The sequence below is a fragment of the Camelimonas sp. FR25 genome (genome assembly GCF_059740505.1).
In genome coordinates this window covers 1-115,343 of record NZ_JCAWFG010000076.1, presented here as the reverse complement: position 1 = coordinate 115,343, position 115,343 = coordinate 1, and the positions used below count along the sequence as shown (strand labels likewise).

At 65.8% G+C, this 115,343-nt stretch carries 86 protein-coding genes and 2 pseudogenes (1 of these 88 running past the window's edge); 49 read left to right on the top strand and 39 right to left on the bottom strand.

Going from position 1 to position 115,343, the window contains the following annotated elements; translation table 11 throughout:
* Positions 1-779: the 5' portion of a glycosyltransferase gene (locus AC6A67_RS09290; protein ID WP_498036271.1), read on the bottom strand. It extends 496 nt beyond the left edge of the window; the window shows 779 of its 1,275 coding nt (coding positions 1-779); the start codon lies at positions 777-779; its stop codon lies off the left edge, out of view.
* Positions 780-1,113: 334 nt separating this feature from the next.
* Here AC6A67_RS09290 and AC6A67_RS09285 point away from each other — a divergent pair, with 334 nt between their 5' ends.
* Positions 1,114-2,013, top strand: coding sequence for a glycosyltransferase family 2 protein (locus AC6A67_RS09285; RefSeq protein WP_498036270.1), 900 nt, complete (start codon positions 1,114-1,116; stop codon positions 2,011-2,013).
* Positions 2,010-3,383 (top strand): polysaccharide biosynthesis/export family protein, encoded by a 1,374-nt coding sequence (locus AC6A67_RS09280; protein WP_498036269.1) that lies wholly within the window; start codon positions 2,010-2,012, stop codon positions 3,381-3,383. Before AC6A67_RS09285 ends, AC6A67_RS09280 begins: the two co-directional genes overlap by 4 nt.
* A 170-nt stretch (positions 3,384-3,553) precedes the next feature.
* Here AC6A67_RS09280 and AC6A67_RS09275 read toward each other — a convergent pair whose 3' ends face one another.
* Complete coding sequence (locus tag AC6A67_RS09275) at positions 3,554-4,789, bottom strand: ABC transporter substrate-binding protein (RefSeq protein ID WP_498036268.1); 1,236 nt, start codon at positions 4,787-4,789, stop codon at positions 3,554-3,556.
* Positions 4,790-5,069: 280 nt separating this feature from the next.
* The gene (locus AC6A67_RS09270) at positions 5,070-6,299 is read right to left on the bottom strand and encodes an ABC transporter substrate-binding protein (RefSeq protein WP_498036267.1); all 1,230 of its coding nucleotides are present in this window, start codon (positions 6,297-6,299) and stop codon (positions 5,070-5,072) included.
* Positions 6,300-6,645: 346 nt separating this feature from the next.
* On the opposite strand from AC6A67_RS09270, the gene ilvA reads away from it, so the two are divergent.
* Positions 6,646-7,908 carry a threonine ammonia-lyase IlvA gene (gene ilvA / locus AC6A67_RS09265; RefSeq protein WP_498036266.1) on the top strand — a complete coding sequence of 421 codons (1,263 nt, stop codon included), beginning with the start codon at positions 6,646-6,648 and terminating at the stop codon, positions 7,906-7,908.
* An 82-nt stretch (positions 7,909-7,990) separates the two neighbouring features.
* Here the strand turns inward: ilvA and AC6A67_RS09260 are convergent, their stop codons facing one another.
* Positions 7,991-8,767 (bottom strand): enoyl-CoA hydratase, encoded by a 777-nt coding sequence (locus tag AC6A67_RS09260; RefSeq protein WP_498036265.1) that lies wholly within the window; start codon positions 8,765-8,767, stop codon positions 7,991-7,993.
* A gap of 151 nt (positions 8,768-8,918) precedes the next feature.
* On the opposite strand from AC6A67_RS09260, the gene AC6A67_RS09255 reads away from it, so the two are divergent.
* The 5 genes from AC6A67_RS09255 to AC6A67_RS09235 all read left to right on the top strand — a co-directional run bounded on the left by AC6A67_RS09255 (position 8,919) and on the right by AC6A67_RS09235 (position 15,042).
* Positions 8,919-10,010, top strand: a complete 1,092-nt coding sequence (locus tag AC6A67_RS09255; protein WP_498036264.1) for a hypothetical protein — start codon at positions 8,919-8,921, stop codon at positions 10,008-10,010.
* 86 nt (positions 10,011-10,096) lie between these two features.
* A complete protein-coding gene (gene repA, locus AC6A67_RS09250; RefSeq protein ID WP_498036263.1) occupies positions 10,097-11,311 on the top strand; it encodes a plasmid partitioning protein RepA in 1,215 nt (404 codons plus the stop codon).
* Complete coding sequence (repB, locus tag AC6A67_RS09245) at positions 11,312-12,394, top strand: plasmid partitioning protein RepB (RefSeq protein ID WP_498036262.1); 1,083 nt, start codon at positions 11,312-11,314, stop codon at positions 12,392-12,394.
* A 691-nt stretch (positions 12,395-13,085) separates the two neighbouring features.
* On the top strand, positions 13,086-14,327 hold the full coding sequence (gene repC / locus AC6A67_RS09240) for a plasmid replication protein RepC (protein WP_498036261.1): 1,242 nt from the start codon (positions 13,086-13,088) through the stop codon (positions 14,325-14,327).
* Between the two features lie 100 nt (positions 14,328-14,427).
* The gene (locus AC6A67_RS09235; RefSeq protein ID WP_498036260.1) at positions 14,428-15,042 is read left to right on the top strand and encodes a hypothetical protein; all 615 of its coding nucleotides are present in this window, start codon (positions 14,428-14,430) and stop codon (positions 15,040-15,042) included.
* A gap of 272 nt (positions 15,043-15,314) precedes the next feature.
* On the opposite strand, the gene AC6A67_RS09230 is transcribed toward AC6A67_RS09235, so the two are convergent.
* From AC6A67_RS09230 to AC6A67_RS09215, 4 genes are all read right to left on the bottom strand, one after another.
* Positions 15,315-16,103 carry an SDR family NAD(P)-dependent oxidoreductase gene (locus AC6A67_RS09230; protein WP_498036259.1) on the bottom strand — a complete coding sequence of 263 codons (789 nt, stop codon included), beginning with the start codon at positions 16,101-16,103 and terminating at the stop codon, positions 15,315-15,317.
* A 305-nt stretch (positions 16,104-16,408) separates the two neighbouring features.
* Entirely contained in the window at positions 16,409-17,203 is a 795-nt protein-coding gene (locus tag AC6A67_RS09225) for an enoyl-CoA hydratase/isomerase family protein (protein ID WP_498036258.1), read from the bottom strand.
* A gap of 11 nt (positions 17,204-17,214) precedes the next feature.
* Entirely contained in the window at positions 17,215-18,639 is a 1,425-nt protein-coding gene (locus tag AC6A67_RS09220) for a carotenoid oxygenase family protein (protein WP_498036257.1), read from the bottom strand.
* Positions 18,640-18,788: 149 nt separating this feature from the next.
* Positions 18,789-19,940 (bottom strand): acyl-CoA dehydrogenase family protein, encoded by a 1,152-nt coding sequence (locus AC6A67_RS09215; protein ID WP_498036256.1) that lies wholly within the window; start codon positions 19,938-19,940, stop codon positions 18,789-18,791.
* A gap of 128 nt (positions 19,941-20,068) precedes the next feature.
* Here AC6A67_RS09215 and AC6A67_RS09210 point away from each other — a divergent pair, with 128 nt between their 5' ends.
* Positions 20,069-22,537: a LuxR C-terminal-related transcriptional regulator gene (locus AC6A67_RS09210; protein ID WP_498036255.1), complete on the top strand. Its 2,469-nt coding sequence runs from the start codon at positions 20,069-20,071 to the stop codon at positions 22,535-22,537.
* A 324-nt stretch (positions 22,538-22,861) separates the two neighbouring features.
* Positions 22,862-24,466, top strand: coding sequence for a class I adenylate-forming enzyme family protein (locus AC6A67_RS09205; RefSeq protein WP_498036254.1), 1,605 nt, complete (start codon positions 22,862-22,864; stop codon positions 24,464-24,466).
* Between the two features lie 112 nt (positions 24,467-24,578).
* Here AC6A67_RS09205 and galE read toward each other — a convergent pair whose 3' ends face one another.
* Both galE and AC6A67_RS09195 read right to left on the bottom strand, forming a co-directional pair.
* On the bottom strand, positions 24,579-25,616 hold the full coding sequence (galE, locus tag AC6A67_RS09200; protein ID WP_498036253.1) for a UDP-glucose 4-epimerase GalE: 1,038 nt from the start codon (positions 25,614-25,616) through the stop codon (positions 24,579-24,581).
* 269 nt (positions 25,617-25,885) lie between these two features.
* Entirely contained in the window at positions 25,886-26,830 is a 945-nt protein-coding gene (locus tag AC6A67_RS09195; protein ID WP_498036252.1) for a hypothetical protein, read from the bottom strand.
* A 655-nt stretch (positions 26,831-27,485) separates the two neighbouring features.
* Here AC6A67_RS09195 and AC6A67_RS09190 point away from each other — a divergent pair.
* The 7 genes from AC6A67_RS09190 (at position 27,486) to glpK (ending at position 35,645) form a co-directional block, all read left to right on the top strand.
* Complete coding sequence (locus AC6A67_RS09190; RefSeq protein ID WP_498036251.1) at positions 27,486-28,706, top strand: acyl-CoA dehydrogenase family protein; 1,221 nt, start codon at positions 27,486-27,488, stop codon at positions 28,704-28,706.
* Between the two features lie 146 nt (positions 28,707-28,852).
* Entirely contained in the window at positions 28,853-29,074 is a 222-nt protein-coding gene (locus AC6A67_RS09185) for an acyl-CoA carboxylase biotin carboxyl carrier protein subunit (RefSeq protein ID WP_498036250.1), read from the top strand.
* A gap of 73 nt (positions 29,075-29,147) precedes the next feature.
* Complete coding sequence (locus AC6A67_RS09180) at positions 29,148-30,122, top strand: NAD(P)-dependent oxidoreductase (RefSeq protein ID WP_498036249.1); 975 nt, start codon at positions 29,148-29,150, stop codon at positions 30,120-30,122.
* 93 nt (positions 30,123-30,215) lie between these two features.
* Entirely contained in the window at positions 30,216-31,199 is a 984-nt protein-coding gene (locus AC6A67_RS09175; protein WP_498036248.1) for a glutathione S-transferase family protein, read from the top strand.
* A 206-nt stretch (positions 31,200-31,405) separates the two neighbouring features.
* The gene (locus AC6A67_RS09170; RefSeq protein ID WP_498036247.1) at positions 31,406-32,239 is read left to right on the top strand and encodes a metallophosphoesterase family protein; all 834 of its coding nucleotides are present in this window, start codon (positions 31,406-31,408) and stop codon (positions 32,237-32,239) included.
* A 323-nt stretch (positions 32,240-32,562) separates the two neighbouring features.
* Positions 32,563-34,107, top strand: a complete 1,545-nt coding sequence (glpD, locus tag AC6A67_RS09165) for a glycerol-3-phosphate dehydrogenase (RefSeq protein WP_498036280.1) — start codon at positions 32,563-32,565, stop codon at positions 34,105-34,107.
* Positions 34,107-35,645 (top strand): glycerol kinase GlpK, encoded by a 1,539-nt coding sequence (gene glpK / locus AC6A67_RS09160; protein ID WP_498036246.1) that lies wholly within the window; start codon positions 34,107-34,109, stop codon positions 35,643-35,645. The genes glpD and glpK overlap by 1 nt, the downstream gene beginning before the upstream one ends.
* Before the next feature lie 49 nt (positions 35,646-35,694).
* On the opposite strand, the gene AC6A67_RS09155 is transcribed toward glpK, so the two are convergent.
* Both AC6A67_RS09155 and AC6A67_RS09150 read right to left on the bottom strand, forming a co-directional pair.
* Positions 35,695-36,987 (bottom strand): NAD(P)/FAD-dependent oxidoreductase, encoded by a 1,293-nt coding sequence (locus AC6A67_RS09155; RefSeq protein WP_498036245.1) that lies wholly within the window; start codon positions 36,985-36,987, stop codon positions 35,695-35,697.
* A gap of 153 nt (positions 36,988-37,140) precedes the next feature.
* The gene (locus AC6A67_RS09150) at positions 37,141-38,457 is read right to left on the bottom strand and encodes a glycerate kinase type-2 family protein (protein WP_498036244.1); all 1,317 of its coding nucleotides are present in this window, start codon (positions 38,455-38,457) and stop codon (positions 37,141-37,143) included.
* 159 nt (positions 38,458-38,616) lie between these two features.
* Between AC6A67_RS09150 and AC6A67_RS09145 the strand changes: the two genes are divergently transcribed.
* Both AC6A67_RS09145 and AC6A67_RS09140 read left to right on the top strand, forming a co-directional pair.
* Entirely contained in the window at positions 38,617-39,792 is a 1,176-nt protein-coding gene (locus AC6A67_RS09145) for an ABC transporter substrate-binding protein (RefSeq protein ID WP_498036279.1), read from the top strand.
* Positions 39,793-39,980: 188 nt separating this feature from the next.
* A complete protein-coding gene (locus AC6A67_RS09140; RefSeq protein WP_498036243.1) occupies positions 39,981-41,192 on the top strand; it encodes an ABC transporter substrate-binding protein in 1,212 nt (403 codons plus the stop codon).
* A gap of 454 nt (positions 41,193-41,646) precedes the next feature.
* Here the strand turns inward: AC6A67_RS09140 and purU are convergent, their stop codons facing one another.
* Positions 41,647-42,513 (bottom strand): formyltetrahydrofolate deformylase, encoded by an 867-nt coding sequence (gene purU / locus AC6A67_RS09135; protein ID WP_498036242.1) that lies wholly within the window; start codon positions 42,511-42,513, stop codon positions 41,647-41,649.
* Between the two features lie 577 nt (positions 42,514-43,090).
* On the opposite strand from purU, the gene AC6A67_RS09130 reads away from it, so the two are divergent.
* A complete protein-coding gene (locus tag AC6A67_RS09130; RefSeq protein WP_498036241.1) occupies positions 43,091-43,372 on the top strand; it encodes a hypothetical protein in 282 nt (93 codons plus the stop codon).
* Between the two features lie 263 nt (positions 43,373-43,635).
* Positions 43,636-43,815 (top strand): annotated as a pseudogene (locus AC6A67_RS09125) (transposase); the annotation flags it as partial.
* 299 nt (positions 43,816-44,114) lie between these two features.
* Here the strand turns inward: AC6A67_RS09125 and AC6A67_RS09120 are convergent.
* From AC6A67_RS09120 to AC6A67_RS09110, 3 genes are all read right to left on the bottom strand, one after another.
* Positions 44,115-45,044 carry an NAD(P)-dependent oxidoreductase gene (locus AC6A67_RS09120; RefSeq protein WP_498036240.1) on the bottom strand — a complete coding sequence of 310 codons (930 nt, stop codon included), beginning with the start codon at positions 45,042-45,044 and terminating at the stop codon, positions 44,115-44,117.
* A gap of 24 nt (positions 45,045-45,068) precedes the next feature.
* Positions 45,069-45,761 (bottom strand): acylneuraminate cytidylyltransferase family protein, encoded by a 693-nt coding sequence (locus AC6A67_RS09115; protein ID WP_498036239.1) that lies wholly within the window; start codon positions 45,759-45,761, stop codon positions 45,069-45,071.
* A gap of 680 nt (positions 45,762-46,441) precedes the next feature.
* Positions 46,442-47,227, bottom strand: coding sequence for an SDR family NAD(P)-dependent oxidoreductase (locus AC6A67_RS09110; protein WP_498036238.1), 786 nt, complete (start codon positions 47,225-47,227; stop codon positions 46,442-46,444).
* Between the two features lie 426 nt (positions 47,228-47,653).
* Here AC6A67_RS09110 and AC6A67_RS09105 point away from each other — a divergent pair, with 426 nt between their 5' ends.
* Entirely contained in the window at positions 47,654-49,264 is a 1,611-nt protein-coding gene (locus tag AC6A67_RS09105) for a long-chain fatty acid--CoA ligase (protein ID WP_498036237.1), read from the top strand.
* Between the two features lie 216 nt (positions 49,265-49,480).
* Here AC6A67_RS09105 and AC6A67_RS09100 read toward each other — a convergent pair whose 3' ends face one another.
* Positions 49,481-50,290 carry a 2-keto-4-pentenoate hydratase gene (locus AC6A67_RS09100; RefSeq protein WP_498036236.1) on the bottom strand — a complete coding sequence of 270 codons (810 nt, stop codon included), beginning with the start codon at positions 50,288-50,290 and terminating at the stop codon, positions 49,481-49,483.
* A gap of 335 nt (positions 50,291-50,625) precedes the next feature.
* Here AC6A67_RS09100 and AC6A67_RS09095 point away from each other — a divergent pair, with 335 nt between their 5' ends.
* A complete protein-coding gene (locus AC6A67_RS09095) occupies positions 50,626-54,108 on the top strand; it encodes an indolepyruvate ferredoxin oxidoreductase family protein (RefSeq protein ID WP_498036235.1) in 3,483 nt (1,160 codons plus the stop codon).
* 241 nt (positions 54,109-54,349) lie between these two features.
* A complete protein-coding gene (locus AC6A67_RS09090; RefSeq protein WP_498036234.1) occupies positions 54,350-55,099 on the top strand; it encodes an SDR family oxidoreductase in 750 nt (249 codons plus the stop codon).
* Positions 55,100-55,235: 136 nt separating this feature from the next.
* On the opposite strand, the gene AC6A67_RS09085 is transcribed toward AC6A67_RS09090, so the two are convergent.
* Entirely contained in the window at positions 55,236-56,318 is a 1,083-nt protein-coding gene (locus AC6A67_RS09085; RefSeq protein WP_498036233.1) for an AraC family transcriptional regulator, read from the bottom strand.
* Between the two features lie 55 nt (positions 56,319-56,373).
* Positions 56,374-56,583, bottom strand: a complete 210-nt coding sequence (locus tag AC6A67_RS09080) for a pentapeptide repeat-containing protein (RefSeq protein ID WP_498036232.1) — start codon at positions 56,581-56,583, stop codon at positions 56,374-56,376.
* A gap of 109 nt (positions 56,584-56,692) precedes the next feature.
* On the opposite strand from AC6A67_RS09080, the gene AC6A67_RS09075 reads away from it, so the two are divergent.
* The 12 genes from AC6A67_RS09075 (at position 56,693) to AC6A67_RS09020 (ending at position 71,047) form a co-directional block, all read left to right on the top strand.
* Entirely contained in the window at positions 56,693-57,805 is a 1,113-nt protein-coding gene (locus AC6A67_RS09075; RefSeq protein WP_498036231.1) for a TRAP transporter substrate-binding protein, read from the top strand.
* Positions 57,806-58,119: 314 nt separating this feature from the next.
* Entirely contained in the window at positions 58,120-58,704 is a 585-nt protein-coding gene (locus AC6A67_RS09070; RefSeq protein WP_498036230.1) for a TRAP transporter small permease subunit, read from the top strand.
* On the top strand, positions 58,701-60,416 hold the full coding sequence (locus AC6A67_RS09065) for a TRAP transporter large permease (RefSeq protein WP_498036229.1): 1,716 nt from the start codon (positions 58,701-58,703) through the stop codon (positions 60,414-60,416). The genes AC6A67_RS09070 and AC6A67_RS09065 overlap by 4 nt, the downstream gene beginning before the upstream one ends.
* 157 nt (positions 60,417-60,573) lie before the next feature.
* The gene (locus AC6A67_RS09060; protein ID WP_498036228.1) at positions 60,574-61,542 is read left to right on the top strand and encodes a ketopantoate reductase family protein; all 969 of its coding nucleotides are present in this window, start codon (positions 60,574-60,576) and stop codon (positions 61,540-61,542) included.
* Positions 61,543-61,653: 111 nt separating this feature from the next.
* The gene (locus AC6A67_RS09055; RefSeq protein WP_498036227.1) at positions 61,654-62,700 is read left to right on the top strand and encodes a malate/lactate/ureidoglycolate dehydrogenase; all 1,047 of its coding nucleotides are present in this window, start codon (positions 61,654-61,656) and stop codon (positions 62,698-62,700) included.
* 74 nt (positions 62,701-62,774) lie between these two features.
* Positions 62,775-64,469 (top strand): dihydroxy-acid dehydratase, encoded by a 1,695-nt coding sequence (ilvD, locus tag AC6A67_RS09050; protein ID WP_498036226.1) that lies wholly within the window; start codon positions 62,775-62,777, stop codon positions 64,467-64,469.
* Between the two features lie 61 nt (positions 64,470-64,530).
* Positions 64,531-65,250, top strand: a complete 720-nt coding sequence (locus tag AC6A67_RS09045) for a Crp/Fnr family transcriptional regulator (protein ID WP_498036225.1) — start codon at positions 64,531-64,533, stop codon at positions 65,248-65,250.
* Positions 65,251-65,764: 514 nt separating this feature from the next.
* Positions 65,765-66,649 (top strand): ATP-binding cassette domain-containing protein, encoded by an 885-nt coding sequence (locus AC6A67_RS09040; protein ID WP_498036224.1) that lies wholly within the window; start codon positions 65,765-65,767, stop codon positions 66,647-66,649.
* Positions 66,646-67,527, top strand: coding sequence for a metal ABC transporter permease (locus tag AC6A67_RS09035; protein ID WP_498036223.1), 882 nt, complete (start codon positions 66,646-66,648; stop codon positions 67,525-67,527). The genes AC6A67_RS09040 and AC6A67_RS09035 overlap by 4 nt, the downstream gene beginning before the upstream one ends.
* On the top strand, positions 67,524-68,402 hold the full coding sequence (locus AC6A67_RS09030; RefSeq protein ID WP_498036222.1) for a metal ABC transporter permease: 879 nt from the start codon (positions 67,524-67,526) through the stop codon (positions 68,400-68,402). The genes AC6A67_RS09035 and AC6A67_RS09030 overlap by 4 nt, the downstream gene beginning before the upstream one ends.
* A gap of 301 nt (positions 68,403-68,703) precedes the next feature.
* The gene (locus tag AC6A67_RS09025; protein ID WP_498036221.1) at positions 68,704-69,939 is read left to right on the top strand and encodes a multidrug effflux MFS transporter; all 1,236 of its coding nucleotides are present in this window, start codon (positions 68,704-68,706) and stop codon (positions 69,937-69,939) included.
* Positions 69,940-70,264: 325 nt separating this feature from the next.
* Positions 70,265-71,047 carry a hypothetical protein gene (locus AC6A67_RS09020; RefSeq protein ID WP_498036220.1) on the top strand — a complete coding sequence of 261 codons (783 nt, stop codon included), beginning with the start codon at positions 70,265-70,267 and terminating at the stop codon, positions 71,045-71,047.
* Here the strand turns inward: AC6A67_RS09020 and AC6A67_RS09015 are convergent.
* Complete coding sequence (locus tag AC6A67_RS09015) at positions 71,032-72,498, bottom strand: hypothetical protein (protein WP_498036219.1); 1,467 nt, start codon at positions 72,496-72,498, stop codon at positions 71,032-71,034. The two genes, AC6A67_RS09020 and AC6A67_RS09015, sit on opposite strands and share 16 nt — an antisense overlap.
* Positions 72,499-72,550: 52 nt before the next feature.
* Between AC6A67_RS09015 and AC6A67_RS09010 the strand changes: the two genes are divergently transcribed.
* Positions 72,551-72,790, top strand: coding sequence for a hypothetical protein (locus AC6A67_RS09010; RefSeq protein ID WP_498036218.1), 240 nt, complete (start codon positions 72,551-72,553; stop codon positions 72,788-72,790).
* A gap of 81 nt (positions 72,791-72,871) precedes the next feature.
* Here the strand turns inward: AC6A67_RS09010 and AC6A67_RS09005 are convergent, their stop codons facing one another.
* The 4 genes from AC6A67_RS09005 to AC6A67_RS08990 all read right to left on the bottom strand — a co-directional run bounded on the left by AC6A67_RS09005 (position 72,872) and on the right by AC6A67_RS08990 (position 77,575).
* Positions 72,872-73,564, bottom strand: a complete 693-nt coding sequence (locus AC6A67_RS09005; RefSeq protein ID WP_498036217.1) for a sugar transferase — start codon at positions 73,562-73,564, stop codon at positions 72,872-72,874.
* A gap of 312 nt (positions 73,565-73,876) precedes the next feature.
* A complete protein-coding gene (locus tag AC6A67_RS09000) occupies positions 73,877-75,151 on the bottom strand; it encodes a hypothetical protein (protein ID WP_498036216.1) in 1,275 nt (424 codons plus the stop codon).
* 119 nt (positions 75,152-75,270) lie between these two features.
* Positions 75,271-76,005 carry a 4'-phosphopantetheinyl transferase family protein gene (locus AC6A67_RS08995; RefSeq protein ID WP_498036215.1) on the bottom strand — a complete coding sequence of 245 codons (735 nt, stop codon included), beginning with the start codon at positions 76,003-76,005 and terminating at the stop codon, positions 75,271-75,273.
* A gap of 106 nt (positions 76,006-76,111) precedes the next feature.
* Positions 76,112-77,575, bottom strand: coding sequence for an oligosaccharide flippase family protein (locus AC6A67_RS08990; protein WP_498036214.1), 1,464 nt, complete (start codon positions 77,573-77,575; stop codon positions 76,112-76,114).
* 1,028 nt (positions 77,576-78,603) lie between these two features.
* Between AC6A67_RS08990 and AC6A67_RS08985 the strand changes: the two genes are divergently transcribed.
* Entirely contained in the window at positions 78,604-79,413 is an 810-nt protein-coding gene (locus AC6A67_RS08985) for a helix-turn-helix transcriptional regulator (protein WP_498036278.1), read from the top strand.
* Between the two features lie 361 nt (positions 79,414-79,774).
* Here AC6A67_RS08985 and AC6A67_RS08980 read toward each other — a convergent pair whose 3' ends face one another.
* The gene (locus AC6A67_RS08980) at positions 79,775-80,224 is read right to left on the bottom strand and encodes a VanZ family protein (RefSeq protein WP_498036213.1); all 450 of its coding nucleotides are present in this window, start codon (positions 80,222-80,224) and stop codon (positions 79,775-79,777) included.
* Positions 80,225-80,585: 361 nt separating this feature from the next.
* A complete protein-coding gene (locus AC6A67_RS08975; RefSeq protein ID WP_498036212.1) occupies positions 80,586-81,302 on the bottom strand; it encodes a LuxR C-terminal-related transcriptional regulator in 717 nt (238 codons plus the stop codon).
* Positions 81,303-81,987: 685 nt separating this feature from the next.
* On the opposite strand from AC6A67_RS08975, the gene AC6A67_RS08970 reads away from it, so the two are divergent.
* Together AC6A67_RS08970 and AC6A67_RS08965 are read left to right on the top strand one after the other, a co-directional pair.
* Positions 81,988-83,823: a polysaccharide biosynthesis tyrosine autokinase gene (locus AC6A67_RS08970; protein WP_498036211.1), complete on the top strand. Its 1,836-nt coding sequence runs from the start codon at positions 81,988-81,990 to the stop codon at positions 83,821-83,823.
* 401 nt (positions 83,824-84,224) lie between these two features.
* The gene (locus AC6A67_RS08965; protein ID WP_498036210.1) at positions 84,225-85,193 is read left to right on the top strand and encodes an OmpA family protein; all 969 of its coding nucleotides are present in this window, start codon (positions 84,225-84,227) and stop codon (positions 85,191-85,193) included.
* Between the two features lie 173 nt (positions 85,194-85,366).
* Here AC6A67_RS08965 and AC6A67_RS08960 read toward each other — a convergent pair whose 3' ends face one another.
* On the bottom strand, positions 85,367-85,981 hold the full coding sequence (locus AC6A67_RS08960; RefSeq protein ID WP_498036209.1) for a TetR/AcrR family transcriptional regulator: 615 nt from the start codon (positions 85,979-85,981) through the stop codon (positions 85,367-85,369).
* Between the two features lie 103 nt (positions 85,982-86,084).
* On the bottom strand, positions 86,085-86,234 hold the full coding sequence (locus tag AC6A67_RS08955; RefSeq protein ID WP_498036208.1) for a hypothetical protein: 150 nt from the start codon (positions 86,232-86,234) through the stop codon (positions 86,085-86,087).
* Positions 86,235-86,381: 147 nt separating this feature from the next.
* On the opposite strand from AC6A67_RS08955, the gene AC6A67_RS08950 reads away from it, so the two are divergent.
* The 4 genes from AC6A67_RS08950 (at position 86,382) to AC6A67_RS08935 (ending at position 93,048) form a co-directional block, all read left to right on the top strand.
* The gene (locus AC6A67_RS08950; protein WP_498036207.1) at positions 86,382-87,005 is read left to right on the top strand and encodes an NADPH-dependent FMN reductase; all 624 of its coding nucleotides are present in this window, start codon (positions 86,382-86,384) and stop codon (positions 87,003-87,005) included.
* Positions 87,006-87,201: 196 nt separating this feature from the next.
* Positions 87,202-88,872: an acyl-CoA synthetase gene (locus tag AC6A67_RS08945; protein ID WP_498036206.1), complete on the top strand. Its 1,671-nt coding sequence runs from the start codon at positions 87,202-87,204 to the stop codon at positions 88,870-88,872.
* Positions 88,873-88,947: 75 nt separating this feature from the next.
* The gene (locus AC6A67_RS08940; protein WP_498036205.1) at positions 88,948-90,387 is read left to right on the top strand and encodes a 4-hydroxyphenylacetate 3-hydroxylase N-terminal domain-containing protein; all 1,440 of its coding nucleotides are present in this window, start codon (positions 88,948-88,950) and stop codon (positions 90,385-90,387) included.
* A 327-nt stretch (positions 90,388-90,714) separates the two neighbouring features.
* The gene (locus tag AC6A67_RS08935) at positions 90,715-93,048 is read left to right on the top strand and encodes an acyl-CoA dehydrogenase family protein (protein ID WP_498036204.1); all 2,334 of its coding nucleotides are present in this window, start codon (positions 90,715-90,717) and stop codon (positions 93,046-93,048) included.
* A gap of 52 nt (positions 93,049-93,100) precedes the next feature.
* Here AC6A67_RS08935 and AC6A67_RS08930 read toward each other — a convergent pair whose 3' ends face one another.
* Positions 93,101-94,120 carry an LLM class flavin-dependent oxidoreductase gene (locus AC6A67_RS08930; protein ID WP_498036203.1) on the bottom strand — a complete coding sequence of 340 codons (1,020 nt, stop codon included), beginning with the start codon at positions 94,118-94,120 and terminating at the stop codon, positions 93,101-93,103.
* 371 nt (positions 94,121-94,491) lie between these two features.
* On the opposite strand from AC6A67_RS08930, the gene AC6A67_RS08925 reads away from it, so the two are divergent.
* Positions 94,492-94,815 carry a YnfA family protein gene (locus tag AC6A67_RS08925; protein WP_498036202.1) on the top strand — a complete coding sequence of 108 codons (324 nt, stop codon included), beginning with the start codon at positions 94,492-94,494 and terminating at the stop codon, positions 94,813-94,815.
* 155 nt (positions 94,816-94,970) lie between these two features.
* Here AC6A67_RS08925 and AC6A67_RS08920 read toward each other — a convergent pair whose 3' ends face one another.
* The 7 genes and pseudogenes from AC6A67_RS08920 to AC6A67_RS08890 all read right to left on the bottom strand — a co-directional run bounded on the left by AC6A67_RS08920 (position 94,971) and on the right by AC6A67_RS08890 (position 104,183).
* A complete protein-coding gene (locus tag AC6A67_RS08920) occupies positions 94,971-95,429 on the bottom strand; it encodes a very short patch repair endonuclease (protein WP_498036201.1) in 459 nt (152 codons plus the stop codon).
* Positions 95,410-96,249 (bottom strand): GIY-YIG nuclease family protein, encoded by an 840-nt coding sequence (locus AC6A67_RS08915; protein ID WP_498036200.1) that lies wholly within the window; start codon positions 96,247-96,249, stop codon positions 95,410-95,412. The genes AC6A67_RS08920 and AC6A67_RS08915 overlap by 20 nt, the downstream gene beginning before the upstream one ends.
* Complete coding sequence (locus AC6A67_RS08910) at positions 96,246-97,445, bottom strand: DNA cytosine methyltransferase (RefSeq protein ID WP_498036199.1); 1,200 nt, start codon at positions 97,443-97,445, stop codon at positions 96,246-96,248. The genes AC6A67_RS08915 and AC6A67_RS08910 overlap by 4 nt, the downstream gene beginning before the upstream one ends.
* 427 nt (positions 97,446-97,872) lie before the next feature.
* Positions 97,873-98,694 (bottom strand): oxidoreductase, encoded by an 822-nt coding sequence (locus tag AC6A67_RS08905; RefSeq protein ID WP_498036198.1) that lies wholly within the window; start codon positions 98,692-98,694, stop codon positions 97,873-97,875.
* 926 nt (positions 98,695-99,620) lie between these two features.
* Positions 99,621-101,050, bottom strand: a pseudogene (locus AC6A67_RS08900) (GntP family permease).
* 106 nt (positions 101,051-101,156) lie between these two features.
* The gene (locus AC6A67_RS08895; RefSeq protein WP_498036197.1) at positions 101,157-102,707 is read right to left on the bottom strand and encodes an AbgT family transporter; all 1,551 of its coding nucleotides are present in this window, start codon (positions 102,705-102,707) and stop codon (positions 101,157-101,159) included.
* A 234-nt stretch (positions 102,708-102,941) separates the two neighbouring features.
* Complete coding sequence (locus AC6A67_RS08890) at positions 102,942-104,183, bottom strand: Zn-dependent hydrolase (protein ID WP_498036196.1); 1,242 nt, start codon at positions 104,181-104,183, stop codon at positions 102,942-102,944.
* Positions 104,184-105,279: 1,096 nt separating this feature from the next.
* On the opposite strand from AC6A67_RS08890, the gene AC6A67_RS08885 reads away from it, so the two are divergent.
* Positions 105,280-106,506 carry an alpha/beta hydrolase gene (locus AC6A67_RS08885; protein WP_498036195.1) on the top strand — a complete coding sequence of 409 codons (1,227 nt, stop codon included), beginning with the start codon at positions 105,280-105,282 and terminating at the stop codon, positions 106,504-106,506.
* A gap of 100 nt (positions 106,507-106,606) precedes the next feature.
* On the opposite strand, the gene bioA is transcribed toward AC6A67_RS08885, so the two are convergent.
* The 3 genes from bioA to AC6A67_RS08870 are packed head-to-tail and all read right to left on the bottom strand — an operon-like array spanning position 106,607 to position 109,703.
* Complete coding sequence (gene bioA / locus AC6A67_RS08880; RefSeq protein WP_498036194.1) at positions 106,607-107,923, bottom strand: adenosylmethionine--8-amino-7-oxononanoate transaminase; 1,317 nt, start codon at positions 107,921-107,923, stop codon at positions 106,607-106,609.
* A complete protein-coding gene (gene bioD / locus AC6A67_RS08875) occupies positions 107,917-108,558 on the bottom strand; it encodes a dethiobiotin synthase (RefSeq protein ID WP_498036193.1) in 642 nt (213 codons plus the stop codon). The genes bioA and bioD overlap by 7 nt, the downstream gene beginning before the upstream one ends.
* A complete protein-coding gene (locus tag AC6A67_RS08870) occupies positions 108,555-109,703 on the bottom strand; it encodes an 8-amino-7-oxononanoate synthase (protein WP_498036277.1) in 1,149 nt (382 codons plus the stop codon). The genes bioD and AC6A67_RS08870 overlap by 4 nt, the downstream gene beginning before the upstream one ends.
* A 2,773-nt stretch (positions 109,704-112,476) precedes the next feature.
* Between AC6A67_RS08870 and AC6A67_RS08865 the strand changes: the two genes are divergently transcribed.
* The 3 genes from AC6A67_RS08865 to AC6A67_RS08855 are packed head-to-tail and all read left to right on the top strand — an operon-like array spanning position 112,477 to position 115,213.
* Entirely contained in the window at positions 112,477-113,490 is a 1,014-nt protein-coding gene (locus AC6A67_RS08865; RefSeq protein WP_498036192.1) for an NAD-dependent epimerase/dehydratase family protein, read from the top strand.
* A 14-nt stretch (positions 113,491-113,504) separates the two neighbouring features.
* Positions 113,505-114,782, top strand: a complete 1,278-nt coding sequence (gene tviB / locus AC6A67_RS08860; protein ID WP_498036191.1) for a Vi polysaccharide biosynthesis UDP-N-acetylglucosamine C-6 dehydrogenase TviB — start codon at positions 113,505-113,507, stop codon at positions 114,780-114,782.
* A gap of 2 nt (positions 114,783-114,784) precedes the next feature.
* On the top strand, positions 114,785-115,213 hold the full coding sequence (locus AC6A67_RS08855; protein ID WP_498036190.1) for a GNAT family N-acetyltransferase: 429 nt from the start codon (positions 114,785-114,787) through the stop codon (positions 115,211-115,213).
* Positions 115,214-115,343 lie beyond the last annotated feature (130 nt).

Here is a 115,343-nt window from a genome sequence, read left to right as displayed (position 1 = left end):
ATCACCAGGTCGGTGCGCTTGTAGGGCGCGAGAAACGAGGCGGTGACGTAATAATCATCCTTGTCGGCGCTGAAGGCGTCGGCGGGCGCGCTGACCGGCGGAAACACCACCTCGGCGTCGCGGCCATAGATGCGCCGGATACGGGCGCGGACATAGCTGGAATTGGCGGCCATCACATCCGGGCCATGGGCGGTGCGGGCGTCCCAATTGCGCAGCCGGTGCATATAGTGCCGGTACAGCAGGCTGAGCGGTCCGCGGCGCAGGCCCAATTGCTCGAGATAAGAGAACTGCTCATCCCAGGCGTAGCGCACTGGACTGTGGACGTAGCAGATGTGCGGCTGGTCGGGGCGGGTGATGACGCCGCGCGCAAAGGCGGCGGAGGACGAGATCACCACGTCATGGCCGGTGACGTCGAACTGCTCCATCATCAGCGGACACAGCGGAAACAGGTGCCGGTAATAGCGCCGCACGCCAGGCAGGCGATTGGCGACCGAGGTGTGAAAGCGCGCCTCGCCAAAGTGCTTGCGCCGGATGTCGTCGTCGAGAAAATCAAACAGCGTATAGACGTCACGGGCGCCGAAGGTGCGCCCCAGTTCGGCCAGAACCCGCTCGCCGCCCCGGAACGACGGGCACCAGTCATGCACCAGCGCCACCGACAGGCCGGCGGTGCGATTGCGTCGCACATCCTGGCGGCGGCTGGCGGCGAGCTCCAGCACGCCCCGGTTGTCATTGCCAGGCTCGGTCACCGCAAGCGGCGCAGGCTGGGGCAGTGTGGTCATGGCGTTTCTCCGCGGCGCCGACGGCGCGTCGCCCGCCACCCGAATATCGCGAAGGCGTGAAGCCGCCCAAACTCCGCCAAAAGGCCATACGGGCCTCCTGCCTTACGTCTTTTGCGTGCTGGCGCCGTCGCACTGAGGCGTCACCGGCCCTATTTCGGTACTGGCTGCACGGCGCAATCCTGCGCAACCTGGGCGGGCCCACATTGCGCCGCCTGGCTGGAGCGCTGGCGTAGCTGCGCGCGCGGCGTCAACGTCTGCCTGCCCCGGCGACACTTCCGGCCATTCGCCATGCCGGGGCCATGGCCAGACTTTTCATCAAGATCAGGTCCTGCGCATGCGTATCACGGTCATCATCCCCACCATTCACCGACCAGAACTGGTGGCGAAAACGCTGCGTCATTTGCATCACCAGCAACGTCTGCCCGACGCCATCGTGCTCGCCGCCCCGGACGCCAGCCATGTGGGCCCGGCGCCTGAGCGCCATGCGCCCCCCGGCGTTGCGTTGCAGGTGGCGCTCGGCGCGCGCGGTCTGTGCGCCCAGCGCAATGCGGCGCTCGACGCCGTGCAGCAGCACACCGACATCATTGTTTTCTTCGACGACGATTTCCTGCCCTCGCCTGATTATCTGGCTGAGCTCGAGCGGGGTTTCCGCGACAATCCCGACTATGCGGTGGTGATGGGCGCCGCCATCGCCGACGGCGCCCATGGCGCGGGCATCGATTTCGATGATGGCGTCGCCATGCTGGCGCAGGCAAAGCGTATCAGCGCCAACTGGCCGGACGTGGCCGATCATCCCGGCGCCTATGGCTGCAACATGGCCATGCGCGCCGCCGCCATCGGCGCCGAGCGCTTTGACGAGCGGCTGCCGCTGTATGGCTGGCAGGAGGACATCGATTTCACCAGCCGCCTGCGCGGCGCCGGTCGCATCGTGGCGCTGAAAACCCTGACCGGCGTGCATCTGGGGGTAAAGGGCGGACGGGTCAGCGGCCTCCGCCTTGGCTATTCCCAGGTGATCAATCCCATCTATCTGATGCGCAAGGGCACCATGAGCCCAGGCTTCGGGCTGCGCCTGATCGCCCGCAACCTTGCCGCCAATCTGGCGCGCAGCCTGAAGCCCGAACCGTGGGTCGACCGCCGCGGCCGGCTGCGCGGCAATATGATCGCGGCGGCCCATCTGCTTTCCGGACGCATCGAGCCGGAATACATCCTCCAGCTTCAGGACAAACGACCATGATCCGCCGTTCCGGCCGCCTGTCAGCCGCAGCGCTCAGCCTGCTGCTGGCTCCAGCTCTCAGCGCCAGCCCGGGCCTCGCCGCCGACTATCTTCTGGGCCCGCAGGACAAGCTGCGGGTCAAGGTCTATGAGTGGCGTCCGGCCCAGGACAAGATCGTCGAATGGGAGGGCCTGAACGACGAATTCACCGTTGGCGCCAATGGCAAGGTGTCGCTGCCGCTGGTCGGCGAAATCACCGCTGGCGGTCTGTCGCCGTCCGCCGTCGCCAGCGCCGTGGGCGAAGCGCTGCGCACCCGCATGCAATTGGTGCAGAAGCCGGATACGACCGTCGAAGTGGTGCAGTATCGCCCTTTCTACATCACCGGCGACGTGATGAAGCCTGGTGATTTCCCGTTTCGCCCTGGGCTGACGGTGCTGCAGGCCGTGGCCCTGGCTGGCGGCGAGCTGCGCTCGACCGATTTCAGCACCCGCCAGCGCGAAGCCATCGCGGCGCGCGGCGAGCTGGAGGCGGTGGCCATCGCCCGCACCGCGCTGCTGATGCGCCAGGCCCGTCTCAACGCCGAAGCCGCCAACGCTGAAAGCTTCCCGATGCCGGCGGGCTTCGCCAATGGCGGCCAGCGCGCCCAAGATGCTTATGAGCAGGAGACGCGCATCTTCAACACCCGCCGCGACGCCTTCCGCACCCAGACCAACGCCATCAGCACACTGAAAGCGTTTCTGGAGCGGGAGGGCCAATCACTGAGCGGCCAGCTGGAGACCGAGGCAAAACAGGCGGCGCTGGTGCAGAAAGAACTCGATGGCGTCACCACGCTGGTTGGCAAGGGCCTGGCTGTGGCGCCGCGCCAGTTCGCGCTGGAGCGCACCATGGCGCAGATCCAGGGCGACCGGTTGCGGCTGGAGACCAGCATCCTGCGCGCCCGCCAGGAGGCCTCGCGCGCCGAAATCAGCCTGCTGGAGCTGCAGAGCAAGCGCGAAGGCGAGATCGCGCTGGAATTGCGCGAGACGGACCAGCGCCTCAAAGAGCTGGCGACCCGCCGGGCCATCAATGAGGATCTGCTACAGGAATCGACGTCAGCTGGGGCTACCGGTAGCCGCCGGGCCGCCATGCGCCAGGCCATCAGCTATACGGTGGTGCGCGCCGCCAACCCCGGCGAGCCCATCGCGGCGCTGGAGACGACGCCTGTGGGCCCAGGCGATATGGTCAAGGTGACCCTGCCTGAGACGCTGGGCCGCGATCAGGTCGGCGCCGCCTTCCAGGGCTCGCCGCTCGCAAACACCGCCGCACGGCCCGCCGCCCCCAACCCGCCTGGGCGCCAGCCAGCTGGCCAGGCCGCTGGCGGCGCCAGCCCTGGCGGCGTGGCGCTGAACTGATGCTGCAGCGCATCTGGCGCAGGTGTAGATCAGCCTGGCCGGGCTCTGGCCTGGCGCGCCCTGCCCTCACCGCGCACAGATAGCGCCTGAAACGCCGCCGGCACGACGCGACACTGAGGTCGCGCCGCGCCGGCACAAACGTGTCTGGCCGAGGAACACCAGGTCGTGGATCAGTCCACCGGGTCCCAGCTGGCGCCGTTGAAGCGCTGCAAACGCATGTGTGACACCACGGTGTAGTCGTCTGGCGTGGTGTTGATCAGGCTGCCTGGCAACAGCACGGGAATGCGGACGTTCTTCATGTTCGCCGCCTGCTTGAGGATGTTTTCCCGGCTGAGATCATCGCCTGCCTGGCGCAACACCTGCTCCATGGTCTGGGCGTAGGCATAGCCAACGATGTTCAGCGTATCCGTCTGATCAGCGCCCGGCAGATACTTGTCGAACCAGGCCTTCCATTCCTTGACCGCAGCGTCATCCTTCCAGGCAGGATCGGTCGATTCCTTGATGAAGCCGGCGGTGATCACGCCTGTGGACGCCTCAATACCTGCAGGACGGAAAGTGGAGCCAATATAGGCCGAGCCAAGCGTCAGATAGATCTGTGGTTTCCAGCCCATTTCGTGGATCTTGCGGATCGCCTGGGCGGCCTGGCGCGAATAGGCGAACAGGAAAACGGCGTTGGCTCCGGCCTCGCGCATGTTGAGAATCTGTGAGTCGATGGTCGGATCCGTGGCCTGGAAGCTCTGGGCGCTGACGATAGCGCCCTTGTCGCCCCCTGCCCGCTCGTCTAGGCCCTTGCGCAGCCCGGCCAGCAGCTCCTTGCCGAAGTCGTCGTTCTGGTACAGCACGCCAATGCGCGCGTCTGGCGTGCGCCGGGCGAGCTGCTCGCCGAAGAACACGCCCTCCTTGAACAACGCCGGCTGCCACGCCATGGTCCACGGGAAGTGTTTCGGATCATTGAAAGATTGCGAGCCGCCCGCCACGAACAGTTGCGGCACTTTCTTGCCGTTCAGATAGGCCCGCACCGCCAGATTGTTGGCAGTTCCCAACGAGCCGAAGATCGCCGCGACATCATCGCCCTCAACCAGCTTGCGCACGCCCTCCAACGCCTTGGGGGCGCTATAGCCGTCGTCCAGCGAGATAAAGCGGATCTTGCGACCGTTAATGCCGCCGCGATCATTCACTGACTGGAAATAGGCGGCCTGGGCCTTGCCGAGCTGGCCATAAGCCGATGCCGGGCCGCTATAGGCCATGGTCTGGCCAATGCGGATCTCCTCAGCGGTGACGCCAGGGGTCGCAGCTTTCTGGGCGAAGGCCGGGCCAGCCGTGAAGCCGGCGGCCAACAGCGCGGCCAATGCGAGACGCGACCGGCCGAAGCGACGCGCCAGATGAGACAGAGATGATGACGCCATGGTGTCCTCGAACGGAAGAGGCGGCAGCCGACGCCAGAACTGCGAATGCGACCTGGCGCGGACTGGCGATTGTCAGGAAAATCGTGCGCCAGCGCATCGCGCTGAGCGAAAATATGAGGCGCGTAACGCCACGCCAATTGCCGGGAGGCGCCAGCGCCTTGCCCTATGCTGTCTTGAGGACGCGACGGCGCGGCGCTGGCCGCGGCCGACGCCGCAGTAAGATGCATGGGGCTGAAAGGCAGCGCGCCGCCTTTGCCATCGGCATTGCAACGCGGGTGCGTTAACCGGCCAGCTTGCAGGCGCCCTCCGAGATGGGCCGGAACGCATTCTCCGGCGCCACGACAGAGGCGATGGTGACGTAGTCCCACGGGTAGCGGGACTCTTCAGGTTTGCGCACGTGGCACAGATACATCCGGTTCATCAGCCGGCCATTGGCGGCGATCTTGCACGGGCCGAACAGCGGATCCGTGACCTCGGTCGCCTTCATCCGGGCGACCACCGCCCTGCCGTCATTGCGCGCGACCTCTGGCCCGACCGCCGCCGCCGCCCGCAGATAGTGCAATGCCGCCGAATAGGCGCCCGCAATATTGTGCGACGGATACAGCCCTTTGGTTGCCGGCAAAAGACGTTTGGTGAAGGCGCGGGTTCCCTCGTCACGATCCCAGTAGAAGGCGTTGGAATAATAGATGCCCTGCGCGTCCTTGAGCCCCATGGAGTGCACCTGCGGCACGTCCATCAGCATCGACGTCAGCACCGCGCCTTTGCCGGCAATGCCAAATTCATTGGCCTGCTTGATGCAGTTGACGAGGTCGTCGCCGGCATTGGCGAAGCAGATCACCTTGGCGCCGCTTTGCTGGGCCTGGAGCAGATAGCTGGAGAAATCTCCTGGGCCCGGGAACGGGTGGCGCACCACGCCGAGCACCTTGCCGCCACGGCGCCCGATGATCTGGTTGGCGTCGCGCACGACGGAGGCGCCCATGGCATAGTCGGCGGCGATAAAGAACCAGGTGTCCAGCCCCTTGTCCATCAACGCATTGGCGACGGTGGCGGCCATGCCGTGGCTGTCATAGGTCCAGTGGACGTGGTTTGGACCACAGAACTTGCCGGTCAGATCCTCGGTCGCGGTGCCGCTGAACAGCCCGACCCGGTTCTTGTCCTTGGCAAGTTCGGTGATGCCCAGCGCCAGCGCCGACATCGGGATGTCCGCGATGGCATGAACGTCGCCATTGTCGAACCAGTTGCGCGCAACTGACAGGCCGATGTCAGGCTTGAGCTGGAAATCGCCATAGACCACGTCCACCGGCACATCTGGCCGTTCCTTTGCGAAATCTTCGGCGGCAAGACGCACGGCCGTCACCGCACTGATGCCGGAGAGATTGGAGTATGGACCATTCATATCGGCGAGGACGCCGATACGGATGGGCTTTGCGCCCTGGGCGCGCACGATGGCCGGTGCAGCCAGGCTGGCGGCAGCGGCGGCGACAAAGGTACGACGGGACAACATGGACATGAGCCCTCCCCCTGATGAATGTGGCGTTTCCCCACCCCGCCTTGCTTTGCGGGCGAAGTAACATAACTTATCTTATGCCCGATGATTACACGGTTGCCCCCTGTCCGCAAGCGATCAGGGGCGCTGGCGCTCATGGCGCGCGCTTGCACGCCGGCGTCGGGCGCAGTCCGCACCACGCGCCGCCGAAGATGCCGTAGCATTGCTACGGCGCGCAGGCCCCCGCCTGCCGCATCGTAAACCGCGCGTAAGCGCGCACGCCCCAAAGTGAGGTGCCGAAGCGGCGCCTGTTGACGCGCGGGCCCCACGCCCTATGTCAGGTGACCTTCCTCTCAGGCGGAGCCGCACGATGAATGTCCTCCCAGATCAGTTCCGCGCACAGGTCGCCGACGCGGGCGAGGCGCTCCGGACGCTGTTTCCCCCAACGCCTCTGCAACACAACGCTCATCTTTCACGCCGCTATGGCGCCAATATCTGGCTGAAGCGGGAGGACCTCAGCCCGGTGCGGTCCTACAAGATCCGGGGCGCGTTTAACTTCATGCGCAAGCGCCTCGCAGGCGAGGCGGCGGCGCCATTGTTCTGCGCCGCCTCGGCTGGAAATCACGCTCAGGGCTTCGCCTTTGCCTGCCGCCACTTTGGCGTGCGGGGGCGAATTTTCATGCCTGTGACGACGCCGCAGCAGAAGATCGGCAAAACCCGGATCTTTGGTGGCGATGCCATCGACATCGAACTGGTCGGCGACTTTTTTGACGATTGCTACCAGGCGGCCCAGATGTTCTCCGCGCGGACCGGGGCGATCATGGCGCCGCCGTTTGACGACCCGGACATCATTGAGGGCCAGGCGACCATAGCGCTTGAAGTCGAACAACAGATGGGCGCAACGCCGGTCGATATGGTGCTGGCGCCCGTTGGCGGCGCCGGCCTCGCGGCGGGGCTGGCGACCTATTGGCGCCAGCAGGCGCAGGCCCCGGCCCTCCGTTTTGCCGAACCGGCCGGGGCAGCCAGCCTGAAGGCCAGCCTGCTGCACGGCGAGCGGGTGCGCCTTCCCCAGATCGATGGCTTCGTCGACGGCGCCGCAGTGGCGGAGATTGGCGCCTTGCCCTTCGCCCTGCTGCGGGATCAGCCAGCAGAATCGGTCACGACGCCGGATGAGGGCCGCATCTGCGCCACCATGCTGGACATGCTCAATATTGAGGGCGTCGTACTTGAGCCGGCGGGAGCGCTGTCCATCGCGGCGCTACATGACATGGCCGATGAGATCTATGGCAAGACGGTCGTGCTGGTCGTCTCGGGCGGCAACTTCGATTTCGAGAGACTGCCGGATGTGAAGGAGAGGGCGCTGAGGTTCGAGGGGCGCAAGAAATACTTTATCCTGCGCCTGCCGCAACGCCCTGGGGCGCTGAAGGACTTCCTCGGCCTGCTGGGGCCTGAGGACGACATCACCCGGTTCGAATATCTGAAGAAGTCAGCCCGTGAATTCGGCTCGATCCTGCTCGGCATTGAAACCGGGCACGCCGGCAATTTCGAGGGGCTCTTCCGGCGGTTTGAGCTCGGCGGCATCAATTACCAGGACATCACCGACGACCGCATCATCGCCGACCTGCTCATCTGAGCAGCTGTTGGGAGTTCCCAACGCCAATAAAAAAGGGGCGGCCCGCCGGCCGCCCCTCAATCGCATTTCACCCAGTCAATGTTTACTGGGTGCGCCCACGCGCCAGCACGGCGCCGCGACGGTTCTCGACGTCTTCCGGCTTAACCTGGGTGTTGTGGCCAGTCGACACTTTGGCTTCCAGCGCCATGGCTTCGCCGAAGGGCAGATCGAACCCATCGTCAATCAGCTTCTTCAGCGTAGCCATCATCCCTGGCTCGATCTGCGCCATGTCGCTCGCCAGCTTGCGCGCCGTTGGCAGCAACTCGGCCGCAGAAACCACCCGATTGACCAGGCCCCAGCGTTCGGCCGTCTGGGCGTCGAGGAAATTGCCCGACAACGACAGCTCCTTGGCCCGATACAACCCAATAACCCGTGACAGCTTCTGCGACAGACCCCAGCCTGGCATGATGCCGACGCGACCATGCGTATCGGCGAAGCGGGCGTTCTCGGAGGCGATCAGCACGTCGCAGGCCAGGGCCAGCTCGAAGCCACCGGTGATGGCGACGCCATTGATCGCGCCAATCACCGGCTTGGTGCAGCTCTCGATCGCCTTGACCGGGTTGAGGTCAGTGGTGGTGGCGTTGGCAGCTCCCAACGCCGAGGCGTCGCTGCCCAGTTCCTTAAGGTCGAGCCCTGCCGTAAAGGCCTTCTCGCCAGCGCCGGTCAGAATCACCACGCGCACATCCGGATCAGCATTGATCTGCTTCACTGCTTCCGCCAACTCGGCCCGAAGCGCATTGGACAGCGCATTCATGGCATTGGGGCGGTTGAGGGTGATGGTGGCGACGCCTTCCGACTTCTCGACAAGCAGATTGGACATTTCAGCTCCCGTAGCGATGATTCTCAATGCTTGCCATCGACATAGATCAGATGACGATGAAAGAATATAGTTGATCGAGGCCAAAAACCCGGTTGTGTATAGGGTAGACGTCAACCAGGGTAGCCCGGCGCGCACCGGAGGAAAGACCGGCATGGACATTGCTGCGCTGTTCGCTGCCCTTGCGCTCTGCGCCCTGATCCAGGGCGCAATGTTGCTGCTGCGCTGGCAGAGGATGGACCAGACACCGGAGCTCGGCTACGCCGCTCTCGCCAATCTGCTGATCGGCGTGGGCGCAGCCCTGTTTGGCTCACGCTATTACGGCGGGCCCTACATCACCACAATTGGCCTGTCGAATGCGCTCCTGCTGAGCGGCCTGAGCCTGCACCTGCAGTCCATCCGGGCAAGTGATGGCCTTAAGCCGCTGTACTGGCAAGTGTTTTCCCCTGGCGCGCTGTGGCTCGCGGCGGCCTGCACACCGATCTTCGCCACCACCCCGGTCCTGCGGGTAGGGCTGTACGTTCTGCTGTCGACAGCCATCGCAGCCACCGCGGCCATCCACCTGGCGCGCAATGGCCTGCGCCTGCGGTCGCGCCAGCTCTGGTTCGGCTTCTGGGCGATCGCCGCCATTTGCATGGCTTCGCGCCTGTTCGACATACACGCCGTGATCCACGGTGTCTCATCCGGCCTGTTCGTCTCCGCCACCTATGCCGTCCATCTGATGCTGGCCTGCGCCGCCACCATGGGGCTTGGCTATATCCACCTCGCCCTGTCCGACGGATTGCCGCGCATCGACCGCTTTATGCACTTGCTGCAGCGCGGCCTCTCGCCGCTGAGACCAGCTCCCCATCGCCATAACGCTACGACAGACGGATCGCGTCTGTGGTCGCTCCGGATAGACCGCCTGAGCGCCGCGCGGCGCATGCACGCCGATATCGGCGGCGACGATGTCGCGCGCATCGTCGCCGCCATCGCCACGGTCAGTCCGGAGCGCCTGCGCGTCTGGCGCGCAGGGGTGGACCGACTGGTCTGGGTGGAGGAGAGCAGCGGCGACGCTGAAGCGAACGCAGCGGCGACAACCCGGCTGGCGGAGACGCTCGGCGCCATCGCCGCAACCAGCCCAACCTTCCCGAAAATCGCCATGAGCTGCGGCGCCTATAGCGGGCGCGCAACAGATGTGCGCGCCGCCATCGCTGCAGCCGACCGTAACGCCGTGCTGATAGCCCCAAAGCCAGACGCCGTTTAAGGTTTCGTTAACCCATTCCTCGTTGACGCATTCTCCGAATCCACGCACCCTACGCGAAATCCCTCCGTCTCGGTATTTTGGCGTAGATGAGCAACGTAACGGAAAACTTCGCGCATTCACGAAACGACAGCCGTTCGATCGACGTGCTGATCGATGAGCACGCGCGCGCGCTCTCCGAACAGCTGCAGACCCTGCGCTCGCGTCTGTTCTCACCGCAATCAGAAAAACAGCTGCGCCTGTTCTCCTCGCCGGAGGCGGCGCGGCTTATCGGGGTGACCGACGCCTATCTGCGCCAGCTGGCGCGGGCAGGGGAGGGGCCGGAGGCCGAGCGGGGCCCCGGAGGGCGGCGCCTTTATAGCCTAGCGCAAATCAATCAGATTCGCCGGCTACTCTCCCAACATAAGCCGGCTTACCTTCCTGGCCGCACTGGCGATGAGCATTTGCAGGTCATCGCCGTGACCAATTTCAAGGGCGGCTCAGGCAAGACCACGGCCAGCGCGCACCTTGCGCAATATCTGGCGATGCGTGGCTATCGGGTGCTCGCCGTTGATCTGGATCCGCAGGCGAGCCTCTCGGCCCTGTTTGGCTATCAGCCGGAATTCGACATCAAGCCGAATGAGACGCTGTACGGCGCCATCCGCTACGACGACCAGCGCCGGCCGCTGCGTGAGATTATCCGCACCACCTATTTCGACGGTCTTGACCTCGTGCCGGCCAATCTCGAGCTGCACGAATATGAGCATGAAACGCCGCTGATGCTGACCTCGGGCGAGCGCAGCGACGGCCTGTTCTTCGCCCGCGTCGCCCAGGCGCTTGGCACGGTGGAGAAGGACTATGACGTCGTCGTCATCGACTGCCCGCCGCAGCTCGGCTTTCTGACCCTCGGCGCCCTGTGCGCCGCCACCGGCGTGTTGATCACCGTGCATCCGCAGATGCTCGATGTCGCGTCCATGTCGCAGTTCCTGCAGATGACCGCAGGTCTGCTGGGCGTGGTGCGCCGCGCCGGCGGCAATCTTGATTATGACTTCCTGCGCTATTGCGTCACCCGCTTCGAGCCCAATGACGGCCCTCAGGCCCAGGTTGTCGGCTTCCTGCGCAATCTGTTCGGCGACAAGGTGCTGACCCAGACGGCGCTCAAGACCACTGCGGTGACGGAGGCGGGCCTGCGCAAGCAGACCATCTATGAGATCAGCCGCGATCAGGTGAACCGGCAGACCTATGAACGGGCGCTGGAATCGTTCGATCTCGTCAATGGCGAGGTCGAGGCCCTGATCCGCGCCAGCTGGGGGAGGGCAGGGTAAATGGCCCGCAAGAGCACCCTTGCAGATCTGATGAAAGCGGCGCCTGACCCGGTGCGACCACCGGTTCCCGCCGCCGTCAAGCCTGGCGACGCGCCACGTGTTGACGCCACAAAGACTGACAGCGCCGCGCCGGCGGCTGCCGCCGGATCGCTCGGCTCCCCGGTCGCCTCCGGCGCCCTGCGGGCCATGGGCCTGTCGCTGGAACGTCTCTCGGCCGACGCAGAGAAGGCGCGCAACCTTGAGGCGATGATCTCGGCTGGCGACCGGGTGCTGGAGCTTGATCCGGCGCAGATCGACGGCTCCTTCGTCCGCGACCGCCTTTCCGGCGCAGACAGCGCGGCGCAGGATGCCAGCCTTGACGGCTTGACGCGCAGCATCGCCGAGCAGGGCCAGCAGGTGCCGATCCTGGTGCGCCCGTTGGGCGACACCGGACGCTATCAGGTCGCCTACGGCCACCGTCGCCTCCTCGCCGTCAGCCGGCTGGGCCGCAAGGTGCGCGCCATCGTGCGCCAGCTCAGCGACGCCGAACTGGTGATCGCCCAGGCGCGCGAAAACCTCGAACGCCGCGACCTCAGCTATATCGAGAAGGCGATGTTCGCACGGAGGCTCGAAGAGCAGTTTGACCGCGCCACCATCATGGCCGCGCTCGGCGTTGACAAGGCTGATCTGTCGCGCCTGCTCAGCCTTGCCCATGCCTTGCCGGAAGCCGTCGTGCAGGCGATTGGAGCCGCCCCCCGCGCCGGCCGGCCACGCTGGTCACGGCTGGCGACCGCGCTGGAGCATCGCGATGCGGTGAACCGCTTCAACGCCCTGGCGCGCGAGCCGGCTTTTGTCGCCGCCCCGTCTGACCGGCGGTTCACGCTGGCGCTGGAGCGCCTGAGCCAGCCGCAGCCCGCGGCTGAAACGGCGACGCAGGACATCAGGTCTCCGCGCGACGGCGCCGTGCTTGCCCGACATGAAGCAGGTCGCCGCGGCGGCAGGCTGGTGTTCGCCAACAAGGCGTTCAGCGCCTTCGTGCGTGAACAATTGCCGGAGTTGGCGCGAGCCTTCGCCGCCCATCAGTCGGCAGAAGACGGGAGTTAGAAAAGTCTGGTCATCAAATCATGCCTCATGATGACCAACGGCTAAAAGGACGGCGTGGGGCAAGCGTTTTCGCCGCGCGGGCGGCGCATGCTCCGGCGCATTTGATGCGATCGGTCTTCGCCGCAAATGCGAAAGATCTGGGACGGTTCATTTACGCTGCGAGCGGTGGGATCCACCCTTGTAGGGAATGGTCGAGGGGGTTGCGCCAATAGCAGTCCCTGGGCCGTTCAGGCGTCGTGACCCGTCACAGTGGATCGGCCTGTTGGCTCTGTCGCAGGTTTCGGACATTGCGGCCAAGGCAATGTCCGGTAACGGCAGCCACTGGCCAGGTCAGGCAAGGCCAGGAAAAGGAACGGAAGGGCGTCCCAGGACGCCGCAGGCACGAGGCCGGTCAGCGGAACGCCCCTGGCGCGCTGACGACAGACGTTTTGGCGGCGCCCAACCGGCGCCCGCCAAGCCACCCCGGATCGCTGCCCAAGGCGCGAACCGGGCCAACCATCTGATCTGCAATGGCGTCAGAGACGCCCTTACAGGAGTAACGCGGCAAAAGAAAAAGGCCCCCGAAACGACGTTCCGGAAGCCCTTCTCATTGGTCTGGTAAACCTGAGAATCGCACTTCCGAAAATTGCAGTCAAGTGCATGACGTCATTTTGGCGGTCGATTTCCCATGCCCGAAAGGCGGGGATCGAAGATGCAGCCCTTATTGACGACGCCCTTTGGGCGGCGAACGATGTCGCTTGCCATGGCGGCGCGCCAGATCGCCACGCAACAGGCCCAGCCTGAGGCGAGTGTTCACAAATGGCGGCTGTTCCGCGCGATATGTGAAGCGCGCGAACTGCTTGGCCCTTCAGACCGCGCCCTTGTGGTGCTCAACGCCTTGCTGACCTTTCTGCCCGAAACCGAAATGTCAGTGACACAACAGCTGGTAGTGTTCCCCTCCAACGCCATGCTGGCGGCGCGCGCCCATGGCATGGCGCCAGCGACGTTGCGTCGTCACCTTGCGTCACTGGTGGCCCTTGGCCTGATTATCCGCCGCGACAGTCCCAACGGCAAACGCTACGCCCGCAAGAGCCGGTCCGGCGACATCGAAACCGCTTATGGCTTTGATCTTGCACCGCTGGTGGCGCGGGCTGAAGAAATCACCGCGCTTGCCAACGAGGTCGCCGACGCCCGGCGCCAGCGGCAGACGCTGCGTGAACGGGTGACGCTGGCCCGCCGCCATTGCGCCAAACTGCTCGCCGCCAGCGCAGGTCTCTACGATGACGACGCCTGGCGCGCTCATGACGCCGCATATCAGCGTCTGGCGGGCGCCCTTCCGCGCTCTGCTGACGCAATGGTCCTCGCTGCGCGCGCAGACGCGCTTGAAACCTTGCAAGCCGACATCACCAGACGCCTGCAGGATCACATCAATTTGCAGCCAGCGAGCGGCAATGAATCCCAAACTGAGCGCCACATACAGAATTCAGATAAAGAAGATATTAGAATTAAAGCGCCACAGGTTCAGATGCCTCCCGCCACATGTCAGCAGGCATCGCCCCCCCAGCCTCAGATATCATGGCGTCTGATCATGGACGCGTGTCCAGACCTCAACGATTACGCACGAGCGCCCATCAGCAATTGGCGACAATTGTGTGATGCGGCCGAGCTGGCGCGCGCCGCTATGGGTATTTCTCCGGATCTGTGGCGCCAATTCTGTCACGATGCAGGCGAAGTCGATGCAGCAGCTGTCATCGGCGCCATGTTGCAACGCATGCAACATATCGCTAATCCCTCTGCTTACCTGAGAGCGCTGCATGCACGGCTTTGCACCGGCCGTTTCAGGCCCGGTCCGATGCTGGCGGCGCTTTCACGACCACCGATACCACCGTCAGGTTTACCGCCGACACGTCATATGCAGGTGAGAGGTTTTCACCATAGATCCGTGGCGCATTGACTTGCAGACGCCAAAGATCAGGTCTAACTTCTTCTGTGTATTTCTTGCAGCTCCGTGAACATCGAATCTGCAACGCCCCAGGCGGATACTGGAGCAGATAATGAAGAAATCTACGCGTGGTTTTGTCGTCGAGCGTCGACACAGCAAAAAGACCCCGCTCTGGAGCGCCGCAGACCTCGGCTCCGTTGAAACACAGCGGACCAGCAGCGCACTGCGTGAAGCAAATGAGCTGTTCCGGCCAAAGGCTTTGGTCGCCACCGATGCGCCAGGCGCGCCTGCTATCCGCGTATTGCCAGACCTGTCGGAGAAGCCAGTCGCGGACGCCGGGCCGACGCCAGTCGTCGCCGAAGCAGCGCCGCGCCGGCCGCGTGGACGACCCCGCAAAACCGTCGCCACAACCGCAGAAGCGCCCGACCTTTGGTCGTTTCGCGATGATCCGGATGAGGACAACCGCGCCGCCAGTATGGCGCCGGTGATGGCGTCGTCCGCCGTCGACGGAGACGACTCCAGCGCGCCGCGACCATCCGACCACGGCGCTGCAGCCGCAGCGACGGTGGCCGAAGCCATCATCCACGTTCAGACGCCAGATGAGATCATCGCAGCTGTCCGTGACAAGGTTGAACGGCGCACATCGCGCAAACGCCGCTTCCGCACGGCTGCAGATCTGCCCGTCGGCCAACGCTGGAAGCGCCGCCTGCACCCCGCCGCCTGGTAATACCAGAACCCGATGAGCGTGACGCTTCGGGTTCTGGCCAAGCCTGTGCGGCGCCTGAGCATGTCAGGATGCCGATGCGTCAGCATCTTCGCATACTGGTATAAGTGGTGAACTGGTTGAGGGACGACCGGGACGCTGCGGACGCCCGGACCAGGCGCAAAGGCCCTGCGCCGGGACTTCGTTCATCGCGAACAGGGCGCAAGGTCAGATGACGCCAGCCTGCAGCGTTCACAAAGGATCCCGGCAGCAGCCGCTATCTGGACCACTCTGCCTCACACCATGGTCACCGCATAGGCGCCGTCGATGAGGAAGGTGTCGGCGGTGTGGTAGGCGGAGCCGTCGGAGGCGAGGTAGACGGCGATGGCGGCGAAGTCTTCCGGCTGGCCCCAGCGGCGCATGGGAATGCGGGCGCTGACGGATTGTTCGATATCGGGATTGGCCTGGGAGCGGGCCGTCATCTCGGTGGCGATCCATCCCGGAATAATGGCGTTGGAGCGCACGCCATAGCGGGCGAGGGCGCCGGCCAGATGTTTGGACAGGGACAGGATCGCCGCCTTGGAGACGCCGTAAGCCTCAAGATATGGCGTGGCGTTGACGCCGGTGAGGCTGCCGACCACCACCAGTGAGCCGCCTGGATCACCTGCCTTGGCGCGCGCGATCATGTGGCGCGATGCGGCCTGCAGCGTCGCCCGCACACCCCACAGATTGGTGGCGAAAACCTCTTCCCAGCTGTCGCGGCTCTGGGCGGCGAAGGGCGTCGGCGGGGCGCCGCGACCGGCGTTGGCGAACACCGCGTCGAGCCGGCCATGGCGCTCAATGACGCCAGCCATCGCCGCCTCAATCGCCTGTTCGTCCGACACGTCAACCATCGCCGCCTCGGAGGCTGGATTGATGGCGCGCAACCGGGCCTGGGCGGCGGCGTTCTTGGCCTCGTTGCGGCCCCAGACAATGGTGGTCGCGCCGGCAGCAGCGAGACCCTCGGCCATGCCAAGGCCAATGCCGCCATTGCCGCCAGTGACCAGCGCCACCTTGCCGGTCAGATCAAAGGGAGATCGTTTCATCGTATTGTCCTGAAGCTGGGGCCGTTCGCCCGAAACGGCTCGAAAGTGACGCCGGTCGCGCGGCGACGTGAGCGGGCTGCGCGCTGCCTGTGCAAGGCGGGCTGATCATCGGTTCAGCTCGGCGGCGTTATGCAACCGCCCCGCGCGAGCTGGCGCAGGGCGACGGCCATTGAAGCCTGGCGACGCTCTCGGCCCCAGGGCGACTGGAAGCTTCGGCGTCGCGAGGCGCCGGCCAACACAATCTGGTCCGTCGCAAGCGTGACGACGCGGCTGCCGCCGCCTGTCTCGTGCGGCAGCGCTTCTGCTCAGACGCCGCCGGTGAAGCGCGCCTTGCGCCGTTCCAGCACCGCCGCAATGCCCTCGCGCACATCGGCGCCGCGGCACTGGTCGGCCAGCAGGCGGCTTTCCAGCTCCAGCTGGGTTTCCAGCGGATTGTCAAAGGCCTCCAGCAGCAGCTGGCGCACCGCGCCAATCGCGCCGGTGGCGCCTTCCGCCAGCATGGTCGCCAGCGCGTCGGCCCGGGCCTGCAGGGCGTCGTCCGCCACCACCTCGGTCAGCAGGCCAATGCGCGCCGCCTCATCGGCGTCAATGCGGCGGTTGGTGAGCGCCAGCTCCTGGAAGCGCCGCAGGCCGATGACGCGCGGCAGCACCCAGGTGCTGGCCCCGTCTGGCGAAAAGCCAATAGCGGTATAAGCCACCGTGTAGTGCGACGATTGTCCGCCAATCACCAGATCGCCGAGGGCGGCGAAAGCCACGCCAGCGCCGGCGCAGGCGCCCTGCACGGCGCAGACAATCGGGGCTTTCATCCGCATCAGTTTGGCGATGGCGGCGTGATACAACGCCGTCATGCGCTTGATGGAGGCAGCCAGATTTTCGGTCTGGGCGAAATGTCCCAGATCGCCGCCCACGCAGAAGTTCTTGCCCTCGGCGCTGATCACCACGGCCCGCAGACCTTTGGCCTCATCCAGCAGAATGGCGGCCTCCAGCAATTCCTGGGCCGACACCGGCCCCAACGGGTTGCCCTTGGCGCCATTGGCCAGCGTCAACCGGCCGATGCCGCCGTCAATGCTGAGGCGAATGGTCGAAAACTCTTTGTTCATGATGCGAAACCTCAACCAGCCAGCAATTCGCCCGGCAGCCAGCGGCCGTGGAATTTTGGCGGGACCTTTTGCGGCAGGATGATGCGGGCGACGGGGCCGACGGCGAGATTGTCGGCCGGGGTGATCCAGAATTCCGAGGTCAGCGACACACGGTCGGTGACAAAACCGAGCAGATAACCGTCATCTTCGGCGCGGCTGCCGATGCGCGGCGCAAAGCTCACCTCATTGCCGAAATGGTTGTCCGGGAACAGCAATCCCTCACGCCGGCCAGACTGCACGTCATATTTCAGCAGCCCCCTGGCCAGCAGGGTCGGTTCGTCGGTCTTGATCTCGGCCATATAGCTGAAGCGGGCGCCGGAGCAGATATTGGCGTCATTGACGCGCGGGAACTCGACATAAGCGTCATCCAGCGCGCTCTCGCGCACCGCGCCGGTCTTCACATTCAGCCGCCACATATGCGGGTGGGAATCGAACCTGTGCTCGCCGTCGACCAGCGGCAGGTCGTCATGCTCATGGCCACGGCTGTCGATGCGCGTCGCGCCCTCCATGCGGGCGCCGACCAGCACGAAATCATCGCCATCGTCCCAGGCCGACGACAGATGCCACATGAAGCAGGGGGCGATCTCGAACCAGCGCGCCGGCGCGTCGAGGTTCTGGCGGTCGAGCAGTCCGATGCGGGCAGGGGCGTTGTCGTTGAGGATGAAGCCGAAACTGTCCTGATCGCTGCGGTCGAAGTCGAACATCATCGGGAAGTCGAACACGCAGATAAAGCGATCGCTGATCGCCATGTCGTGCTGCACGCGCGGCCCAGGCAGCGGCACCGCGACCTGCCGGGTGACGCGGCCATTGGCGCCGGCGACCCCGACCTGCAGATAGGGCGGCTTCGGTCCCCAGGAGATAAAGAACATCTCGCCAGTGCGCGGGTCGATCTTGGCGTGCGAGGTCAGGCCGCCCTGCAGCGTGCCGCCGTAATCAAAATCGCCGACCGTCTCCAGATCCGGCAGGCTCAGTTCATAGGGCTTGCCGCCCTCCCACCACAGCGACAGCAATTTGCCGGAATGGTAGACCAGATCGGTGTTGGAGACGTTCTTGTGGCGCTTGCCGAGGCCGGGCTTGGCCAGCGAGCCGACGTAGGTTGCGTGGCCTGCGGCGATGTCTTCGGCGAGGCCCGGCGTCTTGATCCAGCGGCTGCGGAAGGTGGCGCGGCCATCCTCCAGCTGCACGCCCTGCACCATGCCGTCGCCGTCAAACCAGGAATGGCCGACAGTGGGCATGTGGTGCGGGTTGGGGCCGTTCTGGGCGAACATGCCGTTAAGGTCTTTGGGGATCTCGCCAATCACCGGCAGATCGGTGGCGGTGACTTCGCTGCTGACCGGGGCGTAAATCCCGGTGAGATAGGCGAGGGTGGTCTCCGGCAGTTTGTATGCAGCAGACATGGTTGAACTCCGGTGAATTCCAGAATGTGTTGCGCTGAGCCTGGCGGAAGAGGGGCGGGCGGCGCCCCACTGAAAGTCGGGGCGCCCCACCTGCGCCCGGCGCCGGGCGAGCGCCCACGAGGCGCCGAACCCGCAGGTCTGGCTGTCGGTCAGATCAGCTTGGCGATTTCATCGAGCATCACAGCTGAGGCGCCGCCGCCGAGCGAATGCGGACGGGCGTCGCGCCACAGCCGTTCGATTTCGGCGCCGCTCATGTAGCCGGCGGCGCCATGCGCCTGCACGAACACGTCGGTGGCGCGCTTCAGCAGTTCAGGCAGCTGCGCCTTGACCACGGTGGATTCCAGCCGCGCCGGGCGACCCTGCGCCTTGAGGCTGGCGGTGTGGTAGAGCATGGTCTTGGCGGCGGCGAGCTCCATGACGATGCGCGCCATGTCGTGGCGGATGGCCTGCAGGTCCCACAGCACGCCGCGATAGGCCTCGCGCTGCTTCAGATGGGCGAGGGTGAGCGCGAGACCACGCTCGATCATGCCGACGCATTGGGCGCCGATGCTCAGCCGCTCGCGCTCGATGCCCTGCATCATCAGGTAAAAGCCCTTGCCTTCCTCGCCGAGCAGATTCTCGCGCGGCGCCCGGAAGTCCTCGAAGAAAATCTCCGACATGTCAGAGCTGAGCCAGCCGGTCTTGCGGAAGTTCTTGCCGACGCTGAAGCCCGGGGCGCCCTTCTCCACCACGAACAATGAGAAGCCAGCTGCGCCGCGCGCCTCGGGATCGGTTTTGGCGACGGTGACGAAGACATCGCCGCAGATGGCGTTAGTGATAAAGGTCTTCTGCCCGTTGAGAATGTAATCGTCGCCATCGCGCCGCGCCGTGGTCTTCATGCGCAGCAGGTCAGAGCCGCCCGAGGGCTCGGTCACCGCCAGCCCGGCGATGCGGCGTCCGGCCACCAGATCAGGCAGGAAGCGCTCGTGCTGCTCGGGCGTGCCATTGCGCAGGATCACCGGCGTGGTGATGTCGGCGTGGTCGCTGATCGCCGCCATGAAGCCGCCAATGCCCGAGCGGCCGAGCTCCTCGCCGAACACCACCGACGCCATGGCATCCTGATCGGCGCCGCCGAACGCCTCCGGCATGGTCAGCCCGAGATAGCCCAGCGCGCCCATGCGGGCGAACAGCGCCGCCGGCACGCCGCCCGCCTCGTCCCACGCCTCGGCATGCGGCATGACCTCCGCGGTGATGAAGCGTTGCAGCTGCTCCCTGACGGCGCGCAACTCCGGGCTCAAATAATCCTGGTCCAGATCAATCATCGGCGGCTCCCTGTATGGAGCCATCAAGCCAGGACCCGCCTGGCCAGAACCCATCCTTAAGATGGGGGGAATGTGTCATGATCGCCCGAAGATGGGGGAAACGGGCAAGGAAAAGGGGGGCGCGCGCCATGTATATCCGCAACAAGCCCCAGCTGTTGCGCGCCCGGCTGCTTGATGGCCTGACGCAATCAGTCGGCGCGGCGCGTTTTACGCTGATCAGCGCCCCGCCGGCGTCTGGCAAAAACACGCTGCTCGATCAGTTGCGGCGCCGGCTGCCTGGCCCCTGCGTCGAGCTCGCCGATGACGGCCAGCCGCTGCCGCAGGGCGGCGTGGCGATCCTGCGCAACGCCGAGCAATGGGCGCCGCAGCGGCTTGAGGCGCTGCTGCAGCGCGTCGAGCAGGGCGGCGAGGGCGGCCTGCGGCTGGTCATCTCCGCCAACCGGCCGCTCGACCATCTGTTGCCGGTGGCCCGGCTGCGCCGTCAGGTGATCAGCTTTGGCCCGGATGAGCTGGCGCTGTCGCGCTCCGAGGTGCGGGAGTTTCTCACCCCCGACGCCAGCCAGTTGATCGAGCTCGACGACCTCAATCGCATTTACCGGCGCATCGGCGGCTGGATCGGCGCGTGGAATATCGTCGAGGCCATGGCGGAAAATGGCGCCACCCTCGCCGAGATCGCCACGGCGATGACCGGGGCCCTGCCGGTGTTCCGGCAGTTTTTCAGCCAGCATCTTGAGGAGCTGGACCCGCCTGCGCGCGACACCATTCTGCGGCTGGCGCATTTCGATGAAGTGACGCCGGAGCTGATCTCCGCCGTGCTGCAGTGCGACGTGGCAAGCGGGCAGGAACTGGCCCACAGCCTGCCTTCCACCTGCCCATTTCTGGTGCGCCGGCATGATGGCGTCAGCTTCGCGCCCTATCCATTGTTTCGCGATTATGTGGCGCAGCTGGCGCAACGCAGCGCCGCGCAGCAATATCGCGACGATCTCAACGCCGCCGCCAAAAGCGCCTTGGAGCGGGCCGACTGGCTGCGCGCCGCCATGTGTTACATCCGCGCCGGCGCGCGCCAGACGGCGACGGCCCTGCTGGCCGAGCACACCGAGGAAATGATCACCAATCGCGGCGAGGTGGCGCGCTTCCGGCAGCTCACCCGGGCGCTGCAATCGGACAGCGATCTGGAGGCGTCGCTGGCCAGCGAGCTTGCCCTGGGCGCCATCTTCGCCGGCGCCTTCGGCCATGCCCGTAGCCTGATCGACCGCGCCCAGGCCCGGACCCCTGACGAGCTGGCGCGCAAGGAGGCCATCTCCTTGTGCATCAGCTTCGGCCGCGACGAGCTGGAGCATGTACGCGCCACTGCCCCGCAATGGCTGCAGCGCAACAAGGCCGCCAACCCGCGTTTCACCGCCATGGTGGCGGTGAGCCTGTTCTGGTCGGCGCTGGAGATGCTGGATATTGGCGCGGCGGAGCGGGCGCTGGCCACCGCGCGCAGCCACGCCCATCACGCCAACGCCGGCCTGATCCAAGACTGGCTGGCGGTGTGCGAGGCGTGCCTGTACTGGGAGCAGGGGCGCGTGGCCGATGCGGACAATCTGCTCGGCCGCACCACCGCCACCGGCCCGTGCAACCACACCATCAATCACGTGCGCGCCGCGCTGGCCTGGGAGCGCGGCGACATTCCATTCTGCCGCCATTTGCTGGCCAGCAGCCTGCACCGGGGCGCCCGGCACAGCGTCGCCGAGACCGCTTTTCTGGGCTGGTCCAGCGCCGCCGCGCTGTATTTCGCTGAAGGTCAGCCCGAGCGGGCGCTGCGCCTGCTGGGTGAGGCGGAAAACACCATGATGGCCCGCCACGGCGAACGCGCCCGGCAGATGATGCAGCTGGCGCGCGCCCGCATGCTGCTGCAGCTGACCGGCGCGAGCGACGCCGGCCATGAGCCGCAGCATGGAACGTCTCGGGCGGCGGCGCCGGCTCCGGTCGGGCGCTTTCCGGCGCTGGATGAGGCGCGCCGCCTGTTGCAGGCCCGGCGCCTGGCGCATGTCGGCGAGCACCGCCAGGCCATCTCCATCCTGCAGCCGATCGCCGCCCGGGCGCAGAAGCAGGGCCGCCTGCGCATCTGGGCCGAGGCCAGCCTGATTTACGCCGGGGCGCTGGCCCGGCTCGGCGAGGCTGAGCGCGCCGCCCGCGTCGCCTGGCCGGCGATCAGCCAGGTGGCGGCGGCGGGCGGCGGCCGCGCCATTCTGTCGGAGCGGCTGCTGCTGGCGCCCCTGCTTGATGATCTGCTACGCCGCGCCGCGCTGGATGGGGCCGATGCCCGCGCCGCCGCTTTGCTGGCCGAGCTGGGGCGCGCCTCGGGCGTCGCCGCTGAGGCTGGCCCTGCTGCGGAATTGGCGGAGGCGCCGCTGCCGCAGCTCACTGAAACCGAACGGCGTATTCTGGCGCTGGCCAACCGCGGCCTGTCCAACAGCCTCATCGCCTCGCATCTGCTGATCAAGGTCAGCACGGTGAAATGGCACCTGCACAACACCTTCGAGAAGCTGGCGGTTGGCTCCCGCACGGCGGCCATCGCCCAGGCGCGCAAGGCGGGCATTCCGCTCGACTGATACTGCCGTGAGCACGACTCATCGCACTTTGGTCAAGCCCGTGCGGTGTCTGAGCAATTCAGGATGCGGCTGCGTCAGCATCTTCGCATGCTGGTATGGGGTCGCTGCGCGAGGAGGGGGCGACGGCGGCGCGGGCATGGACAGCCGGCGCAGCCCAATCCCACGCGCGCCGGACTGGCGAAGGCCCCATCTAAAGGTTGGTGTTTGCCTGCCTTGCGGGCGGGAGGCTCGCTGCATCTGGCGCGCCACGGCTGGCGACAGTCCTGCGGCGGCGCCATCGCGATTCTGGCCCTGAGACCGGAACGCGGCATGGAGGAACGAGCGATGCAGGATCAGATCAGGACCGGTCTGGGGCTGTTTGCCCAGGCGGTGGCGCGGGCAGGCGATGGCACGGCCGTCTATTATTTCTCGCGCGAGGTCAGCTATCGGCAGTTTGACGCGGATTCAGACCGCCTGGCCGCCTGGCTCCGGGACCACGGACTGAAGCGCGGCGACCGCGTGCTGGCCTTCATGCAGAACACGCCGGAATTCATCACCACCCTGCTGGCGACATGGAAGGCGGGCGGCGTGTTCGTGCCGGTCAATCCGATGAACCGCACGGCGGAGCTGACCCATATCATCGAGGATGCGACGCCAGTGGCCATCGTGCTGGAGCCGCAATTGCACCAGGAGGTCTACGCCCGCCTGCCGGAAGGTCTGGCCCTGCCGTCAATCGTGCTGACCGCAGCGCCGCAGGCGGGCCTTGATGCGCCCGACCCGCGCCTGTTTGCAGCGGATCTGCCTGTCGAAGCGCCTGGCGTTCCGACCATTCAGGCGGCGATCGCGGCGGGTGGTGAGGTGGGACCAGTTGCAGAGCCTGCGCCTGAGGACACGGCGATGCTGGTGTACACCTCGGGCACCACCGGCAAGCCCAAGGGCGCCATCAGCCGGCACATCGACGTGGCGCGCGGCGGGGCGCTGGCCCAGCACAATATGCATATGCCTGATGGCGAGACTCTGCTGGTCATCGCGCCGCTGTTCCATATCACCGGGCTGGCGATGAACATCTTCGCGGCGTTCAACGCTGCTGGCTCGATGATCCTGAGCTACCGCTTCCATCCAACGGTGCTGATCGAGGCGATCCGCCTGCGTCGGCCGCACACCACGGTGGGCGCGATCACGGCGTTTCTGGCGCTGGCCAATGATCCGACTGCGACGCGGGAGGCGTTCTCAAGCTTCCGGATGATCGCCAGCGGCGGCGCGCCCATGGGGCCGGCGCATGTCAAGGCGTTCGAGGACAAGTTCGGTCACACGCTGATCGGCGGCTATGGCATGACCGAGGCGAGCGGCGTGGTGGTGATGGTGCCGGTGGGCGAGCCGCAGCGGGTTGATCCGGACACCGGGGCGCTGTCGGTGGGCAAGCCTGTGTCTGGCTGCACCATCACCATCGTCGGCGATGACGACCAGCCAGTTGGCCCTGGCGAGGTGGGTGAGGTGATCATCAACGCCAGCACCACCACGCCAGGCTATTGGCGGTTGCCGGAGGCCACCGCCGCGACCTTCCACCCCCTCGGCCTGCGCAGCGGCGATGTCGGCAAGCTCGACGCCGACGGCTGGCTCTATCTGGTCGATCGCAAGAAGGACATGATCATCGCCGGCGGCTACAAGGTCTGGCCGCGAGAGGTGGAGGACGTGATCTACCAGCACCCGGCCATCCGCGAGGCGGCGGTGGTCAGCGCCCCCGACGCCTATCGCGGCGAAACCGTCAGGGCCGTCGTCAGCCTCAAGGCCGGCGCCACATGCGCCCCCGACGAGCTCATCGCCTTCTGCAAGGACCGCCTCGCCGCCTACAAATACCCCCGCATGGTCGAGATCATCGACGAACTGCCCAAGACCGCCTCAGGCAAGATTCTGCGACGCTCATTGCGGGGCGAGCAGGCGCTGGGGTGAGGGGGCGCCACGATAGCCCAGGCTCTTGATACCCCCCGATGAGCATGGCCCATCGGGGGGGCAAGTTCGTGCGGCGTCTCGCATGGCGTCGCCGACGATGCGCGGGGCAAGCTTAACCCTCGTCTCCACTGCGATAGCCGCGCGGATTTTGCGACTGCCACTTCCAGGAACTCCGGCACATGTCGTCGAGGCTGCGTTCGGCGCGCCAGTCGAGAACTGCGGCGGCCCGTGAGGGGTCAGCGACATAAGCGGCGACATCGCCAGGGCGTCGTGGCGCGATCTGATAGGGCAGCGTCTTGCCGCAGGCGCGCTCATAGGCGCGCAGCACCTCATGCACTGTCGCCCCATCGCCGGCGCCGATGTTGAACACATCAGCGCCTGGCGCCGCATCGAAGGCGTAGTCCAGCGCCGCCACATGCGCTTTGGCCAGATCAACCACATGGATGTAGTCGCGCATGCCGGTGCCGTCGCGGGTGTTGTAATCGTCGCCAAAGATCGACAGGCGCTCCCGCAGCCCCACCGCCACTTGGGCGATGAACGGCATCAAATTATTGGGGAACCCCTGCGGATCCTCGCCGATCTCGCCGCTGTCATGGGCGCCCACCGGGTTAAAATAGCGCAAGGCCAGAGCGCGCGCGCCCGGCGTGGCCCGCGCCCAGTCGCGCAGCACCTCTTCGGCCATCAATTTGGTGCGCCCGTAGACGCAGGCAGGGCGGGGAGGCTGCTGTTCGTCAAGCGGCTGGATGTCCGGGTCGCCGTAGACTGTGGCTGAGGACGAGAAGATGATCGTCGGTTGCGGCATGCCGGCCATGGCGCGCAAGAGCCGGAGGGTGCCGCCCACGTTGACGTCGTAATAGTCGAGCGGCATCGCCTCGCCTTCGCCAACCGCCTTCAAGCCAGCGAAGTGGATCACGGCGTCGGGCCGGAATTCGTCGAAAATCGCTGCCAGCGCCGCGCCATCGCGGATGTCGGCCCGTTCGGCGCGAAACGGGCGCTGCGACAGGCGCGCCACCCGGGCCAGCGGCTCCGGCGAGCTATTGGAGAAATTGTCAATGACGCATGGCTCATAGCCTGCGGCGAGCAATTCGATCAGCGTGTGGCTACCGATATAGCCTGCGCCGCCGGTGACAATGACCCGCTTGTTGCTCATGGACAGACGTCGCTCCCGGGATGTGGTCGTCTGCGCTGCACGTGCAGCGTCGCTGACAACTTATGCAGCAATCGCCAGGCAATGTCGCGTGGGGCGGTGAGCGGTCCGGTCGCCGCGACCCAGCGCAGATGAATTGCGCCGGGCTGGCGCACTGGCGTCATAACAGAACCCGATGAGCATCACTCATCGGGTTCTGGCCAAGCCCGTGCGGCGACTGGGCGTTTTCGGTCGCGGATGCGTCAGCGGGTCGGCGGGCTGGCGGCCTGGCGTCAGGGCGCCTTGCGCGGTGTCGTGGCTGCCGCCAGCTTGAGGAAGCGGTCGCGGTATTTTGCATCCTCGGCGGTGCGGGCGATGAGGATCGCGCGGATGAAGCCGCTATCGCTGAAGCTGGTCACCTGGGTCACCGTCACCGGCACGCCGGTGGCGGCGTCCTTGCCCTCGCCCGATATGATGGTGCGCTCACCGTCGACCTTTTCATCCTTGACCGCCAGATCCTTGACATTGGCGACGGTGGCGAAAGCTGCGCGGGCGAAGCCCTGACGCTGGGCGGCAGGCGGCGCTCCGGCCATGCTGCCGGCGACGATCACCAGCGGCTGGGAGAAATCCTTCACCGTGTCCTGCGGGCCTTCGGTCAGCAGCAGCGCCGAACCGGCCACCGTGTTAACGACACGGAAGCTCGCCTTGTCCTTGACTTCAAACGGCAGGGCGTCGACCTGCTCACTGGCCGAAAGCTTGGCGCGGGTGCGGACGCCAAGCAACGCCTGCTCGATGGCGGCGTCGCTCAACTTGTCCTTCGCGGATTCGGGCGACTGGGCGGTGATCAGCACCGTTGCGTCCTTGCCGCCGCCGATGAGGATCCATTTGCGAAACACGCCGGCCGGGGTCTTCTGGGCGCCGGTCAACAGCACCGCCGGCTCGCCGCTGGCCAGCTTGACCTCGCGCGCCGGGCCCTTGACCTCAATGCCCTGGCCCTTGAGCGCATCAACCGTCATGCCGGTTTTCAATTCGCGCCACGCCTCGGCGGGCATGTCGACGAACAGGATCGATGAGCCGGTCGCCTCATCCTCAAAGCCAGCGAATTTCTTCGACTGGGTCATGCCCGCTGGCGGCGCAAGGCCAGCCACCGACGCGCCGGGGAACACCACCTCCGCAGCGCTCGCCCCGGTGATGATGGCGGCCGAGCACAGCAGCGCCCCCGCAATTGCAGACCTCATCGCCTTGCCAGACCGTGTCATCGTCAACCCCTGTGGTTGCGCGGCGCTGCGCCACTGGCCAGCTGCAAGTCGCCCTGATGGCGGCCTTGCCATGCTGGCGTCCGCCGCGCGCCGCCCTTGTCGCGCCTGATGGCGCCTGCCGCAGCGTTAGCTCATCGCTCCCCTTGCGCCCATGCGCTCTCACGCACCTTTGACGGGATGACGCCAGCGCTATCTGACGACAAAGCACAGTCTTGGCAGTAGCTTGGCGACGCGTTCGCTCCGGATTCCCATGGGGGCGTCGCCTCGGATACGGCTCGCCCAGGTCTCGGCTGCCATCTCAGGCCGATGCGCCGTAGCGGAAGCTGCGCGCGGCCCTCGTGGCGCACGCTCGGTCCGCCCTGCCGCCACCGGCCCGCGCGCGCCGTGATCGGCGCCACGCCGCCGCCTCCGTGCCCTTGCAGGGCGTGCGCCCGTTCACCACTGGCGCCGCGCGGCGGCGGGGTTTGTGGGCGCAATGGACAGCGCCCCTGTGGAGCGCCCGTGAGGAGCGCCCTTGAGGGGCGCGCGCTTATGTGCTTTTCCGTCAACAGCTTTACAGGGCGACGTCCTGGCGCTGCGCCCTGGGCGCCGTGCCCGACGGCGGCGTCCGCCCCCACGCCAGAGGAGACATCCGATGTCCGCAGCAGCTGGAGCCGCGCCTTTCGCCGGCCAGTTTGGTTTCGCCATTCCTGAGGAGCTGACGGCGCTCGCCGACCGCATCGGCGTGTTCGTCCGTGAACAGATCATTCCCTATGAGAATGATCCGCGCTGGGGCGCGCATGGCCCGTCCGATCAGATGCGCAAGGAGCTGGTGGCGCTGGCCAGGCAGGCTGGCGTGTTCGGCCCGCATGCGCCGGTGGAGTTCGGCGGCCTGGGTCTCGGCCACGTCGGCCGCGCCATCAGCTTCATCGCCGGCGGCTATTCCATGCTCGGCCCGGTGGCGATGCATTGCGCCGCCCCGGATGAGGGCAACATCCATATGCTGGAGATCGTCGCCAATGCCGAACAGCGTGAGCGTTATCTGAAGCCACTGGCCAGCGGCGAGGTCCGCTCCTGCTTCTGCATGACCGAGCCAGCCCCAGGCGCAGGCTCCGACCCGCGCCAGCTCGCCACTGTGGCGAAGCGCGACGGCGACGATTTCCTGATCAGCGGCCTGAAGTGGCTGATCACTGGCGCAGAAGGCGCCGCCTTCGCCATCATTATGGCCAAGATTGACGGCGGCGAGGGCGATGGCCGTCCCACCATGTTCCTTAGCCCGATGAACGCACCGGGCATCACCATCGAGCGGTCGCTGGATTCGCTCGACTGCTCGTTCGTCGGCGGCCACGGCGTCGTGCGCTTCGACAATCTGCGCGTGCCGCAGAGCGCCATTCTCGGTGAGGCCGGCCAGGGTCTGCGCTACGCCCAGGTGCGCCTCGCCCCGGCGCGTCTCACCCATTGCATGCGCTGGCTCGGCTCGGCCATGCGCGCCCACGACATCGCCACCGAATATGCCCGCAAGCGCACCGCCTTCGGCAAGCCGCTGGCCGACCATGAGGGCGTGTCGTTCATGCTGGCCGACAATCTCATGGATATCCATGTGGCGCGCCTGACCATCCTGCACACCGCCTGGCTGCTCGACCAGGGCGCCCAGGGCGGCAATGAAAGCTCGATGGCCAAGGTGATCTGCTCGGAGGCGATCTACCGGGTCGCCGACCGCTCGATGCAGATTCTCGGCGGCCTTGGCGTCACCCGCGACACCATGGTCGAGCGCATCTTCCGCGACGTGCGCTCGTTCCGCATCTATGACGGCCCGTCAGAAGTGCATCGCTGGGCCCTCGGCAAGCGCATCGCCGCTGGCGAACTCGCGCCCTGATCGTGAGCGCGGCGCGGGCGCGCCGTCGTCCGGCGGCGCGTCCCCTTGCTACACACTTGCCTATCGCCGCCCGGACGTTTCAAATGTCCGGGCGCACCAACAAGCATGACGCCCGATAACAGGGCGCAGACGAGGAAACGTTCCCCATGAGCATTGAAGCAAAAAGCGAGATTTCCGGCCGCGTGTTCCAGATCGCCGCAGAGATTGGCCAGCGCGTCGAAGAGGGTGACGCGGTGGTGATCCTCGAGGCGATGAAGATGGAGATCGCCGTCGAGGCGCCGAAGGCGGGCGTGGTCAAGGAAATCCGCGTGGCGGTTGAGCAGAATGTCGAAGAGGGCGATGTGGTCGCCGTCATTGATCCTGCCTGATTGCGCCTGATCCAGACGCCGTCAGGTCTGTCGACAAATCGCCAACAGCCGCCTTGCGAAGAGCCGCCCCGCCATGAGCCAGCCCGCCACACCCGCGCCCCCTGGGGCGCAGCCGATCGTCGTCGCCTCGCAACTGGGCGGCGCCTTCGCCGCGATCCTGCGTGAGGCTGGCGTAGAAGACGTGCGTGTGCACGATCAGCACACGCCGCCATGGCTGCCGGATCCTGAGGTCAATGTCATCGTCACCCAGCCGAAATGCTGGGTGAACGCCCCTGCGACCCAGCCAGCGGAGTGGCCAGGCAAGGTGCGCTTTGTGCAGCTCGGCTCGGCGGGGATAGATGGCTATCCGGCGTGGATGTTCAACGGTCCGGTGGTGGCGACCAGCCGTGGCGTCGCCGCGCCGCCGATTAGCGAATATGTGCTGGCCGCCATGCTGACCGTCGCCAAGGAGTTTGATCGCCTGGCCGTCTCCGGGCCAGAGCAGTGGAAGGCCCGCCGGCTGGGCGGGCTCTATGGCGCGAGAGTCGGGCTGGTTGGCTATGGGGCGATTGGCGAGGCGGTGGCGACGCGGGCCCGCGCCTTTGGCATGAACGTCAGCGCACTGCGCCGGCGCGGCGGCGTCGCAGCGGAGGGGGTTGAGCCAGCGGCGTCCCTCGCCGAACTCGCCGCCAGTTGCGATCATCTGGTGCTGGCGCTGCCGCTGACCCCGGAAAGCCGCGGCCTGATCAGCCGCGAGGTGCTGTTGGCCGCGAAGCCCGGACTGCATCTGATCAATATTTCGCGTGGCGGTCTCATCGACCAGCAGGCCCTGCTGGAGGCGCTCGATAGCGGCCCCCTGGGCTTCGCCACGCTTGATGTCACCGAGCCAGAACCGCTGCCGGCAGGGCACGCGTTCTACACTCATCCGAAAATTCGGCTGACACCGCATATTTCCTGGGCGGATTCCGACACACAAATGCGGCTTGGCGCGAAAGCCGCCGCCAATATCAACGCGTTTGCGGCTGGCGAGACGCCACGCGATGTGGTGTCGGCTGACGCGGCGTACTGAAGGACCTGTCGCAATAGTTGCTGACAGTCTCACCAATGGCCTGGGGGCAGGCTGGCATGGCGAGCATGACAAACAAAATAAGGGGAGAGCGTGATGCAATATCGTCTGATCGGGGCTGAGCTGTCGCCCTATTCGGTCAAGGTGCGGTCGTGGTTGCGGTACAAGCAATTGCCCCATGTCTGGCTGCATCGCGGCCCGGCGACCCAGGACGAATTTCAGAAGCACGCCCGCCTGCCGATCATCCCGCTGCTGATCACCCCCGAGGGTCAGGGAATGCAGGATTCGACGCCGATCATTGAGGCGCTCGAGGCGCAGCATCCGACGCCGTCGATCCATCCGGACGACCCGGTCGCCGCCTTCGTCTCGGCGCTGATCGAGGAGTTCGGCGATGAGTGGGGCAACAAGCCGATGTTCCACTATCGCTGGCGCCGCGATGTCGACGCCCAGTCAGGCGCCGAGCGCATTGTCGACGGTTCGATGCCCGACCTTGCGCCTGAGGCGCGCGACCGGGCCGTGGCCACGATGAAGGAGCGTATGGTCGGTCGCCTCGGGTTCGTCGGCTCATCCGACGCCACGGCGGCGTTGATCGAGGCGAGCCTCGACCGCATCCTCGCCGTGCTGGAGCAGCATCTGGCGACGCGCCCCTATCTGTTCGGCGGCCGCCCGGCGTTTGGCGATTTCGGCCTGTTCGCCCAGCTGTATGAATGCTCCACCGATCCGACGCCGGGCGCGATGATGCGGGCCAGCGCGCCCAACACCATGGCCTGGATCAACCGCATGCTCGACCCCAAGGCCGAAGGGGCGTTTGAGAGCTGGGATAGCCTGAAAGGCACGCTGACGCCGCTGCTGGCCGGTGAAATCGCAAAGGTGTTCCTGCCATGGACGCGCGCCAATGCGGCGGCCGTCGCTGCCGGCGCGCCCAGCTTCACCGTGCAATTGCCCGACGGCGCCTTTACCCAGGACACGCAGAAATACCACGCCCGCTCGCTGGCGGCGCTGGGGCAGAAATATGCCGAAGCGGCGCAGAACCCGGCCGTGCCGGCGGCGCTGGCTGAAGCTGGCGTGGCGCTGGGCTGAGCAGGGGGCGCTGTGTCTAACGCAAGCGGCGGCGGCAAGTGAAGGCTGCAAGTGCGGGATGCAAGGGAAGCCGACAGTGAAGGCGGCGACCGGCGTCGTCGCTCTGTCATCGGCGGGCGCGAACATGGCTCGCCGCAGACGCGCGCCGGCGACGTCCCCCTTGCGTTGAGCGTACGACGCGGCCTTCCCATGAGAGGAGAGGCCTGATGCTCATCGCCCTGATCGCCGACAGCCACGCCGCCGCCCGCGCCCCGGCCTTCAACGCCAATCTCGCCATTGTGCTCGCCGACATCGCCGCGCGTCGTTGTGATCTGATCATCCATCTCGGCGATATCAGCGCCGACGGCGTCAGCCGGCCAGACGATCTTGCTGAGGCGAGGGCGCTGTTCGCCGCCGCCCCGGCCCCGGTGCTGTTTCTGCCCGGCAATCATGACATCGGTGAAAACCCGCCATCTGGCGTCGCCGGGGGCGAGGCCGTGGCCACGCCGTTCAACGCCGCTCGGCTCGCCGACTACATCAACCTGTTTGGACCAGACCATTGGCGCCGCGACGTCGCCGGCTGGCGGCTGATTGGCGTCAACAGTCAGTTGTTCGGCGCAGGGGCGGCGCTGGAAGAGGCGCAGTTCAGCTGGCTGGCGCAGACCATCGCCGGGGCGCAGGGGCCGCTCGCTCTGTTCCTGCACAAGCCGCTGGCGCTGGCGGATAGCGCGACGACGCCGACCCATCCGCGCTATGCGCCGCCGCCACAACGGCGCCGGTTGATCGAGGCCTTCGCCGGGGCTGATCTGCGCGTCATCGCCTCCGGTCACGTCCACCAGCAGCGTCTCATGCGCAGTCATGGGGTGGATCATGTCTGGGCGCCGTCGGAGGCGTTCACCATTCCCGACGCCATGCAGGAGAGCATTGGCGTCAAGACGCCAGGCTATGCGCTGCTCACCCTCGACAAGGACAGCCACAGTCTGGGCTTCGTCACCCCGCCTGGACTACGCAATCATTGCCTCAGCGATTTCCCCGAGGTGTATCCCGAACTGGCAGGCTGAAGGCGGCGCAACAGACGGCGGCTTGCGCTGTCGCCAAACGTGGAGTGTTCGGGCCGCGCCGTTTCGACTAGCCTTGCGCAGGCCGTCGATACAGGCGGCGTTGCGGAGGCCCCCCATCCATGAGCGCAAGCGCACAGCAGCGACCAGGCGTCGCCATCCCAGGAGCTGCATGCGCAGGCAGTTTTGATGCGCTCCCAGGCGATGTGGTCGTCGCTGACACAGGCGTCGCCAGCGCCCGCGCCAGCGAGTTGGGCCAGGGCGTGGTGGTTTTCGGCGAAGCCGCGCTCACCCAGCCGGACGCGTCGACGCCTGGGCCTGTGGACATGCTGGTCATCGGCGGCGGCGTCAATGGGTGCGGCGTGGCGCGCGACGCGGCGGGCCGCGGCCTTTCCGTTACGTTGGTCGAGCAAGATGACCTGGCGTCATGGACATCATCAGCCAGCACCAAGCTGATCCACGGCGGGCTGCGCTATCTTGAGCACTATGCCTTTCGTCTCGTGCGAGAATCGCTACAGGAGCGCGAGCGCCTGCTGCAGCTGGCGCCACATCTGATCACGCCGCTGCGCTTCGTGCTGCCGCATGAGCCCGGCCTGCGCCCGGCCTGGATGATCCGCCTCGGCCTGTTGATCTATGACCATCTCGGCGGCCGCAGCAGCATGCCCGGGGCGCGCGGTCTGCGCCTCAGCGGCAGCCAGGAAGGGGCGCCGTTGCAGCCCCGGCTTACGCGCGGCTTCAGTTATTTTGATTGCCGCGTCGACGACAGCCGGCTGGTGGCGCTCAACGCCGTCGATGCGGCGCAGCGCGGCGCCCGCATCCTGACCCGCACGCAGCTGGTCAGCGCCCGCCGGGTCGGCGCCCTGTGGGAGGCGCAATTGCGCGACGCCCTTGGCCGTGAACGCCTGGTTCGCGCCCGGGTGCTGGTCAACGCCGCAGGGCCCTGGGTCAGCGCGGTGCTTGGCGGTCGGCTCGGGGTGAAGGGGCCGGAGCGGCTGCGGCTGGTCAAGGGCAGCCATATCGCCGTGCCATCGCTCTATGAAGGCGATCACGCCTATCTGTTCCAGAATGGCGATGGCCGGGTGGTGTTCGCCATTCCGTGGCGCCACGGCCTGACGCTGATCGGCACCACGGACACGCCGTTCGACGGCGATCCGGCCACGGCGGACATTTCCGCTGAAGAGATCGCTTATCTGTGCGCCAGCGCCAGCGAATATTTCCGCCAGCCGGTGCGGGCGGAGGAGGTGGTCGCCAGCTTTGCCGGGGTGCGGCCGCTGTATGACGACGCCGCGCAAAACGCCAGCGCCGTCACCCGCGACTATGTGCTGGCGCTCGACGTTTTTGGCGGCGAGCCGCCGGTGCTGTCGGTGTTTGGCGGCAAGATCACCACCTACCGGCGGCTCGCCGAGCATGCGCTGGAAAAGCTGTCGCCCTGGCTGCCGCACGCCGGCCCGGCCTGGACGGGCACGGCGCCCTTGCCCGGCGGTGATCTGGCCAGCGCGCTCGCCGAAGCAACGGACAACGGGCGTCGCAAGCCGCTGGGCGCCGCCGCATTGCTGCCTGCCTTTATCGCGCACCGGCGGCGACGCTACGCCTGGGCGCCGGCCGCGCTGGTCGAGCGTCTCGCCCACGCCTATGGGGCGCGCATTGACGCCATCCTCGCCGGCGCCAGCCAGCCAGATGACCTTGGCGAGCATTTTGGCGCCGGGCTGTACGCCGCCGAGGTGGCCTATCTGATGCGGGTCGAGTGGGCCCGCTGCGCTGAAGACGTGCTGTGGCGCCGGACCCGCCTCGGGCTGGCGCTCGACGCGGCGGAGCGCGGGCGCCTCGCACAATGGATGGCGGAGAACACTGACATGGCAGGAGCGTGCTGATGCGGAATTATGTAGGCGCCATCGACCAGGGCACGACGAGCAGCCGCTTCATCATCTTTGACCGTGACGGGGCCATTGTGGCGCTCGACCAGCGCGAGCACCAGCAGATCTATCCCGGCCCTGGCATGGTCGAGCATGACGCCATGGAGATCTGGCGCAACACCTGCGCGGTGATCGCCGGGGCCATGGCCAAGGCCGGTTTGCAACCCACGGACCTCGCCGCCGTCGGCATCACCAACCAGCGCGAGACCACATTATTGTGGGACCGGCTCACCGGCGCGCCGGTGCACAACGCCCTTGTCTGGCAGGACGCCCGCGTCAATGATCTGGTCGCCGCCTTTGAGAAAGACGGCGGCAAGGATCGCCTGCGCGCCAAAACCGGCCTGCCGCTGACCAGCTATTTCTCCGGGCTGAAATTGCGCTGGCTGCTCGACCACGTGCCGGACGCGCGGCGGCGGGCCGAGGCGGGCGAGCTGATGTTCGGCAATATCGACGCCTGGCTAATGTGGCGACTGACCGGCGGCCCGGAGGGGGGCGGGGAGACCGGGAGCGGTGAGACCGGGGGCTGCCTGCATGTCACCGACGTCACCAACGCCAGCCGCACGCAATTGATGAACCTCGCCACCCTGCAATGGGACGAGGAGATTCTGGCGCTGTTCGACATTCCGGCGGCGATTTTGCCGCGCATCGTCTCGTCCAGCGAGGTCTATGGCGCGGCGCGCATTCCCTGCCTCGAGGGCGTGCCGCTGGCTGGCATCCTCGGCGACCAGCAGGCGGCGCTGTTCGGTCAGGCCTGCCTTGCGCCTGGCGACATCAAGAACACCTATGGCACCGGCTGTTTCATGCTGATGAACACCGGCGAGCGGCCGGTGCCGTCGCATTCGGGCCTGCTGACCACGGTGGCCTACCGGCTCGGCGAAGCGCCGCCGGTCTATGCGCTGGAAGGCTCCATCGCCATCACCGGGGCGCTGGTGCAATGGCTGCGCGACAATCTCGGCCTGATCTCGCGCAGCGAGGAGGTGGAGCACCTCGCGCTGAGCGTGCCGGATAATGGCGACGTCTATTTTGTGCCGGCGTTTTCCGGTCTGTATGCGCCGCACTGGCGTGAGGACGCCCGGGGCGTCATCGTCGGGCTGACCCGCTTCGCCGGCAAGGGCCATATCGCCCGCGCCGCGCTGGAGGCCACGGCGTTCCAGACCTATGACGTGCTGATGGCGATGCGCGAGGATTCCGGCCTCGCCGTCACCGCCGTGCGCGCCGATGGCGGCATGGTGGCCAATGAATTGCTGATGCAGTTTCAGGCCGATCTCATCGGCGCCGATGTGGTGCGCCCGGTGGTGACTGAAACGACAGCGCTGGGCGCCGCCTATGCTGCGGGCCTCGCCGTTGGCTTCTGGGCCTCGCCCGACGACATCACCAGAAACTGGCGCTCCGACCGGGTGTTCACGCCGCACATGGACGGCGCGGCGCGCGGCGCGCTGCTTGGCCGCTGGCGCGAGGCCCTGCAACGCTCGCTCAACTGGGTGGCGCCGGGCTGAGCCTGCGCCATGGGCGCGGCGCAACCGCCACCGCGCCACGCCTCACAACCTAGCTGGCCATGATTTCCTTCATGGTGCGCCCAGGGTCGGCGAGCAGCGCCGGATCCACGGTCTTGCGATTGTGGATCATCATTTTCGCCGCCATGAATTCCTGCGGCGCATTGGCGGCTTCCACCGCCATCAGCCGGCCCTGGCGCAGGTGGAACACCGCGAAGCGACCGCCCGCCGGATCGCCGCGCGTCACCCGCACATCGGAATCAAACGGCAGACCGGCGATCTGCAGCTTCACATCATATTGGTCCGACCAGAACCATGGCGTCTCGCCCGCTGGCGCCGGTTTGCCGGCGATAGCGCAGGCGGCCTGGCGCGCCTGTTCGAGGGCGCTCGGCACGCTCTCCAGCCGGGCCGTGCGCTCATACAGCGGCAGCGGCCGGTGGGTGACGTCGCCGATGGCGAAGATGTGCGGATCACTGGTGCGCGCCGCCTCGTCAACGATCACGCCATTGTCGCAGGCGAGGCCCGTCGCCGCGGCGATCTCGGCGTTGGGAATGGCGCCGACGCCGACCAGCACGGCGTCGCAAGGCAGGCTTTCGCCGCCAGAGAGGCGCACGGCGGTGATCCGGCTATCCCTGATGTCGAAGCCGTCGATATGGGCATCGGTGCGCAGATCCACCCCATGGCTGCGGTGCACGCGGCTGAAGAAATCGGACATCTCCGGGCTGGCGACACGGGCCAGCACCCGTTGCTCACGCTCCAGCACCACCACATGGCCGCCGGCGGCCAGCGCCGAGGCCGCCACCTCAAGGCCAACATAGCCTGCGCCGATGATCACCAGCCGCTTGCCGGGCCCGAGACTGGCCTTGAGCGCATCAGCGTCGGCGCGGCTGCGCAGGGTCAGCAGGTTGGCCGGCTGCGCGCCGAGCCCCGGCAATGGCCGTGGCCGTGCGCCGGTGGCGATGATCAGCCAGTCATAGTGCTCCGCGCCGCCGTCCGACAGGGTCACGCTGCGAGCGGCGCGGTCGATGGCCAGCGCGGCGACGCCGAGGCGCAGATCAATCTGGTTCTGGCCATACCAGTCATCGCTTTTCAGCGCGAGGGCGTCATGGCCAGCCTCGCCCTTCAGCCACGCCTTCGACAGCGGCGGGCGCTGGTAGGGCGCATGCGGCTCCTCGCCCGCCAGCACCACCGGACCGGCGAACCCGGCCTGGCGCAGCGCCACCGCCGCCGCGCCGCCGGCATGGCCGGCGCCAATGATCACCACCTTGCCGTGTGCGTCCTGATGGCTCAACGCGCGCTCCTGCTCCGGTTCGCCTGCCTGGCCGAATACTTGCCGCTGGCTCATGTTGTCCCCCCAACCCCTCTGGCGCTTCGCTCCTTGCCAGCCGGGCGGGCGATATTGTGAGGCGTTTGTCCCGAAAGTGGAACAGGCCTTGTCTCGCGCCCATGCCCAACCTTGGTCGAAGGGGTGGGACCAGGCGATGCGCCACAGGCGGCCTCACACCACCAGGATGGCGCGGAAATCGTTGACATTGGTCAGCGTTGGCCCGGTGACCAGGCTGTCGCCGAGCGCGCTAAAAAAGCCGTGGCCATCATGATCGCGCAGGCTGGCGCGGGCGTCGCGGCCAATGGCCCGTGCGCGCATCAGGCTGTCGGGCGTCACCAGCGCGCCGGCGATGTCGGCCATGCCATCGACGCCATCGCTATCGGCGGCGAGGGCGTAAATGCCTGCTGCGCCGTCAAGCTGGAGGGCGAGGCCGAGCAGGAATTCAACATTGCGCCCGCCGCGCGCCCCGGCGGGCGGCGGCGCCCGCAGCGTGACGGTGGTCTCGCCGCCGCTGAGCAGCACGCAGGGCCTGCCGAACGGCGCGGGTTCTGTGGCGGCATAACGTGCGACGCCCGCCAGGGCGCGCCCGACCTCCGCCGCCTCGCCTTCAAGGGCGTCGCCGAGGATCAGCGGGGTAAGGCCCGCCGCCCGCGCCGCCGCCGCCGCCGCCTGCAATGACAAAAGCGGCGCGGCGATGATGCGCGTCTGCACATGGGCGAGGCGCGGATCGCCCGGCTTGATGGTCTCGCTGGCCGGATCATCCAGCCACGCCCTCGCGGCGGGGGCTTTGACGCCATGGCGATCGAGGATCGCCAGCGCATCGCGCCGCGTCGTCGGATCGGCCACGGTCGGCCCCGAGGCGATGACCGAGGGATCATCGCCAGGCACATCCGAGATCAGCAGCGCGATCAGCCGGGCGGGCGCGACGCGGGCGGCGAGGCGGCCGCCCTTGATCTGTGACAGGTGTTTGCGCACCGTATTGATGTCGCTGATCGGCGCGCCGCTGGCCAATAGCGCGTCATTGACCGCCTGCTTGTCGGCCAGGGTCAGCGGCGGCGCCGGGGCAGGAGTTAGCGCCGAGCCGCCGCCGGAGATGAGCGCGATCACCAGATCATCCGGCGTCAGATCGTCGAGCAGCGCCAGCATCTCCTGGGTGGCGGCGACGCCAGCGGCGTCTGGCGTCGGGTGGCCAGCTTCGCGCAGCTTGATGTGGGCGCAGGGAACCGCGTGGCCATAGCGGGTGATGACGAGGCCCGCGGGACGCGCAGCCGGATAATGCTGCGCCCAGCGCCGCTCCAGCGCCTGGGCCATCGCCGCCGCCGCCTTGCCCGCGCCAATGACGATGGTGCGCCCACGCGCGGCGGGCGGCGGCGGAATGTCGGCGAGAACGGCATTGAGCGCCGGGCCCATGATCTGGGCCGGATCTGCGGCGGCGAGGGCGGCGTCAAACAGGCGCCGCAGAACGGCTGTAGCTTCAGACGGCGACATTATGACTTTCGCAGCATTGCATTAGCGGGCGACGGCGGCCAGCATGCGCTGCAAATCCGCGCCACGCCACGCCGTCGGCGCGACAATCACAACATTAAAGAGGGAAACGCCCAATTGACGCTGAAGAAATATTACGCAGGCCTGTCCATCGCCGTGCTGATGGCGACCGGCGCGCTGGCCGGCGCCGCCACTGCGGCCGAGAAGAAATACGATCCGGGCGCAACCGACACCTCGATCAAGCTCGGCCAGACCGTGCCGCACAGCGGCCCTGGCTCGCCCTATGGCGCGCTGGGCCGCGCCGCCACCGCCTATTTCGAGATGCTCAACGACACCAGGGGCGGCATCAACGGCCGCAAGGTGACGCTGCTGTCGCTGGATGATGCCTACAGCCCGCCAAAGACCGTGGAGGCCACCCGCCGGCTGGTGGAGCAGGAGCAGGTGCTGGCGCTGTTCTCCTCGCTCGGCACCGCCACCCAGGGCGCTGTCCAGAAATATCTCAACAACAAGGGCGTGCCGCAGCTGCTGCTGAACACCGGCGCCGGCCGCTGGAACGATCCGAAGAACTTCCCGTGGACCACGCCTGGCCTGCCCATGTACGCCACTGAAGCGCGGGCCTTCGCCAAATACATCACCACCCACGTCAAGGAGCCGAAGATCGGCATCCTCGCCCAGCACGATGAGCTCGGTAAGGAATATATCCGCGAGCTGAAGGCGGAGCTGGGGCCGAAAGCCAAGGATCTGATTGTCGCCGAGGAAAGCTACGAGCTGGCCGATCCCACCGTCGACAGCCAGATCGTCAAGCTGAAGAACGCCGGCGCCAATGTGTTCTTCAACGTCACCACGGGCAAGGCCACGTCGCAATCGATCCGCAAGGTGGCGGAGATTGGCTGGAAGCCGCTGCACGTCCTGATGAGCGGCTCGACCTCGTCCAACCTCATCCAGGCGGCGGGCGCCGATAACGCCGTCGGCATCGTCACGGTGAAATACCGCAAGAACGCCGGCGATCCGCAATATGCCGACGATCCGGCGATGAAGGAGTTCGAGGCCTTCCGCGCCAAATATCTGCCGAATGTCGATCCGGTGAATGACCTCGCCTTTATCGGCTACGCCCAGGCGGTGGTGATGGGCAAGATCCTTGAGGCCGCGGGCGATGATCTGACGCGCGCCAATGTGCTGAAGCAGGCCACCAACATGAAGGGCGTGACCTCGCCGGCGCTGATCGAGGGCGTGACCTATAACACCAGCCCGGACGACTATTCGCCGTTCAAGACCCTGTATATCGCCCAATTTGACGGCAAGCTGTGGAAGACCAAAGACAAGCTTACCGTGAACTGAGCAGCGATAGTCCGCTGTATTTGCGCGGCTTTACCGGTTGCGCTGCCATAGATGCATATGTCGCCCGTCAGTCATGCGCTGACGGGCGGTTTTTCTTTCTGGTCAGCGGCGCCGTCTCCCCCTAGATTGCCGCGCCGGCAGGTTCATGCCGGACAAGAGCTCCGCCAAGGAGCGCAGGGGGAAACACGATGAAGCTGATCCGCACCGCTGCTGTTGCAGCGGCTGGCCTGCTTATGGCCGCAAATGTCGCCGTCGCCAGCGAAAAGAAATACGATACCGGCGCCAGCGACACGGAAATCCGTCTCGGCAACACCATTCCATACAGCGGCCCGCTGTCCGCCCACGGCATTCAGGGCCGGGTGGAAGTCGCCTATTTCAAGATGCTCAACGAGACCCAGGGCGGCATCAATGGCCGCAAGGTCAATCTGATCTCGCTGGACGACGCCTTCTCGCCGCCAAAGACGGTGGAGCAGACCCGCAAGCTGGTTGAGCAGGACGAAGTGCTGGCCACCTTCGCCAGCGTCGGCACCGCCGCCCAGTCGGCCGTGCAGCGCTATCTGAACCAGAAGAAGATCCCGCAGCTGATGGTGTCGACGGGCGCCGCGAAGTTCGACCAGCCGAAGGTCTTCCCGTGGACCACGCCGAGCTCGATCACCTATATCGACGAAGGCAAGGTCTATGGCCGCTATCTGGCCAAGGAGAAGCCTGACGCAAAGGTGGCGATCCTTTATCTCAACGACGACTTCGGCAAGGACTACGTCCAGGGCTTCAAGGAAGGCCTCGGCGACAAGGCCAGCAAGATGATCGTCAAGGAGATCACCTATGAAATGGCTGATCCGACCATCGACAGCCAGATCCTCGCCGCCCGCGCCAGCGGCGCTGACACGTTCTTCAACGTCACCCTTGGCAAGGCCACCTCGCAGTCGCTGAAGAAGATGGCCGAGATCGGCTGGAAGCCGCTGCACTTCATCTGCAGCCCGTCGGCTGGCCGGATCTATCTGGAGGCCGCTGGCCTTGAGAACGTCCAGGGCCTGATGTCGGCGCATGCGCTGAAGCAGGTGTCGAGCCCGAAGTGGGCCAATGACCCTGACGTCAAGGGCTACAAGGAATTTCTCAAGAAGTACCTGCCCAACGACGACATCACCAATGAGATCGGCTTCACCACTTACATGCTGTCGCATGTGATGGCGCATGTGCTGCGCGAGGCTGGCGACAATCTCACCCGTGAGAACATCATCAAGATCGCCACCAACCTGAAGGATGTGAAGGTTCCGGGCCTGCTGCCTGGCGTCAAATACACCAACAATCCGCAGAACTACGCGCCGATCCGCGAGCTGCAGCTCGTCCGCTTCGAGAAGGACGATTACGTGCCCGTCGGCGAGGTGATCAGCGCCCGCTGAGCATAACGGCGCCCTGACACGGTTGTCAGGGCGCTTCCCGCCGCCGGGGACGCCCTGCGGCGCCGCGGCGCATGACGCTGACGAGCTGAGCGTGACGCGGGGGGGCAGAGCGTGGATGCCCGTGACGAGCACGGGCATGACGGTAGCAATAGCGGATGGCGTCGCCTAAGGGGCGGCGTCAAAGCCGTCTGGCGGCAAATCTCGCGCTTGCGCCACATCTCGCCCTGCGTGAAACGCTACATTCCGTCATGCCCGTGCTTGTCACGGGCATCCACGTCTTGCCGTGGCGTCCGGACAACGTGGCTGCATCCATACCCGAAAAACCCCGCCAGGCGACTGGCGGGGTTTTTCACGTTGACGGGCCGCAATGCGACGGCGCAGAGATCCGCGATCATATCAGGCCGCGAAGATGCTGACGCATCCGCTGCCCGACATGCTCAGTCGCCGCACGGGCTCAGTCGCGGAACACCACGGTCTTGCGGCCGTTGAGGAACACGCGGTCATCGAGATGCCAGGAGATGGCGCGGGCCAGCACGCGGCGTTCGATGTCGCGACCCTTGCGCACCAGATCTTCCGGCCGGTCCTGATGGCTGATGTGCTCGACGTCCTGGGCGATGATCGGCCCTTCGTCGAGATCGCTGGTGACGTAATGGGCGGTGGCGCCGATCACCTTGACGCCGCGCGCATGGGCCTGGTGATAGGGCTTGGCGCCCTTGAAGCCGGGCAGGAAGGAGTGATGGATGTTGATGCAGCGTCCAGCCAGCTCGTTCGACAGCTCTTCCGACAGGATCTGCATGTAACGCGCCAGCACCACCAGCTCGGCGCCGGTGTCAGCGATGATGGCGCGGATTTCGTCCTCCTGCGCCGCCTTGGTCCCAGGCGTCACCGGCAGATAATGGAACGGCAGATCGCCAATATCGGCCATGGCGTAGGTTTCGCGCGGGTGGTTGGAGACAATGCCCACCACATCCATCGGGATCTCGCCAATGCGCCAGCGATACAGCAGGTCGGTGAGGCAGTGATCGAATTTGGAGGCCAGCAGCAGCACCTTGCGCCGCACGCTCTGGTCGCGCACCGACCATTTCATGCCAAACCGCGCCGCAGGGCCGGCGAAGGCGCTGCGCGCCTCTTCAAGCCCCGCTTCGCCCACCACCACATTGAAGGTGACGCGCATGAAGAACACGCCCGTTTCGGTGTCGTCATACTGATTGGCGTCGAGAATATTGCCGCCCAGCGTGAACAGCGTGTTGGCGACTGCGGCGACGATGCCCGGCTGGTTGGGGCAGGCGAGGGACAAAACAAACTGACGCGACGGCGACATGGCGACCCATAATTTGCATGCGGACAGGGATCACGCCCTGACGCTGACAGTAATGACGGCGAGGATGGCGCATGTGAACAGGCGCCGGGCCTGCGGCACGGCCCGACGCCACAGCGCCACGCCAGTGCTGAACGACAGGTTAATCCATCACCCGCCCACGACTGATGGACCAGATTTCCTCCAAAACAAATAGGCGCGCGCTGATTTGGCGTCGGAAGCGCAGGCCGGTTGCGTGAAACGAGGATGCGAAGATGCTGACGCATCCGCATCCTGAAATGCTCAGGCGCCGCACGGGCTGAGCCAGAACCCGATGAGTCAAGCTCGTCGGGTTCTGGTATGACGCGCGGCCTTGCACGGGCGCACCACAGTCCCGCCAGGCGGATCGCCCGCGACGCACCGCAGGGTTGCGCGGGCAGACAGTTGTAACAGGCGTGGGCGACACCCCATATAAGGACAATGACGCGCGCTTATGGGCGCGCCCCGCCGCCGGGGGATGACGCGCTTGCCGCCATCCGCGTCCGTGTGGCGCCCCTCGACGCCGCCCGGGATGACTGGTCGGCCAAACTGGAGACAGACCATGGGCATTCAGAAGATTTCATCGGCGGGGTGGCTCGCCGCGACAGCCGGCGTCGTGCTTCTGGCGGGGCTCAGCGGTCCGGCCAGCGCCGGTTCCTCGTCCGCATCCCTGTGGCGCGGCGAACGCGCCAGCGCGGTCAATGATCAGCGCCCAGGGCCAGTGCGCATGGCTGACGGACGCATCTGCGAGCGTATCTGCGCACACGACAACATCCCTTGCGACCCGATCAACTTCAAGATCGCCGATGGCCGCTGCAACGGGCGTATGTCGTCGCCACGTTAGTAACAGAGCCCCATGAGCTTGACTGATCAGACTCTGGTCAAGCCTGAGCGGTGCTTGAGCTTTGCAGGTCGCGAATACGTTGCATGTTCGCGGCCTGCGCGGGCGCTGCGCGAGGCTGACAGGTTGGGAACCCATACAATGCTCTGAATTGGTTTCCCGCTTTGCCCTCCGAATTGGTTTTTGGAGGTGCATGGGGATGAACGGGCGTTTGTTCCGGCTCGCGAATACGGTAGGGGGACGCTAAGGAACCGCATCGTCCGCGTGAGCAGGCGGGAAAGCCACGGGGCGACGATCGTCAGATGATATCCGGCGTCCTGCGTGTCCTCAGGACCAGTTGTCGCTGGCGGGATGTACAGGCCGAATTTGGTCCGCCACCCCCATCTACAACCGCTATCACCTGTGGGCGCGATGGCGGATCTGGCTGCAACTTTTCGAGCCCATAGCCAGCGCAGGCCCAATCCCCCCGGAGCTTTCCATCGACAGCACTCACGTAAAGGCCCACCGCTCCATAGGAGTCAAAAGGGTGGGCGTGGGTGCACGCGATCGGCGGCGGATCGCGACAAAATACAATCGGCTGGCGGAAATTTTCCTGTCAGCCATTGCCCTCGTCGCTGTCATGAGAGAATGGACCTGATTAAATCCCCGACCTGATGCAACGAACCCTCGGCTCTCGCCGGGGATCGTGCGTGGAAAATTCCAGTTCTGAATGGACCAAATTTCGGGGAGCAGGTCACCACCTGCTTCAGGCAAGGAATGCAGCCAATTGCTCAATAGCCATGCGGCTGGCGCGGATCACGCCATCGATGGTGTTCGAACCATTGTGCGAGCCGAAGATGCACCGGTCCATGCCGCGTAAGGGGCTGTCCCACGGAAGGGGTTCGTCCTGGAAAACGTCCAGCGCGACCGAGTGAACGTGACCAGCCTGGAGCGCAGATATGAGGGCTGCCTCATGAATGAGGGGGCCACGAGCCACATTGACAATCCGCACGCCGGGTTTGCAGAGCGCTAGCACGTCCGCGTTCAGCATATGATGGTTCTGCCGGTTGAGCGCACAGGTGAAGACCAGGCAGTCGAGCTTTTGGACAGCGTCCGGCCACACGGCGCGGTGTAAAGCGGGGATGCCGGCGTCGCCCGTCACCCCCGGGTCGTAGGCGACCACCTCCAAACCCAGTGCGTGCAGGCGCGTGCAGGTGTTTCGCCCTATGTCGCCAAGGCCGACGACGCCTGCTGTGCGACCCGCGAGGCTGATCCCGGCTGGCTTCGGCCATTCCCCGGCGCGCACGCCGCGGTCGATCAGAAAAAGCTCGCGCGCCAGGCCGATAACGAAGGCCGTGGCCACGTCTGCAACCTCCGCGCCAAACATCATCGGTGTGTTGATGATCGGGATGCCAAGTTCCTTGCACGCGTCCGTATCGACATTGTCAACGCCGACGCCCCATTTGACCGCAGCGCGCAGCTTGCCGTTAAGGCCAGCCTGAAATACCCGACGCGTCGCCGGGTCATCGCCGATAATCCAGCCATTGTAGCCGGGCATCAGTGCAACGAGCTCTGCTTCGCTGAGCGTCTGCGTCACCCTTGCCGGATGCAGCTTCAGTCCGCGATCAGCGGCGTATTGCATGAAGCGGTCAATCTGCCGAAGCATGGGCGGGCAGGTGACGAGGACGTGCTGCATGACTGTCCTCCTCAACTGACGCCCTCAGGCCGTGCGGCTCAAGAAAGTGGCGACGGCCTCTGCGAGGTTCCAGTCTTCCGTCGTGTCAATATCAATAGCCTCCAACCTATCCATGACATGCAGCAGCGGCTTGCTGCCGATCCGGGCTTTGGTCTTCTGGAAGCTCTCGCCTGAGAAGATATACAGGTTGGAATTTTCTTCGAACCACTGCTCCAGATCCTGGGTCTGGATCAGATTGGCGGGGTCATGGTTCACCGGGCTGGCGTCCGCGCGGTAGAACCGGGTCTGTATGTTGTTGACCGTGAAAAGGGAGTCTGCCTCGCCGGTGGACACGCCGGCCTGATAGCGGGCCAGCGCCGCACGGATTGTGGCGCTGGACAGCATGGGGTTGGTGGCGTGAGTCATCAGATAGGCATCGGCGCCAATTTCAGCGACATCGTCCGCAATCACCAGATTCATCGAAACAGTGTCGCCACGAAGCTCTGGCTTGCGGTCACGGATCCTGATCCGGTCGCCATCCACGAGGCCGTGCTGCGCCAGAATGGCGCGCGCATCAGTGTTGATGACGATCTCATCAATTTCATCGATGGCAATCAGTGTATCGAGGACCCATCTAAACAGCGGCTTGCCATGAAAGGTGCGGAAGTTTTTGCCAACAACCCTTTGACTGCATGATTTCATAGGCAGGAGGCCGACGCAGCGACGTGAATCACTCATTTTGATCTTCCTCGTCGGAAATTTCTGGAGAGAAGACACCCCATTTCGTCATGTTTAACCAACGCGGGCATTGGTGATTACCCATATGGGAGCTGACATACTGGTTTGGCCGATATCGGAACATATCCACGCGGGTGGTCGATAGAGCCCGATGACGGTATGCTGAGCGCCAGTCGGCCTGGGTGCTCATGACAATGCAGCGCAACACGTGGGGACAGGATAGATGCACGTCAGGCATGATGACCTGAAGTGCAAGGGCTTCACACCCAAAACGTCGCCGAATCTGGGCCCAACCTTCCTTGTGATGATGGAATACTAAAAATCCCGGCGGGCGCTCATAACCATCAGGTCATCGATATGCTGCGCCTGGTTCAGAGTTCGTGTGAGAATGTATTCCCGCATACCTTGCGCACGACATGAATCGCCACGGTTTTGTTTGGAGTCGAACCGATCAAGATTTAATTGTTAGCTAATAATGACGGAAAAGCTGGCCATTGCTGCTTGTTCTATCAGCGTCTGCCGCCACTGCGGCACGCCCCCTTCAAGCCTGAGCCGACGCCAACGGTACAGCAGATCTGGAGCCATGCCATTGCCGCGGAGCCAAAACAAAACCCCGCCAAAAATGACGGGGTTTGTCAGCGGCCTGAGGCGCCCCAGCGGGCGCCTTTTCCATGGTCGGATTAGCGGGCGTGCTGGCCGTCGTCGACGCGGACGCAGGTGCCGGTGACGCATTCAGAGGCAGGCGAGACCAGGAACAGCAGGGTGCTGTCGAGCTGGGCCGGCTGGCCGAGGCGCTTGCGCGGATAATGCTGGGCGATGTCGCCGACGCGGGCCAGCATGCCGTCCATCATTTCGGAGTGGAATGCGCCAGGGGCGATGGCGTTGACGTTGATGTTGAACTTGGCCCACTCCACCGCCAGCGTCTCGGTGATGCGCACCACAGCGGCCTTCGACACCGAATACAGCGCTGCGCCATTGCCCGAATATTCATAAGCGGCGGCCGAGGCGATGTTGACGATGCGGCCTGGCTTGCCAGCGTCCATCAGGCGGCGGGCGAACTCGCACGACAGGATGTAGGGGCCGCGCACATTGGTGTCGAGCACCGCGTCGATCAGCTCGACCGACATCTTCACCGCGCGCTGGGCGTCGGGAATGCCGGCGTTATTGATCAGGATGGTCACGGCGCCGAGCGCGTCTTCAGCCTTCTTCACCACCGCCAGCAGCTGGTCGGCGTCCTGCACGTCGAGCTGCAGCGGCAGCGCCACGCCGCCGGCGGCGCGGATCTCTTCCGCCACCTGCTCAAGCCGGTCGAGCCGGCGGCCGGTGATGGCCACCTTGGCCCCGCAAGCGGCCAGCACCTTGGCAAAGCGCAGACCAAGACCGGAGGAGGCGCCGGTCACCAGCGCGACCTGGCCGGTCAGATCATTGTGGGCGTAAGGAAGCGGAAAGTCGGTGGCGGTGGTCATGGCGTTTCCCTGTGCGCCGCTCGCCCGGTGCGCCTGGCCTACCCCCATGCGAGGCGCGGCGATAGCGACGGATGTGACGGCTGGTTGCAGATCAAGCGTTTGGTCAAATGCTGTTCCGCACTGTTGCTAGCAAAACTGTCGCCGCGAGGCCAGCGCTCATCATGCGCTGAAGGCGCATGTCTGGCAGTTGACCACCCCCCCTGACCACCCCCCTGGTCGCTGGCTGGCAAGCCGTAATAGCGCAGCCACATGCCCCCGCTGGCGCCAGCCTGCTACAGGCGTCGCCTGCCCAGCTTCCTGGGCGAAAGTTGCGTGACGCGATAGTTGCGCGCGCCATCATCGCCGCTATATGCGGAACCAAAGGCCGTGCGCGCGCCACAACGCGCCGGGCCAGCGGCGAAGGTTACGCCCAGGGGAGGGAACCACATGCAATCAACCATGATGTCGACGCAGCTGTCGCTGAACACCATGTTCGCGCGGCTCGACAAACTGTTCGGCGGCCAGACGATCACCTCGCGCCTGCCCGACAAGTCGCTGCGTGTGCAGAATTACGCCGAGATCGCCGATCGCACCCGGGCGCTGGCCCACGCCCTGCAGGGCCTCGGCGTCAAGGCCGGCGACCGCGTCGCCACTTTGTGCTGGAACCACAACGCCCATCTGGAAGCCTATTTCGGCATTCCGCTGGTTGGCGGCGTCATGCACACGCTCAACCTGCGCCTGTCGGGGGAGGAGATCGCCTGGATCGCCGATCACGCCGACACCAGGGTGCTGATCGTCGACGACGTGCTGCTGCCGCTGTACCAGCAGGTGGCAAAGGCGCACACCTTCGATCATGTCATCGTCTTCCCCTTTGGCGGCGGCGTCGCCGTGCCTGAGGGGCTGCATGACTATGAGCAGCTGATCGCGCCGCATCGCGGCAAGAGCTTCACCCCGGCGCCCCATGACGAGAACGACGCCGTGGGCCTGTGCTACACCTCGGGCACCACGGGCCGTCCCAAGGGCGTCGCCTATTCGCACCGCTCGACCGTGCTGCATTCACTGTCGATGAGCCTGCCGGATCATTGCTGCCTGAGCAGCCGCGACCGCGTTCTGGCGGTGACGCCGATGTTCCACGCCAATTGCTGGGGCATGCCCTATGCGGCGGTGCTGACTGGCGCCAGCCTGATCATGCCTGGCCCGCATCTGCATGGCGATGACCTGCTCGACCTGATCGTCGCCACCCAGCCGACCCTGTCGCTGGGCGTGCCGACCATCTGGCTGTCGCTGATCCAGTTCATGGAAGCCAATCCGGGCAAATGGACCTTGCCCGCCGGCATGCGCAGCCTCGTAGGCGGTTCGGCCGCGCCGGAGAGCCTGATCCGCTCCTTCGCCGAGCGCGGCGTCACCCTGTTGCAGGGCTGGGGCATGACCGAGACCTCGCCGCTCGGCACCATCAGCTTCATCAAGCCGGAGCTGGCCGACGCCAGCGATGACGAGAAGTTCCGTCGCGCCGCCTGCGCCGGCATCCCGGCGCCGCTGGCCGAGATCCGCCTGATCGACGACGATGGCAAGGAGACGCCATGGGACGGCAAGACCCCTGGCGAGTTGCAGATTCGCGGCCCCTACATCACCGGCTCCTATTTCCGCGTGCCCGCAGACCCGGACAAGCACACAGAGGATGGCTGGCTGCGCACCGGCGACGTCGCGGTGTTCGATGAGCTGGGATACATGCGTATCACCGACCGCACCAAGGATCTGATCAAGAGCGGCGGCGAGTGGATCTCCTCGGTCGACATGGAAAACGCCCTGATGTCGCATCCGGGCGTCGCTGAAGCTGCGGTGATCGCCATCCCGCACGAGAAGTGGAACGAGCGGCCGCTGGCCTGCATCGTGCTCAAGCCCGGCCAGACCGCCACGCCCGAAGAGCTGAACCGCATCCTCGAGGGCCAGTTCGCCAAATGGCAGCTGCCCGATCGCTATGAGGTGCTCGACGCCATTCCACGCACGTCGACCGGCAAGTTCTTCAAGCTGAAATTGCGCGAGATGTTCCCCAACTGATGCCAGAACCCGATGCGTATGACTCATCGGGTTCTGGTTAAGCCCATGCGGCGCCTGAGCATGTCAGGATGCGGATGCGTCAGCATCTTCGCATCCTGGTATGAGGCGCAGCAGGCCAACAAGTTAATCCATAACGACAAACGGCGGCCACGTGGCCGCCGTTTGTGCATCCTGATCATGGCGACGCCGCCACCATGGCGCGTCTGCGATCAAACCTCAGCTGAGGGTCAGCGCCACCTGGCCGAGGCCACCGAGGTCGCCGATCAGCCGCTGCCCGGCTTGCGCCGGATAGGGCGGGATGCACGAGCCTGTGCTGACGATCTCGCCTGCGCGCAGCGGCTTGCCGGCGGCGAAGCGATTGCGGGCGAAGCGCAGCAATTGTCCCAAGGGGCCATCGACCACCAGCGCCGCGCCGCCCTCGGCCACTGTCGCGCCGCCATCGCTGAGCCGCGCCGGCAGCTGGTCGAGGTCGAGCTCGCGCCAGTTCTGACAGGGTTCGCCGACGACCAGCGCCGCCGCATTGCCCAGATCGGCGACAATCGCCGTGGGCCCAGGCGGCGTCCCTGGCCTGTAGCGGGTGTCGGCGATCTCCATCACCGGAAACACTTCGGCGATGGCGTCGCGCAATTGCGCCATGTCCAGCGCGGGGTCGTCGAGATCGGCGCTGAGCCGCACGCCGACCTCCAGCTCAATGGCGCAGACGAAGAAATCGCTACGCTTCAGCACGGCGGGCGATGTGTGGGTCCAGCTGTCGACCACCGGGCCATGGAAGGGCTCGGCGAAGCCTAGCGCCTGCATGGTGGCGTGGCTGGTGGCGCCGAGCTTGTAGCCGGTCTGGCGGCCGCCGGCGCTGGCCAGAAAGCCATCCAGATGCACAGCTTGCGTCGCATAGGCCTCGTCCAGGCTCGCCGGTCGCAGCTCTGGCGTCGCCGCAAGATCCAGCGCATTGCGCGTCTGGCGCGCCGCCAGCAAATGCGCCGCCAGCTTTTTGGCCGCGCCGGCGGCCTGTTGCAGCTTATCCCCCATGCCCGTCTCCTTGTGGCGTGCTGTTGTTGGTCTGGCGCTCAGGCTGGCGGCGTCTCGACCCCACCAGCCTGTCGTCAGACGCCTATCGCGCTGGCGGCGGGTCCTGGCGTCCGCCCGCCTCCTGCGCGCCAATGTAGCTTCGCGCGACGATTGTGAACGTCCAGCGCGCGACATTTTCGGGCCGCCTGCGGCAAATGTCAGCCAGGCGACAGAGCTTCCGCTGCGAACCCGCCAACCTTTGAACAATTCAAAATGGGTGGAACGTCCATGCGCCCGGCGCGGAGCCTCGATCCGTCAGCGCCGGGCGGCGCGTTCCCTGGCTTAGGTTGGCGCAAATGCTGCAGGGTGTGACACTGAACGACAAATATGACCGGCAGTCGGGTCGTATTTATATCTCGGGCGTGCAGGCCCTCGTACGTCTGCCGATGATCCAGCGCCAGCGCGATATCGCCGAGGGCCTCGATACGGCGGGGTTTATCTCCGGCTATCGCGGCTCGCCGCTGGGGGCGCTCGACCATGAACTGTGGCGGGTGCAGTCGCGCCTCGAGAAGAATCGCATCGTTTTCCAGCCAGGCCTGAATGAGGACCTCGCCGCCACCTCGGTGTGGGGCTCGCAACAGGTGGCGCTGCATCCGGCGGATGTGCGCGGCGTCTTTGGCCTGTGGTATGGCAAGGGGCCGGGCGTTGATCGCTCCATGGACGTGTTCAAACACGCCAATCTGGCCGGCGCCTCGCGTTACGGCGGCGTCATCGCCATCGCCGGCGACGACCACGGCTGCCAGTCCTCGACCCTGGCGCATCAGAGCGAGCATCTGTTTGAATCGGCGATGATGCCGATCCTCAACCCGTCGAGCGTGCAGGAATATCTCGATTTCGGCGTGCTGGGTTACGCGCTGTCGCGTTACTCCGGCTGCTGGATCGGCTTCAAGGCCATCGCCGAGACGGTGGAGACGGCGACCTCCATCGAGGTCGACCCTGATCGCGTCAAGATCATCATGCCCAGCGATTTTGACATGCCGGTGGGCGGCCTCAACATTCGCTGGCCGGATCCGCCGCTGGAGGCCGAGCGTCGACTGCATGGGCCGCGCATGGAAGCGGTGGCGGCGTTCGCCCGCGCCAATGGCATCGACCAGACGGTGATCGAGCCGCAAAGCCCGCGCCTCGGCATCATCACCACCGGCAAGGCCTATCTCGACGTGCGCCAGGCCTTTGACGAGCTTGGCCTCCGTCCTGACGACATCGCCCGGCTCGGCATCCGCATCTACAAGGTCGGCATGACCTGGCCGCTGGAGCGCCAGGGCGCCATGCGCTTCGCCGACGGCCTGCAGGATGTGCTGGTGGTCGAGGAGAAGCGCGGCTTCATCGAGCGCCAGCTGGTCGAATATCTCTACAACATGCCCGCCGACCGTCGTCCGACGGTGGTGGGCAAGCAGCTGGAGAATGGCGAGCGCCTGCTCGGCAGCGAGGGCGAGCTGACGCCGACCATGGTGGCCCGCGCCATCATGCGCCGCCTTGAGCGCTTCAGCGCCGCCACGCCCAATATGCAGCAGCGGCTGTCGCGCCTCGAATCGTTTGAGCGGCCGGTGATGCTGGGCAAATTGCAGCGCACGCCGTTCTTCTGCTCGGGCTGCCCGCACAATTCCTCGACGGTGGTGCCAGAGGGCAGCCGGGCGCTGGCCGGCATTGGCTGTCACGGCATGGCCTCCTTCATGCCCAACCGCAACACCGTCACCATCACCCAGATGGGCGGCGAGGGCGCCAACTGGATCGGCCAGGCCCCGTTCTCGAAGGACAAGCACGTCTTCCAGAATCTGGGCGACGGCACCTACACCCACTCCGGCTCGGTGGCGCTGCGCGCCGCCGCCGCTGCGGGCGTCAACATCACCTACAAGATCCTCTATAATGACGCGGTGGCCATGACCGGCGGCCAGCCGGCCGAAGGCAGCCTGACCGTGCCGCAGATCGCCCACCAGTGCGCCGCGGAGGGCGCGCGCAAGGTGGTGATCGTCACCGACGAGCCGGACAAATATCCGACCACCGCCATCTTCCCGGCCGGGGCCAAGGTGCATCACCGCAGCGAGCTCGACGACATCCAGCGCGAGCTGCGCGAGGAGCCGGGCCTGACGGTGCTGATCTATGACCAGACCTGCGCCGCCGAGAAGCGCCGCCGGCGCAAGCGCGGCGAATACCCCGATCCGCCGAAGCGCGTGTTCATCAATGACGCGGTGTGCGAAGGCTGCGGCGACTGCTCGGTCAAGTCCAACTGCATCTCGGTGAAGCCGCTGCAGACCGAGCTGGGCCGCAAGCGCCAGATCGACCAGTCGGCCTGCAACAAGGATTTCTCCTGCCTCAACGGCTTCTGCCCGAGCTTTGTCACCGTGCATGGCGGCGCCATTCGTAAGGCGAAGCCGCAGCAGCTGGCGACGGCGGCGAGCGCCGTTGCGGCTGATCCGCTGGCCAATCTGCCGGCGCCGCAGATCGCGCCGCTGCACGAGACTTACAACATCCTCATCGCCGGCATCGGCGGCACTGGCGTGCTCACCGTCGGCGCGCTGATGGGCATGGCCGGCCATCTGGAAGGCAAGGGCGTCTCGGTGCTCGACTTCACCGGCCTCGCCCAGAAGAACGGCGCCGTCACCAGCCACATCCGCATCGCCGCATCCCCTGCCGAGCTGAATTCGGTGCGCATCAACAATGGCTCGGCCAATCTGGTGCTGGGCTGTGACCTCGTCGTCACCGCCAGCCAGCAGGTCACCGGCGTCGCCGAGCACGGCGTCACCCGCGCCATCGTCAATACCCGTGAGGAGCCCACGGCGCAGTTCGTCACCGCTAATGACATTGAATTCCCCGGCGCCGAGATGAGCCGCACCATCACCGACGCCGTTGGCGCCGACCGGGTGGATTTCGTCGACGCCACCCGCCTCGCCACGCGCCTGCTAGGCGACAGCATCGCCAGCAATCTGTTCATGGTCGGCTACGCCTTCCAGAAGGGGCTGATCCCGCTGAGCTTTGAGGCGCTCGATCAGGCTATCGAGCTGAACGCCGTCTCGGTCGCCGCCAATCGCAAGGCCTTCGCCTGGGGCCGCTACGCCGCCCATGACATGGCCGGCCTGCTGGCCATGCTGGCGCCGAAGCAGGCGCCGGCGCCGAAGGCAGGCCTCATCGGCCTCGCCTGGACGGTCGACGACCGGGCCCAGCGCCTCGTGGCCTATCAGGATCAGGCCTATGCCGGGCGCTACAAGGCGCTGGTTGAGCTGGCGAGCGCCGCCGACAGCCGCGCCGGCGCCGGCGGCAAGTTCGCCGACGCTGTGGCCCGCAATTTCTACAAGCTGATGGCCTATAAGGACGAGTATGAGGTGGCGCGCCTGTACACGGACGGCGAATTCCTGCGTAAGCTGAACGAGCAGTTCGACGGCGACTTCAAGCTCAGCTTCCACCTTGCGCCGCCCATGCTGTCGCAGCGCAATGACAAGGGCCAGCTGGTGAAGCGCGAGTTCGGCCCGTGGATGCTGCGCGCCTTCGGGCTGCTGGCCAAAGCGAAGCGCCTGCGCGGCACTGCCTTCGACATCTTCGGCTACACCGGGGAGCGGCGCATGGAGCGCGCCCTGATCAGCGAATATGAGGCGCTGATCCGCGATCTCAGCGGCAAGCTCAACGCCAGCAATGCGGCCATCGCCACTGAGCTTGCGGCGCTGCCGGACAAGATCCGCGGCTATGGCCACGTCAAGGAAGCCAATGTGGCGAAGTTCCGCGACGACCAGGCGCGCCTTCTCGGCGACTTCAACGCCGCCGGCGCCGCGCCACGCGCCGCCGCCTGACGCCGTAACCCGATGAGGATGACCCGATGAGGTGGCCTCATCGGTTCACGCCCAAGCCCAGGCGGGGCTCAACCCTTGCAGGTCGCGGATGCGTCAGCGCCTCCATAGCCTGGCTTGAGACGACGGGCGCAGTCGTTGACCAACCAGGACGCGCCTTGCCGGGCGCGCCCTGCGCCTGATCCGCCCCGCGCCAAAGGATCAGGCTGCATTGGCGCAGCGCTGTTGCGCAGGGAGGATTGCGATGGATCTCGGCATTTCAGGAAAGACCGCCATTGTCTGCGCCAGCAGCGAGGGGCTTGGCTTCGCCTCGGCCATGTCGCTGGCCCGCGCAGGCTGCACGGTGGTGATGAATGGCCGCCGGCCCGAGGTGCTGGCCGCCGCCGCCGCGCGGGTGCGGGCGGAGACCGGGGTGACGGTGATCGAGGTGGTCGCCGATGTGGCGACAGAGGCGGGGCGCCAGCGCCTGATCGCGGCCTGCCCGGCGCCAGATATTCTTGTCAATAATGGCGGCGGGCCGCCGAAGAAGGATTTCCGCGCGCTGACCAGCGACGACTGGCGCCAAGCGCTGGAGACCAACATGCTGGCGGCGGTGGCGCTGATCACCCATTACGTCGACGGCATGATGGCGCGGCGCTTTGGCCGCATCGTCAATGTCACCTCGATGACCGCCGTGCGTCCGGTGATCAATCTCGATCTGTCCAACGCCACGCGGCTCGGCCTCACCGGCTTTTGCTCCGGCGTGGCGCGGCAGGTGGCGGGGGCCAATGTCACCATCAACCATCTGCTGCCTGGCTCCTTCGCCACCAGCCGGGCCACGGCGCTGGCCGACGCCGCGGCGCTGGAGGCGCTGAAGACCGCGGTGCCGGCGGGCCGCATGGGCGATCCGGCGGAGTTTGGCGACGCCTGCGCCTTCCTGTGCAGCGCCAGCGCCGGCTATATCACCGGCCAGAGCCTGCTGATCGACGGCGGCTATTGCATGAACGTCACCTGACGCCAGGTCGCGACGATGCTGCCGCATCCGCGACGGACAATGCGCGGTCGTTGCAAGGGTTTGACCAGAACCCGATGAGCCATGCTCTTCGGGTTCCGCCATGAGGCCGCCCCGAGCGGCGATATCTTCGCGAGGGTCACCCTGCCGCTGGCCCATGGCGTGTCGCTACATCCGGCGCCGCGGCGCGCGAGCGGCTGGTCGGGCGGTACTGGCTCGGCTGTCGCCCGGTCCAGCGCCGGAACGCAGCCCGGAAACTGGCTGGCGAACTGAAGCCGAGAAGCTGCGAAATTTCATCGGTCTTGATGTGAGTGGCGCGCAGATAGCGGATGGCGATGCGCGCCCGCACCGTATCAAGAATGTCGGCGTAAGAGGTGCCCTCCGCCGCCAGCCAGCGGCGCAGGGTGCGCGAGGTGACGTTGAGGCGCGCGGCGACGTCGTCAATGCCTGGAAAACCGCCGCTACAGTCCTCAAGCAGCTGGATGACCGCGCCCGCCTTGCCGCGCTGCGCGGTGACCTGGGCGCAGAGCTGGTCGCAGATGTCCGACAACGCCTGGGCGGTGAGTGGGTCAGCCATTTGCACCGGCCGGTCGTTCCACTCCAGATCCCACAGCAGCTGGTTATGATCGGCGCCGAAGGTCACCGGCGCCTCATAGATGGCGCATATCTCCGCCGCATGAGGAGGAGCGGGATAGCTGAGGCGGACCTCGCGGAAGCTGAAATGCGGGCCAAACATGTCGCGCTGGAAGGTCAACGCCATGGCCATGTGATAGTCGAGCACAAAGCCGAAAATCCCCGGGTCGATGTCGAGCGCGTCATAATAGGTCATGACGCAGGCGTCCGGCTCGGGCGAAAAGCGCACGCCGAGCACCGGCGTCGACAGCTGCCGGTATTTCAGGAACCGCTCCATCGAGGCGGCCCAGCTGTCGGAGGCGCCTAGCGCCAGGCCAAAATAGCCGAGAATGCCGAGATGGCGCTGCTTTCCTGCGCGTAAGGCGAAACAGGGGTCATCGACCAAAGCGGCGGCGTTGCGAAACACCACCAACAGCTGACGGATCGACATGCGCGCCGCGACATTGTCGAGATCACGCGGCTGGATGCCTGACCCACGCAGCGCGTCGTCAGGCGCAACGCCGATGTCCGCGAGGCTTTCCACCAGCGCGTGCGCCTTGTGCATGCTGTGCACGGGCGGATCGAGCGCCGACGGCAGGGTGTTCAGCACCGGAAAACCACCGTTTGGGGAGGCTCTGTCGCTCGCCTGCGCCGGCTGGGTCGCTTCAGGTCCGGCCAGTCGCCGGGGCTCTTGTGAACCTCGCTCCTGCGATCCTGGCTCCTGCGAACCTGGCTCCTGAGATCCTGGCTCCTGAGATTTTGGCTCCTGAGATTTTGGCGCCGGCTCCGTCTCGTCTGTCATTTTCGCCCCCCAGGCTGACGCTGTTTCGCGCCTTGCGTTGAGCATAACCTCCCGATCCATGTCCGCCAAACATCCCCAAATGTCCGCGGAACCGTCTTGGTCGTGCTGGCCTAATCTAACATCATTCCAGAAAAGGCGGGCGAAGCCGCGCCGACAACACATCAGGGAACAGGAAACATCCAATGGATCGTCGCAATTTCATCAGTGGCGTGGGTCTTGCGGGCGTCGCCGCCGCCGCAGGCGTCGCAAGTTCTGCGGGCGCCGCAAAAGCGCAGGCCGACGGCGCCACCCGTTGGCGCATGCAGTGCTACATTCCGAAGAGCATTACGGAATCCTATGCGCTGATCCAGAACGCCGTCGACAGCATCGGCCAGTCCACCGGTGGCAAGTTCAATGTCCAGCTGTTTCAGGCCAATGAAATTGTCCCGGTGCCGGGCATTCTCAACGCCGTCGGCAATGGCTCGATCGAATCCGCCAACACCGCCTCGCTGTTCTACATCGGCATGAACAAGGCGATGGCCTTTAACACCGGCATCCCCTTCGGCATGAACGCCCGCCTGCAATATGCCTGGCTGGCCGATGGCGGCGGCAATGACCTCCTGCAGAAGGAGCTCTACGACGCGCTCAATCTGGTGCAGCTGCCGGCTGGCACCACCGGCGCGCAGATGGGCGGCTGGTTCAACCGCGAAATCAAGACGGTGGAAGACCTCAAGGGTCTGAAAATGCGCATCGCCGGCCTGGGCGGTGAGGTGATGTCGCGCATGGGCGTGATCCCTCAGATGATCCCGCCGTCAGACATCTATACCTCCATGGAAAAGGGCACCATGGATGCGGCGGAATTCGCCATTCCGGTGGGCGATGAGCGCACCAATCTGCAGCGCGTCGCCAAATATTATTACACGCTCGGCTTCTGGGACTACACCAACCAGATCTCGTTCTACTTCAACGCCGATGCGTGGAAGAAGCTGCCGGAAGGCCATCGCCAGGCGATGATCTCCGCCGCCGCCCGCACCCAGCTTGCCAGCCTCGCTTATGCCGACAGCCAGAACATGGCCGCCTTGCAGCGCATCATCGCCGCCGGTGTCCAGGTCAAGCCGATGCCGCAGGACATCATGCGTCGCGGCTATGAAGTGGCGATGGATTTCTACGCCGATGAGTGCGCCAAGAATCCGGTGTTCAAGAAAATCTACGACCACTACATGAACTTCCGCGACACCAATTATCGCTGGTATGCGCTGAACGAGACGCCGATGGATATTTTCGTCTCCAACGCCATCGCCCGCGCCCGCAAATAAGCCCCAGCGGCTGAATGGGACTGAGGCGCATGCGCGAAGGCGTGTGCGCCTGGGGCTCGCGCGCCTCTGCATGCCGCAGACGTAGGCATGGGTGCGCCAGCCGGGAAGTTGGCCCCGCCCGGCCAGTACGTCGGCGCAGGCTCTGGCGACACGCAGACGGCGTCGCCTTGCGCCAGACGGCTTGGGCCCGCGGCGCTTAAGCCGGCGGCGCCTGGGCCAGCTACGCCTGGGCCAAAGGGCGAATGGGTCAGTGCTCCCCGGAGCCGGCGCAAGCGCCCCCCGCACATAACAGAACAGACATCGGGGGAGGGAAGATGAGGGCGCTACTCTCATGCGCGCGCGTCATCGACCGCATCAGCATTTTTTTCGGCGACGCCGTCGCCTGGCTGGTGGTGGTCGTGGTGCTGCTCAGCGCCGGCAACGCGCTGGCGCGCAAATTTCTGCACATCGCGTCCAACGCCGCGCTGGAACTACAGCTCTATCTGTTCGCCGCCATCTTCCTGATCAGCGGCGCCCACACCCTGTTGCGCAATGAGCATGTGCGCATCGACATCATCTTCACCCGCCTGTCCGAACGGGCGCGCATGTGGATCGACATCTTCGGCATCGTGGTTTTCCTGCTGCCGGTCGCCATCATGACCGCCTGGATGACCTGGCCGATGGTGGTCAGCACCTTCGCCTCGGGCCAGACCTCGGGCAACACCGGCGGTCTGCTGATCTGGCCGCTGTGGGCCATCGCCGTGCTCGGCTTTGTGCTGCTGATCCTGCAGGCGCTGGCCGAACTGGTGAAGCGCATCGCCGTGCTGCGCGGCATCCCGGTTGAGCGGCCGGAGGAGCGCGATGAAGTCGCCGACCTGCTCGCCGTCATGAAACAGGACCAGCGGGAGCAGGCGAAATGATCGCGTTCATCACCGCCAATCTCGCCCCCATCATGTTTGTGGCGATGGTGGCTTTCCTGCTGCTGGGCTTTCCGGTGGCGTTCTCGCTCGCCGCCTGCGGCATGCTGTTCGGCTTTATCGGCATCGAGCTTGGCCTGCTGGCCCCGAGCCTGTTCGCCACAATCCCTGACCGGCTGTTTGGCCTGATGATGAACGAGACGCTGCTGGCGGTGCCGTTCTTCACCTTCATGGGGCTGATCCTCGAACGCAGCGGCATGGCCGAAGACCTGCTCGACACCATCGGCCAGCTGTTTGGCTCGATCCGTGGCGGTCTGGCTTATGCGGTGATCCTTGTGGGCGCCATGCTCGCCGCCACCACCGGCGTCGTCGCCGCCTCGGTGATCTCCATGGGGTTGATCTCCATGCCGATCATGCTGCGCTACGGCTATGACACCCGGCTGGCCTCTGGCGTTATCGCCGCCTCCGGCACCCTGGCGCAGATCATCCCGCCGTCGCTGGTGCTGATCGTGCTGGCCGACGCGCTGGGCCAGTCGGTGGGCGACATGTATCGCGGCGCCTTCGTTCCCGGCCTGCTGCTCACCTTGTCCTACGCTGCCTTTGTGTTTGTTTGCACGCTGTTCTGGCCGAAGTCGGCGCCAGCGGTGCCGCCGGAGGCGCGCACCCTTATCGGACCGCCGGGGGCGACTGGTCTGCCGTCGCTGGCCGCCGTGGGCGTGCTGTTCGTCGGCGTGGCGCTGATCACCGGCTATCTGCTGCCAGCGACCATGAAGGGCGATGAGGCCTTTGTCGCCCGCATCGCGGCTGGCGTGCTCACCGTCTATGCGCTGACCCTCGCCAACCGGGCGCTCGGGCTGAAGCTGCTGTCGCCGCTGGCGGAAAAGACGGTGTTCACCCTGATCCCGCCATTTGCGCTGATCTTCCTCGTGCTGGGCAGCATCTTCGTCGGTCTGGCGACGCCGACCGAAGGCGGGGCCATGGGCGCAGCCGGCGCGATGATCCTCGCCATGGCGCGCCGTCGCCTCGGCATGCCGCTGCTGAAGCAGGCGATCGGCGTCACCGCCCGTCTCACCTCCTTCGTGCTGTTCATCGTCATTGGCGCGCGGCTGTTCAGCCTGACCTTCTATGGCGTCGACGGTCACATCTGGGTCGAGCACCTGTTTGATCGCCTGCCAGGCGGCCAGCTTGAGTTCCTGCTGGTGGTCAATCTGCTGATCTTCGTGCTGGCCTTCTTCCTCGACTTCTTCGAGATCGCCTTCATCGTCATCCCGCTTCTGGTCCCGGTGGCCCAGAAGATGGACATCGATCTGGTGTGGCTGGGCATCCTGCTCAGCGTCAACATGCAGACCTCGTTCATGCATCCGCCGTTCGGCGCCGCGCTGTTCTTCCTGCGCAGCGTCGCGCCCAAGGCGCCCTATCTCGATGTGGTGACGAAGCGGCGCATGCCGGCTGTCACCTGGGGCCAGATCATCGCTGGCGCCATCCCCTTCCTGATCATCCAGCTGGTGATGGTGGCGGTGCTCATCGCCTTCCCAGGCCTCGTCAAAATGGGGCTGCAGCAGAAGACGGTGGTCGACAAGGCGGTGGTCGAACAGTCGCTGCGCGGGCTGGACAGCATGCTGGGCGGCGAGGGCCAGAACAGCGGCCTCGACGACAGCCTGTCGCCTGGCGGGCTCAATGACGGCGGCCTGCTCAACCCGCTCGACAGCAAATAGTCGGCGCAAAGGGCAGCCGCCACGGCGACCGCCCATTCCACATGCTGCTGCGACCATCCTGGCCGCAGCCCTCACGCCGCCGGCGCGTCTGCGCCGCCGCCGGACCATGCCGCCACGCCGCGCCTTATGAGCGCCGGTCACATAAAGGGACGCTGCTGTGAAGACTGTGATTGTCGGCGCCGGAGCGCTGGGAACCATCATCGCCGGGCTGATCGCCAGGGCTGGCGACGACGTCACCCTGGTGGCGCGCGGCGCCCGGGCGGATGCGCTGGAGCGCGACGGCGTCAGCGTCATCGGCCTTGAAGAATTCACCCAGCCGGTTGGGATCGCCCGGCCACATGGGCCGGCGCTCGACGCCGATCTGGTGATCGTCTGCGTCAAGACTTTCGACACCCTGCCGGCGCTGGAAGGGCTGCGCTTCAATACCAGCCCGGTCGCCCTGTCGCTGCAGAACGGCGTGCGCAAGAACCAGCTGCTGGCCGGTGTATTCGGCAAGAGCAACGTTCTGGGCGCCGCCGCCAGCGTCGCCGGCGAGGTGCTGGCCGATGGCCGCGCCCGCTACACCATGAACGCCGCGCTGCCGCTGGGCGAGCTGGACGGCGGCGTCTCGGCGCGGGCCCGGCTGGCGGCGCAGGTGCTGAAGCGGGCGGGCCTCGCCGCCGAGGCGGTGGCGGATATCCGCAGCGTCGAATGGACCAAATATGCCTCGTTCCTGCCGCTGATGGGCGTGTCGCTGTTGACCCGCCTGCCGACCGGCCAGGCGCTGTCTGATCCGCATGCGGCGGCGGTTGCCGCCGACATTATCGCCGAAGCCGGGGCGCTGGCGCGGGCCAGCGGCGTGGCGCTGGCCGATGGCGGCGCGCTGCCAGTCGGCCGCATCGCCACCGCGCCCAAGAATGAGGCGGTGAAGCTGATCCAGGATTTCGGCGCGATGATGCTCGCCCAGGCGCCGGCGCATCGCGTCTCCGCCCTGCAGGATTTGCAGCGCGGCGGGCGGCTTGAGGTCGACGACCTCTTGGGCCACGCCGCCCGGCTCGGCGCCCGCCTCGGCGTCGCGGTTCCGGCCATCGACACCTGCTTCCGCCTGTGCGCGGCGCTCGACGCCGCCCGTCCGGCGCCTGCCTGACGCCATCTGATCCGGGCCCGCCAGACGCCGGCGCGCGCCCACTGACACCCATCCAGCGGTTGCGTCGGCGCTAATCCGCGCCCGCCCGTTCATCGCCCTGGGAGAGACCCCATGACCGTACTGGCCAATCCGGACCAGCTTCGCCTCTTCGTCGCCGACCTGTTTCGCGGCGCCGGCTCCAGTGAGCAGGAGGCGACAGAGCTCGCCGAGCACCTGGTCGCCGCCAATCTCGCCGGCCATGACAGCCATGGCGTCGGCATGATCCCGGCCTATTTCCTGCATCTGGCCGGCGGCCATGTGAAGCCGAACCAGACGCCGACCCGCATTGGCGGCATGGGGTGCTTCGCCAGCTTCGACGGCGGCATGGGCTATGGCCAGCCGGCGGTTAACCGGGTGATGGAGGCGGCGGCGGAGATCGTCGCCGAGCATGGCGTCGCCATCGTCACCTTGCGCAACGCCCAGCACATTGGCCGCGTCGGCGCCTATGCCGAGAAGCTGATGGCCCAGGGGCTGATGTCGCTGCACTTCGTCAATGCAGTGTATCACACGCCCACGGTCGCGCCGTTCCTTGGCAGCGACGCCAGGCTGATGACCAACCCGGTGTGCATCGGCCTGCCCGGCGCGCGACCGCTGTTGATGGATTTCGCCACCTCGACCATCGCCCTGGGCAAGGTGCGCGTCGCCTATAACAAGGGTGTTCCGGCCCCCGAGGGCAGCCTGATCGACCACCGCGGCCAGCCGACCACCAGCCCGTCGGTGATGTTCGAGGACCCGCGCGGGGCGCAGACGGCGTTTGGCCTGCACAAGGGCTGGGCGCTGGCCTTCATGGCCGAGACCCTTGGCGGCGTGATGACCGGCGGCCCGCGCTCTGGCGATGGCCATGCCGGCGAGCGCGGCCTGATCAACGGCATCATGTCCATCGTCATCGACCCGGCGCGCATGGTTGATCTCAACTGGCTCGACGATGGCGTCGCGCGCCTCGTCGACTACGTCAAGGCCTCGCCCGCCGCCGACCCGGCCCAGCCGGTGCAGACCCCCGGCGACGCCGAGGCGCTCTCCCGCGCCGCCCGCAGCCGCGACGGCATCCCGATCGATCCCACCACCTGGTCGCAGATCCAGGATTGCGCCCGCTCGATTGGCGTCGCCACGCCGTTCTGAGCACGGTTCGCTTCTCCCTGCGAGGAGCGACACGCCTTAGCCCCTTGCGCCAGCCCATTTTCCGGGAGCCCACCATGACCGCCAGCGACAAGCCCGCTTTCCCGAAGCCACGCAGCATGGCGCTGACCGCGCCATCCGCCTGGGGCCCGCGCGCCATGCTGCGCGCCGCCGGGCTGACGGCGGAGGATTTCGGCAAGCCAGTGATCGGCATCGCCAATACCTGGAGCGGGGCCATGCCCTGCAACATCCACCTGCGCGAACTGGCCAAGCGGGTTGCCGACGGCATCCGCGACGCTGGCGGCGTGCCGCTGGAGATCAACACCGTGGCGGTGAGCGACGGCGTGCTGGCGGTTGGCGGCGCCTCGCTGATCAGCCGAGAGGTCATCGCCGACAGCATCGAGCTGACCGCCACCGCTTATGCCTTCGACGCCATGGTGGCCATTGGCGCCTGCGACAAGACCAATCCGGGCTGCGTCATGGCCATGGCGCGGCTGAACATTCCATCGGTGTATCTGTTCGGCGGCTCGATCGCCGCCGGCCGTTTCCGTGGCCAGGACGTCACCATCCAGACCCTGGCCGAGATGGCTGGCTCGGTGGCGGCGGGCACGGCCACCCAGGAGGACATGGCCGAGCTGGTCGACAATGTCTGCCCGGGACCTGGCGCCTGCGGCGGCATGTTCACCGCCAACACCATGAGTTCGGCCATTGAGGTGATGGGGCTTACCGTGGCCAATGGCGCCAGCGCCCCGGCGGTGAGCGGCCAGCGGCGCGACATCGCCTATGAGACCGGCCAGCTGGTGCTCGACGTGCTGGCGCGCGACGTGCGGCCGCGCGATCTGATCACCCGCGAGGCGCTGCACAACGCCATGGCGGTGGTTGCGGCCATGGGCGGCTCGACCAACGCCGTGCTGCACCTATTGGCCATCGCCCATGAGGCGGGGGTCAAGCTGGAGCTGGAGGAGTTCCAGCTGGTCAGCGATCGCACGCCGCACCTCGGCAATTTCACGCCTTCAGGCAAATACAACATGCAGGATCTGCACCAGATCGGCGGCGTGCCGGTGGTGATGCGGGCGCTGCACGACGCTGGCCTGCTGCATGGCGACGCCATGACCGTCGACGGCGCGACCATCAGCCAGCGCCTGCGCGACGTCGTCGTGCCTCAGGGGCAGGACGTGGTGACGTCGGTCGATGCGCCGATCCATGCCACCGGCGGCTGGGTGATCCTGCGCGGTGATCTCGCCCCGGAAGGGGCGGTGCTCAAAGCCACCGGCACCGAATTGCGCCGCCATGAGGGGCGCGCCCGGGTGTTTGGCGATGAGCCGTCCGCTTACGCCGCACTGCTCGACCGGCAGATTGTGCCCGGCGACACCATCGTCATCCGCAATGAAGGGCCGGCGGGCGGCCCGGGCATGCGTGAGACGGCGCGCGTCACCGCCGCGCTGGTCGGCCAGGGGTTCAAGGACAGCGTGGCGCTGATCACCGACGGCCGCTTTTCGGGCATCTCCCACGGCCTCGCCATCGGCCATGTCAGCCCCGAGGCGGCGCTGGGCGGGCCGATCGCGCTGATTGAGGAGGGTGATCGCATCACCATCGACCTCGACGCCCGCACCATCAATATCGATGTCAGCGCTGAGGAGATGGCGCGGCGGCGGGCGGCGTGGCGGCCCATAGAGCCGGTCCATTCCACCAGCGTCTACGCCAAATACGCCCGCAACGTCGCTTCGGCGTCGATGGGCGCGGTCACCACCGCCGGCGGCGGGCGCGACTGACGCGCCCCGACAGCTTTCACTCGGCACAAGTTTCATTTGGCACAAGCCCGGAGGACAGGCCATGGCGACGCGCCAGACGGACAATCCGATGCGTGACATCCTTGAGCAGGACGAGTGGTTCTCGGGCCTGCCAGAGGCGCTCAAACGGCAGGTGCTCGAACTTGGCGTGGTGCGCCGGTTTCGCAACAATGCGCTGGTGTTTGCGGCGGGGGATGAGCCGAACGGCCTGTTCTGCCTGCTTGGGGGCCAGGTCAATCTGGTGAATTACTCCCCGGCCGGCAAGCAGATGGCCCATGGCCTGCTCCGGGCTGGCAGCTGGTTTGGCTATCTGTCGGTGCTCGATGGCCAGCCGCGTTTCCAGGACGCGGTGGCGGTGGGCGAGACCGAGGCGCTTTACCTCAGCATGGCGGCGTTCCGGCGGATCATCAGCGCCAATCCTGCGCTGTTCCAGCACTTCGCCTTGCTGCTGTGTCGCTCGGTGCGCACGACGCTGGGCATGCTGGTGGACTATCGCACCACCTCATTCAGCAGCCGGCTGGCCGCCGTGCTGCTGGATATGGCGCCCGACGCGGACGCGGACGCGGCGCGCGCCACGCCCCGGGCGCCGCGCGTCACCCAGGAGGCGCTGGCCAGCATCGTCGGGGCCTCGCGCCAGACGGTCAACCGCCAGTTGCGTGACTGGCAGGCGCGCAATGTGGTGCGGCTGGGCTATGGCATGGTGACGGTGGTCGACCGCCGCGCCCTCGCCTGCGCCACCCATACCCGGGCGAGCCACGTCTGAGCGGGGCTTCTGTCAAAGCGTTCGCGACCGTAGCGCGGCGGACCGGCGCGCGCGGCGTCGCCGCGCGCTCCTTGCCGGTCACCTGAACATTCATACCAGACCCCGATCAGCATGACCCATCGGGGTCTGGTCAATCCCATGCGGCCACTGAGCATTCCAGGATGCGGAGGCGTCAGAAACTTCACATCCTGGCGTCACCTGGTGAAAGCCGGGCCATTCAGGCTGGTCTATGCGCCCTGGCTTGTCATCTGCGCCAGTCGGGCCTGCGCGCCCCATTTGATCCGTCCCCTGGCCGCGCAGCGCCAGCCGTTCCGCCGCCGCCGCAAAATGGTGCAGGATTGCGGCATCACGGGCGAGGCTCAGGCGAAATCCCCCTTGACGGCCAGAGGCATCGGCACTATCTGCAAATCGTTCGCATCTGCAGCGAGCCTGTGCCGTCGCGACCTGTCGCCGGTTCGGGCCCGCGACGCGATGTGCAGGGCAGGGGCCAGCAAAGGGGCGTTGGGTGACATCCATGACAGGGGCGAAGGCGTCTCCACTGCCCACGGCCGGCGACGCCATCGTCGCAGACCATGCCAGCGTCATCTATCGCAACGGCCACAAGGCCCTCGATAACGCCAGCTTCATCGCGCCATCTGGCTCGATCACCGCCCTCGTCGGCGTCAATGGCAGCGGCAAATCCACCCTGTTCAAGGCGATCATGGGCATTGTGCCGCTCGGCGCGGGGAGCATCCGCATCTTCGGCGCCCCGGTGGCGGAATCCCTCAAGCGCCAGGCCATCGCTTATGTGCCGCAGAGCGAAGACGTGGACTGGAATTTTCCGGTGCTGGTCGACGATGTAGTGCTGATGGGACGCTACGGCCATATGGGTTTTCTGCGGCGCCCCAGCGCCGCCGATCGTGAGGCGGCGCAGCAGGCGCTGGCCCGGGTCGGCATGCTGGATTTCCGCCGCCGCCAGATCGGCGAACTGTCAGGCGGCCAGCGCAAGCGGGTGTTCCTCGCCCGGGCGCTCGCCCAGGACGCCAGGCTGATCCTGCTCGACGAACCATTCACCGGCGTCGATGTCGGGGCCGAGGAGGCGATCATCGCCCTGTTGCGCGATCTGCGCGCGGAGGGCCGCTCAATGCTGGTCTCGACCCACGATCTTGGCGGCGCCCCGACCTTCTGCGACCGGGCGGTGCTGCTCAACCGCACCGTGTTGGCCAGCGGGCCGATTGGCGAGGTGTTCACCGAAGACAATCTCAGCCGGGCCTTCGGCGGCCGCCTGCGGCGCATTGATCTGCCAGGGGCCGATGGCGCCGGCGTCAATGTGGTCTCCGATGATGAGCGGGCGCTGGTGCTGCCGGCGCGGCTGGCGGGCGACGCCGCCGCAGCCGGGGACCAGGCGGGGCGCTCATGACGGCGCTGCTGGAGCCGTTCGGCTATCAATACATGGTCAACGCCATGTGGGTGTCGGCGCTGGTCGGCGGCGTCTGCGCCTTTCTCGCCGCCTTTTTGATGCTCAAGGGCTGGTCGCTAATCGGCGACGCGCTGTCGCACGCCATCGTGCCAGGGGTGGCCGGCGCGTGGATCCTGGGGCTGCCGTTTTCCATCGGCGCCTTCTTCTCCGGCGGCCTCGCCGCCGCCGCCATCATGTTCCTCAACCAGCGCACGCGGCTGAAAGAGGATGTGATCATCGGGCTGATCTTCTCCAGCTTCTTCGCGCTCGGCCTGTTCATGGCCTCGGTGTCGCCGACGCCGTTTGACCTGCAGACCATCATCATGGGCAATATTCTGGCCATCACGCCGGAAGACACGCTGCAGCTGGTGATCATCGCCGGCGTGTCGCTGGCGCTGCTGCTGGCCACCTGGCGCGATCTCGCCGCCATGTTTTTCGATGAGGTGCACGCCCGCGCCGTCGGTATCCGCGTGCGGCTGCTGCGGCTGATGTTTTTCACCGTGCTCGCCGCCTGCACCGTGGCGGCGATGCAGACCGTTGGCGCTTTCCTCGTCATCTGCCTCGTGGTGACGCCAGGCGCCACCGCTTATCTGCTCAGCGACCGTTTCGGCCGTGTGCTTTGCCTCAGCGTCGCCATCGGCGCCATCACCAGCTTCCTCGGCGCATGGATCAGTTTCTACCTGAACGGCGCCACCGGCGGCGTCATCGTGGTGCTGCAGACCCTGGTGTTCATGGCCGCGTTCATCTTCGCCCCGAGGCACGGCCTGCTCGCCGCCCGGCGGCTGCAGCGCGCCGGGGGCGGCGCCGAGGCGCGACCGCTGCGGGAGCTGGGGCCATGAGCGGCCTGGTGGACGGCCTCAACGCCAGCCTGCAATGGCTCGGGCAGCCGCTGGCCCTGCCATTCATGCGCGACGCCTTCCTCATCGCCCAGCTGGTGGCGATCCCCACGGCGCTGCTGTCGTGTCTGATGGTGCTGCGCGGCTGGGCCTTGCTGGGCGACGCCATCTCCCATGCGGTGTTCCCCGGCGTGGTCATCGCTAACATCATTGGCCTGCCGTTCGGGGTCGGCGCCTTCGCCGCCGGCATGGGCTGCGCGGTCGCGGCCGGCTATCTGCAATCGAACAGCCGTATCCGCCCGGACACCGTGCTCGGCGTGGTCTACGCCGGCATGTTCGGCCTCGGCCTCGTGCTGTATCGCGCGGTGGAATCCGACGTCCACCTCGACCACATCCTGTTCGGCGACCTGCTCGGCGCCGGGCGGGATGATCTGGCGCTGGCCGGGGTGATCGCCGTCATCGTGATTGGCGTCATGGCCCTGCGCTGGCGCGATTTCGCCCTGCACGCCTTCGATCCGGTGCAGGCGCGGGTGGTCGGCCTGCCGGTACGGCTGTTGCACTATGGCCTGCTCGCCCTGATCTCGCTGGCCATCGTCGGCGCCCTGAAGACCTCGGGCCTCGTGCTGGCCATCGCCCTGTTGATCGCCCCCGGCGCCATCGCCTTCCTCATGACCCGCCAGCTGTCGCGCATGCTGGTGATCGCCGCGCTGGTCAACATGGTCGCCGCCTTCACCGGCGTTTACGCCAGCTACCGGCTCGACAGCGCCCCGGCGCCGACCATCGTGCTGTGCCTGGCGCTGATGTTCATGCTCGCCATGCTGATCAGCCGCTGGCGCGAACGGCGGCTCAGGCGGCTTGCAATGGGCGCGGCGGACTGAGTCGATCTGACCAATAGCCATGCGACGCTTGCATGGCTATAATGCTCCGGCCTGCTTACGCTTGCTATTACCGCCCAATCGCGGGATGAGACGCGCCCCTGCCTCACGGACAGCGTCTTTGCGCCGCCATGCCCGTCCGGTCGGGGGAATGCTGGCGCGGCGGTGATTTTGACGATCGCTCACGCGTCTGGCGCATGCTCCGTCACCCAACCGCAGCATGCCGCCGCCAGGTGTAACAGTGAGCGCCTTCTCGCCCTTCAGGTCTCTGCCGCTGGTCAGAATGCGCACGAATGGTCAGGCCATGAACGACGTCAGCCAGCAAGCCCGCCCGCCGGGCCGGATGAGTTATCGCGAATTTGTCGTGTTCATCGCCGCCCTGATGGCGACGAATGCGCTGGCCATTGATTCCATGTTGCCGGCGCTGGGCGAGATCGGTCACGATCTCGGCCTCGCCACCGACAACCAGCGCCAGTGGATCATCACCGCTTATCTGCTCGGCTTCGGCGGGGCCCAATTGTTCTACGGCCCGCTGGCGGATCGCTTTGGCCGCCGGCCGGTGCTGATCTTTGGGCTCGCCATGTATATGGCCTGCGGAGTGATCTCCGCCTTCGCCAATTCCTTCGACACCATGATCGCAGCGCGGGTGTTGCAGGGCGTCGGGGCCGCGGCGACGCGCGTCCTCGCCGTCTCGATCGTCCGCGACTGTTACTCGGGCCGCCAGATGGCGCGGGTGATGTCGATGGCGATGATCATCTTCATGCTGATCCCGATCCTCGCCCCGTCCGTTGGCCAGGCCATCATGTGGGTGGCGCCCTGGCACTGGGTGTTCCTCGTGCTGTCGCTGTTTGGCGCGGTGGTGCTGGCGTGGATGTTCCTGCGTCTGCCTGAGACCCTGCACCCCGAAGACCGGCGGCCAATCGAGCCGCGCGCGGTGTTGGCGGCGGTGCGCCAGTGCTTCGCCTCGCGCGAGGCGGCTGGCTATACGCTGGCCAACACCATGGCGATGGGCGCGCTGTTCGGCTACATCAACTCGACCCAGCAGATCTTCGCCGACGTGTTCCACGCGGAGCACCTGTTCACCACGGTGTTTGCGGCGACGGCGGCGTTCATGGCGGTGGCCTCGCTGCTCAACGCCAGACTGGTGGAGCGCTATGGCATGCGGCTGCTGTCGCATACGGCGCTGCTTGGCTACATCATCTTCGCCATCGCCCATTATCTGGTGGCGGCGGCGGGCATCGAGACCTTGCCGGTGTTCTTCGTGCTGCAGGCGGCGGTGATGTTCTGCTTCGGCATGATGAGCGGCAATTTCGGCGCGATGTCGATGCAGCCGCTCGGCCATATCGCTGGCACCGCCTCGTCCGTGCAGGGCTTCGTGATGACAGTGGGCGGGGCGCTGATCGGCCTCGCCATCGGCCAGCAGTTTAATGGCACCACCGTGCCCATGACCGCCGGCTTCGCTATCTGCGGCCTGATCACGCTGGTGATCGTGCTGGTGGTGGAGCGTGGCCGGCTGTTCCGGCCGCACAACGCCGGCTGAGCTGCAGGCCAGGGCACGTCGCCCGGCCCTGGGTCGTGCAATCGGCTTGCCTGCCTGCCTGCCTGCCTGCTTGCGTGTGCGGCATCGCCGGATGCGTCATAGCACGCTCCGATCACGCCGGATCGGAGCATGCCCATATGTCCATGCAGGGAGCGAATTCTCGTCGATCAAACGATTCCGTCTGATCGGAAAGCGCTCGTTCGGCGCGTGGCGTGACATTGCGGAAACACACGGGAAAAAGCTAAACCATAACCGTAGTTGCGGCGATGCGGGCGTGCGCCGGCCTGCTTACACTGCGCGGGCTGGGATTTGGTGGAGTTGTGTGATGTTGAAGCAGATCTGTGTTGGAATGGCGCTGGGCGCCGTCGCCTCAACCGCAACGCTGGCCGCTGATCTGCCTGCGCGCACGGCCCCGCCGGCGCCTGTCGTGGCGCAAGGCCCGGCGCTGAGCTTCGCCATCACCCCTTATACTTGGGCTGCGGGCTTCAGCGGCGACGTCGGTCGCCGCGACCGCACGCTGGCCCACCTCGACTATGATTTTTCCCGCGTCGTCGACACCATGAATTTCGCCGCCATGGGCGTGGTGGAGGCGCGTTATGGCCGCTATTCGCTGTCATCCGATCTGATCTATCTGCGTATCACCGACAAGATGGCGTTCAACAGGCTCGGCGGGGCGCGGCTGAATGTCGGCGTCGGCCTGTGGCAGTGGACGCCGCTCGCCGGTTACGCGGTCTATCAGGATGGACGCTCCAGCGTCGATCTGGTCGCTGGCGCGCGCCTGTGGTCGATCAAGACGCTGATCTCCGCCTACACGGTCGATTTTGGCAATCGCGAGGGCGATACCCGCAAAAGCTGGGTCGACGCCGTGGCCGGCATCCGCGCCCGGGTGTTTCTCAATGACAACTGGTTCGTCAGCGGCTGGGCCCTGGCTGGCGCCGGCGGCTCCGACTATATGTGGGACGTGATGGCCGGCGTCGGCTACCAGTTCAACAACTGGCTGTCGGCCAGCGTCGGCTATCGCGCCGAACAGGTGAAGTTCGAGCAGTCCGGTTTCAGCTTCAACACCACCGTACAGGGGCCAATCGTCTCGGTTCAGATGAGTTTCTGAGCGGCCCCTATGGCAGGCCATGGGGCGCCCGATGGGTCAGATTGCTGAGCGCCTGGCGGCGCAAGGACGGAATGGGCGCCGCCCTCCAACGCGACCCTGCGGCAGGCCAGTGTGGTCGCCACGCAGATAAACAGCAGCATGCCAGGGTCAGCGCTGGCGCCGGAGATGGTGGCGGCGGCGATGCTGGCGAGGCCCGCCGCCCGCGCAGATTCATGCAGGGCAAGGATGGGCTGGCTGGGCGCGGCGGTCGCCGGCAGCGGCCGCAGCAGCACCACGACAAGCAGCAATTGCAGGGCGGCGCCGATTGCGCCCGTCTGGCTCAGCACGGCGATCGCCCAATTGGAAGCGCGTGAGCTCCCCATGCCGACGCCAAGCCAGGCGGTTTCGAAAAAGGTTTCGAGGCTGCGGGCGTTCCAGTAGCCGCGCTCCGCCGCCGAGGCGGAGCTGGCCTTGTTGAACACCACCTCATCCAGCAGTTTCAGCGCCGGGTCGAACAGCGTGGGGTTGCCCAGATAGAGTATGGCGCCCACCGCCACCCCGGCGAGCGCCATATACAGAAGCGAAAAATCCGCCTTGTGCACCCGCCCGCGCAGCAGATTGACCAGCGCCATGCCGGCCAGCGCGGCGGCGTAAAGCGCAAGGCAGGCGTAGGCTGTGGAGCTGGTCGACAGCAGGGTGAGGGCGAGGGCCGTAAGGCCAAGCGCTCCCATGCGGCGGTCGCCGGTGACCCTGGCGAATGTCATGCAATAGACGGTGACGGCGAAAATCGCCGCGCCAAAGGCCGAGGCCTCCGACTGACCGCCAGCGATCCTGAAAAAGCCCGCGTGTTCGGTATCGGTGAGCATGGCGTAAGTGGCGGTGCGGATGACCTCGAGCACGTCGCCTGCGCCGGCGCTGCGCGCCAGGAGATCAAAAGCCCCCAGGCCGGTATTGAGCAGCGCCCATAGCAGAAAACCGCGCCCGAGCAGGCGCAGCTGCGCCTCATCCCTGGCGGCGGCCATCAGCCAGATGCAGGCCAGCGCGCCGACGATGAAATAGGCCGTCTGCGAGATATTGCCGGAGCCTGGGGCCAGCAGCGCCTCAACCACGCCGCCATTGGCGCGGTCGACCACAAATACGCTGGTTCGGCCCGCGAATAGTCGGGGCATCAACCAGGCGCTGGCCGCCGCGTGGACGATCAGCGCCAGCAGCGCCAGGGTCATGGGCTGGCGCGCCGCCCCGTGCGCCAGCATGGCGACGCCGTGGCGCTGGACAAAGGGCGACATGAGCAGGGCCAGCGCGAACAGGGTGTAGATTTGCGGCGAGGCGCCGCCAAGCGCCGGTATCGTGGCGAAGGCTGTGGCGCCAAACGCCAGCGCGGCGGGCAGGCCGATCAGCGTCGCCGAGCCGAGCAGGCGAGACGTCAGCGCGACAATGAGCGCGACGATGAGGCCCACCACGGAAGGCGTCATGTGCTACACACCAGCATGACACCTCCACAAGGAACCGGGGTAGGGGGCGCCCATGGCGGGCATCTGGATTGCGCTCGGCGTGCTGATCGGGGCGGCGCTGGCGCTGCGATACAAATTTGGCGCGGCGCTGGCGGGCAGCGTGCTGCTGGCGGTGGTGGCCGCCCTGGCCAGCGCCGGGGGCGGCGCGACATATGCGTCGGGCGTCGGTCTCGCCAGCTGGATGGCGCTGCAGATCGGATATGTGGCGGGAGCGTGGGTTAACGCGGCGCTGGCGCGCCGCAGGCGCCGCTGAGCCGCGCTGTTAACCGGCGCCCTTCGGGCGGTGTTGGCCTTTCGCGACCTGGCCATGGGCGTTCCCCGGTTACGGCCTCGCTCAGGACGTCTGGCTGGAGCGGGCGACGGCTGGCACGGTGCGCGCGAGAATGGTGACGTCGCGCCACAGCGACCAGTTCTGCACATAGGCCACGTCGAGCGCCACGCGATCGGCGTAGCACAGGGCGTTGCGGCCGCTGACCTGCCAGGGGCCGGTCATGCCTGGCCGGGCGGCGAGGTAGGAATCGATGTCGCGGCCATAAAGGGTCAGCTCTTCTGGCACCACCGGGCGCGGTCCGACGCAGCTCATGTCGCCCGCCACCACATTCAGCAATTGCGGCAGCTCATCCATGCTCGTGACGCGCAGGGCGCGGCCGAGGGGCGTGACGCGTGGGTCGCGTTGCAGCTTGCGGGTCTCGCGCCATTCCTTCGCCGCCTCCGGGTCTTCGAGCAGATGGTCTTGCAGCAGGCGGTCGGCGTCCCGCGCCATGGTGCGAAACTTGAGGCAGCGGAACGGCGCGCCGCCGTGGCCGACCCGGCGCTGGATGAATAGCACGGGCCGCCCCATGGTCAGGGCGATGGCGGCGGCGATGATCAGGATGAGCGGCGCCAGCAGCGCCAGCGCCATTATGGCGACCGTGAGGTCCAGGGCGCGCTTGGCCCCGCCGCCCAGCGCCGGCCGACCAGCGGCGGCCCGGGACGTGGCGGCATAACTTGTCGTAACGCCGCGCGCGGCTGCTGGATCATTCGACACGGTCAATAGCCCCTTGCTCCTGTTGCTCAAACAGGTGCGGCCGATAGCGATGCGCTCCAAGATATTAGAAGGGGTAGGCGGGTCGGGTATGAGGGCGCCATGCTAATACCTTTTGGCGCCAGCGACGCCGGGGTTGGTGGTCAAAATTACCTCCCACGGGCGCCTGATGGGGCGATTTACCGCCTGCCAGGCTGCAAGCGCCCCGGCAGGGTGATGGCTTGTGTGGCTGACAGCGGGTCATGCGCCGTCGCGGGTCGCCGCCGGAGCGACGCGCCATCACGCGAGGCCTGTCGCCAGATAGGTGCTTTGCGGTTACTGCGCGCTACCTTGCGGAGGCGTCGCCACATGAGGGCTGCTCGCAGCCTTAAACGCGGCGAAGGCCGGTTTGCGCTTGCCCACGCGCCAGCCGCCGTTGTCAGTCTTGTCCAGATTGACCAGGCCCATATAGGCCTCGTAATTGGGGGCCCAATAGCTCTCGTCCATCAGCTCATAGACATGGGCGGCTTCGACGCGATAGCGGTCGGCCAGCCCCTGCAATTGCGCCATCATCGCCGAAAGCCCTTTGGCCTGGCCCTCTTCGCCGTCGCGCTGGCTGCCATAGGGGTGATTGAACTCGGTCACCCAGATCGGCTTGTCGAACGCGGCGAGGATCTTGAACGCCCATTCGGGATCCTCGCCATACCAGTGCCAGACGCTGATATCCCAGGCGACGCCATCATTGGCCAGCCGGCTGAAGATGCCGGTGCGCCCCCAGCCCGCGGTGCCCAGCGCCCGCCGGGCATTTGGATTGACCGCGGCCACCCCCTCGGACAGCCCGCCAAGCACCGCCGCGACCTTGCGGTAACGCGGACCATAATAATCGAGCGGGCCGACGCCGCCCGCAGGCCCCCATTCGCAGGGATATTGCGTGCCGTCATCCTTCATCTCGCAGGGCTGGATAATGGCGAAATTGTCCAGCTCATTGCCCAGCTCCCAGACGGGAATGTCAGGGAAGCGCTTCACCACGGTTTCGGCGAAGGCGCGCGCCTTCTGGCGCAGCTCTGCTTCTTCCAGGCTCTTGAGGTCGACCGGCGGCAGCAGCACCGGCAGGACAGTGATCTTGCGTTGCGCGAGCACGTCGCGCAGGGCGCCCAGCCGCTCAAGCTGGTCAAGGCTGCTGACATCGACGCGGTAGGATGTGGCGCCGAGTTCGCTGAGCAGCGCCGCCTGCTCTTCCATGGTGACGCCAGGATAGGACACCAGCGGATGGCCATTGACCCCCCAGGCGATGCGGCTAGCCTCAGCTGTTCTGGGGGTGGTCGCCGTCGTTGCGGCGGCAGACGCCGTCGACCCATCGCTGCTGGCTGCCGCGCCTTGGGCGACAGCGAGCGTCGCCAGCGCGCTGACCGCAAACACCCAGCTGATGGCGCGCCGCAGCAGGCAGGCGCGGGCTGTGCCCGGATCCTGGCGCGCGACCGGCGCGCCACGCATTGCGCGCCAGCTGTGCATGGCGCAGCGCGCCAGGCCGGGCGCGTTCGCCACGCCCACCATGTCCGACACCATGTCCGAGCCGTCAGTCGCCGTCCGCCGGCGTGGCGCTCCACTCAACAACGCCGCCTCCCATAGCTGGCGGGCGCAGGATGGCGCCCGGCGTCATAGGACGCGGAAGCGGCGCGCTGGCACAGGCCGTCATTCAGGGGAGGGCTACCGATTTTGCCTGAGGCGTCCTACGCCGGCGTCGCGCCAGCGGTTGGCGGCGACCAGCGCCGGATATGGATGGCGGCAGGCGCCCATGGCGTGGCGACAGCGCCGCAGATATGCGGCGCCGGATCCATATGCTGTAGCCGCCAGCGGGCCGGGGCGTCAGGCTGGCCTTGCAACCGCAGCAGCCGCGCGGGCGCCTCGGGCGAAAGGGTGACGTCGAAACTGTCGAGCGGCTGTGCGAGGCCAAGCCCGAGCGCCTTGATCACCGCCTCCTTGCGCGTCCAGCAACGGTAGAAACCAGCGGTCCAGGCATCGCCGGCGAGTTGCGCCAGCTCGGCCTGTTCGGCGACGGAGAAATGCTGGCGCGCCACGTCCGGCTCAATGGCGCGCACCGCCTCGATGTCGACGCCGACCGGTCCCGCCCATGCCACGGCCAGCGCGCCAAGTTCGGCGGTGTGGCTGAGATTGAAATGCGGCGCGGCCGCGTCGGCGAGGTGGGGCTTGCCCCATGCATTACTGACGAAACGCACATCCGCCGCCGCTCGACCAAGCGCGACGCCAAGCACCTGGCGCATCACCGCGTGGGCGACCACATGGCGGCGGCGGTCACGCGGAAAATGAAACCGCGCCGCCCGCGCCTGCTCTTCGGCGTCCAGCGTCTGCGCCAGCTGGGCGACGACGTCAGGCGGGCTGTCCAACGTGAACAGCCAGACATCGACGTCGCGGCGCGCAGCCAGAACGCCATCCCAAGGGCTCATGACATCTCGGCTCCCGCGCTGGTCGTGGCGATTATGCCGGGATGGCGTGCGGGCGGCAATTGCCGGCGCGGGCGAGGGCGAGGGAGGGGCTGCGGGACTGAAGGGTTCAGGCCCGCCGCAGCGTCCTGACCCGCTCAAGGATGTAGCGGCAGGGCTCCGGCGCCAGCCAGAAGATGGCCATGGCATAGGCGGGCAAAGCGATGAGCGGCGCGACGACCAGTTGCGCCAGCGGGGGCATGGCGTCGCGCACCAGCCAGGCGGCGGCGAAGCTGGCGGCTGCGGACAGCAGCACGGGCGCCAGATAGATGCCGGCGACGCGGGAAATGGCGATCGGCCCGGCCCTGCGCAGCACGGCGTAACAGAACAGCGGCTGCACGATGACGTTGAAGGCGGCGAGCCCGGCGGCGACGCCGAAATCGGCGTCGAGCAGCGCCCCGAGCGTGATGAACAGGAAATACAGGGCGGTGGTGGCGCCACTATAATAAAGCGCGGTGTTGAACTGACCGCGGGCCGGGAGCAGCACGCTCACGGTCCATGACACCGCGTCAAACGCCAGCGCCAGGCTGAGCAATTGCAGATAAGGGGCAGCGTCAAGCCAGCGCTGCTGGAACATCGCCGCCAGAAACGGTTCGGCCAGCGCCGCCTGCAGCATGCACACCGGCATCACCACAATGGCCAGCACCCGCGACGCCTGGATGACGGCTTCCCGCTGCCGCGCGGGGTCATTGGCGAATTGCACCAGGGTGGGAAACAGCACATTGGCGACGCTGCTGGCCAAGAGGCGCATGGGCTGGCCCGCGATACGGTAGGCGAAGAAATACAGCCCCAGCCGGGTTTCGCTGGCGACAAGCCCCATCACCAGATAATCGCCATGGCCGACGAGATTGTTGAGCAGCCGCGACGCCATCACCGCGCTGGCGCCAGGCAGCAGCGGGGCCCAGCGCCGGCGGGTCCGCAACGGAATATGCGGCGCATCGGCGGCGCGCCACATCAGCCAGGCGGCGATGGCGACGGCGAAAGGAACCGGCAGCACGAAGCTGAGCGCGCCAAAGCCCAGCGCCGCCAGCGCCACCGAGCCCGCGCTGGTCAGCGTCAGCTCCGCGAGGCTGATCAGGCCGATGGCGCGAAAATCGAGGCGATTGCGCACGATGGCGGTGGGGGCGAGCGCCAGCGCCCGGAATGGCAGGCTGGCGGCGAGGATAATGATCAGCGGCGTCAGCGCCGGCTGACCATATATAAAGGCCACCAGCGGCGCGCCCAGCGTCAGCAACGCCATGGTCGCCAGGGCGGCGGACATGGCCAGCCAGAAGGCCGAGGGAAACCACAGCCGCATCGACGGACCCCGGCGCAGGATGACGTCGTCGAGGCCAGGTTGCAGCGCGGCGCTGACAATATTGACGACCGTCAGCGCAATACTGATCTGGCCAAAGGCCTCCGGGGCCAGCAGCCACGCAAGCGCGATCTGCGACATCGCCTGCACGATGCGCGAGGCGGCGCTCTGGCCCATCAGCCACAACATGCTGCGCATGGCGGCGTTGGCGAAGGAAGCCGGCCGGGCTCCGCGGGTCATCTGCGCCTCTGTCATGAGATCCGTGTTCCGTAACGCGCCGCTGCAGGCGCCGCTGGCGCCGGCTGTGTGGCGCGCCGACGCCATCATGACGCGGCGGGACGTTTGGTCAGGTCGCTCAAAGGACGTAGATTGCGGGTGAGTTGGGTGTAGTTCGGTAAGCCAAGGGCTGATGCCGGCGCGTCCAATGGGCAATAATGCGCCCTTTTGTTTAATTCGTGCGCAATGATGCGGTTCGGCAATGTTTAGCTTGGCCGTTAACCCATGAATATTTGAAGATTCTGCTTCAACGGACGCAAATGCATTCGCGATTATGCTAGAACGTGTCCGTATTCACGGAAACGTGAACAGCTCCGTTGCGGCAATTTCTACGCCGAACGAGCCGACGGAGGGGAAGCGGCAGGCGTCATATTGGAGTAGATGTCCTGGACGGAAGGCTGATCAGCGCCGCATTCATGCGCCCCGTCGCCCCCCAAAAGCGGCCCCCCAGCGATAAACTATTCGTGATGCATGGTTAATATTTGCTTTGTCAGGCGCTTTCGCCTGAAATATTTCAACGTCTTTGCATAAACGGCGACGTAAGGCCCATCATTTGCAAACAGTCCCTTTGAATATTTCAAATTTTCTTAGGTAATTTCTAATCTTCAGCGTAGCCATTGCAAGTTATCACGGGCGACGCTGGAGTTTTCGCGGAAACTTTTTTGGTCAACGCCCGTTCCTTCTCCTGAGAGACGGGCTTATGTTTGCAGCAACGTCAGCACCAACAAGGTCGGCGACCATCCTAACGGTCTCCAGATTGGCCCAATGTTGTTGCGTGACGTTCTTTCCGGGTGTGGAACGGACAGAAGCCGGCCCCAGCAGCACGGAAGCGGCTGGGGCTGATGGGACGTGACGGTCAAGCCAGAACGCCAGCAGGGCGTCGCGCACAGCGGCCCTTCAAAGGGCGCAGGAGGGGCGGACCGGCGCAATATCCCGCTGATGATACGGCAGCGCTGCAAGGCCTGCGGCCACAGGAGGCGTTCGTGACAGAAATGACAGGTGTGATGCAGGGATTGGGACGGGCGCCCAATCTGGATGTTGGCGGTATGGTGCGGGCGCGCCAGGGAATGCGGACACAGGCCCCGCTGCGCCGCTCCCCCTATGCGGCGGTTGCGTCGCTGGACAGTCCTGACGCAATGGTGGCTGAGGATTGCGTTTTCACCGTGGTGATTGAGCCAAAGGGTTTTTTCCGGGACTGCGTCCTGTCCTCCCTTGCCGGCGTCACTCCCGTGGAGAGCCTGCTGGCTTTCGATACCGTCGCCGATTGGGCCGCCAGCTCGGCGGTCACCACCACGGAGCTGGTGATCCTGTGGCAGGATGACGGTTCACCGGAGGCGCTCGCCGCTATTGAAAAGCGCATCCTGGATATCCGCGCCATCTGTCCCGACTCGCCTCTGGCGCTGATGTCGCAGCTGCAGGACGTGGACTTTGTCCAGCGGGTGATGAACGCTGGGGCTAACGCCTTTATTCCGACCAGCCTCGGGTTCGAAGCGACGCTGCGTGTGTTCGACCTTGTCAGGGCCGGCGGCACCTTCATCCCCGCTTCGTGCCTGACGCATGCGGCGCGACAGCAGGCGCCCCAGGCCCCGGGATCAGCCGAACTGGCCGGACTGTTTTCGCCGAAGCAGCTTGCCGTTGCCCGCGCCCTCCGCAAGGGTATGCCGAACAAGCTGATCGCCTATGAGCTGAACATGTGTGAAAGCACGGTGAAGGTGCATGTGCGCACCATCATGAAGAAGCTCAAGGCGCGCAACCGTACGGAAGTCGCGTTCCTCACCCAGAGCCTTGGATCACATTCCTGATGCGCGCGGCGGCACGATCCCGCGCCTGCATGAGGCCAGGCGACTGAAGCTGGATGCCGGCGGCGTTGCGCCGCCGGAGGTGGGGGGGTGTGCGGGACGCGCGCCATCCACAACCGCGGCATGGCGCCGACGCGAAACAGGCCCGGCAGTGCGCCGCGTGGTTCACTGAATAAGGCTCCGGCGACACGTCGTCGGACGCGGCAGGACCTGGCGCGCCCTGGCCAGACATGCGGGCGCGACGCGCGTCAGACGCACAATAACCGCCATAAGATGCGCATCGCCGAATAGCTGCGTCGCGCGCCTTCGAACCTCAAAACAAGCCGACTGCATGCATACGATCCGGCCCGATGCCGCCGCTGCGTCAGCGCGCCTTGCTCTCTGATCGCGCGTCGTTCACCTTATGCGCCGGGCCGATCCGCCTGATCAGCGCGAGCGCCAGCCATGTCAGCCAGACGCCAGTGACGGCCCCTGCTGCGCTGGCGATGAAATCCGTAATATTGGCGGTGCGGCCTGGTGAGGCGGTCTGGGCGACCTCCAAGGCTGCGGCGAGCAGCACCAGCAACGCCGTCAGAACGGCCAGCGACCGGCGGCTGGCGAAGGCGCAGGCGACACAGATGCCCGTCAGAAAATAGGCTAAAAAATGCTCCACATCCTTGGGCAAAGCGGTGCGATGTTGCATCTGGCCGGGGATCAGCGACAGCCACAGTAGCAGCAGCACTGCCGCCGCCAGCGCGCTGCGCGCCACAGCGCGCAGTCTGGAGCGCAGTTCGGGGCGCACAAGCCAGCGCAGGCTGTCGGCAAATCCGGGCAAGCGGGTTGGGAGATTCCAACGGCTGACCGGGCCGTGCTCCACGGTCGCCGTCGCCACAGGGCGTTCGTTTCGCGATTGTGTCATAGCGGGATACGTGGCGCGGCAGCCAGCCTTTCTCGATTGCGTGCACGATGGTCGGACGCCGTGCGGCGCCTGTGCATCACAGGGCGCAGATGCGGCGATATCATCGCATCCAGCGTCATGCGTCGCCGCAGCGTCCTTCAGCGGCGATCCGGGGTCAAATGGGAGCGTGTGCTGGCGGCCAATCCGCGCCCCGCAAGACCAGGTGATCGGCGTTGGCGGGATGCGCCTCGCGGCGTTGTATCGCGAACTGGTATGGCCAGTTCAGGGCGGCGACAGTCTAACTATTGTCCATGAACAGGCCCTGCGTGCGGAAAGCCACCTCAGTGCGATTCTTGACCTTGAGCTTCTTTATAATATTGCGAACGTGAACCTTGACAGTACTCTCGCTCATGCCGAGCTCAAGGGCGATCACCTTGTTGGGCTGGCCCTTGCGCAGGGCGCGCGCCACCTCCAGTTCGCGCGGTGAGAACAGACGCAACAGGCCAGGGTCGGGGGCGGCCTCGCCGGCTTGCTGGCGGGAGGGGCCGAGCAGGCTGGCTGGCACATAGACGCCGCCAGCGCGGATCAGCTTGAGCGCGTGGATAGTGACGTCCAGCGATGAATCCAGCGACAGGTAGCCACGCGCGCCAAGCCGGATCACTTCAGTGGCCTGCTGGGCGTCGTCGCCATTGGCCAGCACGACGATGGCGGCCTGCGGCGCAAAACCTTGCATGGCGGCGAAAACGGTCTCCACCTGTAGAGCGGCGGGTTCAGGCTGCAACGCCATGCAGCAATAGATCACCAGGCTGACGGCCTCCGGCTGGCCATGGGCGAGCCACGCGTCGACGCTGGCGAAGGCGGCGTATTCGCTGCCGGCATCGGCGCCGCTCATCGAGCGCACCAGGCATTCGCGCACCAGCGCCCTGGGGTCGATGACAATGGTCACCCGGCCATCGCCGCCATCGCCGGCGGCAGGCGGGCGGGGGTGAACCATGGCGCGCGGGCTAAACTGCATCGGGCGCCCTCCCGACATCCACCTGTCTGGCGCTGCGCCAGCCCGGTTGCAGTCCGCCAAGCCGGTCGTTGGGCGCCGCGACGCGCCATGCGGTTGCGGGCTGCGGCGGTGCGAGAGTGAAGGGAGGGTGTCGCATGGGCATGGTCGCAATCCGGCAGCGGTGGCGGGCGCCAGGACAGGCGCACTGCCCCAGGGTTGGCATGCAGTGGGGCGCGCATGGTGGTGGACCCTGTCGCAATGGCGCGGCGCCTTACCAAGCGTCATTTCAGGGACCTGCGGGCCTGTTCTCTCATCTTGGGTGTCAGGACGGGGATGTCATCGCTGCAAAATGGACAAGCTGGCTCATCCCTTCGGATTAGTCTTGATGTACCAGTTTTTCCGGCGCCTCTCAGCCAAGCGTAGACGTTGCTATACATTCGCCAGCCCCACGTCGCCGGGCGGCGCCGCTCTCGTCATCGGCCGAACCAGCAGGGCGCAGCGCCCATAAGGACGCGCATGGGCGCAACAGGCGCAGGCCTTACCCATTTTGAGCGTATTTGGGCAGCGTTGGGCTCACCTTAGGATAACTCAACGCGGCGCCGTGCCGTCATGAAACCGGGCCGCCGCGCCGCAACGGATGCGCTGCCCGCCTCGCGCGAGCTGGACGCCACCTATGGCAGGATCGGATTTTAACAGGGACATGGTGGTGGCCCGTCCCGCGATGGGTCCCAGGCCAGATGTGTCGGCTTTGGCTGACGCCTTCGTCAGCTTTGCCGACATTGGCCGGCTACTGCGCCGCTATGGCCCGTTTGTCGCCGCGTTGACCTGTGTCGGACTGCTGGGCGGCCTGGGCTGGGCGATGCTGACGCCGACGGCCTATACGGCCACGGCGCAGCTGGTGATTGACCCCAAGGCCGTGCAATTGTCCCGCGAAGAAGCGCGCGAGCATCCGGCGACGGTAGAAACGGCCCAGGTCGAGAGCCAGATGGCGGTGATGCGCTCCGAGCGGATCGCCGCCCAGGTCATCCGTCAGCTGGATCTCACGAAGGAGCCGCCGTTCGCCAAAGCCGCCCAGGGCGTCAGCGATGCGGATGTCGCCTTGCAACTCGCGGCGCAAACCTTCGTCAACCGGCTCAATGTCCGGCGCCAGGGCCCGTCCTATGTCATTGACGTCAGCTTTTCGGCTCCGGAGCCGCGGCTGGCCGCGCGCATCGCCACGGGCGTCGCCGAGGCCTATGTGGCCGACGCGCGGGAGGCGCGTACCGGCGCGGCGCGCATCGGCGCCGAGTGGCTGGAGCGGCGGGTGGCGCAATTGCGCCAGAACATGAATGATGCGGCCCTTGCCCTGCAGGAGTTCAAGGCCGGGCGCGACTATCGCATCTACCGTCGCGCGCCGTCGCCAGCTGCCGCAGCGTCTGGCGGTGACGCGGCGGTCGCGGGCGCGGACGGCGAGGCAGCTGCTGCGCCTGACGGCGCTGTCCGCTTTGACCGCAACACCCTTGAAGAGCTGGAGACCACGGCGCAGTCCTACCGCAAGATCTATGAATCGGCGCTGCAAGGCTACGCCGAAGCGGTGCAGCGCCAGTCCAATCCGCTGATCGACACCCGGGTTCTGGCCCCCGCCACGCCGCCGCTTGGCAAAAGCCAGCCACGACCCAAACTGCTGATGGCGTTGGGCGCCTTGCTGGGCCTGTTGGGGGGAACCGGCCTCGCTGTGCTGCACTGGAACCTCGATCGCAGCCTGCGCACGCCGGGCGACGCGCGCGCCGCCATGCAGACGCCCTGCCTTGGCGTGCTGCCCATGGTCTGGCGTCCGGCGTTGCGACGCGGCTGGTTCGCCGGGGGCAGCCTGCGGGTCCGGCTGCGTTCCTTCCTGTTGCGCCTGGGGCGCAGGTTTTACCCCTCGGGGCTCGCCCTGTTTCGCAACTGGAACTTCATCCGCCCCGATGATTTTCAGCAATCCATGGCCAATGCAGTGACCCTGATGGCGACGCTGGAACGTGACAATGACGTGCGCACCATTGGCGTCACCTCGGCCCGGCGTGGGGAGGGCAAGAGCACCGTGGCCGGCAATCTCGCCTGCCTTTTGGCCGCCTCCGGCTATCGCATCCTGCTGATCGACGCCGATTTCCGCCACGCCGCCCTCAGCCGCGCCGCCGGCTTCCGCCACAATGGCCAGGGTCTCGCCCATGTGCTGCTCGGGCGCGCCCATGTACGCGACAGCCTGGTGGCGGCGCCCGCCAGCGGCGTCACCCTGCTCCCGGCGGAAGCCAGCGCGGGCGCCACCTTCGACGCCCTGCTCGGCTCCGCCGCCATGGGCGAATGCCTCGACGAGGCGGTCGCCGGCCATGATGTCGTGATCATCGACCTGCCGTCGCTGGAAGATGGGCCAGCGGCGCTGGCGGCGGCGCCGTTGCTCAGCGGCATGCTGGTGATCGTGCAATGGGGGGCGACGACCGCCCAGGCCGCCGCCAGCACGGTGGACGACTTGCGTGGCGTCGGCGGTCGCGTCATTGGCTCGATCCTCAACAAGGCGGCCTGACCAGCGCCAGCGCAAGCTGTGACGGAGGGCTCCGCCGGTACAGATGATGCGTCTGCCCCGGCGGCTGACACGGGATGTCAGCGCATTGGCGACGCTGTTCGCAGTGTTTTGATCGCACTGAGGGTCAAGGAAGACACAAATACGCATCGCCCATAAGGTTAGCTGCCGTGTGCACATGGACCCAGCGCCATTCGCCCTGATACATTTGACCAAATGCGCCGTTACGTGGCGTGGGTGGGAATGTTGTCTGGAGGATATGATGGGACGTTTGCCGTCCGTGGCGCCGCATGCGTCAGAAGTCGCGTGCTGCAACGCCGCGCGTCTGCTTGCCGTGGGACAAGCCGCCGCTCTGCTTGTCCGATGCGCGACGCGTCCTGCGGCGGGGCGTTGGCCTCGCTGCTGTGGCTGGCTTCCTCAGCCTGGCGTTGGCCCTTGCGGCGCCAGGCGCGCAGGCGGCGGACCATCCGCTAGTCGGCAGCTACAATGGCGGTGAGCAACTCGCTGACAGCACTGTGGACTATGATGAAGCCTGGATCATGGCGGGGCCGGTGAAGGCCTCGCCGCGCGATGTCAATGGCGAGGGCTGGAGCCGCCTCGAAGGCAAGATCCGCTATCTGTATTATCGCATTCCTGCAGGCGTAAGCTCGCTGGCGGTGCAGCGCAATTTCCTCGACAGCCTGAAGGCACGGGGCGTCGAGGTGAAATTTAACTGCACGGTGGTCGACGGCTCGTGCTTCATCGGCGGCAAACAGGAGCCGGGCGTGGCGCTGGGCCTGCTGCTTGACACCCCGACCGCCATGCCAGGGCTTAGCGTCGGCCTCGTACGTAACCTCTTCAATGATCCGAAGGCGCGCTACATTTACGGCGTCGGCGACGCTGGCGGCGCTACGGCGCATATCGCCATCGCCATCACGGGCGGCACGGACAAGCCGGGCCATGTCATCGTCCGGGTGATTGAGTCCACCGCCATGCCGACCAACCAGATCAGCGTCGTCGGCGCCGACAGCCTGAAGAGCCAGCTGGACGCAAAAGGCGCGGTTAGCCTCTACGGCGTGCTGTTTGACGTCGACAAGGCCGACATCAAACCTCAGTCGGCAGATCAGCTGCAACAGATCGCCAGCCTGCTGAAGGCCAATCCGGCGCTGAAGCTGGAGGTGGTCGGCCATACCGATGACCAGGGCGGGCCGGAGTGCAATCTCAGACTGTCTGACGCCCGCGCCAGAGCGGTGGTGGCGGCGCTGGTCGCCGAGGGCGTGGAGGCCAGCCGGCTGACCGCCGCCGGCAAGGGCATGAGCGCGCCGGTCGCCAGCAACGCCAATGACGCGGGCCGGGCGCAGAACCGACGGGTCGAACTGCTGCGCCGCAACTGACGCCAGAACCCGGTGAACATGGCTCATCGGGTTCTGGTCAAACCTGTGCGGCGACGGAGCATGTCAGGTCGCGGATGCGCCTGCATTTTCGCGGCCTGGTGTGAGGCGCAGCATCCACCAGGCAGGCGGAGGTCAGGCCCGCGCGGGGACGCGCCCTGACAGCGTCCCGCCGCTCAGGGCCGCGCCAGCAGATCCATCGCCTGCTTGAAGAATCGCCGGCGCCCGCCGCCATCGAACAGTTGCAATTGCGCGATGTTGACCGACATCAGGATGCGCGAGCGCACCTCGGCCTCGGCGTCGTCAAAGCCGAGGTCGTGAAAGGCTTCCTTAAGGAAGGCCAGCACCTGGGCCTCCGCCTCGCGCACGGTGGCGGCGGCGCGTGGGTCCATGGTCGCCCAGATGCGCATGGCGCGATCGAGTTCGAACGTGCCTTCGACGATGCTTAGCCGCGCCAGCTCCCGCACCCGGCTGAGCGGGTCAGGATCGTCAAACGAGGTGCGGTCGAGAACGCCGCGCACCTTATCGACGCTGTAGCTGGCCGCCAGCGCGCCGAGGTAATCCTCAAAGTCACTGAAATGGTGATAGAAACTGCCGGTCGAGACGCCAAGTCGCCTGGTCAGCGCCGCCAGCTTGACGGCGGAAATGCCCTGTTTGCGCAGGATGTGCTGGCCGGCGTCGAGCCAGTTCTCCCGCGTCAGGCGCCCATCGGCGCGGGCGCGACCGCGCGCCGGGCGGGCGCGGGTTTCCGTCTCAGCATTGCGCGCCTTGAGCGGAAAAGCATTCGTCATCCGGCCGGGTTCCTTCCTTACAGGCGTGGGCGTCATAGCACCCGTGCATGCGCTTGACGACTTTGTGCGGGGCGCACAAGTCCTAACGCAAACGCCTGATGTATCAATTGATCGTCCGGACAACAGCGCGCCAGCGAAAGGCCGCTGCGCCATTGTCCAGGCGCTTCAGCGCGGCGTGGGCGGCGCCCAGACGCCAGGTTTCATGTCGTTGTGTTTCAAGAAAGGCACACGATTTCAAGGCGTTGCCTTCCATACCGCCTGCGGGGAGCAGCAGAAAATGCACAGGCAGCGGATTGACAATAACATAAGTTATCTTATTTTGAAGCCAAATGGCGGCGTCGCAACGTCGCAACGTCGCACAACGGCACCGCTCCGTTCGGGCGGAAGGGAGAGACTGCAGATGACCCGACCCCTCATCGTTGGCGTAGGCGGCACCACCCGCCAGAATTCATCGTCGGAACTCGCATTGAGGGTCGCCCTGTCGCACGCCGCCGCCGCTGGCGCGGACACCATGATTTTCACCGGTCCCGATCTGAACCTGCCGATGTATGGCGCCGAAGATGACACGCGCACCGAAGCGATCACCCGCTATATCGACGCCATCCGCCGGGCCGACGGGGTGATCATCGCGTCCCCTGGCTATCATGGCTCGCTGTCCGGACTGCTGAAAAACGCGCTCGATTATATCGAGGATCTGCGCGGTGAGGCCGCGCCTTATCTCGATGGTCGCGCAGTCGGCTGCATCGTCAGCGCCTATGGCGCCCAGGCCATGGGCACGACGCTGACCGCGATGCGCAGCATCGTCCACGCCCTGCGCGGCTGGCCGACGCCGATGGCGGCGGCTTTCAGCGCCGTGACGCCGGTGTTCGACGCCGACGGTCGTTGCCTTGACGAGGCGCTTGACCAGCAGTTGCGCACGCTCGGGCGCCAGGTGGTGGATTTCGCGCAGATGCGCGCCTTGCACGACGATGCGCGCCAGCCTGGGCCGCGGACCAGCGCAAACTTGCGCGTCGCCTGCGGCTAAGACCAGGCTTGCGCCGTTCCGGTCAGGCGTGCGCCAGCGGTTTCGTGGTCGCGCACGAGGCGGCGCTGGCGCAGGGATATGCAGCAATGCTGCGCCGGGTTCCGGTCCGGCGCGGTGGTATGGCCGATGACGTCGCAGGACGCGGGGCCGCACGCTCACAACAACGGTCAACAACAACAGCGATCGGGGGAACGCCATGGCGGAAGCAGCGCTGGCTGCCGTTGAGCAAAGCGGAGACGGCCTGGGCGGGGCAGGCGACACGGCATTGGCCGCCCAACTGGCTCCCTGGCTGGCGCTGGCCGCACCGCATGGCGGCGTCGCAGCTGGCTTGCGGCTGTCGCAGGCGCTGCAGCGCTGCGTCCGGCTGCGCGGCGGGGCGACCGCCGTGGTCGATGGCGACATCAGCCTGACCTGGCTGCAGTTCGCCGAGCGGGCGACGCGCCTCGCCGGCGCGTTGCAAGGCCTCGGCATGAAAGATGGCGACCGCATCTGCATGCTGGCCAATAACAGCCACCGCTATCTGGAATTCTACTTCGGCGTTCCATGGGGCGGCGGCGTGTTCACGCCGCTCAACTTCCGCCTTGCCCTGCCGGAGCTTGTGGCCATCGTCAGCCACGCCGGGGCCAATGTGCTGATCGTTGACGACGCCTGGGCGGAGCTGGGCGCCCAGGTTGCGGCGGCGGCGGGCGTCGCCTGCCTTATCCATGCGGGCGACGGGCCGACCCCGGCTGGCATGCTGGCCTATGAGGAGTTACTGGCGGCGGCGTCGCCTGCGCCAGATCGTGGTCGCGGCGGCGATGATGTGGCGGCGCTGTTTTATACCAGCGGCAGCACCGGCGCCCCCAAGGGCGTGATGCACACCCATGCCAATATTCTTTACAGCGCCGTGAGCTATGCCGCCGCCATCAGGCTGGATGAGGAGAGCGTGGCGCTGATTTCCGGCCCGCTGTTCCATGTCGGGGCCGCTGGCATCTGCATTCCGGCCATGGTCGCCGGCGGGCGTATCGTGCTGTTGCCGAAATTCGAGCCAGCCCCGGTGGCGCGCGCCATCAGCGCCTATGGCGTGACCGTGACCTCGCTGGTGCCGACCATGCTGCGCATGGTGCTCGACGATCCGGCCAGCCGCGACAATGATCTGAGCAGCCTGCGCACGCTTCTCTATGGCGCGGCGCCCATGCCGGAAAGCCTGCTGAATGAGGCGCTGGCTTTGATGCCGGAGGCGCATTTCATCCATTGCTACGGCATGACCGAAGCGACCGCCTCCTGCACCGCGCTGCCTTCGCGTTACGTCTCGACCCACCGCCATGAGGGCAAGGTGAAATCCTGTGGCCGGGCGCTGACCGGGCTGGATGTGGCGGTGTTCGATCCCGACGGCGCGCCGCTGCCGCCTGGCGAGATGGGGGAGATTGGGGTGCGCGGCCCGACGGTGATGCTGGGCTACTGGCGCGAACCGGAACTGACCGCCCGCACCATCCGCGACGGCTGGCTGCACACCGGCGATCTCGGTTACCAGGATGCGGAAGGCTTTGTCTATCTGGTCGACCGCCTCAAGGACATGATCATCACCGGCGGCGAGAACGTCTATTCCTCCGAGGTCGAGGACGTCATCTATTCCTTGCCGGGCGTGTCGCAATGCGCGGTGATCGGCGTGCCGCATCCGCGCTGGGGCGAGCAGGTGCACGCCATCATCGCCATGGCCCCGGGCGCCGACCTTACGGAAGAGGCGGTGATCGCCCACTGCCGCAGCCGCATAGCCGGTTACAAATGCCCGCGCTCCGTCGATCTGCGCACCGAGCCGTTGCCGCTGAGCGGCGCCAACAAGATCAACAAGCCGTTGCTACGCAAGAGCGTGCAGGCGCCTGGTTAACCGGGGCGGCCGCGGTCGCCCCCCACGTCCAAACACGAAGTCCAATATCTGGAAACGCAGTCCTGGAGAGACGTTATGGCTCTGAAAACGCCTGAACAATACTATGAATCCCTGCGCGACGGGCGCGTCACCTATTGGGACGGCGAGGATATTCCCGACATCACCCAGAACGCCCGCTTCCGCGTGCCGCTGGCGCTGATCGCCCATGACTACGAATACAACGACCCGGACCTCGGCCATCTGCGCCGCTACACCACGGAAGACGGATCGGAAGCGCACCGCATCTATCAGGTGCCGCGCACCGCGGAAGACCTGCAGACCCGCGTCGACATGCTGATGCACACCTCGATCGGCACCGCCGTGTCGGGCGTGTTCATGGCGCTGTTGCAGTGCGTTGACGACATCCGCGCCGTCAATCCAATGTACGCCGACAACATCGAGCGTATTTACAAATATTGCCGCGACAACGACCTGCGCGGCGCCGAGGTGATCACCGACCCCAAGGGCGACCGCAAGCGTCGCGCCCATGAGCAGGACGATCCGGACATGTATGTCCGCATCGTTGAGCGCCGTAAGGATGGCATCGTGGTGCGCGGCGCCAAGCTGCACATCACCGCCGCCTCCTGCATCCATGAGCTGGTGGTGATGCCGACCAAGGGCATGCGTCAGGATGAGACCGATTACGCGGTGTCATTCTCGATCCCGGTCAACACCCCTGGCGTCAAGATCATCAACCGCTCGTTTGCGCCGGCGGAACTGAACGCCTTCGACTATCCGGCGTCCTCGCATCACTCGATGCCGGAAGGCATGGTGATCTTCGACGACGTGTTCGTGCCGTGGGAGCGCGTGTTCCTCGCCGGCGAAGTGCAGCTGGCCTCCAAGCTGGCCCAGTCGCTCGGCCTGTGGGAGCGCACCGGCGGCGTCATCGAAGCGGTGCGCATGTCGGAGCTGTTCGTCGGCCTCGCCCAGCTGGTCACCGAGATGCAGGGCAAGGAGAACGACGCAATCGCCCAGAGCTCGATCGCCGAGCTGATCACCTATGCCGAGATGCTGCGCATGTCGCTCGACTATTCGCTGCGTCACTATGAGACCACGCCCTCGGGCATGGTGCATCCCAACACCCTCGGCATCAACGCCGCCAAGTATTACTACGCCGCCAACTTCCACCAGACGGTCAAATATCTGCATGATCTGTCCGGCGGCCTGGTGCTGACGCTGCCGCTGGAAAGCGACCTGCGCAATCCGGAATCCGGCAAATACATCCTGAAGTATCTGGCGACCAAGAAGACCGTCGATGTTGAGACCCGCATGCGCGTCTACAACATGATCCGCGACCTCACTGCCGACGCTTATGGCGGCTGGCAGTTCGTGGTGGCGTTGCAGGCCGGCGGCGGTCTGCCGGCCCAGCGCCTGATGATGAACCGCCTGTATCCGATGGACCAGGCGCGCCAGCGGGCGCTCGCCGCGGCCGGCGCCACCCGCCGCCCGGGCCAGACCCGGCAGGCGGCGGAGTAATCCTGCCGCAAGCGCCATGGCGTCGTCGGTCGCGCAGGCGGACGACGGTGCCGGGCGCTATTCAGGATGCGGATGCGTCAGCATTTTCGCATCCCGGCATTACGCGCTGAATGGTCCGCGCCGGCCCCTTCCAAAGGCTGGCGCGTCGCCTGTTCTGGCGTAGCATAATCCCAGACCCGATGAGCATGCCCCATCGGGGTCTGGTTAAGCCCGTGCGGCGCCTGAGCATTTCAGGATGCGGATGCGTCGCCATCTTCGCATCCTGGTCAAAAACGCAATAACAACAGCAAACCCGCGCCGCCCAGCGGTCGATGACGGGAGGAAATCATGAACGCAGCATCGCCGAAGACCGACGAGATGTTCCGGCAGGAAGTGCGCGCCTGGCTGGCCGAAAACCTCCCGGAAGACCTGACCCGCCGCAATCTCACCGTGGTTCACCCCAGTCGCGCCGACATGCTGGAGATTTCGGCCATCCTGTCGCGGAAGGGCTGGTCCGTGCCTGGCTGGCCGGTGGAGGAGGGCGGCACGGGCTGGACCGCCATGCAGCGCTACATCTTCGAGGCGGAGCTGGTGGCCGCCGGCGCCCCCGTGCACAATATTCAGGGCGTGGCGCTGGTTGGCCCGGTCATCGCCAAATTTGGCACGCCGGAGCAGAAACAGCGGTTCCTGCCCGACATTCGCGAAGGTCGCCTGTACTGGTCCCAGGGTTTCTCCGAGCCGGGCTCGGGCTCTGACCTTGCTTCGCTGCGCACCCGCGCCGTGCGCGAGGGCGACCATTACATCGTCAATGGCCAGAAGATCTGGAACTCGCAGTCGCATTTCTCCGACTGGATCTTCTGCCTGGTGCGCACCGATACCGAGGCCAAGCCGCAGAAGGGCATCTCCTTTCTGCTGGTCGACCTCAAATCGCCTGGCGTCACCGTGCGGCCTATCCAGTCGATCGATGGCGGCGTCAGCCTGTGCGAGGTGTTCTTCGACAATGTGAAAGTTCCCGCCGACCAGCTGGTTGGCGAAGAGAACAAGGGCTGGGACTACGCCAAATGGCTGCTCGGCAATGAGCGCGTCGCCACGGCCAATGTGCCGCGCAACAAGCGCAATCTCGGCCTGCTCAAGCAGATGGCCCAGACCGAGAAGCGCTGGGGCAAGCCGCTAATCGACAGCGATGATCTGCGCCACCGCATCGCCCAAGTCGAGATCGATCTCATCGCCCTTGAGGAGGCGGTGATGCTGGCGCTCGGCGATGACAGCGGCGACGCTGGCCTGCCATCTGTGCTCAAGCTGGAAGGCACTCGCCTGCAGCAGGAGATCCTGCGCATGATGGTGGAGACGCTGGGCGCCTATGGCGCGGCGTTCTATCCCGAGCCGCATGAGCGCGACGGCGCCTATCTGCCGGGCCACGCCCACGGCGTCGACACCATGGGCGATTTCCTGTTCATGCGCGCCGCCACCATCTATGGCGGCTCCAGCGAGGTGCAGCGCAATATTCTGGCGCGGCTGCTGTTGCGCGGCGAGACCGCCAGCCACGCCGTGCGCAATGACGACCAGCGCATGCTGGCCGACAGCGCCGCCGCCTTCGCCCGCAAGCATGATGGCTTCGGCAATCTGAAGAAGCGGCCGCTCGACCGTGAAACGATCCGGGCCACCCTTTCGGCCTTCGTCGACATGGGCTGGACCGGCCTCGGCGTCGCTGAAGAGCTGGGCGGCTATGGCGGCTCCGCCGCCGATCTGGCCGTGGTGGCCGAAGAGCTGGGACGTGGCCTGGTGCATGAGCCGTTCATCGGCTGCGCCGTGGCGCCGGCGGCCCTGCTGGCGCAATTGGGCGCGGGCGATGCGCTGGCGCAGCTGATCGCAGGCGAGACCGTGCTCGCCGTGGCCCATGATGAGCCGGAAGCGCGCGGCAAGGTTGAATGGGTGACCACGCGGGCCCGCAAGGACGGCGACGGCTGGGTGGTGGATGGCCTGAAATGCATGGTGATCGGCGCCTGTGCGGCCGACGCCTTCCTGGTGTCCGCCCGCACCTCAGGCGCCGATGATGCGCGCGCCGGCCTGTCGTTGTTCCGCGTGCCAGCCGACGCCTCAGGCCTTGAGGTGAAGCGCTATCGCACCATCGACAACCAGCAGGTCGCCGATCTGGTGCTCAACAATGTGCGGCTGGGCGCCGATGCACTGCTCGGTGTAGAGGGCGAGGGCTTCGCCGCTATCGACGCCATGACGGCGCGGGTCATCATGGTGGCCAGCGCCGACGCGCTGGGCGCCATGGAGCAGGCCCTGTGGGTGACGCGCGATTATCTGCGCACCCGCAAGCAGTTTGGTCAGGCGCTGGCCGATTTCCAGGCGCTGCAGCACCGCCTGTCCGACATGTTTGTTGAGCTTGAGCTGGCCCGCGCCAGCCTGATGCACGGCCTTGCGGCGCTGGAGCTGGATGACGCCGAGGCGCGCCGCGCCCTGGTGTCGGCCAGCAAGGCGCGCATTGGCCGCGCCGGCTTCTTCATCGGCGCCCAGGGCATCCAGCTGCACGGCGGCATGGGCATGACCGAAGAATGCGTCATCGGCCATTATTTCCGTCGCCTCAAGGTCTATGACACGCTCTACGGCGACGCCTATCACCACACCTGCGCCTTCGCCGAAGCCACTGACCCGCGCGGTCGCGCTGCGGCCTGACGCCGACAGGCATGACGGGGCCAGGGCAGCGATGCCCCGGCCCCGTGCGCCGTTAACGCCAGCCCAGCGCCGGGGCGACGTGTTTGAGGATCATCTCGATCACATGGGCGTTGTAATCGACGCCGAGCTGGTTTGGCACGGTGAGCAGCAGCGTGTCGGCTTCGGCGATGGCCTCATCCTGGCGCAGCTGCTCGACCAGCCGGTCAGGCTCGGCGGCGTAGGATCTGCCGAAAATGGCGCGCATCTGCGCGTCGATCATGCCGATGCTGTCCTCGTCCTTGCTCTGGCCGAAATAGGCCCGGTCGCGATCATCGGTGAGCGCAAAGATCGAGCGCGACACTGAGACGCGCGGCTCGCGCGTATGTCCCGCCTCTTTCCACGCTGCGCGATAGGCGCGGATCTGCTTCGCCTGCTGCACGTGGAACGGCTCGCCGCTTTCGTCCTCTTTCAGTGTCGAGCTCTGCAGATTCATGCCCTTCTGCGCCGCCCAGATGGCGGTGGCGTTCGAGGCCGAGCCCCACCAGATGCGCTCGCGCAGTCCTTCGGAATGTGGCTCAGGCCGCAACAGGCCGGGCGGATTGGGGAACATCGGTTGCGGATTGGGCGTGGCGAAGCCTTCGCCCTTCAGCACATGCAGAAACACCTCGGCGTGGCGGCGGCCGAGATCGGCGTCGGTCTCCCCCTCCTTGGGGGCGTAGCCGAAGAAGCGCCAGCCATCGATCACCTGCTCTGGCGATCCCCGGCTGAGGCCTAGTTGCAGCCGGCCGCCCGAGATCAGGTCCGCGGCGCCAGCGTCCTCCGCCATGTAGAGCGGGTTCTCATAGCGCATGTCGATCACCGCCGTGCCGATCTCGATGCGGCTGGTGCGCGCGCCGACAGCGGCGAGCAGCGGGAACGGCGAGGCCAGCTGCCGGGCGAAATGATGCACGCGGAAATAGGCGCCGTCAGCGCCCAGCTCCTCCGCCGCAACCGCAAGGTCAATCGACTGCAACAGCGCGTCGCCAGCCGATCGTGTGCCTGAATGCGGCGACGGCGCCCAATGGCCAAAGGACAGAAAGCCGATCTTCTTCATCACGTCGTTCCCTGGCGCGTTGCTCCGCCATGATGCGGGGCGTCTGCGCCTGTCGTGTTGGATGCCCGCGCCTTTGGCGCAACAGCCGCGCCACGCAGCGTGGCCGGACAACGCCTGCAAGGGCAGAGCGCAACGCCCCGCCCGCTACAGGCCAGATGCAGGGAATGTGGCGGCCGCACGCCATTTGCGCCAGAGACAGGCTTGCATTCGCGCGCAAAACCCCGCTTGCATGAATGCACGATTGACACCTGGCGGCGAAACCGCCGACGTATCTGCGACCTGCAAAGCCAAGCGCCGCATGGGATTGACCAGAACCTGCCAGGTAATGCCCATGGCGCCCTGGCCTCAAACCGGGCGGACCCAGACGACTGATGAGCATCCCGATTTACATCGGCGCAGCGTTGGCCGAGATCGCCGGCTGTTTCGCTTTCTGGGCCTGGCTGAAGCTGGGGCGCAGCATCTGGTGGCTGGCGCCGGGCATGGCGTCGCTGGCGCTTTTCGCCTGGCTGCTGACGCTGGTCGACAGCGAAGCGGCGGGCCGCGCCTATGCCGCCTATGGCGGCGTCTACATCATGGCGTCGCTGGCCTGGCTATGGGCGTTCGAAGGCGTCCGCCCTGACCGATGGGACATCGCCGGGGCCATCGTCTGTTTGTGTGGCGCGGCGATCATCCTGTTCGGGCCGAGGGGTGGGTGAGGGGCGGCGCCTGCGCCCGCACATTGCGGCCATGGCTAGCGAGCGCGTGCGCCGCGGTCACCAACTGGCAGGCTTGAGCTTTGCAGGTCACGGATGCTCAGGCGCCGCACGGGCTTAACCAGAACCCGATGAGTCATACTCATCGGGTTCTGGTATCAGGGGGCGCGGAAGGGTGTGGAACTCGCGGGAGCGTCGAGAAACGCCTTCAGCCGCGCCACCAGCTCCAGCCGGTCGCGCTGCTTCAGCTGGCACTCCCAGACGACCAGCGGACGCCAGCCCAATTGCTGCAAGGCCTGTAGCGACGCTGCGTCCCGGGCGACATTGCGGCTGATCTTGCTGCGCCAGTAATCGGCATTGGCCGCAGGCGTGCGGGCGCCGCGAGGGCAATCATGGCCGTGCCAGAAGCAGCCATGGATGAAGATCACCTTGCGCCGGCCCGGAAACACCAGATCGGGCGAGCCTGGCAGGTCCTTGCGATGCAGGCGGAATCGGTAGCCCATGCCGTGCAACAGCTGGCGCACCAGCATTTCCGGGCGGGTGTCGGCGCCTTTCACCGCACGCATGACCCGGCTGCGTTCCGCGTTTGGCGCCTTCTCAGGTTTCTTCAGCGGCATCGGCAGTTTCGACCGTGGCGGGCCCCCCCAGCGCCAGATAGCGCCGCTCGGCCAGCCATTGCAGGCGCCGGGCCTGGGTGGTCAGCACCCGGCGCAGGCCCCCCTGAACCTTGCGCTCGGAGATAACCTGCGCCAGCCGGGCGATCACCAGCGCCCGGCGCGCGATGCGGAAATCCGGGTGGGCGCGGATAGCGGCCACGGCGTCCGAGACGATGCGGCCGCGACAAGACGCCGGCGCCTCGATGGCGAAACGCGGCGTTGGCGGGTCTTTTTCGTTCAGCACGGCGCCAAAAGCGCTGCCCGCCAGCGCCCTGGCGTAGACCACATGTTCCAGCGCATTGAGCATGTCGCGGGCGCCTGCGTCGGCGCGCGCCACTCCTTGCAATTGCGGCAGCGGCCACACCTCGATCTCAAACACTTCAAACGGATCGAGCACCGACATGGCCACCGCATCGGTGCGCTGGTTGGTCAGGTGGCGGCGGATGCGGGTGCGCAGCCGCTCATTGGTCTGGCCGACATAAATCGGCTCGCCGTCGTAATCGTAAAAGGCGTAGACGCCCCAGCGCCAGTTACCGACGGGCAGCGTCTCGCCGCCGGCCGGATCGGTGAAAGGCGTGTCGAGAAACACCGCCAGATTGCGTCGCAGATCGTCGGTCTCGAAGGGCGGGGCGGCGTCATTGTCCTTGAAGCGCCCTGCCGCCAGTGGCGCTTGCGGCGTTGGACTCCCAACGGCTGGCCCTGCGCCGTCAGCCTCAGCGCCAAACGGCGCACGCGCCAGCTCATCTGGAAACAGGGACAGCGCATCGCCGCCAGCGCTCACGCGCCGGCCTCCTGGCCAGAGTCCTGCCGGGCTCCGGTCGTGACCTCATCCGCGGCCGTCGCCCGAACGCCCAGCAAGGGCTCAAACAGATGCTGCGCCAGGTGGCGCACTACGGGCGCGGCCACGCCGTCGCCGGTCAGATGGTAGGCCTCATTGTAATTGCGCGGCAGCCGGTAATCATCTGGCAGGCCCATCAGCCGCGCCGTCTCGCGGGCGGAGATCAGCCGGGTGCGGATGCGGGCTCCATCCACCACCATGATCACCTGGCGGCTGGAGCCGCCGGCCGGCGTACGCAGGCAGCCGGCGACGTCATCGAAACGCACCTCGGCGCGCTGCACCTTGGCGCCGCTGGCGTCGAGCCGCGTGCGCTTGTAGATGGCGCCGACCATGCGCCGCCCGGCGCGGCGGGCGGCGTCGACCTTGGCCAGATTGACCGGCGACATCTTGGCCATCAGCGCCCTGGTTTCCGCCGCCGTGTGCCAGGCGACGCTGGCCGGATTGTCCTCGACCAGATCGGCGAAGGCCTGATTACGCAGCGGCGGGGTGGGGATGTTCCACCACAGCCAGTTGGCCCGCGCCTCATCTGACAGGCGGGCCATGGCGTTCTGCAAGCTGCGGGTGTGGAACGGTTCGACGGCGCCTGGGGCGATCAGTCCTGGCGGCGGCGCCAGATCCTTGCGCAGGCCGATGACAAACAGGCGGGGGCGCGACTGCGGCACGAATTGCACGGCGTCGATCACCAGCGCGCCACAGGCATAGCCATGGCTGGCGAAGGTCTGGCACATGGCGGCGAAATCCTGCCCGCCGTGCGAGGTGAGGGCGCCAGTGACATTCTCCAGCGCCACGATGCGCGGGGCCCGGCCTTCGGCGGCAAGGGCGCCGACGATGTCCCAGAATGGATAGAACGTTCCCGAACGCTCGCCCCTGAGGCCCGCGCCATTGCCAGCCAGCGACAGATCCTGGCAGGGGAACGACGCCCAGGCGAGGTCGGCGACCCCGGGCAGCGAATCGGTGGATATCTGGCGAATGTCGCCGACCTTGATCACGCCAGGCGCGCCCCAGTTCGCCTGGTAGGTCAGAGCCTTCTTGTGGTCGAAGTCATTGGCGAACGCACAGCGCCAGCCATCGCCCAGCCCGGCGCGGGCCATGCCGCCGCCTGCGAAAAACTCATAGAATGTCGGGCGCGCGTCGCTCATTGCCTGTTCCGCAACAGCGGCGCAGGCCGCATGTGTTTCCGGTTCGTTCCGCATGGTAACAGGGCGCGCGCCGCGCCGCCAGTGCGGACGCCGGCAATGCGACGCTGGCCAGGTCGCCGCGCGCCTTTGGGATGCGTGCATCACGCGGCGGCGCCGTGCGGCGAGCGCGCCGGCACAGTTCGGGCGTGGAAGCCCCCACACCACGCTCCCTATTGGCCCGCGAGAGGTCAGAGGTGCAGCGACAGCTCCCTATGGAACGACGTGGCGCCCAATATCCAGAATCCGATGAGCATGACCCATCGGATTCAGGTCTTTCCCGTGCGGCGACTGAGCGATGCCGGTCGCGGATGCGTCAGCCTCTTCGCGGCCTGGTATAGCGCCCGGGGCGGACATCATCCCCGGCGCGGCTTGCGGGTAAGGTCGCCGCTCAACTGGACAGGTCGGTCGCGGTGGCCGCAGCGCGCCATTGCTCCAGTTCGGCGTTGAAGCGCTCATTGCGCGAGGCGATCCGGTCATAAGCGTCGGGGCCAAGCACGAGGCGCAGGGGCGGCGGCGTGCTGTCGAGCGCCTGCAGCAACACCCGCACCGCCTTCACCGGATCGCCGCGCTGGTTGCCGTCGCCATGGGCGACATGCGTCCGCATCAGGCCGACGATTGTCTGGGCATAATCGGCGATCACCCGCTCCGATTTGCTAACCGATTTGTCCGAGAGAAATTCGGTGCGGAAGCGGCCCGGTTCGACGATGGTCACGGTGATGCCGAACGGCTGCACTTCCTGCTCCAGCGCCTCCGACAGGCCTTCAAGCGCAAATTTGGCGGCGGCATAGAGGCCATAGCCGCCAGGCGCGGCGAGCCCGGCGACAGACGAGAAATTGACGATCTTGCCGCTGCCTTGGGCGCGCAAATGCGGTAGCGCCGCCTGAATGACATGAAACGCGCCGTAAAAATTCACCTGCATCTGCTGCTCAAGCTCGCGCAGCGAGGCCTCCTCAATCGCCCCGACATGGCCGGCGCCGGCGTTATTGATCACAATATCAAGCCCGCCCATATGGCTCACCGCCGCATTGACGACGTTGTGGACCTGAGCGGCGTCGGTGACATCCAGCGCCAGCACATGCAGGCGCGCATGCTCAAATGGCGCTGCGCCATTACGGGTCGTGCCCACCACCTCATGGCCAGCCGCAAGAAGTTCCTGCGCCAGATCACGGCCAAAGCCGCGGGATATGCCGGTTACAAACACCTTGGCCATGGGGCGCCTCCCTGATTGCGCGGTGTATTCATGACAGTATGTGCCAATCGCTCAGGATCGACATGGGCTCTGCATCTCGGTGCAGCGAGCGGATGCTGATCGATCAAACGATCCCGTTTGATCGAGGCGCGCTGTAGCCGGATATGGGTTTCGGGCATCCTGTCATTGTGCGGCGAGGCTGTCATGCCCCAGGGTGACAGTCCTGCGCCCGCCGGACAGGTATGGCATGATGCCAGGCCGCGAAGATGCTGACCCATCCGCGACCTGAAATGCTCAGTCGCCGCACGGGCTTGACCAGGGCGCGATGAGCCATGCTCATCACGTGCTGGCATGAGGTTCACGCCTGCCAATTCCATGCAACAACGGACATGCGGCTAAAATGAACCGCCGAAGGGCGCGCGACAGCCACATGGACGGTCACCAGGTTTGACGCAGGATATGTAGCAACCCAAAGTCATCGCGGCGTGACGAGGATGAATGATCATGCGCGCCTCAATGTGATCTGCGATCTCCATTTTCATATAACATTGGCCACATCGCGACGCCAGTATTGCATGAACATTTGCAAATAATACGCGAGAATAGAGTGACCCTTGCGCTGAAGCGCCGCGCGGACGTAGAAACGGTCTCGCCCTGTTCACGGGCGCGCCGCAGGCGCAGGATTGGGACGCTCGCGCGCATCTGATTGCGGGCCCTGGCGGCGGGCGTATGGTGCGCCGGCAGGGCTGGACGCCACGTTGCGCCCCTTGCGGGCTGGACCTGATCCCGGCTTGGGCAAGGCGGCGCGTGTGGGGATGTCTGATACCAAAGTGCGGTGAGCACGATTGATCGCACTTTGGTCAAGCCCGTGCGGCGTCTGAGCAATCCAGGATGCGGATGCGTTAGCATCTTCGCATCCTGGTATGAGCTCTGCGGGTCCGCCCTGGTCAGAATGAACCGAACAGCGCGCCCAGTATCAGCACCGCGACCAGCGCGATAATGACGCTGACAATGACGGTCATCACCATGTCACGATAGCTTTCTGCGTGCGTGAGGCCGCTGATCTGCAGTAATAGAAGCACGGTTCCATTGTGCGGCAGGGCGTCGAGGGTGCCGGCGCTGATGGTGGTGATACGGTGCATCAGGGCGGGGTCGACGCCATAGATTTCGGCCATGCGCATGTAATATTCCCCAAGCGCATTCAGGGCGATGGCCATGCCGCCCGAGGCGGTGCCGGTGAGCGCCGCCAGGGTGTTCATGGCGACGGTCAGCGAGATGAGCGGGCCGCCGCGGATCGACAGCACCGCCTGACGCACCTGTTCAAAGGCCGGGAGCGCCGCCACGACGGCGCCGAAGCCAACCAGGCAAGAAATCATCAGAATCGGCAGCGCCGACGATGTGGCGCCAGCGTCAAGGCTGGCGCGCAGCGACGGCATGCGGCGAAAATTGGCCGCCACAACGGTAAGGTTCGCCGCCGCCAGGGCCAGCACCACCGCCCACACGCCAACCTTTGACTCCCGCGTGGCCCCGCCCCAGCCGCCATCCTGCAGGAAGGAAAAATCCATGCGGGGGAAAATGAGCAAGGTCAGCGCGAAATTGACGGTGATCACCACAAGCAGCGGCAGCATCGCCAGCAAGATCGGCGGCGGTACAACGGCGCGGTCGCCATGCGGCAGTTCGGCCGGGTCAAACTCATGCGCCAGCGCCGCCTTGATACGGGTGGTCTGATCAGCCGGCGCCGCATGATCAACGGGGACGCCGCCATAGCCCTCGCCCGCCAGCCGGGCGGCGCGCTCGGCCCGCCACAGCCACCACAGGCCAAAGGCCAGGATGATCACCGAGGCGATAATGCCCAGCCCCGGGGCGGCGAAGGTTGTGGTCGAAAAATAGGGGACCGGGATGGTGTTGTTGACCGAGGGCGTCCCCGGCATCGCCGACATGGTGAAGGTGAAGGCGCCGAGGCCAATCGTGGCGGGCAACAGACGTCGCGGAATGTCAGCCTTCTGGAACATGGTTTGCGCCATGGGCACCAGTACAAAGAACGCGACGAAGACGCTCACCCCACCATAGGTGACCACCGCCGACGCCGTCACCACCGACAGAATGGTGCGCCGCGTTCCCAGCCTGTCGCTGAGGAAGCGGGCGATGGCGGTGATCGAACCGCTGTCGTCCATCAGCTTGCCGAACAGGCCGCCCAGCAGAAACATGGGAAACCATTGGGCGAAAAAGCGCGCGGCCCCATTCATAAAGGTGATGGTCCAGTGGGCGAGCGCCGGTTCGCCGGAGAGAGTAGCGGCGCCACCAGCACCACACTCCAGCCGCGATAGGCCAGCGCCATGAGGAGCGCCAGGCCTGCAAGAATCCCAAAGAGTCCCATATGGCCTCTCCGCTATCGGCGCTGCTGTGGGCACGGCGTCTCCGGGCCACGGGCGACACGCTCATATCCGTCGACGCTGCGCGCCACGCTTGCGGTGCGCCGGTGGCTAAAGCCCCCAGGGCAAACCGGCCAGCTGCCAGAGCGCGAAAAGACCGATCCACAGCAACTGCATCCAGACGAAATACGGCAGCATCAATGACACCACGGTGCCGACGCCGGCTTTGCTGTCGTAGGTGCGGGCGAATCCGACGACCAGAGCGAAATAGGCGTTGATCGGCGTCAGGGCGTTCATCGGCGAGTCGCCGACGCGATAGGCGGCGAGCACCGCCTCTGGCTCGGCCCCGAGCTTCATCAGAAGCGGGATGAACACTGGCGCAAACATCGCCCATTTCGGAATGACGCCAACGATGACGATGTCGATGAGCGCCACCACCACCATAAAGGCAATGAGCAAGGTCAGCGGCCCCAGCTGCATTTTGCTCAGCACGCCGGCGAGGCTGAGCGCCCCGACCGTGCCAATATTCGAATAGACGAAATAGGCGGTGAACTGGCTGATGATAAAGAACAGGAAAATGATGCCGCCGAGACCCGACACCGCTTTTTCCATGGCGGCGATGACTTCGGACAGCGATTTCAATGTTCCGGCGCCAAGGCCATAACCCCAGCCTGCGACCAGAAACACCGCGATGATGACGCCGATCAGCCCGTTCATAAACGGCGTGTCGCCGATCAGCGTGCCGGTGTCCGGATCGCGCAAGGGCGCATGGGGCGGCACGGTCAGCAGCAGGAAGAAGACAAACACCGCCAGCAGTCCGAGCCCGGCGAAGCGCAGCCCACGCCGCTCTTCTGCTGTCAGCGGCGCGTCAGGCGCAGTGGCGGCCGCGGCCTCATGGCCTCCAGCCTGATAGACGCCAAGACGCGGCTCGATAACCCGATCTGTCAGCAGGCCGATCACAATGGTCAGGAAGATGACCGAGGCGGCGGCGAAGAACACATTGGACGCCAGACCAATGCTTTGACCGGGCGCGACAAGCGCGATGGCGTCATTGGTGAATTGCACCAGCACGGCGTCGAGCGGCTTGATCACCAGATTGACGGCGAAGGTGCCGGCCACCGCCGCATAGCTCAACGCCAGCCCGGCGATGGGATGTCGCCCGGCGCTCAGGAACGCCACGCCGGCCAGAGGCAGCAGCACCAGATAGCCGGCGTCGGAAGCGATGCTGGAGAGAATGCCGACAAAGGCAAGGATGTAAGACAGCGCGCCCACCGGCGACACCAGCACCAGCTTGCGGATTAACGTGCGCACGAGGCCGGATTCCTCCATGACCCCCGCGCCGATCATCGAGCCGATCAGCAATCCGACCGCCGTAAACGCCATGAAGTTCGGGATGTGCGACACATACATGAAGCGCACGCCATCAGCGTCGAGCAGGCTTCGCACCCGGTTGGTGACCATAACGGTGGCCCCGGTGGCCGGGTCGATCTGTTCGCTGGTCACCGCCACGCCCAGAAACGACAGCACTGGCGATACGACAACTACCAGAGCGATGAGCGCCAGAAAGATCACGGCGGGATGCGGCGCCCTGTTGCCGATGCGTTCGACCAGGTCGAGCACACGCATCATGGCGGTTCTGGGCGCCCCGGTTGGCTGTGCCATGGCCCCCTCCTTGCGTTGGCGTTGTGAGCGCCGCGACTGGATGCGCGTCGCTCCTGCCCGGATGGTCTGGAATGACGAAGACGTCAGGCGTCAAACCAGGATGCGAAGATGCTGACGCATCCGCATCCTGACATGCTCAGGCGCCGCACGGGCTTGGCCAGAACCTGATGAGTCACGCTCATCAGGTTCTGGTGTCAGGCGGACAGTAGCCGGGCGCACGCCCGGCCCGCCGCCCTACCGGTCGGCCCGCGCCACGACGGCGTGCAGAAAGACATTGGCCCCGGGCTCCGTCTCTTCCTGTACGGAAAGCTCCGCATTGTTATGGGTAATGCCGCCGCGGCTGGGCACGAAGATCATGCAGGACGGACAGTGGCGCGCCATGAAATAGGCATCGTGGCCAGAGACGCTGAGCATGTCGCGCCAGCTGTAGCCAAAGCCTGTAGCGAGTTCGCGGTTGATGGCGTTGAGATCGGCGTCGAAGATTGGCCCACCCCAGGTCCAGGTGTTGAGGATTTTGGCGTCGCATCCGGTGCGCGCGCCAGCCTCAAACACCGCCCGTCGCAGCCGTTCCGCCATGATGCTTTCCGCTTCAGGGTCCGCATGGCGGACATCGACAACGGCCTGGGCCCAGTCTGACAGGATGCCCGGCTTGTTGGGCCAGGCCGTCAGCCGCGCCGCCGTCGCCCTGCCGCCTGCAGCGAAGTCCCAGCCAATCTGGTCAACGGCGGCCAGCAGATGCGCGCCCGCCAGCAAAGCGTTGCGCCGCTTTTCCATGGGCCAGGGACCGGTATGTGCGGTTTCGCCGCCATACTCCACGAGGCAACCGGTGGCTTGCATGGCCCCGGTGACAATGCCAATCTGGATTTTGGCGTCGTCGAGAACCGGCCCCTGCTCGATATGCAGTTCGAAATAGGCGTCGATGGGGCGGCCGCCAACTGGGGCTGACCCAGCGTATCCGATACGCTGAAGTTCCTCGCCCAGGGTTGGGCCCTCGTCGCTCACCCGGTCGAGAACCCATTGTGTCTCATAGGTTCCGGCAAAGGCGCCGGCCGCCACCATGGCTGGCGAGAAGCGGCTGCCTTCCTCATTGGTCCAGTTGACGATCTCAATCGCCCGCCGCGTCGTGTAACCCAGATCATTGAGGGTGCGGACAACCTCGAGCGCGCCCAGAACGCCGAGAATACCATCGAAGCGGCCGCCATTGGCCTGGGTGTCAAGATGACTGCCGAGGAGGACAGGTGGAAGCGATGGATCGCGCCCCTCGCGTCGGCCAAATATACTGCCGAGGGCGTCAATGGTGACGGTGAGATTGGCCTCCTTGCACCATTGCACAAACAGATCGCGCATGCGCCTGTCGTCATCGGTAAGGGCAAGGCGCGCAAGGCCGCCCTCCCGTCCCTTGCCGATCTGCGCCGATTGATTGATGGTCGACCACAGACGGTCGCCATTAATGCGTTCAGAACGAGACAGCGACATGGTCTCCCCCTCTTCGCCAGGGCAGCTTCCGCTTTGCCTGCTACTGCTCAGGCGACATGGTTATTGATCGCAGTTATCCCGGTGATGACTTCCCGATGATGACATCCCGCTGATGACATCCCGCTGATGACTTCCCGATGATGACTTCCCGATGATTACTTGCACACGTGTGCCCGAACGCAGGCGCGGGGCGCCTGCCGCCCTGTCTTCGTGCCGTGCATGCGACCTGTGCCGCCGATGCCAGGTTGTGAAGATGCTGACGCATCCGCGACTTGCCAGGTTCAGGCCCGAGACCTCGCGTCACACGATTCTGCGCAATCTACGGCCTTTATCTGTAAAACTGAGGCAGCAAGAATAGCGCAAGGTATTCGCCAGAAATACGCCCTCGACAACCAGACGACGCGCGCGGCTGATTGATGACAGGTGAATGTCGTGACCAGGTCGCCGGGCATGGTCAGAAATGTGCAACGTAGCAAGACCCCATACCTGACAAACCAGTCCTGTGGGGGGCGTCGTTACGCCGTTCGGTCAATGTCGACACAAACGTCTCGCCGTTTGCTGGTCGTCGGTTTGACCTGAACTAAACCATATCATGTCATTCCGGTCAGGACACAATGCCCATGCTGCACGTTTTCGTGACAGTGGCGCACACGACGTGGTGATTACATGGACAACGTTTGATTTACTTATGGTGATGACGGCTCGACATGCGTCGCGCAGGCAGGCTGGCCACGTGACGGGCGCGGCCACACACGAGGCGCCGTTCACCAGGTGACATACGCCATTATTTGCACGCCAGGCGCCGCACGGGCTTGAGCATGTCAGGATGCGGATGCGTGAGCATCTTCGCTATCTGGCGTCACACGACAGGTCTGGCGACGTCCGTCGTTGAGCGCGTTGTGAAGCGCGGCTGGCTGGCGTCCCTCTGGGCGCGGGGCTACCGTCGCTTTGGATCATCGCCTTCTGCGCCAGCCGCCCTCGGTATGACCCTCGCAAAACTTGCGAGACCTGCACATGTTCCGCAGCAACGGCCAGGCGCAAGCGCGCAGCACGCGGCGCGCCTTCAGGCCAGCGGACGACACGGAGCCCGCGCGCCATGCAACGTCGGCTAACATGCGCCATCGCCCTGGCGGTCGCCGCCCTGTTGTGCAGCTGTGCGGGCCGCGCCCGCAACGTTCTGGCGCCTGAACATTATCAGCCGGCTGCAGGGGCAACCCATGTCAACATGCTGGTCGCCGCCACACGTAGCGCCGACCATGCGGCGCCGGGCCAGATGTTCACCGGCGACAGGGGGGGCTGGCCCAGTTTCGCCGACATCACCGTGTCCGTGCCGCCAGACAGCGCGCGCCAGAAGGGTGAAATACAATGGCCACGACGGCTGCCCGGCGCGGCGCAGACCGATTTTGTGACGGTCGATGCGCGCATGCTCACCCCACAACAGGCGATGGCGGCGCTGGACAGCCGGATGCGGCGCCGCAAGGTGCGGCGGGCGCTGGTTTTCGTCCATGGCTACAATACGACCTTCGAGGAGGCCGTGTATCGTTTCGCCCAGATCGTTCATGATTCCGGCGCCAATGCGCAGCCTGTGCTGTTCACCTGGCCGTCGCGCGGGCGCCTGCTGTCTTATGGGTATGATCACGACAGCAGCACCTATTCCCGTGATGCGCTGGAGAAGCTTCTCTCCGGGCTGGGCGCCAATCCAGAGGTCGGCGAAATCGCCATTCTCGCCCACTCCATGGGCAATTGGGTGGTGCTGGAGGCGCTCCGGCAGATGGCGATCCGCAATGGGGTGGTGAACCCGAAAATTTCAAGCGTGATGCTCGCGGCGCCAGACGTGGATTTTGATGTCTTTCGCCGGCAGATCAGCCAGATCGGAACGCGGCGACCACCATTCTTCATCTTCACATCGCAGGACGATGAGGCGCTGGCGATGTCACGCCGGGTGTGGGGCGCCTCGCGCCTCGGCGCCATCAACCCCTACCTCGAGCCCTATCGTTCCACCCTGGAGGCCGAAGGCGTCATCGCCTTTGATCTCACCAATGTCGCCTCGGCGGACAGGATCAACCACGGGCGCTTCGCCCGCTCGCCGGAAGTCGTGCAACTGATCGGCAGACGACTGGTGGCTGGCCAGAAGCTGACGGATACCAGCCCCAGTGAAGCGCTGGGCCGCTTCGCCTTTGGCGCTGCGTCAACCATCGGCGCCGCCACCGGCATCGTCATGGCGGCGCCTCTTGCCATTGTCGATCCCAGGCTGCGTGAGGGGCTCGACGATCAGCTGGGCGCGCTGGGCGCCAATCTGCAAGCCGGCCATCGCCGGCCATGAGCGCTGGCAGCCGCCTGCCCTGGCCCGCTCCGCCACGTGGCGCGGCCCTCCACGCTGCTGCCCCCCGCGAGGGCCCGTCGTCCCCGGCGAGGCCATTGCCTCAGGCGCCGCCAGCGCGGTCTGGCTCCTGGCTTTCAAGCGTCGCGATGGCCAGCATCTCCTGGGTGATGCGGGACAATTCCTCTGTCGTGGTGATGTAGGGCGGCATGGCGTAGAGCAACTGGCCAAACGGGCGCAGATAGACGCCGGAAGACAACGCCCGCGCGTGCACGCGTCGGGCGTTGACGGGCGCATGGCAGGCGATCACGCCGATTCCGCCCCGCACCCGCACATCCGCCACGGCGGCCAGGGCGCGGGCGGGCGCCAGCCCTTCGGTGAGGCCGGTTTCGAGGCGGGCGATATCGCTTCGCCAGCCTCCGGTCTCCAGCAGATCCAGGCTGGCGCAGGCTGCGGCGCAGGCCAGCGGATTACCCATAAACGTCGGGCCATGCATCAGCACGCCGGGGCTGGCGCGGGAGATGGCTTCGGCCACGGCGCGGTCCGCCACGGTCGCCGCGAAGGTGATGTGACCGCCGCTCAGCGCTTTGCCCAGACAGATAATGTCGGGCAGCACGCCAGCGTGGTCCATGCCGAACATCCGGCCGGTGCGGCCAAATCCCGTGGCGATCTCATCAAAGATCAGCAACACGCCCGCAGCGTCACACAACCGGCGCAGGCCGACGAGGTAGTTGGGGTGGTAAAAATGCATGCCGCCGGCGCCCTGCACGACAGGCTCAATGATGAAGCCGGCTATGTGCTCCGCCTGCTGGTCAAACAGACTGGCCACCTCGTCCAGTCCGTTCACCGCCGGATCGTCTGACCATGGCTCGCCAAAACCGATCGGCGGGCGCCGGACAAACAATTGCGGTTGTAGCGCCCCGCCGAAGTGGCTGTGCATGCCGGTCTCCGGGTCGCACAGCGACATGGCCTTCCAGGTGTCGCCGTGATAGCCGCCACGCGCGCTGGCGAAGAGGGTGCGGGCGCCATGGCCGCATGCGGCCTGGGCCTGGCGCGCCATCTTGAGCGCCACCTCGACGGCGACGGAGCTGCTATCGGCATAGAAGATGCAATCAAGGCCAGCGGGCAGCAGGCGCACCAACCGACGCGCCAGTTCGGTGGCCGGATCATGGCTCAGCCCGCCAAACATCACATGGGGCATGCGCTGCAACTGCGCAGTCATGGCGGCGACGATCGCGGGATGGCGGTGCCCGTGGGCCATGCACCACCAGGATGACATGGCGTCGATCATGCGACGGCCATCGGTCAGCGTAAGGTAGACGCCCTCGGCGCTGGCGATACGATGTAGCGGCGCCTGCTCCACCATGTTGGCGTAAGGACGCCAGATATGGCGATGGTCGACACGATCAGCATTCAGCATGCCATCGCCTCCCGCACCGGCGCGAGGTCGATGTTGCGCATGGCTGCCGCCAGCGCCTGCCGGTTGAGGGGGGTCAGATGCGGCAACCGCCCCAGGCTGCGCACCCCGCCCATGGTGGCGATGGTCATTTCGGAATCTGGGGCAGGCGGGCCAGAGAACAGCACGCCGACCACATGACACCCCCTGCCGCGCAAGGCTTCCAGCGACAGCAGCGTATGGTTGATCGTCCCCAGGCCGGTGCGACTGACCAGCACCACGGGCGCGGCCCAGCTCCTGAATATGTCCACGAACAGCATCTGGCGGTTGAGAGGAACCAGAACGCCGCCCGCTCCCTCGATCACCAGATGACCATCGACCTGCGGCAGCTGCAGCGCCCGCGACGCGATATGGGCGCCCTCGGTCTCGGCCGCCAGGTGCGGCGAGGCTGGCAGCGCCAGCCTGTAGGCTTCTGGCAGCGCCGTCTGTCCGCTCAGGCGTCGGGCCATGTCGCTGTCGGTTTCGCCGCGGAGGCCGGCCTGAACCGGCGTCCAGTATGTGGCGCCAAGCGCGCCGGCAAGACCCGCCGCCGCGACGGTCTTGCCAACGCCGGTATCGGTCCCGGTGACAACCAGCGTTCGCCGCGTCCTTGTGTTCATGGCGCAGCCGCCCGGGAGCGTAGCGCGCGACAATCGGCCAGCGTCGCAAACAGCCTGGTGATGTCCTCAGGGCCGACATTGCCGGTGATGGAGACGCGCAGCCGTGACGTGCCGCTGGGCACCGTGGGCGGGCGGATGCCGCGAACGTCAAAGCCCTGGTCCTGCAGATGCGCGGCAAGCTGCATGGCCAGGGCGTCATCGCCCAACATCACTGGCATGATCTGGGTCGCAAAGCCCTCAAGGCCACACAAGCGGCGGGCCTCGGCATGGGCATGAGCGATGTGCCCTTGGGCCGCCGTCTGCAGTTCGGGCGCGTCGCGCAGCAATCTCAGGGCCGCCCGGACGATGGCGGCGGCAAGCGGCGACGGCGCCGTCGCAAAAATGAAGGGCCGCGCCCGGGTGATCAGGCTATGGACAAGCGGGCGGTCGCCGCACACCAGCGCGCCGGAGGCGCCCAGGCCCTTGCCGCAGGTGTGCAATGTGAGAAGCCGCACGTCGTTACAGGCCACGGCAAGGCCGGAGCCGGCCGGGCCGTACACGCCGGTGGCGTGCGCCTCGTCCACCACAAGCACAGCGTCATGCCGCCGCGCCAGGGCGACAAGGTCAGGCAGCGGCGCCCTGTCGCCTTCCATGGAATAGACGCTTTCTGCCGCCAGCCAGATCTGGCCCCGGCCACCGCTGGCGCGCCAGCGCCTGATCTGCGCGGCGGCGTCATCTGCATCGTTATGCGCGAAAGCAACGGCTTGCCCGCGCCCAAGACGTAGGCCCTCATGAACGCTGGCATGGACCAGCGCGTCGTGGAGCACGAGGTCGCCGGCGACTGGCAGCGTCGCAAAAATCGCCTGATTGGCCTGAAAGCCGCCGCCCATGAACAGCGCCGCCTCGGCGCCAGCCCACACCGCCGCCTCCTGTTCCAGCAAAACATGCTCAGCGTGATTGCCGCGCAAGAGCCGGGAGCCGCCGGAGCCGACCGGAATCCCGCGCGCCAGCGCCTCCTGCGCCACCTGACGCAAATGGCCAGAACTGGCCAGCCCGAGATAGTCGTTTGAGGAGAAGTCCAGGCCCTGCGCCGCCTGCAGTCGCCGCAGCCGGCCCCGCGCTGCGAGCGCCGCGAGATCGGCGTGCTGGGCGGGATAGCGGGCCAGGCGCCCTCCGGGTTCCTAGTGATCGGTACGGGTCAGATTTGCAGGCATTTGCTCCCCGATCTCTGCGGTGCGATGGAGCGACGGTAATGCGTCCAACGGGGCTGTCTAGCGCCTCTCAATTTTTAATCTATAATTTTCGATACGGGACATCATTATGATATAGAACGAAATATTCGCCTGTTGTGGCGCTATGGAACGCCCCTGGGGCGCCTGATTCTGCCAAAAAATCGCTGGGCCAGAAAATTTAATCTATTAACATGCGCGAAGGAGCGCTGCCGCCACCTGCCATGGGAGTGTTGCGACAGACGTCGACGCCCGCAGGGCGATGGCGGCTGAAGCACACACGGCGCAGCTTTATGTGACGCCAGACCGCAAAAATGCCGCCGCATCAGCGACCGATAATGCTCAGTCGCCACACGGCTCTGGTATGAGACACTAGGATCAGGCCAGCCTTGGCCGGGCGAAGCTGCTCACGACACACTCTCACACGCACGGATTGCGGCGTTTGTGCTGGCGCGAGCTTCACAGGCTGCCGGCTATCTCTTCTGGCGCCGTGGTCGGGCCAGAGGTCGCAGCTGGCCTGCTCGCCAACCTCGCCGCCGCAAGGCAGGCGCGCGTTCGGAGCCGCCATCCTTTGGCGAAACGCCATCTCGCCTGTGTCGCCGAGACCATTACATGCGCACGTTTGGCGCTTTTAACGATCTCTCCGGACCGGCACATGCCCCCATCTTCATGCAGGGAGCAAATGCTGATCGATCAGACGATTGCGTTTGATCAGAATGCGCACTCACTTGCGGAGAGACCAGGACAAACGATGTCAGCGCGCCACAGCCGTGCGCGCGCCTGATGCCTGCGCCCTGGTCGCCGCATGCCCTCTATCGCCCGGGCAGGCAGTTATGTCATCGTGCTGCGACCCAAACATTGGGAGGGCGTCATGCGTCAGCAAGCTCTGCTCTCACTCGTCGGCATGTCCATGTGTATATCCCTTTCTTTGGCCGCCAACGCCATGCCAACGTCCAGATCTGCGCCAGAGGGCTTTCAGCCTGCGCGCATAACCACAGCTGAGGCCGCGCCACGACGTGCTGCCCGCCAATGCCGCTTCAAACGCGTCATTGTGCGCGACCGCGCAGGTCGCCCGGTGCGCGATGTCTGGGGTCATACGGTCATCAGGCGCGTACGGGTGTGCCGTTAGGGCATGCGCCGATCGCTCTGGATCGGCACATGCTCACCATCTCCATGCAGGGAGCGGGTTCTGCTCGATGAGGCCAGGCCGATTGATCGGATAGCGCGCTGGCCTATTGACGCCAGCATGTGATGGCGCCGAATTTGACCGCACCAGTTCGCCCTCACGCGCCAGATTTTGGTTGCTCATACCAGAACCCGATGAGCTTCACTCATCGGGTTCTGGCTAAGCCCGAGCGGCGCCTGAGCATTTCAGGATGCGGATGCGTCAGCATCTTCCCATCCTTGTATCAGTCGCGCGGAGTGAGGGCGGGCCTTACGATGGTTTCAGCTGCACGGCGACCTCGGGTCGGAAAAATCCCGCTGACCTCTGATCCATTTTTCAACGTCGCCTGCGCTGCTCCCGGCGCCGCGGCGCCTGTCCGGTCAACGCGCTGTCACATGCGGAATGGGGTTTCGTGATGTCGACGAGCAGATCGTTTGCGGGCACAGTACGATCGTTCTGCGCACACACACCCTCAGAGGTTGGGCGGTTACAAGAGGCGAACGCCCTGGGCGCCGCTCACAGCATGCCCGGGGCGCCGCGCACCGGCGCCAAATACGCCGCACAACCCGGCGCGCGCGTGCGGCCAGCAGTTCGCTTCCACCCGGTCATTGTACGGGATGGCGCCACCTCAGAAAAAAGGCGCAGGCAAAGGCCGGGCGACTCCCTGATCGCCTGTCCCGGCAAATCCTGTGAACGGCAAGGCGCGTAAACTTCGGTCGCGCCGGCCCGCTTCATGGCGTTGCTCTCTCACCGTCTGGGCAAGCGCGACGAGCGGACGAGCAGCGGAGATTCACTGAACGGGCGAATGCCCTGGCGCTCAAGAAAACGACGAGGTCTCGCCACGCTGCCGCATCCACGCGGGCTGCGCCACCCAGCCTGGCAAGGGGATAACGTCAGTTGCCGGCGAGGGACTGTCGCCGAGGCGCAAAGCTGGCTGCCGGAGCCCACTGTGACCAGCAGATCGTAACCTGGCCAAAGAACGCGTGGGCCACACCTCATTCCAGGCCGCGAAGATGCTGACGCATCCGCGACCTGAAATGCTCAGTCGCCGCACGGGCCTGGCCATAACCCGATCTGTCAGGCTCATCGGGTTATGGTATCAATACAGACTTGGCTCGCCTTGCTGCGCGAACGACCAGCCGCTGTTCGACGCGAAGGACATCTCGCAGCCCGTCAGGCAGGCATTGATCAACAGCAGATCCATTGTGGTCAGTCAAAGCATAAGCGACTACGCCCAACCCCGTTGCCGGCGCCCGGCAGCACGGCCAAGTCAACTTGCGCCAGCGCCAACATTTTCGCGAATCTACGCCATTTTTCCAGCGCAGACCGCAGATTCCGGCGATTGCATTTTCGGGTTACTGTTGTAAACAGCTTTGGCGGAGCTATTCACGGGGCAGCGCAATCGCGGGCATGGCTTCTGTAGATGTTTATGGTAGATCGGCAGGGTATGGGCAGGTCGATGCCGATATCAGTGAGAATTGAGCGACGTTGCTTTATTGCCGGCATACAGCATGGTGTCGGTTCTGCTAAAGCTCGGGGGGAGCTTTGACGAATATTCTCATTACGGGGACCGCCGGGTTTATCGGTTTTCATCTCGCCAGGGTTCTGCTGGCGGAGGGATTTCGCGTCCACGGCTACGATGGGATGACGGATTACTACGACGTGCGCCTGAAGCAGCGTCGTCACGCTATCTTGTTGCAAAATCAGCATTTCACCGCGACCGAGGGAATGCTGGAGGATCAGGCCCGTTTTGACGCCGTCGCCGACACTTTCCAGCCGGATGTGATTGTCCATCTGGCGGCGCAGGCCGGCGTTCGTTACAGCCTGGAAAATCCGCGCGCCTATCTGGACGCCAATGTCATCGGTTCCTTCCATGTCATGGATGCAGCGCGGCGCCTCGGCGTCCGGCATTTGCTGATGGCTTCGACATCGTCGGTCTATGGCGCCAACGTGGATATGCCATTCACGGAGGTGGAGAAGGCCGACACCCAACTGACGATTTATGCGGCGACGAAAAAGGCCAACGAGAGCATGGCGCACGCCTATGCGCATCTGTGGGGCTTGCCGACAATGATGTTCCGGTTCTTTACGGTATATGGGCCCTGGGGCAGGCCTGACCTGGCCCTCTATAAATTTGTCGACGCTATTCTCGACGGGCGGCCGATCGATATCTACAACCACGGCGACATGTATCGCGATTTTACCTATGTGGACGATTTGGTGCGTGCAATCCGGCTCTTGATCGATGTCGCGCCTGTGCGCCCGACATCACGCGACGATATTGAAGCGGGCGACAGTCTGTCTCCGGTCGCTCCGTTCCGGATCGTCAATATCGGCAATTCTGACAAGGTCAGGTTGCTGGATTTTGTCGACGCCATCGAGCAATGCCTCGGCAAGAAGGCGATCCGCAACTACATGCCCATGCAGATGGGCGATGTTCCGGCGACGTGGGCTGACGCCACGCTACTGAAGCGCCTGACAGGCTATAGACCACAGACGGATTTTCGGGACGGTATTGACGCCTTCGTCAGCTGGTTCCGGGCATATTATGGCAAATGAGGGGTCTGTGTGACATGGCTTGTGACAACGAAGCGCCTCTCGCCGTCATTGGACTGGGGTATGTGGGGCTACCCCTCGCTGTGGAGTTTGGCAAACGTCGGGACGTCATCGGTTTCGATATCAACACGTCGCGAATTCTGGAATTGCAGGCGGGCAGGGATCATACGCTCGAGACATCATCAGAGGAGCTGGCGGAAGCCTCGCGACTCCGCTTTACATCAGAACGGGCTGATCTGGCCCGCGCCACGACTTATATCGTCACGGTGCCAACCCCAATTGATGCTCACAAGCGTCCTGATCTGACGCCCCTGATCCGGGCGTCGGAAACGATTGGCCATGTGCTCAAGCGCGGCGACATCGTCATATATGAGTCCACCGTTTACCCAGGCGCAACTGAAGAAGACTGCGTTCCGGTGCTTGAGCGGATATCTGGCCTCACGTTCAACGTTGATTTTTTTGCCGGTTACAGTCCAGAGCGCATCAATCCTGGCGACAAGGCGCACCGCTTGCCCGATATCCGCAAGGTCACCTCGGGGTCCACGCCAGAAATCGCTGACAAGGTCGACGCGCTCTACGCGTCAATCATTACGGCGGGCACCTTCAAAGCCGACAGCATTCGGGTGGCTGAGGCGGCGAAGGTGATCGAAAATACCCAGCGCGACCTGAACATCGCCCTCGTCAACGAATTGGCGATCATTTTCAGTAAAATGGGCATCGATACGCAGGCGGTCCTTGAGGCTGCAGGAACCAAGTGGAATTTCCTGCCGTTCAGGCCTGGCCTGGTGGGCGGCCACTGCATCGGCGTCGATCCCTATTACCTGACCCATAAGGCTGAATCCCTAGGCTACCATCCCCAGGTCATTCTGGCCGGACGCCGGATCAATGACGGTATGGGCGCCTATGTCGCGGGCCAGTTAGTGAAGGCGATGCTGAAGCGACGGATACAGATCGACGGCGCCCGTGTTCTGGTGCTTGGCCTGACCTTCAAGGAGAACTGCCCGGATCTGCGCAACACCCGCGTTGTCGACGTGATGGCGGAACTGCGCGAATACGGCGTTGTGGTCGACGTCCATGACCCATGGGCGTCCCCAGCCGAGGCTATGGCCGAGTATGGCGTGGCGCTAGTCGATGCCCCGGAGGTCGGCGTCTATGACAGCGTTATCCTGGCTGTGGCGCATGACGCTTTCCGGCGACAGGGCGCCGGGGTCATGCGGCGTTTCGGCCGCGATACGCACGTTTTCTGTGACCTGAAGAGCGTGTTTCCGGCGGATGATAGTGATCTGAGGCTGTAACGATGTCTATTGCGCGCATTACCGGCCCAAATCTCGTTCTGAGGCTTATCGAGCCGGAAGATGCGGCGTATCTTTATGGCCTGCGCACGAACCCAAAGTATAATCAGCACCTTTCACCAGTGACCGGAACGGTGGCTGACCAGCGCCGGTGGATTGTCTGCTACAAGCAGCGGGAAGCATTGGGTGCGGAATTTTACTATGTCATTGAGCGACACGACGGTGTCCGGTGTGGGGTGGTGCGCCTTTATGACATTGCGACGGACCAATTCACGTGGGGCAGCTGGATACTGGACCACAACAAGCCCTCCAAGGCCGCACTTGAAAGTGCTGTCCTGTCATTTGGGGCTGGATTTTCACTCGAAGGCAAACGCCGCGCCGTGCTGGACGTGCGCAGGGATAACCTGGACGGTTCGAAAAACCTGGTGCTTTGAGGTCTCTGGAGCGAAACTGACGCTGTCAGATTTTGGAGGCATCGATGGCCAGCCAGCCCGGTTTCTTTGATCTTGCGGACCGTTACGCGGCGCTGAGCGCTGCCGGTGATCCCCTTGAGCGGCTGGCGGC

What these genes read in the sequence shown, in the direction of transcription:
- AC6A67_RS09090 (WP_498036234.1), top strand. Translation starts at nt 54,350, where the DNA reads ATGGATCTCGGCATTTCAGGAAAGACCGCCATTGTCTGCGCCAGCAGC.
- AC6A67_RS09285 (WP_498036270.1), top strand. Translation starts at nt 1,114, where the DNA reads ATGCGTATCACGGTCATCATCCCCACCATTCACCGACCAGAACTGGTG.
- AC6A67_RS08890 (WP_498036196.1), bottom strand. Translation starts at nt 104,183, where the DNA reads ATGTCGCTGTCTCGTTCTGAACGCATTAATGGCGACCGTCTGTGGTCG.
- AC6A67_RS09055 (WP_498036227.1), top strand. Translation starts at nt 61,654, where the DNA reads ATGACCGTACTGGCCAATCCGGACCAGCTTCGCCTCTTCGTCGCCGAC.
- AC6A67_RS09045 (WP_498036225.1), top strand. Translation starts at nt 64,531, where the DNA reads ATGGCGACGCGCCAGACGGACAATCCGATGCGTGACATCCTTGAGCAG.
- AC6A67_RS08975 (WP_498036212.1), bottom strand. Translation starts at nt 81,302, where the DNA reads ATGCAGTTTAGCCCGCGCGCCATGGTTCACCCCCGCCCGCCTGCCGCC.
- AC6A67_RS09110 (WP_498036238.1), bottom strand. Translation starts at nt 47,227, where the DNA reads ATGACCACCGCCACCGACTTTCCGCTTCCTTACGCCCACAATGATCTG.
- AC6A67_RS09010 (WP_498036218.1), top strand. Translation starts at nt 72,551, where the DNA reads ATGGCGGGCATCTGGATTGCGCTCGGCGTGCTGATCGGGGCGGCGCTG.
- galE (WP_498036253.1), bottom strand. Translation starts at nt 25,616, where the DNA reads ATGAGCAACAAGCGGGTCATTGTCACCGGCGGCGCAGGCTATATCGGT.
- ilvA (WP_498036266.1), top strand. Translation starts at nt 6,646, where the DNA reads ATGAATGTCCTCCCAGATCAGTTCCGCGCACAGGTCGCCGACGCGGGC.
- AC6A67_RS08925 (WP_498036202.1), top strand. Translation starts at nt 94,492, where the DNA reads ATGAGCATCCCGATTTACATCGGCGCAGCGTTGGCCGAGATCGCCGGC.
- AC6A67_RS09065 (WP_498036229.1), top strand. Translation starts at nt 58,701, where the DNA reads ATGATCGCGTTCATCACCGCCAATCTCGCCCCCATCATGTTTGTGGCG.
- bioD (WP_498036193.1), bottom strand. Translation starts at nt 108,558, where the DNA reads ATGAACACAAGGACGCGGCGAACGCTGGTTGTCACCGGGACCGATACC.
- AC6A67_RS09035 (WP_498036223.1), top strand. Translation starts at nt 66,646, where the DNA reads ATGACGGCGCTGCTGGAGCCGTTCGGCTATCAATACATGGTCAACGCC.
- glpD (WP_498036280.1), top strand. Translation starts at nt 32,563, where the DNA reads ATGCTGGTCATCGGCGGCGGCGTCAATGGGTGCGGCGTGGCGCGCGAC.
- AC6A67_RS08940 (WP_498036205.1), top strand. Translation starts at nt 88,948, where the DNA reads ATGGCTCTGAAAACGCCTGAACAATACTATGAATCCCTGCGCGACGGG.
- AC6A67_RS08935 (WP_498036204.1), top strand. Translation starts at nt 90,715, where the DNA reads ATGAACGCAGCATCGCCGAAGACCGACGAGATGTTCCGGCAGGAAGTG.
- AC6A67_RS09210 (WP_498036255.1), top strand. Translation starts at nt 20,069, where the DNA reads ATGTATATCCGCAACAAGCCCCAGCTGTTGCGCGCCCGGCTGCTTGAT.
- bioA (WP_498036194.1), bottom strand. Translation starts at nt 107,923, where the DNA reads ATGCTGAATGCTGATCGTGTCGACCATCGCCATATCTGGCGTCCTTAC.
- AC6A67_RS09120 (WP_498036240.1), bottom strand. Translation starts at nt 45,044, where the DNA reads ATGCAGCACGTCCTCGTCACCTGCCCGCCCATGCTTCGGCAGATTGAC.
- AC6A67_RS09040 (WP_498036224.1), top strand. Translation starts at nt 65,765, where the DNA reads ATGACAGGGGCGAAGGCGTCTCCACTGCCCACGGCCGGCGACGCCATC.
- AC6A67_RS09255 (WP_498036264.1), top strand. Translation starts at nt 8,919, where the DNA reads ATGGACATTGCTGCGCTGTTCGCTGCCCTTGCGCTCTGCGCCCTGATC.
- AC6A67_RS09155 (WP_498036245.1), bottom strand. Translation starts at nt 36,987, where the DNA reads ATGAGCCAGCGGCAAGTATTCGGCCAGGCAGGCGAACCGGAGCAGGAG.
- tviB (WP_498036191.1), top strand. Translation starts at nt 113,505, where the DNA reads ATGGCTTGTGACAACGAAGCGCCTCTCGCCGTCATTGGACTGGGGTAT.
- AC6A67_RS08945 (WP_498036206.1), top strand. Translation starts at nt 87,202, where the DNA reads ATGGCGGAAGCAGCGCTGGCTGCCGTTGAGCAAAGCGGAGACGGCCTG.
- AC6A67_RS09080 (WP_498036232.1), bottom strand. Translation starts at nt 56,583, where the DNA reads ATGTTTGGCGGACATGGATCGGGAGGTTATGCTCAACGCAAGGCGCGA.
- AC6A67_RS09185 (WP_498036250.1), top strand. Translation starts at nt 28,853, where the DNA reads ATGAGCATTGAAGCAAAAAGCGAGATTTCCGGCCGCGTGTTCCAGATC.
- AC6A67_RS09260 (WP_498036265.1), bottom strand. Translation starts at nt 8,767, where the DNA reads ATGTCCAATCTGCTTGTCGAGAAGTCGGAAGGCGTCGCCACCATCACC.
- AC6A67_RS09070 (WP_498036230.1), top strand. Translation starts at nt 58,120, where the DNA reads ATGAGGGCGCTACTCTCATGCGCGCGCGTCATCGACCGCATCAGCATT.
- AC6A67_RS09030 (WP_498036222.1), top strand. Translation starts at nt 67,524, where the DNA reads ATGAGCGGCCTGGTGGACGGCCTCAACGCCAGCCTGCAATGGCTCGGG.
- AC6A67_RS08955 (WP_498036208.1), bottom strand. Translation starts at nt 86,234, where the DNA reads ATGGAAGGCAACGCCTTGAAATCGTGTGCCTTTCTTGAAACACAACGA.
- AC6A67_RS09025 (WP_498036221.1), top strand. Translation starts at nt 68,704, where the DNA reads ATGAACGACGTCAGCCAGCAAGCCCGCCCGCCGGGCCGGATGAGTTAT.
- AC6A67_RS09270 (WP_498036267.1), bottom strand. Translation starts at nt 6,299, where the DNA reads ATGTCCATGTTGTCCCGTCGTACCTTTGTCGCCGCCGCTGCCGCCAGC.
- AC6A67_RS09175 (WP_498036248.1), top strand. Translation starts at nt 30,216, where the DNA reads ATGCAATATCGTCTGATCGGGGCTGAGCTGTCGCCCTATTCGGTCAAG.
- AC6A67_RS09190 (WP_498036251.1), top strand. Translation starts at nt 27,486, where the DNA reads ATGTCCGCAGCAGCTGGAGCCGCGCCTTTCGCCGGCCAGTTTGGTTTC.
- AC6A67_RS08990 (WP_498036214.1), bottom strand. Translation starts at nt 77,575, where the DNA reads ATGACCCGCGGAGCCCGGCCGGCTTCCTTCGCCAACGCCGCCATGCGC.
- AC6A67_RS09020 (WP_498036220.1), top strand. Translation starts at nt 70,265, where the DNA reads ATGTTGAAGCAGATCTGTGTTGGAATGGCGCTGGGCGCCGTCGCCTCA.
- AC6A67_RS09075 (WP_498036231.1), top strand. Translation starts at nt 56,693, where the DNA reads ATGGATCGTCGCAATTTCATCAGTGGCGTGGGTCTTGCGGGCGTCGCC.
- AC6A67_RS08995 (WP_498036215.1), bottom strand. Translation starts at nt 76,005, where the DNA reads ATGAGCCCTTGGGATGGCGTTCTGGCTGCGCGCCGCGACGTCGATGTC.
- AC6A67_RS08985 (WP_498036278.1), top strand. Translation starts at nt 78,604, where the DNA reads ATGACAGGTGTGATGCAGGGATTGGGACGGGCGCCCAATCTGGATGTT.
- AC6A67_RS09130 (WP_498036241.1), top strand. Translation starts at nt 43,091, where the DNA reads ATGGGCATTCAGAAGATTTCATCGGCGGGGTGGCTCGCCGCGACAGCC.
- AC6A67_RS09150 (WP_498036244.1), bottom strand. Translation starts at nt 38,457, where the DNA reads ATGTCGCCGTCTGAAGCTACAGCCGTTCTGCGGCGCCTGTTTGACGCC.
- AC6A67_RS08950 (WP_498036207.1), top strand. Translation starts at nt 86,382, where the DNA reads ATGACCCGACCCCTCATCGTTGGCGTAGGCGGCACCACCCGCCAGAAT.
- AC6A67_RS08960 (WP_498036209.1), bottom strand. Translation starts at nt 85,981, where the DNA reads ATGACGAATGCTTTTCCGCTCAAGGCGCGCAATGCTGAGACGGAAACC.
- AC6A67_RS09275 (WP_498036268.1), bottom strand. Translation starts at nt 4,789, where the DNA reads ATGGCGTCATCATCTCTGTCTCATCTGGCGCGTCGCTTCGGCCGGTCG.
- purU (WP_498036242.1), bottom strand. Translation starts at nt 42,513, where the DNA reads ATGTCGCCGTCGCGTCAGTTTGTTTTGTCCCTCGCCTGCCCCAACCAG.
- AC6A67_RS09235 (WP_498036260.1), top strand. Translation starts at nt 14,428, where the DNA reads ATGAAGAAATCTACGCGTGGTTTTGTCGTCGAGCGTCGACACAGCAAA.
- AC6A67_RS09280 (WP_498036269.1), top strand. Translation starts at nt 2,010, where the DNA reads ATGATCCGCCGTTCCGGCCGCCTGTCAGCCGCAGCGCTCAGCCTGCTG.
- AC6A67_RS09220 (WP_498036257.1), bottom strand. Translation starts at nt 18,639, where the DNA reads ATGTCTGCTGCATACAAACTGCCGGAGACCACCCTCGCCTATCTCACC.
- AC6A67_RS09095 (WP_498036235.1), top strand. Translation starts at nt 50,626, where the DNA reads ATGCTGCAGGGTGTGACACTGAACGACAAATATGACCGGCAGTCGGGT.
- AC6A67_RS09015 (WP_498036219.1), bottom strand. Translation starts at nt 72,498, where the DNA reads ATGACGCCTTCCGTGGTGGGCCTCATCGTCGCGCTCATTGTCGCGCTG.
- AC6A67_RS09225 (WP_498036258.1), bottom strand. Translation starts at nt 17,203, where the DNA reads ATGAACAAAGAGTTTTCGACCATTCGCCTCAGCATTGACGGCGGCATC.
- AC6A67_RS08855 (WP_498036190.1), top strand. Translation starts at nt 114,785, where the DNA reads ATGTCTATTGCGCGCATTACCGGCCCAAATCTCGTTCTGAGGCTTATC.
- AC6A67_RS08910 (WP_498036199.1), bottom strand. Translation starts at nt 97,445, where the DNA reads ATGAGCGACGCGCGCCCGACATTCTATGAGTTTTTCGCAGGCGGCGGC.
- repC (WP_498036261.1), top strand. Translation starts at nt 13,086, where the DNA reads ATGCAGCCCTTATTGACGACGCCCTTTGGGCGGCGAACGATGTCGCTT.
- AC6A67_RS08920 (WP_498036201.1), bottom strand. Translation starts at nt 95,429, where the DNA reads ATGCCGCTGAAGAAACCTGAGAAGGCGCCAAACGCGGAACGCAGCCGG.
- AC6A67_RS09100 (WP_498036236.1), bottom strand. Translation starts at nt 50,290, where the DNA reads ATGGGGGATAAGCTGCAACAGGCCGCCGGCGCGGCCAAAAAGCTGGCG.
- AC6A67_RS08905 (WP_498036198.1), bottom strand. Translation starts at nt 98,694, where the DNA reads ATGGCCAAGGTGTTTGTAACCGGCATATCCCGCGGCTTTGGCCGTGAT.
- AC6A67_RS08885 (WP_498036195.1), top strand. Translation starts at nt 105,280, where the DNA reads ATGCAACGTCGGCTAACATGCGCCATCGCCCTGGCGGTCGCCGCCCTG.
- AC6A67_RS09195 (WP_498036252.1), bottom strand. Translation starts at nt 26,830, where the DNA reads ATGAGGTCTGCAATTGCGGGGGCGCTGCTGTGCTCGGCCGCCATCATC.
- AC6A67_RS09145 (WP_498036279.1), top strand. Translation starts at nt 38,617, where the DNA reads ATGGCGACCGGCGCGCTGGCCGGCGCCGCCACTGCGGCCGAGAAGAAA.
- glpK (WP_498036246.1), top strand. Translation starts at nt 34,107, where the DNA reads ATGCGGAATTATGTAGGCGCCATCGACCAGGGCACGACGAGCAGCCGC.
- AC6A67_RS08930 (WP_498036203.1), bottom strand. Translation starts at nt 94,120, where the DNA reads ATGAAGAAGATCGGCTTTCTGTCCTTTGGCCATTGGGCGCCGTCGCCG.
- AC6A67_RS09115 (WP_498036239.1), bottom strand. Translation starts at nt 45,761, where the DNA reads ATGAGTGATTCACGTCGCTGCGTCGGCCTCCTGCCTATGAAATCATGC.
- AC6A67_RS09180 (WP_498036249.1), top strand. Translation starts at nt 29,148, where the DNA reads ATGAGCCAGCCCGCCACACCCGCGCCCCCTGGGGCGCAGCCGATCGTC.
- AC6A67_RS08895 (WP_498036197.1), bottom strand. Translation starts at nt 102,707, where the DNA reads ATGGCACAGCCAACCGGGGCGCCCAGAACCGCCATGATGCGTGTGCTC.
- AC6A67_RS09205 (WP_498036254.1), top strand. Translation starts at nt 22,862, where the DNA reads ATGCAGGATCAGATCAGGACCGGTCTGGGGCTGTTTGCCCAGGCGGTG.
- AC6A67_RS09230 (WP_498036259.1), bottom strand. Translation starts at nt 16,103, where the DNA reads ATGAAACGATCTCCCTTTGATCTGACCGGCAAGGTGGCGCTGGTCACT.
- AC6A67_RS09170 (WP_498036247.1), top strand. Translation starts at nt 31,406, where the DNA reads ATGCTCATCGCCCTGATCGCCGACAGCCACGCCGCCGCCCGCGCCCCG.
- AC6A67_RS09140 (WP_498036243.1), top strand. Translation starts at nt 39,981, where the DNA reads ATGAAGCTGATCCGCACCGCTGCTGTTGCAGCGGCTGGCCTGCTTATG.
- repB (WP_498036262.1), top strand. Translation starts at nt 11,312, where the DNA reads ATGGCCCGCAAGAGCACCCTTGCAGATCTGATGAAAGCGGCGCCTGAC.
- AC6A67_RS09215 (WP_498036256.1), bottom strand. Translation starts at nt 19,940, where the DNA reads ATGATTGATCTGGACCAGGATTATTTGAGCCCGGAGTTGCGCGCCGTC.
- repA (WP_498036263.1), top strand. Translation starts at nt 10,097, where the DNA reads ATGAGCAACGTAACGGAAAACTTCGCGCATTCACGAAACGACAGCCGT.
- AC6A67_RS09105 (WP_498036237.1), top strand. Translation starts at nt 47,654, where the DNA reads ATGCAATCAACCATGATGTCGACGCAGCTGTCGCTGAACACCATGTTC.
- ilvD (WP_498036226.1), top strand. Translation starts at nt 62,775, where the DNA reads ATGACCGCCAGCGACAAGCCCGCTTTCCCGAAGCCACGCAGCATGGCG.